Origin of the sequence: Fervidobacterium changbaicum, assembly GCF_004117075.1 — a bacterium.
GTDB classification, from domain to species: Bacteria; Thermotogota; Thermotogae; order Thermotogales; family Fervidobacteriaceae; genus Fervidobacterium; species Fervidobacterium islandicum.
In genome coordinates, this window is sequence record NZ_CP026721.1 from 57,672 (window position 1) to 173,014 (window position 115,343).

The following is a 115,343-nucleotide window of genomic DNA, read 5'->3' on the forward strand; positions in this document are numbered from 1 at the left end:
AACTTGCTCTGTATCCATGTCGAGGAACTGGTACTTAATTGAGGAACTTCCACAGTTCACAACTAAGACTCGCACTTGGATCCCTCCTCTATCCTATGTATGTTTGAAACCGTGTAACCATCGCCAAGCAAAGTTATGCCTTTCCTGCGGCTCCAAGGAATTCAAGTCTGTTCATAACAACTTCCTTGACTAACTTCTTGCCTGCTCCAAGATAGTGTCTTGGGTCAAATTCTTTTGGATTTTCTTTCAAAAATTTCCTAAGTCCAGCAATGAACGCAATTCTCAAGTCCGTATCTGTATTGACTTTGTTTATCCCTAGTTCAACGCATTTTTTGAGCTGGTCTTCTGGAACTCCCTTTGCACCGCCAAGGTCTGCGCCGTATTCTTCTGCCATCGCTACATATTCTGGCAAAACACTTGAGGCACCATGCAATACAAGCGGTATCTTTGTTAGTTCTTTAACTTTCTTAAGTCTCTCGAAATCGAGCTTTGCTTCTCCTTTGAATTTGAAAGCACCGTGGCTCGTTCCAATAGCCGGGGCTAAGAAATCAACACCTGTTTCCTCTACAAAAATTTTTGCTTGTTCTGGATCAACCAAAACGGATTCGGCTGCAACAACGTTATCTTCGACACCTGCAAGCTGACCGAGCTCGGCTTCAACGGATACACCAGCAGCATGAGCTATTTTGACTATTTCCTTTGTCTCTTTCAAGTTTTCTTCGAATGGCTTTTCTGAAGCGTCAATCATAACTGAAGAATAACCTGCTTTTATCGCTGCTATTATATACTCAAAGTGCTTACCATGGTCAAGGTGGAGGGCGATTGGTATATCGACGCTATCGGCAAATAATCTTACTAATTCGACGAAATATCGTGCACCCTTAAATATGTCCCCGTTTCCTGCATATTTTATTGCACCCTCGCTTGTTTCGATAATAAGTGGTGCTCTCTTTTCCAAAGCTCCGTCAAGAATTGCATGGAAGAACTCCATGTTGTTGATGTTGAAAGCAGGAACTGCGTAATACTCTTTACTTGCCTTTTCCAAAATATCCTTGGTGTTCACGTACATGCTTTCACTCCTTTCAGATAATGAATTTTCTTAGAGGGATTTGAACTCAACCTGAGAAAATTATACCATAATCAAGGAAAAATAAGAAGTTAAAAAGAAAAAGGGGACGCAAGTAAAAGCGCCCCCTTTTTATAATTATTTACTCTTTTTTGTCTGTCTTTTCTTGCCCGCAGACTCTTTGGAGCCAAGTTTTTCTATCTCTTCTTCTACTTCTTCATAACCTTTTTTGTAAAACTCCATCTCATCGGGATCAAGTTCCGTAAGCAATCTCAAAAACTCACCTGCGTGAACACGTTCTTCATTTGCTATATCCAGCAACACCTCACGCGCCAACTCGTTGTCCGTTGAATCAGCAAGCTGAGTGTATAGTTGTATCGCTTCATATTCAGCTGCTATCATAAACCTGATCGCCCTTACCAATTCTTCCTTTGTTAATTTTCTTTCATATTTCTGCCCACTAAATGCGTTTGAAAATTCCGGCATGTTTATCGCCTCCTTTTAATACAATGTGAGTGCCTCATTGTTCTTCATTCACTATTCTATACCTCTTCCTTGATTTAAACGCTTCAAACTCCAGTTCATGCAACTTTTCAAGCTTAGCTTCTAGCCCTTTCAGTTCATTTATGTTAGCTCTTGTCACCGGATGCTTTGGTGCAAATGCAACGCAACTATCAATGTACGGCTGAATCGATATTTCAAAAGTTCCTATCTCTTTTGCCTTCTTCGTGATTTCCACTTTATCAAAGCCTACGAGAGGCCTTAACACAATAAGTGAACTTGCTTCTTCTATGGCTGCCATGTTTTCTATCGTTTGACTTGCAACCTGTCCAAGATTTTCGCCTGTGATGAGTGCTTTTGCCTTTACCCTTCGCGCGATCATGCTCGCAATCCTCATCATAGACCTTCTTTGGAGTATCAATGAATACTCATCGGGCGCATTTTCTTTTATGTAAGTTTGAACTTCAGTCAGCGGGACGATCCACATCCTCAGCCCATTTGGCAAGTATTTACTCAGAACTGTTCCTACACTCAGGATTTTCTCTTCAGATTTCTCAGTTGTTAAAGGTGGACTTAGGAATGTAATTGTCTGAATTTCTAATCCCCTACGCATCGCGTACCATCCTGCAACAGGGCTATCAATTCCACCGCTTAAAAGTAACAGAGCCCTGCCCGATACACCTACAGGTAAACCACCTGCAGATTGTATTTTCCCTGAGAATACGAAGATCTCCTTTTCCCTCACGTCGATCCCAATTTCAAATTCTGGATTGTGGACGTCTACTTTCAAGTGAGGAAAGGCATCGAGTACGTACGCTCCAAACTCCCGGTTAATCTCAAGACTTGTCAATGGGAAATCTTTGTAGCCTCTTTGTGTGTTGATTTTAAACGTCTTCAGTCCTTCATCTGCATGTTTTTTTGCTAAATCAAGAACCACACGCCTCAGTTCTTCCAAATCATGTCCAACGGCATATCCCAAACTGTAGTTTTGAATACCAAAAACATAATGTAACCGCTCTAAAATTACCTCAGGATCATTCCTCCCGATGCGAACTATTATCCTTCCGTACCTTTTGTTCACTGCGGCAGGTCTGACAATCTTCAGGATGTTATCGATCAGTTTTTTCTCAAACCATTCCCTGTTTTTTCCCTTCAAACCTATCTCTGAATACCTTACAACAACGACAGATTCCACAAAATCCCTCCAAGTTTTCTATTTTGGTGGATCAACCAACTTTAATTTTACCACTTGCTTTTGATAATGAAAAGGTTCTGAAAGTTTAATGCTCGTTCAGTTTCGAAATATGTTGAACGAATCACGCGTTTCGGAAGTCTAATTAATTGAGATGAAAATGTAAACAATAAACCTACCTTCATTCGGGGAGGTGCGTTTATGTATGCTGGTATCGAAATGCTTATTACGCTCGTTCTCTTTGTACCTGTAATCATTTTCATTGGAACTGTAGGCTATGAACTTCAGATTGAAGATTTTTCATTAATTGCTGAAGCCGTCACCAGATTGCTACCGGTCCCACAAAGCCTTTCAGACGTCTACTTCGAATTAAGAGCCTTCGGAGCTTATCGATTCCTAAACGTTGGTCCATTTTACCTAAAATTCAACTTAGGGCAGATTTCTTTCTTGTTTTCTGAGAACACCTTTCAATTTGCCCTACTTCCAAGGGTCGGTGGCACGCTTGAATTCTACAACCTGAGAATAAGCGCAAACTACATCAACAAAACATTTGTTGGAGGTTTCTACTTGAGATTCTGACTCTATTTTCTTTCGTATAACCCAATGAGCTCAGCTTGTGCGATGATTTTGCCATTAAGTGCCTTTTCAAGGTCCTTTTTCGTAACTTTCCCCTTCAGCTCCAAGAAGGTATTCACTGCGTAAACCTTGAAGTGGTAATGATGAACACCGTGACCTTTTGGTGGACATGGGCCATTGTATCCAATCCTTCCAAAATCGTTGTATCCTTGCATTGCGCCGTTTGGCAGCTTTTCAACCTTTTGAAGTCCTTCTGGTATTTTCATTGTTGAATCTGTAACTGGGTAATTCCAAAGCACCCAGTGAACAAAGATGCCTATTGGTGCGTCCGGGTCGTCGCATATTATTGCTATTGTCTTCGCATCATCTGGTATGTTGGAAATGGCCAATTCAGGATTGATATCCTGCCCTTCGCAAGCATATTTCTTGGGTATAAAGTCTCCGTTTTTAAAGACAGAGGTAACTATCATACGTTTCACCTCCTTTTTTTGCTTAGGTACTGATGCACTTGAGAATAGAGAATCCATGGTGAAGATCCCAACAATTGCCAAAATCAATAATAGCATTCTTGAAATTTTATGAAGACCACTTCTTGGTTTCAGGAGGACCACCTCCCACTTTAAGAAGTGTCGCCTTTTTTAAATTATACCACTTTTAGGAAGGGGTGATATAATTGTTCGTGGATATCAGAAAGTGCGGGGTGATAGCATGGATAATAACACGAGCAAGATAATAGTAGTTACAGGTGGCGCTAAGAATATAGGAAAAGGGATTGCTCTGAAATTTCTTGAACTTGGCTGGAAGGTGGGTATAATTGACTATGACAAACAGGCCCTTGAGAATTTTCCAGTCAAAGATGAAACGGTCGTCTTTCTGTACCACGGAGATGTCGCTAATGAGTATTCGGTAAGTGATTTCTATATACAGCTTAAAGAAAGGTTTGGAAGACTTGATGCAATTGTTAACAATGCCGCGATTGGTGGGTTCAAAGATTTCCTGGACCTCTCTGTTTCTGAATGGAAAAGGGTCATTGATGTAAACCTCACAGGATATTTTTTGATGGCCCGCTTCGGTGTCCCGATAATCCTCGAAACAGTGGGAAAAGGAGCCATAGTTAATATTTCATCGACTCGTGCTCTGATGTCCGAGCCAGGGAACGAAGCTTATAGTACATCAAAAGCCGGAATTTTAGGATTAACACACGCATTGGCAAATTCTTTAGGACCAAAAATAAGAGTTAATGCGATATGTCCTGGCTGGATCTTGCATGAAGGTGAGATTATATCAGAAAGAGAACATTCTCAACATCTGACGGGCCGTGCCGGAACAATCTCCGATATAGCTGAGATGGTTGCATTCTTGGTAGATGAGCAAAAAAGCGGATTTATAACTGGGCAATATTTCGTAGTTGATGGCGGGATGACTAAGAAAATGATTTATATTTAAAGTCTAAAAAACTTCCTTGAACACTGGAGAGGTGAAAGAATAGATGAGCTTATTATCAAAACTATCAGACTTAATATTCAGATACAAATTCTTAATCATCTCAGTCCTTTTATTAATTCTTTCCATTATTATTATTCTGAACAACGGTAAGGTTGAGACAAGAATAGAGACCTTTTTGCCGGGTTACAAACCCGGAAGACCAATAACGGAAATTGAAGACCCGGCAGTGCAAAATCTTGTAAAGATGAGCATGAAATTTGGTGATAGATACACGGTGTCTATTATATACAAATCTCATAACAGTTTAGATAATGCTGGAAGTTTGAAAGATTTAGAAAGGTTACATAAGAAACTTGAAAGTCTTGCCAACGTTCAAATGGTGATTTCTATACTGAACTACCCTGGTTCCGAAAGATATATGCAAAACGATGCCCTGGATCTGCTGAACTTACCAAACGAGTTACATAGTTTCGTGTCATCCGATGGTAAATACGCACTATTTTTGGTTATACTCTCCGTTGATAAAATGGTAGAACCAATTGTGAGAAGGATAACGAATGAACTAAAAGGTGAACCCGTTGTCGTTCTGTCAGAGGCTTCTGTTAACAATAAACTCTTTGACGAACTTAGAAGATCGATGCTGTTTTATCCAGTTGTTATGTTCGGCGTGATATTTGCAATATTTTTCTATCAAACTCGCTCTTTCAGGGCTACCTTGGTTTCGCTTTTTATACCTATAATAGCTTCCATCTACACCTATGCTGTACACTTCGCTTTCGGAGGCATTCTTAACATCCTAACCTCAATGATAGCATCATTCTTGATTATCATTGGTTCTGCATATCCGCTGCACTACTATAACGCTTTGTTCAGGGCGGAAAATGCTCGAAAGCACATGTTCGCTCCGATATTCTTTTCGATGTTCACAACAGCGGTCGGATTTTTATCTTTTTTGTTCGTAAAGATACCAGCATTTAGGGAATTCGGAATTCTTGTTTCTATTGGACTTCTTTTTGATTTTTCACTTACCATGACTGTCGGAAACGAACTATTGTTACACGCTCGTTCGAAGACAAAAAGAATGCCCAGCTCTTTTGGGATAAGGTACGTTGGTAATAAGGTCGCTTTGGGAATACTGGCAACTGTCTTGTTTTTCATTATCTTGTCTTTCTTTTTCATTCCAAAGATAAAGGTAGGACTAACGAGTACGGATTATTTTTCAAAAAACTCCGATATAACGAAAGCGTATAGCCTTCTAGAAGAAAAGTTCGGTATGAAGGACGTTATCTATCTGGTTTTAGAAAAAGAAAATGGTGTTTTTCTACCGTTCGATAACAAAAACATAGATGAGATAATTAAAGAGCTTTCGAAATACCCGGAAATAAGCAGTGTTGACTTTCCGAGAACAGTTCCAATTACAGTACTTGTATTAGCATCACGGACACAACCTTTGTTGAGGCATTACATAGCCGATGGAAAGACAATCCGACTTTCAATAAATCTCTCACCTATGGGCTCAGAGAATCTGGAGAAAGTTACCCAAGTCGTCAATGAAATTATGAAAAAATACAACTATAAATACTATCTTGCAGGCAGTCCGTTTGTGTGGAAAGCTGTAAATGATAATATACTTGCGAGTCAAATTCAAAGTTTAGTAGCGGCGCTTATCATAGTATTCGTAACTCTACTCGTAGTATTCAGGGACTTCTCAGAGTCTTTAAAATTGGTATCGCCCGTACTTTTTGCAACTGTACTTAATTTCTTTTATATGTCTGTTTTCAAGATGAAACTTGAGATTTCCACGGCGCTTACTTCGAGCATAATAATTGGACTTGCTATTGATTATTCTATCCACGTCGGTCACGATTACGGTAAGACAAAGAATATCTTCACAACGATAAAAAACGTTGGACCAGCGATATTAGGGAACGCTCTAGGAATTGTAGGAGGGTTCTTGACGTTGTTAATAGGTGGCGAGTTGAGTATGTTCAAAAGAATCGCAATACTTGTTTCTTTGGGAATATCCACTGCCGCATTATTGACATTGACTGTGTTGCCTTATCTTCTGTCACTTGAGAAGGTTAAAGGCTTAAAAAAGGACATCACGAAAACAAGTAATAATTAGGATAGGAGGCGACTCTTCGTGAAAAAAGTAAGAATAGCATTGGCACAAATTAACACAACTGTTGGTGATGTAGAAGGCAACAAACAAAAGATTATCGAATTTATCAAGAGAGCTGCAGAGTACGATTCAGATGTGCTGGTTTTTCCGGAAATGTCGATAACCGGCTATCCTCCGGAAGATTTGCTTTTCAAAACTCACTTCGTTCAGGACAACATAAAGGCGCTTGAGGAAATTGCCATGCACGTACCAAGATCACTTATCGCTGTTATTGGTTTTGTCGATAAGGATGGAGATATTTACAACGCAGCCGCGGTCGTGAACGATGGCAAGATTGTGGCGAAATATCACAAGAATTATTTGCCAAACTACGGTGTTTTTGATGAAATGCGATACTTTCAAAAGGGCAATAGAGCGCTGGTAATCGAATTTGATAATGTGCGAATGGGTGTAACTATTTGCGAAGACATTTGGTATCCTGGTGGACCTGCACGAGCAGAAGCTCTTTACGCTGATGCGCAGATCTTAGTGAATCTTTCGGCCTCACCATACTATCAAGGGAAGCTTCTGTGGAGGGAGAAAATGCTTTCCACAAGAGCAAACGACAACCTTGCAGTCGTGGCTTACGTAAACCTTGTCGGCGGTCAAGACGAGCTTGTCTTCGATGGTGCGAGTATTGTTCTAAATGAAGCTGGGCAACTTCTGGCTAGAGCAAAGCAATTTGAAGAAGATTTGCTCATAGTTGATGTGGATGTTGATAGTGTAGATAAAGCGCGTTTAAAAGATCCGAGAAGAAGGCAAGATAAACTTATGGTAACAAAAGAAGATTTAGAGTGCATCGAGTTTGTCGGAATTCCATTTGAGAGAAAAGAAAAGAAGAACAAAATAACCAACCGAGTGGAACCTCTGCTTTCGGATGTCGCTGAAGTGTACAACGCACTGGTTGTTAGTTTACGAGACTATGCAACAAAGAACGGAATGAAGCAGGCTGTGATAGGACTTAGCGGTGGGATTGATAGTTCATTAGTAGCCTGCATTGCTGTTGACGCGTTAGGCAGGGAAAACGTGATTGGCGTTTCAATGCCCGGACCATTTTCGTCTGAACATAGCAAGGAAGACGCACAATTACTTGCGGAAAATCTTGGAATAAGATTTTTGACAATCCCTATTGTCGATGCGTACAATACCTTATTGCGAACGTTAAAGCCTGTTTTTGGCGATTTACCGTTCGATACAACAGAAGAAAACTTACAGGCAAGGATACGTGGAGTTATACTTATGGCTCTCTCTAATAAATTCGGCTGGCTCGTCTTGACAACAGGCAATAAGAGCGAAAGTGCAACAGGGTACTCCACACTGTACGGCGATACGGCAGGTGGGTACGCGGTAATCAAAGATTTGTACAAGACGATGGTTTACAAACTAAGCGAATATGTAAACCAGAAAGCTGGAAGAGAGATCATACCGCACAGGGTGTTCATAAAACCACCGAGTGCAGAATTGAGGGAAAATCAAACGGACCAAGACAAATTGCCTCCTTACGAAGTCCTTGACCAAATATTGAAACTCTATGTCGAAGAAGATTGTAGCGTTGAAGAAATCGTGAAGCTCGGATTTGATGAAAAAACAGTGAAAGAAGTTGCAAAAATGGTAAATATAAACGAATATAAACGAAGGCAAACACCACCAGGACCAAAGGTTACACAAAGAGCATTTGGAAAGGATAGGAGACTGCCAATAACAAATGGCTATAAAGAGCACAAAAAAAGCTAAGAAACTAATGTTACCCCCACTTACAAAGGTGGGGGCTTTTGTTAGTATCAAAAGAAATGAAGAATCCTATCGATGGTTTCGCTTTTGTGACACTTAGTAACACGATATCAATCCTTGGCCTTTGCAACCATTATATTCGAATTGAATAGTTACATGGTTTATACCAACCTTTTCAAGTTCCGCTTTGATTTCAGTGTATACCTTCATTGTGTCGCTTACCTTAACGTCTTCCTTTAAATTCACATGAGCTTCAAAAAGGATGTTCTTCTCATCGAGCGCCCAAATGTGTAGATGGTGAATGTCTTTTATGACAGGGTTTTTCAATAGTGCGGAATTGATATTCTCTATATCAATATTTACAGGCATACTTTCCATAAGAATCGATAATGAATCTCTCACGATTTCTATTCCCTCTTTAATCACGTATGCCGCAATTAAAATCGTCATTACTGAGTCCAGAAACTTGAAGTTGTATATCTTAATAAACACTGCACTCATCAAAACTGCGATAGAAGACAGAGAATCTATCAACATATGTAAGTACGCTGACTTTATGTTAAGGCTCTCCTTCGACCATTTTCTTAGTATCAACATGCTAGTGAAATTAGCGATAAGTCCTATCAAGCCAACAACAAAAACAATACTAGTGTTTATTGATACAGGCTTAAGAAGTCTCTTAATTGCTTCTATTATGAGTACTATACCTATTACCAACAGAGCAGTGGAGTTTAAGAACGCAGCTACTATATTGGCACGCTTGTATCCAAAAGTCTTTTGGTAATTATTTGGCCGTTTCGAAATCCTTGCAGCTGCGTAAGAAATTATCAAAGACAGCGTGTCACCAAGGTTGTGGGCGGAGTCTGAGATCAGAGCCAAACTACCCGCAACGATACCACCTACAAACTCTGCCAATGTTATACCCAAATTTAATAGCACAACCATAGAGAAATGATGAATATTAATTTCGCCGTTTGGGAGACCGTCCTTATGGGAATGTCCATGAGAATGTCTGTGTGAAGTAATTAGACCGTTTCTATTATGTTCCCTAAACTCTTCGTGGTTGTTTTGGCCACCGTGATTGTGTGTGATTATTTTCTTTGCACTATTTTTTAATGTCATACCAGGAACGCCCCTTTTCAAAACGCAAATACTTTACTATCTGGAGTTCGCACTCTGTGTGCTAGGTGTTCGATGGTTTTAGTTATTATCTGTCTCACATGCTCATCGTCCAGTGAGTACAAAACATTCCTCCCAATTCGCCTGTACTTAACGATTCCAACCTGTCTTAAAATCCTCAGTTGATGTGATACAGCAGACTGGCTGATTCCAATAACCGATACAATATCGGATACGGTTCTTTCACCTTCCAGTAGTGAAAGAATGATTTTCAAACGCGTTTCATCAGAAAGAGCGGAGAAAAAATCACTTAGATAGAAGAAAAGGTACTCAGGCACACTTTTCTTTTGCGCATTCTCAGGCATATTCTTGCCTCCTTATAATAAATGAACATATGTTCATATATCGAAACATATTATAAAGCACAAAATGGTGATTGTCAAAATGCTCTTCAAAACAATTTCGGGAACTCAATCATCCAAAGCTTTTAACAAGGCTAACAATCACCGATTCCCAGCCGTTTGCTAATATGAAAACTAAGACTTTAAAGGGCAGAGAAACCAACACGGGAGGAATCATGATCATACCAAGTGAGAGTAAGATGCTTGCGACAATCATGTCGATTATTATGAAAGGCACGTAAATAAGAATCCCCATTTTAAAGGCTATCTCTATTTCCCCCAAAACAAATGCGGACGTTAAAAGTGAATCTGGGGCTTCCTCTATGTTGTTAACCTTTTGATTGAGAGCGTTCGCAAGAACAAAGACGTTGTCTTCATTGTGGTGATTGACTAGCTCTGTTAGCATGAATTTTCTCACAGTTCCCATCGTACGGGAGAAAAACTCTTGATAAGTTATCTTTCCATCCATGTAGGGTTGCAACGCGTTTGCATTTATCTCGTTCCATGTAGGCTGCATAATAAAAAAGGTAAGAATCAAAGCAAGGCCAATGAGTACCTGGTTTGGAGGAACTTGTCTTGTACCTAAGGCATTTCTTACAAAGGAGAAAACGATAATTATCCGTGTAAACGAGGTAAAAAGCATCAAGATACTCGGCGCTAATGTCAGCACCGTTAGTACAAGTAGTATTTCTAATGTCGCAACAAGGTCTCTTGGGGATTGATTTGGTGTTACCTGGATGCGTATACCTGGTATAGGCACCTCGTCTTGAGGGAAGAAAGAGGTAGTTAATAAGAAGATAAAGAGCAACACGGCAAATCTCTTCATTTTTTACCACCAACGAATTTTTGTAAAATTGATTCAAAGCTCGAATTTCTGCCAGCTTCGGTGTCTATCTCTCCCTCTTCTATAGTATCGAGTTTTTTGACTACTGTTGCCTGGTTTGGTCCTATAAGAATGACGTAGTATTCCTTCAAAATTCTAACAAGCACTAACGAAGTAGTTCTGTCCAAGTAAACTCTGCTAATTACCTTAGCAAAACGCCCCCCAACCGTGTTGGGGAGCTTTCTTTTCAATAACCAGTATGTGCCAAGAAGTATCGCTATTATTGAAATGAGGCCAATTAAGAAACTTACAAGCCCTCCGATTTTTCTTCCTCTCCCTTAGTAATTTTATGAGTAAAAAACCGTCTTGAATTATTTCACCACTTTCTGAACAGCTTCAATAACCCTAGCCGCTTGGAAGGGTTTGACTATGAAGTCTTTCGCGCCGGCTTGTATGGCTTCTATCACCATAGCCTGCTGACCCATTGCACTACAAACAATAATTGTGGCGTTTGGGTCAATCTTTTTTATTTCTTTGATCGCGTCGATTCCGTTCATCTCGGGCATTGTGATGTCCATTGTCACAACATCCGGCTTCAGTTCTTTATACTTTTCTACAGCTTCAACACCGTTAGCAGCTTCACCAACAACCTCATGCCCCGCCTTTGTCAAAATGTCCTTCAACATCATGCGCATAAAAGCTGCATCATCAACAACCAGAATACGTGCCATCTTATGCCACCTCCGACCCTATAATTTCTTTGACTATTTCTTCCAGGTTAAGATAAACTATCAGCCTTGAATCCTTTTTTATGAGTCCTTTTGCTTTCTTGCCGTAAGTGTTCATTTTTCCAAGGTTAGTTTCCAATTCCTCGCTCTTCACTCTCATAACACCAACAACTTCATCGACCATTAAGCCAAACTCAACATCTTCGACTTTTGCGATGATTATCTTTTTGTATTCAACATTGCTCTCGTTAGCGAGTAACATTGGAAGGCTTATCACAGGAACGATTTTTCCTCTTAGGTTTATTACACCTTCAATTATCTTTTTAGCCCTCGGGACTGGGGTTATCTCTGTCTTTTCTATCACTATTTCTACCATTTCAACACCAATTGCCATCTCTTGGTTAAGTGCCTTAAAAACAAGCACTTCAAATTCCATGCTCTCACTCATCGGCTCCACCCCCTAATTAGTTGTTGGTTAGTGCGCTTTTCTATGCCATTTCAACAACATTTGCTACGTCCAGTATCAGTGCTATGCTCCCATCTCCGAGCGTAGCTCCGCCACTGAAGATTTTCACATCGCTGAAGATTTTTCCGAGCGACTTTATAACGATATCTTCCTGACCAATCAACGTGTCAACTGTGAGACCATATTTTCTGTTTCCATGCTTTACAACAACCACGTTCATTTCGCTTGGATTTTCCTCGTGTGGGAAATTGAAAACATGCCACAGTTTGATAAGTGGTATAACTTCCCCACGTATTACAATAACCTCCTCATTTTGAACAACCCTTATCTCTCCAGGGCTGATGATCAACGTGCTATCGATTATTGAAATAGGAATCGCGTAAACATAGTCGTTTACTTTCACAAGCAACGCTTGAATAATGGCTAACGTAAGTGGTAAGCGTATTGTAACTTTTGTTCCTTTCCCGACTTTACTCTCAATTGAAACTGAACCGTTCAAAGATTCAATAGTGTTTTTGACAACGTCCATTCCAACTCCTCGGCCCGAAAGTTCGCTGACCAGCTCTTTTGTAGAAAAACCAGGTAAGAATATGAAGTCGAAAACCTTCTCATCTGGTAAAGCTGCCGCTTTCTCTTCAGTTACTAAACCTCTTTCAATAGCTTTCTTCAAAATCTTATCTCTGCTCATGCCCCTTCCATCATCTTCAACTTCAATAACAACGTTATTTCCCTCATGGCGAGCTGATAATTTGACAGTACCTATTGGTGGTTTTCCAAGAGCTATCCTCTCTTCTTTTGTTTCGATACCGTGGTCGATAGCGTTCCTTATAAGGTGCACAAGAGGATCCCCGATAACTTCAACAAATGTCCTGTCGAGTTCGGTTTCTTCACCTTCCATAATGAAGTTAATTTCTTTTCCTAAACTTCTTGCTAAGTCTCTTACCATCCTTGGGAACCTGTTGAAAACAAATTCAATAGGCACCATCCTAACCTTCATCACGATATTCTGTAGATCTAGCGTAATTCTGCTGAGCTGGGCCAGTGATTCATCTACTTCTTTTATATTGTATTTTTTCAGTATATCAGCTATCCTACTTCGTGCAATCACAAGCTCGCCCATCAAATTCATCAAGGTATCCAGTTTTTCTGTGTCTACCCTGACAGTCTGAGTTATTTTTACTTTTTTCTGTTCCTTTTCCTTTTGTGGTTCACCCTCTCTACTTTCGGTGGTAACAGCTTCTTCCTTTTTTCTCTCTTCCACTTTAAGCGGTTTAACAACGACGCTCTTGATCTCGGAAACACCCATTATCTTTTCGTATATCTTTTCTTGAGGCACGTTACCAACACCAATGAGTTCAACCGTCAAATCGAATTTCTCGTTCTCGATATCCTCGACAGATGGGACAGAGTGGATTATTTCGATACCGATCTCCTCAAGTGTATGAAAAACCATGTACATTCTCGCAGATTTAAGCTGTGTGCCTTCTTGGAGGTTCACAACTATATGATACGCTGGTACACCTCTTTTGGCTGCTTCCTCTAAAACGTCGTTGATAACCTCTTGTGTAAAACTTTCAGCAACTACTCGTTTTCTAGTTTCTGTTGTCGCTTCCACCTCTACATTTCCTTCTTCAGACGATGGTACTCCGATTTTTTGAGTAACCTTTTCCACCTTTTCGCCTCTTGTGATCCTTTCAAATATATCTACAAGTCCCTCACTATCTTCTTCCAACTCATCTGAGCCTTTAGTAACAATTGACTGGAGCATTTTTTCAATCATATCAAGACCGGCGAAAAGGTAGTCCAGCTCGTCGCTTGTGATTTTCACCTTCCCGCCTCTTACAGCATCCAAATAATTTTCCATCCTATGACATAACTTTGCAAGTCTTTCAAATCCCATAGTTCCGGCCATACCTTTTAGAGTATGTAAAGCACGAAATGCTCTGTTAATCTGTTCAACATCTGAGGTATTCTTTTCTAGCTCTAGTAAGGCATCGTTCAGTAGCTGGATGTACTCTTTTGATTCGTCGATGAAAACACTGAGATATTCGTTGTACTCTCCCATGCTCATCCCTCCTTTTAGGAGACAATTATCTTATAATAGCTAAAGTATCCTGAACTGTACTTCCAAAATAACATCTTTGATGAAACACTAAAGCCTGTTGTCGATTTAATTATATCACCAATATCCAAAAGAATTTTAAAATCGTACGTTGACAGCTTTGAAAAGTCGTAGTACACTGGCAGGTCTTTCAACCGTCCTCGCGTTTTTTCATATTGCTCGTACTTGGTTTTGTCTATCGTTCCAAAAAAGCTTCTGTTTGAACTTGAATATACGTATAGCTTAAAATTTTGGAAAGTCATATTCCACTCCTGCTTTTGTGGATCGTACTTAGCTCCAAGTTTTGAAATGCTGGTTTCCAAGTTCTTCGTATTTGAGTTGTCAAATATAAATAGAAAGTCTCCAGTTTCTAATCTACCAACAACATAGACATTAGAAGAGGTCTTGGAAAGCGAAGAAACGAATTCAAGAACCCTTCCCAAATCTGCATTCGAGCCCTGCAACCACTGTTTGAGTATCTCGATAATACTCTCCGTGTCACTTGAAGGGACCGATAAATAATAATTCCAAGCCAGTGGAATGTTTCCGATATTTTCAGTTATGCGTTTAGTTGTGACTTGCTTCTTATTTTTCTGCTCAAACGTTATGCTAAGACTCCCTGCAGAAACGGTGGAATAAAATATAACATATTCTGATTCTGAAGAATCTATCGATGCACCAGGTAAGTTGAATTTCAAAGTATCTGGTTTTGAGTAGCCACTCAAGAAGAATGTTCCTGCCTTCAACCTTTCAAAAACCTTTGAACTTTTCGACAACTGCATATCCGAAGTCGTGTAAGTTTTCAATGCTAGCTCCAAGGCTGTCTTGCTACCGGCGATTACAAGATACTTTCCATTATATCCACAGTACAACGAATCACCCAAGAGATACTGGTTATTTGGCAAAGATTTGTAACTGACCGAAAGCATGTATGCCAATCCTTTTATGAGCTGCGATGGAGATTTCGTTTGAAATGCAAAGAAACTGTTGGCAGCAATGGTTTTGATAAAATCAAAGTAATAGTTTATGTCAAACGATATAACATTCGCTAGGTCAATTTGTAACCCCTTTGAAGCAAATAAAAGATCAGATGAAAGTGCTTCCTGAATGACAGAAGGAAGCACTCCTGTTCTGTAGCGCATATCCTCAAGTATTCGCAAAAAAGTATCCTCGAAACCCAAACCTTTTCTATTCAGAACGAAAGAAAAAAAAGGTACCTTCTTCAGTTCGTCGTACCAGGCGCCGCCATTAGAAACTCTGATGACAAAATCGTAGTCTTTGTGAACCAAGTCAAGTATGTCCGGGTCAGCAAAGACTGTTGTTAAGAAAACAACAAGAAGAATACTTAAGAAAGCCAACCTTGAAATCCTTGTCATCAGAAGAGCTCCTCCCAAGCTTTGTTTACTACTTCGACTAATTCGTTATCAAGAACATTGCTATAAGAACAATTAGCATCTTTTTGAAAAACCGCGAAGAATTCAATATTTCCATCGCCACCGAGAATTTTGGAAAAGTCTACATAGACAAGTCTTAAACCTCCGCCTGCCAAAAAATCTGTTAGAACTTCTCTCAGTACCCTCACATGTTCTAACTTATCTTTGATTACCCCCTGATGCTGGTAGCCCACTTCAAATTGAGGCTTTATTAGAATTATACCATACCCTTCTTCCTTGAGTAAATTTAGAATGTTACCTTTGATCTTTCTAACCGAGATAAAAGAAATGTCAACACTGACAATATCCACAAATTCCCCCAAATCTTCAAGAAATAAATCTTTTGCATTCTTTTGTATCTTTATCACTCTCTCGTTGGTCGCTATCCTTGGATGCAGTTGGTAAGTATTTACATCAACCGCGTAAATTTTCCTAGCATTGTTTTGCAGAAAAAAGTCAACGAAACCTCCCGTAGAACTACCAATATCGCATATAACTTTATCCTTAATGGCTATGTTCGCGATACTGCTTTTTTGAGACATACTCTTAAATAAACCTTCGAGTTTATAACCAGCTCGGCTAACGTACTTGAGAGACTCCACGATTGATATTTTATCACCAAGACCGACCAATTTGGAAGGCTCTAAACACACCTCTCCATTGACGATAACATTACCAGTTTTTATAAGTTGCTTAGCTTTGTTCCTACTTTCAGCCAGTCCATTTCTTGCCAAGAATACATCTAATCTCTCTTTTTGAGCGTTACCTGCCACGTTCCCACTTCCGTTACTATGTTCAAAGTGTCTCTTGAAACAAACATATAAAAGATAGAATCACCTAAGAAAACACCTCTGTAAAAGTAGCCGGACCTTGAATTTTCAACTCCAGTAAAGTATGGGTAAACCTCCTTGTTTGAAAAAACATATTCAAACCCACTATCGACTTTGGTTGCGTTATTTTCCGTCAATACGTAGTCACCGTTCAGCGTCTTTAATATCACTTTTCCTAAGTTCCTGTCAAGGGTAAGAAAAAGAGCTCCATTGAAATTACCTAGAAAGGAAACTTTGCGACTCTTCAAATTAACCACATAAACACCTTCCGTCACATCCAGCAAAAAAAGCGTATTGTCAATTAATAAAAAATCTAAAGGGGCATTCGAGACCTTCAACTTCCAGGCTAATGTCGTATCTGTTATTGAACCATCAGCGTAGATTAAAAATTTATCCCAACTAAATATGGGAGGCGAAGATATAAACTCTTTCTTACCTGTTCTCAAATTAAGTATGTAATTGCCTGTTAGAATAGAATAACCGTTGTAGAGAATCGGTAAGGAATCAACTTGAATATTGTTTTTTTCTGAAGTGTACAGCACGCCATTCTTGTAAAAACTTCCATCTACAGTGACAACCGCAGGTATGAAATTTACATAATCTGGAACAACCAATAAAGGCAAACCCACTGGAACGACTGTAAATATTCTACTGGTCTTTGGCTCATAAACTACAGTCTCTGGGACGTTATTTCCAGTTTCACCAACAGTCGGGATAATATGACCCTCGAGATTAGTCATTTCTATAAAGTTTTTAACGAAGTGACTTCTAAAATCATCTTCAGAATCGAACACAGCTACACTATTCCCTATTCTTAATCTGATTTTATCTTCCATCAATTCGATTCTTATTTCAAGTGGCTCTAGAGTCATTGAATTCACGCAATTCGTACTTTCACATTGCGTATTGCCAAAAGATATGCTAATTGGGAAAAAACCTATCTTGGATAGCTCTCTGGCAACAAAAACAGAAAGTTGTGGAGAGATGTTTTCATCATAAATCACAACCTGAGGTCTTTGTAGCCACTTTTCAATGACAGCCAACAAGTGCTCATCTGGGCTTATATTTGGTATCTCAACACCGGCGAAAATAAACCCTAAAAGAGCACTTTGTACAAGAACAATCCATGCGCAGGTGCCAATCCAGCCGATTTTGAGCGATCCTTTGATTCTAACACCTCCAGTACTTTCTCTGGTTCCCAGCTACCAATTCCCACCTTTACAAGGTTTGCAACAATGCTTCGTACCATACCACGCAGGTAAGATATTCCTTCTACTCTCACCAGTATAAGGTTTTTTCTGAGTCTCACGATCCGGATGTTCGTAATCGTTCTCTCAGTTCTCGTATCCTCTTCTCCTTTTTTGCTCAGAGCGGTAAAATCATGCGTACCAATAAGATATTTTGCACCTTGTCTCATCTTCGAGATGTCTAATTCGTACGGAAACCACCAAGTGTACTTTCTTAGGAATATGTCGTTCATCTTAGAGTTTAAAATAAAGTAATGGTAAATCCTACACTTTGCTTCGTACCTGGGATTAAAATTATCGCTTACAAACCAAACCTTCTTTACATAAATGTCCTTTGGCAGATTGGCATTTAATGCGTTTCTTATATCTGACTCTGAAAGCTTATCATTTGGGCAATCGAATGCTGCAACCTGCCCGGTTGCATGAACTCCCGTATCTGTGCGACCTGCAGCATACGTTTGAATAGGGATTTTAAACACACGTTCGAGAGCTTTTTCAAGCTCTCCTTGTACAGTTCTTACACTATTTTGACGTTGATAGCCAAAAAAATCTGAGCCATCGTATGCAAATTCTATAGCGACTCTTCTCATATGTTTATTATACGCCCACCTCCAGATTTTTTGCCAGCAACTAAGGCCATCTTGGCTTTGTTCAAGATTTCTTCTAAATTTACAGCATCCACAGGATATTTCACAACAGCGCCTGTAATACTCACAAAAGGATATTTCTCTTTAATGTTTTCAATAACCTTTTGAACAAGAATCATCGCATCCGACTTGCTCTTAGTCCAAAGTAGGACCATGAATTCGTCTCCAGTTCGAGTATACAACCCGTAGTTCTTTATTTCGTCTTCTATCGCATTCTTAATCTCTCTTAGTATTTCATCTCCAATGGTGAAACCCTTTTCAAGGTTTATTCTGCCGAAGTTGTCTATATCTAAGTGTATGAATGAAAATGTTCGCTTCGTTTCTATTGCCCTTACCATTTCTTCAACAAACTCAGAAACCGTCGATTCTTCTGCATAGTGTCCAGCAAATAAACTCTTATACTTGCTCTCCTTAACAATTTGAACAAATTGCCAAGCAAAGAATTTTGATAGTTCGATCTCCCTCTTTGTTGGTCTCAAACCGTTTACTGGTTTATCAAAACTTATGTATCCGACGGTTCTATTATTTGACACCAATGGAACCAGGAACAAATCGTCAGGATCCCAGGCATTGTCGGCGTCAAGTGCTGCATAATCCGAAGGTTTAAAAATGTAAGTTTGATCTAAAGCGATACTGCCCTTTGGAATGAAGTATACTCCTCCCAAATCAAATCGACTCTGCATGAGTAAAAGAGTATCTTTTATTTGAGGTTGTTTGCTTCTTAGCATTTCGAAATCTTCATCTTTTATTCCGTACTTTGAAACTCTTATAACCCTACCTGATTTGTAGTCGAAAAGGTTCAATAACGCTGCGGAAAACCCTATCAATTTGCATTCTACCTCGAGAAGGTCATTCATTATTCTATCCACATCCTCTGAACCGATTTTTTCTAAAACATCCGGTATTTTTGAAAGATTCTCAATTTCTCTTCTAATTTCATCCTGCTCGTATTTTAATTGTTGATACCATACCTGTGCTGTAACAGTGTAGTAAAGCTGGACCAAAAAACCGGCATATAATAGAAGTGTAAAGACCAAGTAAGAGAATTTGACTTCCGGGAGAAGATAAATTGTTGTAACTATAAGTGAAGCGTAAAGGCCCAAAACAAAGACAATCAAGGCTACGATGATGTAGTTCTTCAATTTTGTTCGTGTGAAAAAGTATACATAAACGAAACTTAAAAGAACATTAGTGGCGAAAAAGCCTATTGCGAAATATATTAATGAAAGATAATCAAAAACAGACCGTTTAAACAGGAAAGTACCAACTGAAATCTGAAGAAACTCAAAGCTGAGCCGGAGTAGTTTCCTATCCCAGGAAACATTCTTATTGATTGTACTTGTGATTAAAGAAAGCACCAATATTGTTTCAGGACTTATGAAAGGGATTAAAAAGATGTACAAAAAAGGTTTTGCAGTAAATCTGATTCCACCAATAGGAATCTCGATATACTGAGCAACAATCATGGCTACTAATACCGGCACAATGATACGCACATCATAACTAAAGACGAAAGGCTTTGAGAAGAACAAGAGCACAAAACTTGCCATAAATAACGATGAGACAAATATCAAAGCTTTTTTGTTCACTTTTTTCCCCCCAATGTTCTGTTATACATATTGTAACATAGTGGCACTGTATTTTAAACTCGTGTTTATGTATATTATGGCAAATATATTCTATCATAAGACCGACAATTTACACAAGGAGGTATAGGAAGAGATGGAAAAACTTAGACAAATCGCGGAAGCTTACGGAACACCAGTCCTGGTAATGGACTTGAATGTGATCAGGCAGAACTATATGAACCTAATTGAGAACATAAAGAATTGTAAGGTTTATTATGCGGTTAAAGCGAATTCTCACATCGAAATCGTAAAACTTCTTAGAGACCTAGGAAGCTATTTCGACGTCGCATCAAGAGGAGAAATTGAGAAACTGCTTTCACTTGGTGTGGAACCGTACAGAATGAGTTTTGGTAACACTATTAAGAAGATAGAAGATATAAAATTCGCATACGACAACGGTATCAGGATGTTTGCAGTGGATTCCGAAATGGAGATAGAAAAGATAGCAATGGTTGCTCCCGGTTCTGATATATATGTTAGAATAAGCACCAACGGCATGGAAGATGATGCTGACTGGCCACTTACAAGAAAGTTTGGAACAAGTGTGAGCCATGCAATTGAACTTGTGAAGTACGCAAAAACGCTGGGATTAAATCCCATTGGATTGAGCTTCCACGTTGGTTCACAAAACTACAATCCAGAGAATTGGAGAACGGCTATAAGAGAAGCTTCCGTTGTTTTTGAAGAAGCAAAAGAATTTGGAGTTAATATGTCCATGATCAACACGGGCGGTGGAATGCCAGTCAAATACGTTAGGGATATACCAACCGTTAAACAAATCGCGAATGTTATAAATGAAGCTGTTGAAGAATACTTAGGTGATAACATAACCGTTATAGTGGAACCTGGAAGGTCTATGGTGGGTAATGCTGGTGTTATGATCACAAAAGTGATTCTCCGAAGCAAAAAAGGAGACGAAAACTGGTTGTATCTTGATGCTGGTGTATTTCATGGTTTGACAGAAACAATTCAAAACATCCGATACAGAATAACGGTTGATGGAAAAGAAGATGAAGAACTCGATACTTTTGTACTAGCTGGTCCTACGTGTGATAGCGTTGATGTAATGTACTACGATGCCCAACTGCCGAAGAGTACAACACTTGGTGATATTGTTTACTTCCACACAGCTGGTGCTTATACCACCGAGTACGGAACGAATTTCAACGGAATCGCTTCGCCAGGGATAGTTTTCGTGAAAGGTATTTTGTCCGATGATGAAGAAACAGAAGAAGGAATTCCAGAAGTAGTGGAGATCAAAAGCGAAGAATCCAAGGAATAAATTCTCAGGACGTTAGATACAAAAATTTTTGAAATAGGGCTGGGATTTCCCAGCCCTTAGTTTTTACCACCAACGATTTACTCTTCTCCTGCCTATAATGACTTCTGAGCGGTTACCTTCTTGGATTCTGACAACGTGCCTACCAGACAAAACAGAAAGAACGTTCGTAAACAACGTTGGCAAAGAAACGTACTTTCTACTCGAAATCTTTGCAAAAAGAGGAATTACAGAGTATCTCAAAACGCTTTCTATTATGAAAAAGATTTGAAGTCCGTAAATGTGAAAGCTTCCCGCATAGAAATCGAATGAATTGAAAAATCTTGCTATAGGTCCTCCAACAATTGAACCTATCATACCACCTAGTCCACCGAGTGCAGAAAAGACTGCGAAATACATTGGCGAGTTTGAAGAAGCCGTTTCCATTGGAAGTGTTATAAACGCAAGATTCACAGCAGCCCAACCTACACCTGACAGTATTGCATCTAAAGTCATCGCCAAAATCCAATCTTTTTCGTTCATCAAGATCCAAATGGCTGGAGTAATTGAAACGATAGATAACCCTGCGATTAAAACACTCTTATGGCCGAATTCATCTGAAAGTTTTCCCCAAATGGTGTAAAAAATCATAGATAACACCGAAGCTGCTATAGAAGCGTAACTAATGTAAGTCATAGGCAATTTAAGATTATGAAGTTGGTGGTAAGGGAAAAAAGGTGCTGCCATAAGAACAACAAAGTTCCAAGCAAAATACGCTTTGGATAACCTCATGAAGTTCTTATCCGCAAGTACTAGTTTTAAATCGTTAACTGTACCTGTTTTGCTACTTCTTCTTTCCTTGAGGGGTATAAGTGTCAATAATGATACAAAACTTCCGAGCATTGCTGTGGTAATTATCAAAAGAAAGTTGAAGGGAATTTTAACATTATCGTTTATTACCGAGAACATGTAAAATATCAATAACGTTGCAAGTGAGACGAAGAAATTCCTTAAACCTAGGTATTTTCCTCTTCGCTCTTCAGGTATCATGTCAGAAATCATACTAACCCAAATGTTACCTGCGAAAGCCGCAAAAATCTGGCTCAGAGCGAAGATAATTATGAACAGTTTTGGAGACCTCTGCTGAACGAATAGGAACGGAAGGAGCACCAACCAAAAGAATCGTCCGGAATTGAAGAATCCGAGAAGTATCTTCTTGCTCGGAATTTTTTCAATTACAGCTGGTGCAAAAAGCTGGAATACTTGGAAAGCCATAGGAAAAGATGCCGCAAGTCCCAACCAAACTTCGTTGAGCCCAAAGTATATGGCTATCGCCGTAAATATCGCGGTTTGAGTCAAAACCAGATAAAACGAAGAGAAAACACCTTCAAGTGTTAGAAATAGTTCGTTCTTATTCTTGTGCAATCTCAGTCTTGCACCTTCTGTACTCATCCTTTAACCACTCCAAGTGGAATACACTTGGCTACTTTTAGTGATATTCCGAGTTCATCAACAATTTGAACAACTTTGTCAACATTCTTGTACGCCTCAGGAGCCTCTTCAACTATGCCCTTTTTGGACTTTGCCATTATTTTAACACCTTTTGATTCGAGTTCTCGCATAACATGGTTCACCGTCAGTTCCCTCGTCGCTTCCCTTCTTCCAAGCGCTCTACCAGCTCCGTGGGCAGTGGAGCCAAATGTCATTTCTTCAGCCTTTTTTGTACCAACCAATATGTACGAAGCTGTTCCCATACTACCGGGGATAATGACAGGTTGACCAGTCTTTTTGAATATATCTGCAAGTGCAGGATTGCCTGGTCCAAAAGCTCGTGTTGCACCCTTTCTGTGAACGATAAGCTTTCTTCTTTTTCCATCAATTTCGTATTCCTCAACCTTTGCAATGTTGTGCGCAACATCGTAGACAAGCCTCACATTCATTCCCACAACACTTTTGAATGCTTTTCTAATCAAATGTGTAATAATTTGCCTATTAACGAACGCGTAATTTGCAGCGCAGTTCATCGCACTGTAGTAAGCTTGTCCCCACTCGCTCTTAAAAGGCGCATTGATAAGTTGCTTATCTGGAAGATTTTTGTTATGTTCTTTTAGATTATCCCTCATGTATTTTATGTAATCCGTGGCTATCTGGTGACCAAATCCTCTGCTACCTGTGTGTATGAGTATTGTTATATCTCCCTTCTTAATACCGAACACAGTTGCTATTTCTTCGTCGTATACTTCTTCAACTTGCTGGATTTCAATGAAGTGGTTTCCTGCACCAAGAGTTCCGAGTTCGTCTTTGCCTCTGTCAAACGCTTCTTCGCTTACGTCAGAAAAATCGGCGTTCTCTAGCGTTCCACCATCTTCTATTCGTAACAAATCTTCTGCTGTTCCGTAACCCATTTCGACAACCTTTTTGGCACCCTGTTCAACGATTTTCTTAAAATCATTCTTCGAAAACCTCAAATCGCTCGTTTCCCCAACTCCGACTGGTACATTCTCGTAAATGCGTTTGATAAGAGTCTCCAAATTTCTTTTCACAATATCTGAGTCACCATCTACGACTAGCATTCTAACACCGCAGTTTATATCGAATCCAACGCCACCCGGACTTATTACACCATCTTCTGCATCAAATGCTGCCACACCACCTATGGGGAATCCGTAACCCCAGTGTATATCTGGCATTGCATATGCTGCTTTAACAATCCCCGGTAATGTTGCGACATTCTTGAGTTGTTCGATAGCTTCTTCGTCTATCGTCTCGTAATCAGCAAGGATAATCGCGTCAACACGCATACTGCCTGTCTTCTTGATCCTATAAACATATTTTCCTTCTTTTTCAGCTCCTGTTACAGACATAAACTCACCTCCTTTTGAAGGTGAACACCTCAAAACCAAGTTACAAAAACATCCGTACAGAGATTTTAAAGCAAACCACCCGCGACGTTACGTCTTGGGTGGTTTGCATGTTATTTATACTCTTTCATGTGGGTTGTATTTCTCTTTTGAAACATTCAAAGCTTCGTATATCTTTTCAAAGTCTGCTTCTACTCTAAGTTGATACCCTGTCCTCCATTTAATCTCAACAAATCCTTCATTTAGCGTCTTACCTATCGTGATTCTGAATGGGATACCTATCAAATCGGCATCGCTGAACTTAACACCCGGTGAAACATTTCGGTCGTCAAAGAGTACCTCTTCGCCTTTTAGAAGCAGGAATTCATACAGTTCTGTTGCGAATTTCATTAGATTTTCGTTATTGCTGACAGGTGTAATAATTGTTGTGAATGGGGCAACTGAAAGTGGCCAGATAATTCCTTTTTCGTCATGGAGTTGTTCTACTATAGCTCCCATTGTTCTTGAGATACCCCAGCCGTAGCATCCCATTATAAACGGTTTCAATTGACCATCTCTATCCATGTATTTTGATCCCATCGCTTCTGAATATTTCGTTCCCAGTTTGAAGATATGGCCAAGTTCAATACCTTTCTTCATTTTCAATGGTTTGCTACACACTGGACAAGGATCACCTTCACGGGCAACAACAAGGTCTGTCCATTCATCCGGAACAAAGTCTCTTCCAACGTTCACATTGACATAGTGATAATCTTTTTCCATACCACCAACCACGAAATTTTTCATGCCTTTGACTTGAGTATCAGCTATTATTCTGATACCTTTGACACCAACAGGACCTAAGAATCCAATGGGCACTCCAAAGTCTTTGAGTATCTCTTCAGGTGTGGCAAACACTAACGACTGGTCGTTAACAAAAGCTTTCAATTTCTCTTCATTAAGTTCCCTGTCTCCAGGAACAAGTGCCATAAAGTAACCATTTCTACCCTTGTAGATAAGTGTTTTGACAATCTTTCTCACGGGAACGTTGAGGAAATTTGCAACATCCTCCACTGTCTTTACGTTTGGTGTGTAAGTCTTTTCGATAGGTTTTTCTTCTTCACTTTCATAAACAACTTCGCCAACGTATGGAACGCGTTCGTCGTTCCCCGAATATCCACAGTCACAGTACAGTATGTTACTCTCTCCGGTGTCGGCAAAAGCTACGAACTCGTGGCTCTCACTACCACCAATAGCTCCCGATGAAGCTTCCACAATAGCGTATTTGAGACCTAAGCGCTCCATTATGTTAGAATACGCCTGTCTGTGAGCTTTGTACGTTTCGTGCAAGGATTCCCAGCTATCATGGAAACTGTAACCATCTTTCATGATGAACTCCCGGGCTCTTAACACTCCAAATCTTGGGCGAATCTCATCACGGTATTTGTTTGCAATCTGATAGAGTGTCATTGGTAATTGTTTGTAGCTGTTGAGCTCGTTTTGAATAAGGAACGTGACTAGTTCCTCGTGGGTTGGTCCCAGTGTAAATTCTCTGTCGTGTCGGTCTCTGAGTTTCATCATCTCTGGGCCATAGTCATCCCACCTGCCAGATTGTTTCCAAAGTTCAGCGGGTTGAATTATTGGCATTAGTATTTCATTAGCACCTATTCTGTCCATTTCCTCTCTGACAATCCTTTCGATTTTAAGGAGCACTCGCCTGCCAAGTGGTAGGTAAGTGTAAACTCCTGCCGCGATTTTCCTTATGAATCCCCCTCTTATTAGTAACTCCTGACTGGGAACTTCAGAATCAGCTGGTGCCTCCTTTAGCGTTGGTGCGTAAAGTTGACTATACTTCATTTCTATCCCTCCATTTTTCTTTCTTGCTCGATGATTTCGTATTTTGTGCCTTCTGGTGTATCGAACAATTTCACACCGGATTCGGATAAAACATTCCTGATCTTATCGGCTAATTCGAACTGTTTTGCTTTCCTAAATTCATTCCGCACTTCGATCAATGATTTTATCAGAACATCTAAGTTCGTTGAAACAGCTGAACTTTCCGATTTCTTTGGAGATTCCGTATCGAAAATTCCAAGAATAGGTCCAAAAACTCTCTTGATAAGGTGATACATCTTCAACGCTCTTTCATCATTTCCACTGTCCATTGATTTGTTCAACTCGCGAAGTGCATCGAAGATTACCGAGAGTGCGACAGGAGTATTGAAGTCATCTGACAAAGCTTCTGTAAACCTTTGAATCATTCCCTTCATTTCCTCATCTTCTTTTGGGACAAGTGGGTATGGATATTTCTCTCTAAACCTGTTTAATGCAGCATGCACTCTGAGCGCCGCTTTTGAATTATCGTCGAGTAAGTCGTCAGAAAATTCAATTGGCGATCTGTAGTGTTTCGACAACAAGAAGAGCTTTACACCGTCTTTTCCATATCTTCTCACCGCTTCTCGTAACAAGAAGGTATTCCCAAGTGACTTGCTCATTTTGTCACCACGAACTATAATCATTCCATTGTGCATCCAGTATTTTGCGGGAGGCTTTCCGGTTAGAGCTTCACTCTGAGCTATTTCATCTTCATGATGTGGGAATATGAGATCTTCGCCACCACCGTGTATATCGAACATGTCGCCTAATAATTTTTGAGACATCACGGAACATTCGATATGCCATCCTGGCCTACCCGCGCACCAAGGACTCTGCCATGTCGGTTCACCGGGTTTAGCCGATTTCCAAAGGACAAAATCAATCGGATCACGCTTTAATTCGTTCACATCAACTCTTGCGCCAGCTCTTAGATCATCCGGATTTTTTCCAGATAGCTTGCCATAGTCTGCAAGCTTCCTTACGCTGAAATACACATCACCATTCGCAGCGACGTACCCATAACCATTCTTTATTATCTTTTGAACGGCATTTACAATATCATCTACAAAATCTGTAGTTCTGGGATGGAAATTGGCAGCCCGTACTCCCAGCAGATGTGCATCGTGGAAATACTCCGCGATGAACGTATCGGCAACTGTCTTCCAATCAACACCCCATTCTTTCGCTTCGTTTATTATCTTATCATCTATGTCCGTGAAGTTTTGGACCATCACGACTTTGTATCCTATGAATTCAAGGAACCTTCTGAATGCATCGAAAACAACCATCGGACGGGCGTTTCCGATGTGGATATAGTTGTAAACGGTAGGACCACACACGTACATCTTCACAATACCAGGTTCAATTGGTTCGAGTGGAACTTTTTCTTTTGTTAAAGTATCCGTGATATAAACTTTGCTCATGCGCTATTCACCACTCTTCTTAAACGATTTTCCAGAAAAATCAAACTTTCAGAAAGTTTTCAATGCGTGCTAAGACTTCTTCTTTTCCAAGTATTTCAAGAATGTCTATCAATTCTGGACCTTCGTGCTTACCTGTTAGAATAAGCCTGAGCGTCATGTAGAAGTCTTTACCTTTCAATTTAGCACCTTTCATCGCCGTCTTGAAGGCAGCGTAAATATTCTCTTTACTCCAGTTTTCCACTTTCTGCAGTTCATCAAGTAAGACCTTATACGTTTCAATTGCTTCGGTAGTCTTCTCAGGTAATGTTGTGGGTCGTTCAAAGAAGAAATCAGTAAGTTCTGGAAGCTGCGAAAGTTCTTCGATTCTGTCCTTTACAGCTGATAAAATCTTTTCCAAATAAGCATCATCCACTTCCCTGTTGATGAAGCTTTTGGCAATCTTTACAAGTTCCTTAGGGTCTTTCATTCTAATGTGTTCGGAGTTCATCCATCTCAGTTTTTCTGGGTTAAAGATTGCCGGATTCTTAACTAGTCGTTCCAAAGAAAAGCTGTTTATAAGTTCTTCCTTGGTGAGTATCTCTTTACCTTCTGGATGCGACCAGCCTAGTAGTGCCAAGAAATTAACCAGAGCTTCTGGTAAGTAACCTCTTGCTTTGAACTCTTCTACAGATGTGGCACCATGGCGTTTACTGAGTTTGCTTCCATCCGGTCCGAGAATCATAGATACATGTCCAAACACGGGGACAGGCCAACCAAGGGCCTCGTAAAGTGCAACTTGTTTAACTGTGTTAGACAGATGGTCATCGCCCCTAAGCACGTGCGTAATTTTCATGAGACCATCATCTATAACGCACGCGTAGTTGTAAGTCGGCATCCCGTTGCTTCTTAGCAGTGCAAAATCCCCAACACTACCCGCTTTAAAAACAACTTCACCTTTTACCACATCGTTTATCACGTAGTCTTTTCTTGGCATAGAGAAATATATCGCAGGCATTAATCCTTTCTCCTCGTATTCTTTCTTCCTTTCCGATGTGTTATATGGCTCGAGCATTTCGCGTGTGTAGTGTGGCGCTTTACCTTCGGCAAGTAGTTTTTCGCGCAGCTGCTCTATTTCCTCAGGATAAGCGTAAACTTCGTAGGCTTTTCCCTGTTTTATTAATTCTTGGGCATAGTGATGGTAAAGCTCTGTTCTCTCACTTTGCCTGTAGGGGCCGTACGGACCACCGATATCAGGACCTTCGTCCCAATCCAAACCAAGCCATCGCAATGCATTGATTAATTGCTCTTCGAAAATCTTCTCAGACCTTTCAACATCAGTGTCTTCGATTCTTAGAATAAACTTTCCACCTGCCTTACGCGCAAAAAGGTAGTTGAACAAAGCGGTTCTTGCACCACCAACGTGAAGATATCCCGTTGGACTTGGCGCAAATCTCACTCTTACCTGGCCGTCACCTGCCATTTTTATCCCTCCGAATCAAGTTTTAGTTTAATCTATACATAAATCGGGGGGCATGCCCCCCGAATTCTGAACTTTAAAAATTAGAAAGAATTTGTAGCAATTTGTCCCTTTTTCCCTCAAAAAGTTTTACTCTTCAAGAGGTTCAAACATATCCTTGCTTACTCCACAGACCGGGCATGTCCAATCATCTGGAAGATTCTCAAATGGTGTACCTGGTGCTATTCCAGAATCTGGATCTCCAACCTCTGGATCGTAAATGTAGCCACAAACGGTGCATCTGTACTTCATATTTCCACCTCCATTCAGTTGCTTGGTAGAAGTATTATACCACAAGAAGACCAAGATTTTCAACCAATATTTTGCAAGAGCGTTGTTAATTACCCAGTTAAGTGCTAAAATAAACTATGCCTAAGACCATCGCCAGCAAAACACAGAAACGTGTCACAAATTTCAAGGAGGGAATAGTAATGATTGCAGAGATTATAAATTACGGTGGGAGCATAAGAGTCCCCAAAAGCGTCGAAGTAGCTTACTCAACACCGGTTCTGCTGAAGTACAATGAACGTATAATTCTTATCGATCCGGGTGACTATGTCTCTTTTGGCTTTTTGGAAGAGTATTTTGAGAGCCACAATATCAGTTTAGAAGACGTGACAGACATCTTGTTAACACATCTCCACTTAGACCATGCTTATGCAACGAAACTTTTCACAAATGCGACAATTTACATCCATGCCGCATACAAATCAAAACCGTACAATAAGTTCGGCCTCATCAAGAGTAAGCTCTATCTTGAAATTATAAACTCTTGGAAAAATGTGGTGGAGATCGACGCGGGAGTGAAATTATTTGATGGAAAAATCCACGTATTTCACACCCCTTGGCACGCAAAAGAACACTGTTCATTTACTATCGATACAGAAAATTTGGGAAGAATTCTGTACACCGGAGACATAGTTATGAATCGTGTAGAGTTTTATGATATAATAAGATGGCTGAGGAATGACGATTGTGCTCGATTTATCAATACTATCGGTCGGAAGTGTGATTATATAGTCTTTACGCATGATGAGTACGTAAAAAGCAGCGATTACTTCAGGGGGTGAGAATTATGAGAATTGCTATGGTTTCTTACGAAGTTTATCCATTCGCGAAGGTCGGAGGACTTGCAGATGTTGTTGGAGCTTTGCCTAAATACATAGAAAGGCAAGGTTTGACGGTTGACATCTTCATGCCTTACCATAAGAAGGTTGATGAGAATGCTCCAAAATTCGGGTATACGATTGAGAAAGTTTCCGAAGCTATCCCTGTTCCTCAACTGCTCACAGAAGAAAAATTTGATATCTACAAAACAACACTTCCTGGAAGCAGGAACGTGAACGTTTTCCTAATCTCCAATCGCTATTACTTCAGCGCTAACGAAGTCTACGAAGGACCGGATTTGGCAGAGCAGGCAATATTCTTCTCAGATGCAGTCCTTGAATCTATAAAAAAACTGGACTTTAATTACGATGTAATTCATGTCAACGACTGGCAAACTGCACTAATACCTGTTTATCTCAAATCCGTATACAAGAACGATGAAAAGCTTTCAAAAATAGCTTCTGTTCTAACTATTCACAACCTGGGATACCAAGGCATTTTTGAACCGTCGTACATGAAATTCGCAGGTCTACCTGACTATCTTTTTAGCATCGATGGAATAGAGTTCTACGGTAATATCAATTTCCTAAAAGGTGGTATTCTTTTTGCGGACGTTATAAACACAGTAAGTCCTACGTACGCACGTGAAATTCAGGCAAAGGAATACGGTGAGAAGCTTGATGGTGTGTTGCGTGTAAGGTCTGCAGACTTGTACGGTATCTTGAATGGTATTGACTACGAAGAATACAATCCAGAAACTGACAAGAGGATATACGTAAATTACAACCTGGAAACTGTTGAAAAGAAGAGAGAAAACAAGAGAATGCTTCAACGTGAACTTGGATTGCCAGAGAGAGATGTTCCAATGATTGGTATGATAAATAGGCTCGTTGACCAAAAAGGGCTCGATATAATGGCTGAGGTAATGGATTACGTTTCTTTATTTGATATGCAATTTGTTCTTCTTGGCACTGGTGACGAGAAGTACGAAGAGATGTTCAAAAGCCTTGGAGAAAAGTACCCGGAAAAGTATTCCATAAATCTTAAATTCGACATTGTACTTGCTCAAAGGATTTATGCTGGTGCGGACATGTTCCTAATGCCTTCAAGATACGAACCCTGTGGTCTTGGACAAATGTACAGCCTTAGATACGGAACAATACCGATAGTTAGGTACACGGGAGGATTAGCTGATACGGTAAAAGAGTACGACCCACAGACTAAAGATGGGAACGGATTCGGATTTGAGCCTTACGACCCTGCATATCTATTAAAAGCAATAGCTAAGGCTTTGTATTACTACAACGAAAAAGAACACTGGATTACGTTGATTAGAAATGCCATGACAACGGATTTGAGCTGGGACAAATCAGCAAAGGAATATGTGAAACTTTACCAACGTGCAAAATCAAAAGTTCAGTAATAAAAAACTTGGGGAGGAATCTTTATGCCTGAATACAGAAAAGACCCAGTTGTAAAAAGGTGGGTTATTATTTCTACTGAACGTGCAAAAAGGCCTCACGATTTTCAAGTAACGCCAGAGGAAGTGAAAACGGGTTTTTGTCCTTTTGACTACGGAAATGAACATACAACACCACCAGAGATCATAGCGTTCCGACCTGCAGATACACAACCCAATACACCTGGATGGTGGGTAAGGGTCGTGCCAAATAAGTTCCCAGCTGTAGACCCCGAGCTGCCAGTTGATAGGTATGGGCACGGGATGTACGATGCGATGACGGGCTTTGGTTATCACGAGGTCATTGTTGAAACTCCTGACCACAACGCGACATTCGCATTACTTGACTACAAACAAGCTGAGGAAGTCATATGGGCTTACGTCACAAGGTTCAGAACTATCGCGAAAGATGAAAGGGTCAAATACATTCTCATCTTCAGAAACCACGGAAAAGAAGGTGGTGCATCTCTTGCCCATCCGCACAGCCAGATCATAGCCACACCTGTTGTGCCAAAGACCGTTCAAGAAGAGCTTGACGGAGCAAAGGATTACTACTCCTACAAAGAAAGATGTGTCTTCTGCGATATGATAAACCAAGAAAAAATTGAGGGAAGACGTATAGTTGAAGAGAATGAACACTTCATAGCTTTTGAACCATATGCCGCAAGATTTCCGTTCGAAACTTGGGTACTTCCAAAAAGGCACTCTCACGATTTTGGTTCAATAAACCCGGAAGAAGTTAGAGCATTCGCACAAATAATGAAAAATGTTCTTCATAGGATCTATGTCGTATTAAACAATCCACCTTATAACTTCTTAATCCATACCGCACCAGTTATGGAAGAAGGGAAAGTTTACTACCATTGGCATGTCGAAATCATTCCTCGCCTAACACGTGTTGCTGGTTTTGAATGGGGTTCTGGATTTTACATCAACCCTGTACCACCAGAAGATGCGGCGAAATATTTGGTAGAAAGCTATCAAGAGGTAATTGAAAAAACAAAATCAGAGTGAAAAACATTAAGTGTAAAAGGAGAAAAAGGAGGATAACAAATGGGCACAAATTTCAGTTTGAACCCGGATCAAAAGATTTCAGAGCTTAAAGAGAACGTCAAACACTTTATTGCTGTGTTGAGTGGAAAAGGAGGAGTTGGAAAAACCACTGTTGCTGTGAATCTGGCAACAGCACTTGCAGAAAGTGGTTACAAAGTTGGGATTCTTGATGTTGATATACATGGTCCTGACATAGTCCGCATGCTCGGTGGGAATGCTGTTCCATTGGTTGATGAAGACGATAAGATAATACCCGCAGAAGTGCTACCAAATTTGAAAGCTTTATCCATTTCCATGATGGTTGAGGAGGGTAAACCTATAATTTGGAGAGGCCCGCTTAAACATTCTGCAATTAAACAATTTCTTGGCGATACAAAGTGGGGAGAACTTGATTTCATGATCTTCGATCTACCACCGGGAACTGGTGACGAAGCTCTTAGCCTTTTCCAAACGATAGGTCAAACTGATGGGGTGTTAATGGTAACAACACCACAAAAAGTTGCGCTCGACGATGTCAGAAGAGCGATAGAATTTGTAAGAGCAATGAATCAGAAAGTATTAGGAATCGTCGAAAATATGTCGTACATGAGATGTAAAGATGAAATCGTCTATCCATTCGGAAAAGGCGGTGCTGATACGTTGTCCCAAGAATATGGAGTGCCTGTGCTTGGGAGGATTCCAATGGACCCCAAGGCACTCGAACTACTTGACGAAGGAAAACCAATAACACTTTACTACAGAGGAAGTGAAGTGGAAAAGGCATTTAGAGAACTCGCCGAAAATGTAGCGAAAGCTGTCGAAAAATAGTGAAAGAGAACTCCAAAATCAAATTTTAAGACATAAAGGTGGTATAAATAATGCGCATAGAACCACCGTCGAACGATCCAAAATTTAAGAGTTCCTCTGTAAAAGGTAAGAAAACAAGTAAGAAAGAACACATAGGCTCGAGTGAGAAGAGCTCATTTTTAGGTGTTTTTGAAGAAGCAGAAAATGAGGCAATTAGAAAGACCATAGAAGAAATGATAAGTGATGTTGTAGAAGCAGGAAATGATTTCGTGAGGTCTCCAACATCAGAGAATCTTAAAAGGTACAAAGAAAAAATCAAAAACGTTTTGAAGTATGTCGAGAAGAACTTATACAAATTAGCTGGTAAGTACGATTACGCACTTTCTCAGCCAAGGCTACACATAATAGTGGAACAAATCGACGAAAGATTAGAACAACTTACGAACTTACTAATCGAGGCTGAAAAGAACACACTTAAGCTTGCGGAAAAAGTAGGAGAGATCAACGGCATCATCTTTGATTTGTACAAGTAGAATTGAAAGGAGAGAATTTAATGAAAGAGTTCTTGCTCGGGATCGTTCAAGGATTGACGGAATTTCTTCCGGTGTCGAGTTCAGGGCACCTGAGTTTATTCTCGAAGTTTTTCGGACTATCGCAGAATCTTTCCTTATTTGCTTTTCTTCACTTGGCAACTTTCTTGGTAGTTCTGATACTCTTGTGGGAAGATGTGTGGAGTATTATAACCGGCTTAATCAAGCTCGACACGACAATGTGGAGTCTTGCACTTAAAATCATCGTTGCATCCATACCAGCAGACCTTGTAGGTGTGTTTTTTGAAAAGAAAATCGAGGAAGTGTTATCTTCTCAAGCTTTAATTGGTGTATTTTTTCTAGTCACAGCGGCAGCATTATGGTTGTCTGACTCGCTAGCTGGAAAAAAGTCACTGAGCGATATTTCTTACCTTGACGCATTGATAGTAGGAGTTTTCCAAGCGATTGCCATATTACCTGGGATATCTCGAAGTGGTTTTACATTGATAGGTGCACTTTTGGTCGGAATGAACCGAACTGATGCCTTTAGATTTTCTTTCTTATTAAGCTTACCAGTCACACTTGCAGCAGGAATTTTCGAACTCAAAGATATTGCTTTCTCGGCAGGTGTATTGGCTGGGTTCGGAGGCTCATTTGTTGCAGGTCTGGTTGCTTTAATCGTTGTTAGACAACTAACCATATCAGCGCACCTAAAGTTCTTTTCTATGTACCTTATTATACCCGCACTGCTCAGCTTTTTTGTCAGGTGAGAATTGATTACTCTTAATCAAGTCCTACCAATTCTGAAGAAACGTAATCCCAGGGAGTAAAAAAAACCTGGGATTTTTCTTTTTGAAAATTGGGAATAAGATTGTGGTGGTTGTCGAATTCTTTGTGTGTATGAACTTTCAGTCTGTGGTATAATCATCTTTGTGGAGTTGCAAATTTAAAACAATTAGAACTGGGAGGGAACTTTTGTGTCTTTGAGATTTGTTCTTCTCAGATCGAAATTGGTTGTCTTTCTCATCACAGCGATTAGTATCTTAAGTTTCAGTGCAAGCTTTTACTTCAGTACGAGAGATGGGATGGGGATATCCGGTTCTTTCGATTCCATTAATTATTTGCTTGGTTTTCCCTATAGTGAGGTCGGTTTCAAACTACCTTTGGATGAGACCAACACCATCTTCCTCTCAGCATTCGGAGGGTACGATTTTATTAGGTCGACGTATTTTATGCGGCTGAGTCCAGATTTCAACGTTGAAAAAATAAGTGTCTCTATACCTTTGGAACTGTCAACCAGAATTGTGCAAACAGATGAAGCAACTGAAACTGGTAGGTTCAATATCGGTATTGCAACGTCCATACGTTTCGAGAATATTGACTTTGCTATATCGGCGTATTATTCTGCCTTTTATCTTTTCTACGACCCAGCGTTCAGTGTGAACATCCCAACAGTCTATACCGACGATATCTTCCGCTCCGCTTTGAACATCAAGGTCTCTTACATCCAACCGTCTTTCTCGATTTCTTTTGGTTACTTCGCTTCACTTTGCTGGCTTTCTTACAGGGCTTCGTTTATAACAGGTGAGAACTCAGCTTACGTTGAAGCAAAATTGAAAATCCGATTTTGAAACAATTAGATGTTTTGGGGGCTTTTGAATTGACAAGTGGAGAAGGAAAAATTAACGAGATTATCGGCAAACTTATAAAACAAAACGCGTTTTATGGATACATTCTGATGGGGGCTAAATACAAAGAAGGTAACGTAAAAAACTTAACAATGACCGTTACAAGAAACGGGGACCTGTTGTTTATCTACAATCCAGTTAGCATAGCAACAAAAAGCGAAGTGATGATTGAAGGACTGATCTTGCACGAGCTAATGCACTTTATTAATAGGCATTACTTAATTAAACCCAAGGATAAGCGCGACAAGGCTGTATGGGACCTTGCAAAAGACGTTGCAATTAATCAATTCATACCACAACTCGATGCACTCAGCGTCCCGTTAAACGTTCTAATTGAGGAAGGTCATGGAACAGATAACGATATCATATTTGCAGGTCCGCCTATGACTATGCTCAATAGAACGGCTGAGGAATATCATGATTACATAATTGAAGAATTCATGAAACGTGGAAATTTTGATATCGAGGCAATCGCTGACAAACTGCCAGATAACCATGAATTTACAAGTGATGTACCGATTGAAATGGTTGTTGAATTGATGGAACAAAAGGTTGGAAAAGCGTTCAACCTTTTTGGCGGGGAATTGCCATCCGGAATGAAACAAAACATCGAGCTGTCAATAAGAAAACCAGTAGTTAATTGGGAAGTAGCGATTAGAAGGTTTGTCGGGCTTTCACAAAGAGGGGATAAGTATTCCACACCGTTAAGACCCAACAGGCGATATGACGACCAGCCTGGTTGGAGGTACATATATACCCCTAAGCTTTGCGTTATCATAGACACAAGTGGGAGCATCCTTGAGGAGGAAATTAATTCCTTTATGAGCGAATTAGATGCTATAGCAAGACAAGAAGTTTCTTTAAAGGTTATACAAGTCGATAAGTCCGTAACGTTCGTTGGTGACTACAAACCTGGCGGATGGAAGGACTTTGAGATTTACGGTGGAGGCGAAACAGACCTCCAGCCAGCTGTAGATATGGCTGAGAATCTATTTAGAAGCGAAGGCATAATAATATTCACAGATGGATACGTTGATTTGCCGAAAGTCAGTAGGAGGGTCCTTTTCGTTTTGAGCAAAAAGCACAATCCCGATTTTTATATCGACGCAAAACGAATATACGGAAGCGTGTATATAATCGATTAAACAAAATCTGAGAGAATCATCAGGAGGAAGCAAAATGGAAGAATTTGGCAGGAACTTTGATAAAGCTTTGGACGATAAAAGTCTCAACGAAAAGGAGCATGAAAAGATAGAATACTTCGGATTCTTAAAGAATAAGATAGAATACGACCTTGTTTTGAACAAATACAAAACCTATTGCTTTTCTGCGCTTGGTAAAGAATACCTGGAATCATTATCTCCGTACAACATCGATGCTCAGCAGGAGTTGTCATATGTTTCAGAGCTCTGTGATTTTGTAAGGGCAAACGGTTATCCTACATCTGATGCTTTCATCGACGTTAGACCCATCTTGCAAAAAATCGCAGATGGTCTTTTGGTAGAAGGAGAAGAATTCCTATTACTACTAAGATTTCTCATTGGTGTTAAATCCTTGAGGGAAATGTTCAAAAACCAAAGATTATTTAACCTGCAAAACTCCGTGGTAAACTTCGTCCTAAAAATAGGTAACTACGATGAGATTATAGATAGGATAAGACAAGTCATAGACGATAATGGGAAGGTAAAAGACAGCGCCTCTTTACTTTTAAAAAACATCAGGAACGAATACTCTGAAACATTGCGAGAAATACGAAAACGTGTTGAAAGGTTCATCTCGCAGCATCAAAACCTGCTTCAGGAGAATACTTACACTATCAAAAACGACAGGTACGTACTGCCAGTAAAGGCTAACGAACGTGGGAAACTGAAAGGAATTGTTCACGGAAGCTCTTCTTCTGGTTCCACTTTGTATTTTGAACCCGAAGAGTTAATACAGCTCAACGACAAGCTGAGGATACTGTCCGAAGAGGAGGCAAAAGAAGTCGCAAGAATTCTCAGAGAACTGACATCAAAAGTGTTTGACAGGCTTCAGTCGCTTCTTGGTGATATCGAGATTCTAAAAAGGCTAGACGGGTTATTTGCAAAGGTGCGATACGTCATTGAGAAAGGTGGACAGATAATCTTTCCTGGTGGAAATTACCTAAAACTCTCAAAGGCAAGACATCCGCTTATACCGGAAGATAAAGTAGTGCCAATCGACATTGAACTTCCAACAGACAAACTCGGTATAGTGATAACAGGTCCAAATACAGGTGGAAAGACTGTATCACTCAAAACTATAGCGTTATCAATAGTTCTAGCGCGCAGTGGCTTCCCCATTCTGGCGGGTGAAAGCTCTCGAATTCCAAATTACGATGTCTACGTTGACATAGGTGACAGTCAAAGTATCTTGGAAAATTTGAGTACGTTTTCTGGCCATATCGTAAATATCGCAAAGGCATTGAGATTAGCTGATGAGAATTCTATAGTCCTCATTGACGAACTCGGTTCTGGAACGGATCCATACGAAGGGAGTGCCATAGCACTTGGTATAATCGAAGAACTTATTGCAAGACGTGTTAAGTTCATCGTTACTACACATTTAACTCCAGTTAAACTATATTCGATGAGTCACGACAAACTTATCACAGCTTCGATGGAATTCGACCCAGAAACGCTATCACCAAAATACAGAATCCTTATGAACATTCCCGGTGCGTCACATGCATTTGAGATTGCACAAAAGTATGGTTTGGACAGCAGAATCTTGGAAAGGGCAAAAGAGCATCTCGATGAGGAACACGTAAGGATAGAGGAATTGATAAAAAATTTGAACAAACATATAAGCGAACTCGAGCAGAGAAAACGAGAACTCGAAAACACTTTGCGCGACTATCAAAAGCAAAAACGCGAATTTGAGGAGAAATACAAGCTCTTGAAGATAAAGAAGATGGAGGAGTTTGACAAAGAACTCCGAGAAGTTTACAAAGACATTCAGAAGGCAAAAAGAGACTTACAAATCACACTACAAAGCAAGAACACCGAAAGTGAACAACTCATCAAAAAAAGGTTGAAAGAGATTGAAGGAGAAGTAAAGCATATCGAAGAGGTCCAAGAAAAGCTTGAAAAAGTCTTCTATGAAACTGCTCTTTCAGAAGAAGAAAAGAGCATTGGAATAGGCGATTCCGTAACACTTGTTGATGGCACTGCTATCGGAAAGGTGGTAGATATCAAAGGTTCAAAAGTGATTGTGGACTTTAATGGAATAAAGCTGGAAGTGAAACCCGAAAAGCTCAAAAAGATCACGCTACCGAATGTTTTAAATTCTGAAAGTACGAAGCACCAGACACAGGTACCAAAGATCCCGGCAAAAGTTTACTCTTCTGGCCTAACGAAGAATGAAATAGACGTTCGAGGTATGACAGTAGAAGAGGCTGTTGAAAAGATTGATGAATTCATAGATCAGCTCCTCATGTCCGACTTTACAATAGGTTACATAATCCATGGAAAAGGTACAGGAAAGCTTGCAACCGGAATATGGAACCATCTACGGCATGACAGACGCATTAAGAACTACCGATTTGGCAGACCAGATGAAGGCGGAGTAGGTGTAACCGTTATCGAATTATGAGTGCTAAGCAAAGAAGTAAACGGGGGTGAAATCTTGATCTTTGCGTTAGATATCGGGACAAGAAAAATTGCAGGATTACTTGTTGACATGGACGAAAATGGAAAAATGATAGTACATGATGTGATACTGAGAGAACATGAGCATAGAGCCATGCTCGATGGTCAAATCCACGATGTTGAAAAGGTTGCAAGGGCTGTAAGCATTGTAAAAAGTGAATTGGAAAATAGAAACAATGTGAAACTTGACAAAGTAGCGGTCGCACTTGCTGGCAGATTTTTGAAAACGTACTTTGGGGAAGCATCCGCAGATGTCAGTGAAGTTGGTGAAATCACTTCGGATGTTGTAACGAAATTGGAACTTGAGGCTGTTGCAAACACGATGGAGAATGTCGAACCCAGCATGTACTGTGTTGGTTACTCAGTAGTTAAATACGAACTCGACGGCATGTGGTTTAAAAAGATAGAAGGGTTAAAAGGTAATCAAGCGAGTGTAAAAGTAGTCGCTACATTTTTGCCTAGTCATGTAGTCGAAGCGATGCTCTCAGTATTGAAGAAGGTCAGTTTGACAATTACTCATCTCACACTCGAACCCATTGCTGCAGTGAACATAACCGTGCCTGAAGATTTGAGGATACTGAACATCGCACTTGTCGATGTCGGAGCAGGAACGAGCGATATCGCTATATCAAAAGACGGAACAATTATAGCTTATGGAATGGTTCCGTTAGCCGGTGACGAAATCACAGAGGCCATAACTAAGACGTTTTTGCTCGACTTCTCAACAGCTGAGTTTGTGAAGCGCAATCTCGAATCAAGCGAGATATTGAAGGTTAAGAACATCCTCGACAAAGAGAAGGAGATAAGACGGGCAGACGTGCTGAAAGCAATTGAACCAATTGTAGATTACATGACCAAACAGATTGCAGATGAAATAGTTGAGCTCAACGGGGGAAAGCCACAAGTGGTAATGATAGTTGGTGGTGGTGCGAAGATACCGATATTTGCACATCATTTAGCCAAACACCTCGAAATGGATGAAGAATTTGTCTCGCTGAAGATGGCGAAGAACTTGGATTTCATCGACGAAACAGGTCAAATTTTTGGGAGTGAATTCATAACACCTCTGGGAATTGGATACACAGCATTGACAAAAACTGGTAGCGTCTTTGAACATGTAACTGTAAATGGCGAAAGGGTTCAGCTTATAGGATTCAAAGGTACATATACCGTTTGGGAAGTTTTGGCACAAATGGGTAAAGACATCCATGCCCTGCTTGGAAAACCAGGGAAGTCTGTTGTGATTGAAATAAACGGTACTCCGGTAGTTGTAAAAGGTAAAATGCCAACACCTGCCAGCGTTAAAATCAACGGAATCCCCGCTTCATTGCGTGATACTGTGAAACACGGTGATGTCATAGAAGTTGGGGAGGCTACCGATGGCGAAGATGCAAAGCCAAGTTTGTACGACATGGTGAAACCTATATACCTTCGTTCGATTGAAACAGAGCAAGTCATTGAATACTATCCAAGAGTAAAATTGAACGGCAAGGAAGTTTTCCAAAACGTTGAACTTCAAGATGGCGATAGCATAACTTATGAAAAGATAAAAGTCCGAGAAATAAGGGAGTTCTTAGCGCAAGATTTAATAAAGATTGAGTACTCCATAAACGGTGTGTACAAAGAAGCAGAAGCTGGAGAAGTAAAAATTTTTAAGGATGACATGGAACTGAGAGACGAAAACACTGTTGAACCGGGAGAAGAACTTCGGTACGCACTTGTACTGAACTATCCGAGGATACGAGACCTTCCAGAAATGGAAAAAATAAGCATTGTTATAAAAGTAAACGGACAACCAACGGTTTTAACAAAAGATGGGTTTTTAGTCTGGGTCAACGATCAGCTTGTCACACCAGATTATGAGATCAAAGACGGGGACAAGATAAGAACGCAAATCCCCGAAGAACAGAACTTTATCGTTGCAGACGTCTTAAAACTGTTCGATTTCGATCCAAGAAAAGTCAGAAGATATACGTTACTCAAGAATGGTGAAAAAGTTGGTTTTACAGACGTACTAAACAGCGGAGACGAAATAACGTTCGAATATGAGACAATTGAAACTGCAGAGAGGGAAAATGAAAGTTCTTAACGTAAGCGAAAAACCGCTGAACTTTTTCAAAAACTGTTGCCTTACAACGCGAGCTTTCAATTGTACGGAGGATCTAAAGAAAGCTCGCGTTTTTTTATTATAGGTTTTAACTTAAACAAGAGTATAATTCCAGTATCAATGGTTAATATATGCTTAACACACCACGAGTAAATTTAAAGCAACAACTATGACTCTAACTTAGGTTCTGTGTTTAACTTACCTTGGGCTCTTTTTTCCTCATCCAAAAAGGGAGGTGGCAGTATGAAGCGGTTTTTGGTGGTTTTGCTGGCTCTTTTAGTTGTTTTTGGTTTTTCGGAAGTAAAGATCCAGTTCTGGCATGCAATGGGCGGATGGAGAATCGAGCTCATTCAAGGAATGGTTAACGACTTCATGAAAGCAAATCCAGATATCAAGGTGGAAGTCCAATACGTTGGTAGTTATGAGGAAATCCTTGCCAAAACTATCGCTGCTTTGCAAGCAGGGACTCCACCACACGTTGTCCAGCTTAACGAAATTAGTACGAAAAAGATGATCGATAGTGGCGTTATAGTCCCCGTTGAAGACATGATAAAGAAAGACCGTACGTTTGACAAAAACAAGCTTGTTCCGCAAGTGCTGAAATACTACAGTATCGGTGGAAAACTGTACTCAATGCCCTGGAATAGTTCTACACCTCTGCTTTTCTACAACAAAACCATGTTCAAGCAAGCAGGACTTGACCCCAACAAGCCTCCAAAAACCTTTAGCGAAGTTATTGCATATTCCAGAAAACTGCTAAAGAAAGATGAAAAAGGAAATATAGTGAGGACAGGGATAACCTGGCCACTTTATGCTTGGTTCTTCGAGCAGTGGATGGCAGAACAGAATAAGCTTTTGGTTGATAACAACAACGGTAGGACTGGCGAACCAACGAAAGTTTTGTTCAACAACGAAGCTGGTTTGAAAATCTTGGAGTTTTGGAACACGCTAACAAAAGAAGGGCTCATGATAAACACGAAGAAAGGGGATTGGACTGCCGCAAGACAGCTTTTCATATCGCAAACTGTTGGTATGATTATCACTTCGACATCCGATGTTGCACTACTCACTTCAGAAGCACAAAAGCAAGGATTTGAAATAGGAGCTGCGTACATACCAATTCCCGATGGAGTTCAAAGGGCGGGCGTTATCATCGGTGGAGGTAGCCTCTGGTTAATCAAACAGAAAAACCCTGCCGAAGTTGAAGCTGCTTGGAAATTGATAAAGTACCTTGTGGATGTTGATCCTCAAATAGCCTGGCACAAGGGAACGGGGTACTTCCCAGTAAGGTTAGATGCTATTGAAAAACTTGAAAAGGAAGGATACTACAAACAGAATCCTCTGCATTATATAGCAATTAAACAACTACTTGACACGATACCATCGTACGCAACAATGGGAGCAGTTACCGGTGTGTTTCCTGAAATAAGAAATGCCATAGAAAATGCCGTAGAAAAGATGCTCAATGGGCAACTCACTCCAAAGCAAGCGCTTGAGGAAGCAGAAAAAGAAGCAAACAAAGCTATTAAACAGTACTTCTAGGGAAAGGCTTTTCTGTAGGCTGGCGTTCAGCCAGCCTATTTTTTACACTTTTAGGTGCAGTTAGATCTGTTCCAATAATAAGGGGTGGAACCGCTATGCGAAAAATACTGCCATATTTGTTCATACTTCCAACACTTTTTATAGTATCTGTTTTCATATACTTGCCAGCACTAAATTCTTTTTATCTAAGTTTTTTCAAAGTTTCTGTGTTTGGGAACAGGAAAAAATTCGTATGGTTTCAAAATTACATCGAGTTGTTCTCAGACGATAGATTTCTAAAATCGTTTTCGTTTACTATCACATTTACAATCGTAACTGTTGTTGTTTCCATTTTTTTAGCCTTCTTTATAGCCCTTCTACTAAACCAAAAAGTACCTGGTGTGCGAGTTTTTCGAACGTTGATATTCGCGCCGTACGCTGTTTCCACAGCGGTTGCTGGTGCGCTTTGGAGTTTTCTCCTGAACCCTGTAGTTGGGCATGTCAATTATCTCATGACTCGCTTATTCGGAATTCAAACCAACTGGCTCATAACTGCACCATACGCAGCTTATGCGGTTATAACCGCCGCAATTTGGAAGACGTTACCGTTCAACATAATATTTTACATTGCCGGTTTACAGAGCATTCCCGATGAACTTGTCGAGGCCACCAAATTGGACGGAGCCAATGCGTGGACAAGGACATGGAAGTTAATCTTTCCGCTCTTGTCTCCAATTACTTACTATTTGGTAATTATGAGCATCATAAGTGCTATGTTCCAGTCGTTTGCGATTATCGATGTCATGACAAGAGGCGGACCGGGTGATTTTACAACTAATATGATTTACAAAATATACATGGACGGGTTCAGATTCTCAAGGACCAGCATAGCATCTGCAGAAAGTGTAATACTTTTCCTAATAATGGTAGTTGTGACGGTTATATATTTCCGACTAGGAAGAAAATCGGTCCACTATCAATAAAAAATGGGCGGTGAGAACAGTGAAGAAGAAGACAAGAAAAATTTTGAACACAATACTTATAGAAATTGCACTTGTGTTATTTGCTATTTTCATGTTTGCTCCTATTTTCCTTGCTTTTACAATGAGTATTCAGTCTCCGGAATTCATATTTGCATATCCTCCGAAGGTGCTTCCGAGAGGCTTTCATCTTCAGAACTATGCCCAGGCATTCAAAATAGTTCCTTTCTTGAGGATGATGTGGAACAGCTTTGTTGTAGCATTTTTCATAACACTCGGCAAATTGATTACGGGTATTTTAGCGGGATATGCTTATGCAAATTTCAAATTTAAAGGTAGTTCACTGACCTTCGGTATCATTTTTGCAACTCTATATATGCCTGCTGAAATCTTGTTGATAATTCCTCTTTTCCAAATCATTAGTAAACTCGGCTGGGTAAATACATACCAAGCAATGATACTGCCATTCATAGCTAGCGCAACAAATGTTTTCCTTTTTCAGCAGCATTTTAAGACAATCCCGAGGGATTTTGAAGACGCCGCTAAGATCGATGGTGCGACTCCTATACAATACCTTGTTAAAATCGTCCTTCCACTTTCTCGCCCCGTTATCGGTGGTGCAGCAATTATAAACTTCACTTACGCATGGAATATGTATCTCTGGCCCATGATAGTTGCCATGAGAGATGATATGAAAACCGTTCAAGTTGCAATAAACATGATAATGAACGCAGAATCATCAAATAATTGGGGCGTCATTATGGCCGCTACCATGATCGCTCTTTTCCCAACCTTGTTACTCTTCTTCCTTCTTCAGGATCTGTTTGTGAAATCACTCGTTGGAACGGGATTAAAAGGCTAAATGGTAGAAACAATCCCCGTGTTAAGAGAGCGTCATTATTGACGACATAACGGATTCCAAAATTCGAGCGAACTAAATTAGCCGCTTCAATAAGTAATAGCGACTTTTTTGTTTTTTTATGTAACATGTTACATGAATATAATCTTATCACAACATCCTTCGTTGATAATTTCTAACCCAAAGTGAGGTGAAAAAGTGTTAAAACGTCTAAATTTCTCGCCGCACAGTAATTTCCGAATCTATTCCCTATTTCTGATGGGCGTTTTGATGATAGTTCTTTTTATTTCCTCTAGCTCCACACCAGTTTTATACTCTGAAAGGAAGGAAGGTGAGATAAAAGTGAGTGAGTTGAAAGTATGGCTTACAACGTCTGACCAGAAGCATCTTTTGAAAGAAGTCGATCCTTCAATTAGTTTAGCTTCAAGTTACCAAGAGCAGTTTAAGATCGTTGTCGACGAAAGGAAAAAATATCAGCAGATGGATGGTTTTGGTGCTTCTTTCACTGATGCTTCTGCTTATCTTGTGTACAACAAACTTACCCCAGAGAAGCGAAGGGAGGTTATGGAAAAGCTTTTTGATAGGGAGAAAGGTATAGGTATTTCGTTTTTGCGACAGCCGATGGGCGCAACGGACTACACAACAAAGATTTACAGTTACGACGATCTTCCTGCGGGAGTTACTGAAGATACCGAATTGAAGTATTTCTCGATTGAGCACGACAAACAATACATTATCCCACTATTAAAAGAAGCCATCCAAATAAATCCTGAAATAAAGATTATGGCTTCCCCGTGGAGTGCTCCGGGGTGGATGAAGACCACGGGCAGTATGATAGGCGGCTCTCTCAGGAGGTCTTATTACGGAGTTTACGCTCAGTATTTTGTGAAATTTATAAAAGCTTACGAAGCTGAAGGTATACCGATTTATGCTATTACAGTTCAAAATGAACCACTGTATGTTCCAAAAGAATACCCAGGAATGAAAATGGATTGGGTTGAGCAAGCAGATTTCATTGGTGAATACTTAGGTCCTGCTTTCGAAAGTGCGGGGATTAGGACAAAGATTCTTTGCTATGACCATAACTGGGATAACACAACGTACGCTGCGTACGTACTTTCCAACGAGAAAGCTTCAAAATACGTCGCAGGTTCTGCTTGGCATTTCTACGGTGGAAAGCATGAGGCAATGAGTAAGATAAAGGAAATGTTCCAGGACAAAGAGATCTGGTTCACAGAAGGTTCTGGAGGAGACTGGGTTCCTGCGTTTTTCAACGCGTATATGGACCAAATGATGCACGTGATAAGAATTCCAAGAAATTGGGCAAAGACCGTCGTATGGTGGAACATTGCGCTGGATGAGAAAAGAGGTCCAACAATATTATCGAACAGCACGTGCAGAGGCCTAATCGAAATCAATCAACAAACGGGAGAAGTTAAGTACAACGTAGATTACTACACGCTTGGACACATCAGTAAGTTTGTTCGACCCGGAGCATACAGAATAGATTCTTACACGTACATGGACAAACTGGAATCCGTCGCGTTCTTGAACCCAGATGGTTCAAAGGTTCTCATCATTTCGAATAGAACGAATACTGCTAAAAAGATTCAGGTTATCAAAGACGATACAGAACTCTTTTCGTATGTTCTTCCAGGCTACGCATCAGCCACTTTTGTTTGGAAGGAATAAGAATATCCTTGTAACCACCATACTTCAAAGGGAGGGATGAAGGATGAGAAAAAGTTTTTTGGTTCTGATGATACTCTTAGTTGTGAGCGTTTCGATTTTTGCTAAAGTCACGATTACGGCGGCAGTTTGGAGTTGGGATTTAGAAAAATACAAGAAAATTGCAGCAGAGTTCACAAAACTTTACCCAGATATTGAGGTTCAGTTCGTTGTGAACGAGCCAGATGTAAACGGCTTTTTGACAGCGCAGGTATCTGCCAAGAAACCTCTTCCTGATGTTATTGTTCAGTCATGGGAAGCCCTACCGTATCCTGTTTCACAGGGATGGATTTATCCAGTCGACGAATTCCTGAAAAACGACCCCGACATCAAGTATGTTCCGAAAGCATTGAAAGAAGCATTCATGTACAACAACAAAACATATGCACTTCCAGAAAGACTTCACTTCCAAGGCATCTACCTCAATTTAGATTTACTTAAAAAACTGAACCTAACAAAACCACCATACGAATGGTCGGTTGATATGTTTAAGACATACTTGAGAAGGTCTACAACCCGTGAATATTCTGGTATAAACCATTTATGGGACTTTGACAACGTGATGGCGGCAGTACTCAACAAAAATACGACGTTCTGGAGTTTCAACCCATCAAAATGGGAATTTGACCTTGTAAATGGCGGATGGCTACCAGCAATTAAATTGCAAAAAGAATTAAAATCAATACCAGGTCTCGTATCAGATGACTTGAAAAACGACGAACTTAGAAACAAAGGACAGATGGACGATTACCAGAAGAAGTTCGGTAAAGATGCTGATGCGTTTAGAGAATCGAAGGTATTAATGGGATTGCACGGTACGTGGGATTGGAGCTGGATCAGGACCCTGCCTTGGAATTTCGATTTTTATCCACTTCCGCTCGATCCAAAAATCGGCTTGAGATTCCCTGTTCACGTTAACTACGCATTTATGACATCAACGACGAAATATCCGAAGGAAGCGTTCTTGTTCTTGAAGTTCTTAACATACGACCCAAGAGGCGTTGTGGCCAGATTGAGAATCGACAACGCAAACGGTGTTGAAAACGGTTGGAACATTGATTGGTTCATCCCTGCCACGATGCACCCAGACGTGATTAAGTATTTTGATACATTGAAAATACCAGACGGTGTGAAGTGGCTATTGAAGAAACTTGATAAAGCGGTACGAGTGGACATGTGGAAGACGGTACCCGGTTGGGATCAAGCAACTTGGGATGTCATATTCCCCATCAGCGAAAAAGTCAGAAAAGGAGAAGTACAACCTGAAGTTGTTGCGGCAGAAACGCAAGAAAAGGCCAATAAGATTATAAAAGAAGCCTGGGCAGAATTTTCCAAAAAGTTGGCAGAGGTTGAGAAGAAATTTCCAGAAATAAGGAAACAGGTTGAGGGAAAATAAGTATCATATCGAAAAATTATAAAAAGACCCGTGATTTTTCACGGGTCTTTTTTATTAAATCGCTTTCTGACTGTAGTACTACAAAAGTAGGACCTTTTATGTATATATGATGATTTGAGTGGAACAAGTTTCAAAAGTATAATGTAACAGGAGCTGGAACACTTTCAAATTGTTTCACTAATTTAATTAATAAATGCAAATTTTGTTTTTCTAACACAAACGAAGCGGCAAGTGAAACAGAAGAACTTAACAAAGAGGAGGCGCGTGGATATGAAGGAAGTATTTTTGGTGGGCACACGTTTTTCAGAAACTCGTTTGGCGTTCTTAACATTGAACGAAAATATTACATGATCCTGTTAACTTGTAGTGATGGAAGACAATAGAACACAGATAACACGCGCAATATCATTGTTGTTCAGTTTCAAGAGATTTCTCACTACACAAAAGCTGTTCACGTACATTGGAAGATTGTCAATATTCTTAAATCCACGCTTGGCTCGTACAAAGTCTTGGAATAACGAAAACTTCGATTCACATTGTTTGTTTTGCCCAAGTCTCACAACAATATGATTGATATTCTTGTATAGTATCTTCACTGCACCATATGCACCAAGTCCATCTGTAATTAGTTCGATTGTTCTTTCGTTGTTACCAAAGAACTTCTCTAACAATATCTTCACTTGACCCATATCGCGATATTTGGATACATGCCAAGCAACAATAAGATTCGAATCGTGCTCAACTAAGAACCAAACGTAGTACTTTTTGGATTTAAACAAAACGACAGTTTCATCACCATGGACTTTGAAAGCATCTACAGGAACGAGGATGGAAAAGAAACAAGACAACTTAAGGATCCACTTGTAGATAGCGACATGAGAGACTTTGATATTAAGTGAGTCTCTGATGGAACGCAAGGACACAGCTTTGAAATAAAGGACGAAGGCTTTAAGGACAATAAAGATAGGGAAACGGAAGAACTTGAAAGAGTCGAAAGGAAGAGGGACAAATTGAGGTAAGTTAGTTGGGATTTCGTCTCTGGTATGGCAAGAACGGCAACGGAACTTAACGAAGGCTTTTTTGATTTTGTGGATTTGCATAGTTTTTCCACAGACAGGGCATTTAGGATAAGGGAAAGAGAAGAGCTTGTGTTTTTTTGAATGAACAAGTCTGAAAGTGCGCTTACAGTCTTTGCAAAAGTATTGTTGGTTACCGTACTTATCATGACCGTTTTTGTAGATGTTGGTAGAGCCGCATTTGGGGCAAGAGACTACAGAATTTTGCATAGTGGAGTACCTCCTTTTTGTGAGAATTGATGGTGGGGGGTGTTCCACTAATAAGAAGATAATACGGTTTTTGGAAATTTTCAATACTTTTAGTTAACAGCATCATATTACATCAAGGGGGGTATTTGTATGCGCAAACTGACAAAGGTTCTGATTAGCATTTTTCTTATTCTATTGCTCTTCGCTTACAACAGGGAAGTGGTGGCAGATGGTACCAGTCAATTTCAATTAAGTGGTACAGCAACGAGCTTACTCAACAATTGGAATTTCTGTTCGAATATCAGAAATGACCAAGTAAACGCTCCTTTTGAATGGTGGTTGTGGGAAGCAGCAAAATATGGCGTCAGCGATGGAAGTGTTGCAGCATACGGTGTAAAGGATGGGTATGCCTTTATCAAAATCGCAGCTTCCGGGTCTGATACATGGCACATCCAATTCAATCAGTGGGTAAAGCTCAAACAAAAACAGTACTACATGATTTCCTTCAAAGCTAAAGCTGACCAACCAAGAACGATCAACGTCAAGATTTTGATGAACCACGATCCTTGGGTGAATTACTTTGCTCAAACAGTCGAACTCACAAAGGAATGGAAGACATACACGTTCTATTATAAGCACCCAGATAAAGCGGACGAGACCGTCAATTTCTGTTTTGAACTTGGAAAAGGCGAAGTAACTACGGTTTACATAGCCGATGTCATTCTCAGACCAGTGGATGAATCGGAAGTCCCAGAAGAATTCAAAGAAGAAGAACCTGAAACCGTAGAATATGAATTCGAAGATGAAGAGGAACCTGACAATCTTGTAAACGATGGGGATTTTGCTTACAGAATCATCAATGATCAAGCCAGTATGCCGTTTGAATGGTGGATTTGGCAGGCGTCAACTTACAATATAAGCCCCGCAAAAGTGGAAAAGTACGGCGTTGTAGATGGTATCGGATTTATAAAGGTAGAAAATCCTGGACATGAGACATGGCACATCCAGTTCAACCAGTGGGTAAAGCTGAGAAGAGGGAATAGCTACGTTATCTCATTTAAGGCAAAAGCAGACACTCCAAGAAAGATTTGGGTTAAGCTAGTTCAAACCGGCGCACCATACGGTGTATACTTTGCACAAGAAGTTGAACTCACAACAGAGTGGAAGACATTCACATTCGAACACGCTCATCCTAAAGATGGCGATCCTGTCGTAACGCTTAGTTTTGAACTTGGAAAGGATGTACCAACCACAGTTTACTTCGATGACATTACAATAAGCCCTAAGAAATGAAATCTGAAAACCGCTAGAGAACAACCAGCCCTCTGGGTAATCCATGTATCTGCGCATGGTTACCCAGAGATTCTACGAATAATTAATTGCGCCATGTTTAAATTCAAAAGGATAATGACAGAGATAACTTTACACTCTCCTTAGTAGACTTTTACTACCTTAACTTGATCTTCGGCACAGAAGTAAGAAGCGGTTCTATAGCGAAAATTAAGCTTACTTTACTGAAATATTATAAACACAATGTTGGTTGTTGAAACAAAACATAGAACTCCTAATAGAGTCAGCAAGCGCAGAATATTTTCGGAGGTGTTCGTATGCGTAAAGTATTTATGATTTTATTCTTGACGCTCTTAAGTATTTCCCTCTTTGCGAAGGCAACGATCACAGTTTCTGTCTGGAGCTGGAACGTAGATAGGTACCAGAAGTTAGTTAAAGAGTTTAACAAGTACTATCCTGATATCGAAGTCAAGCTGGTTGTAAACCAGCCGGAAGTGAACAGTTTCTTAACGGCGCGTGTTTCTGCAAAACAAGCCCTTCCCGATGTTGTTGCGGAGTCTTGGGAGCCACTCTCTTACCCAGTCTCACAAGGTTGGGTCTATCCACTGGACGAATTTTTGAAAAACGACCCAGATTACAAATATGTTCCAACAAGTGCACAGGAAGCGTTTAAGTACCGCGGAAAGACCTACGCACTTCCTGAAAGACTTCATTTTGAATGTATAGTACTCAACCTTGACCTACTCAAAAAGTTGAATCTGCAGGTACCAAAATACGAAGAATGGACAGTTGATTTATTCAGACAATACGCTCGGAGAGCTACAACGAAAGAATATTCTGGTATAAATCAGTTGTGGGAATTTGACACATTCATGGCAGCAGTTCTTAGCAAGCATACGACGTTCTGGAGTTTCGACCCGGTAAAATGGGAGTTTGACCTTGTCAACGGTGGATGGATACCGGCCATTAAGTTGCAAAAAGAACTCAAATCAATTCCTGGCTTGGTATCAGATGACCTTATAAATCAGGAACTAAGGAATCAGGGTCAGCTCGATGATTACCAGAAGAAGTTCGGAAAAGATGCTGATGCTTTCAGGGAATCAAAAGTGTTGATGGGATTTGAAGCAACTTACGATTGGAGCTGGCTACATACAGTACCTTGGAACTTTGATTATTATCCTCTTCCGTTCGACCCGAAGATTGGTATACGACTTCCGGTACATATTAATTACACCTTTGTAAGCGCAACAACGAAGTATCCAAAAGAAGCGTTCCTCTTCGCTAAATTCCTATCTTACGATCCAAGGGGTGTCGTTGCAAGGCTGAAACTTTACGAGTCGGAAGGTATCGAAAAAGGAAGACTAGTTGATTGGTTTATCCCGGCAACAATGCATCCAGACGTGGTGAAGTATTTTGACACACTAAAAATACCGAATGGAATTAAATGGATGCTGAAAAACCTTGATAAAAGTGTCCGAGTCGATATGTGGAAAATCGTTCCTGGATGGTTCGAAGCAATATGGGATGTTATATTCCCCGTTAATGAAAAGATTAGGCGCGGAGAGGTAACACCTGAAGCAGTCGCTGCAGAAACTCAAGAAAAGGCAAATAAAGTAATCAAAGAGAACTGGGCAATTTTCGAAAAGAAGTTAATAGACGCAGAGAAGAAATTCCCACAACTAAGAAAACAGATAGAAGGTAAGTAATTCACACTGAATACGATTTTATCTTGTTGATTCATCCCGTCGGCTGAAACGCTCTGGTGAATCTCATATAGCTGCCAGCCGACGGGTTTATGTGAAAAATCATAAGGGAAGATAAAAAGCAGATGAGGGGTTGATTATACGTGAAGAAAATTCTGATTTGGTCTGGGATAATAGCTTTAACAGTAATTGCTGTTATGCTAGTCCTTTATTTCTCTGGTAGAAGTGTATATACAAGATTTATTACCGCAATTGCACAGCTTGTGGAAAAGTCCACAAGCAAATCGCAAGGTATATCTACTATCTCTAGTTTTGATGCGTACAAAAAACTTTCTGAACTGAGGTTTTCTGATACAACGAACAATGCTGTGTTTAAGTTAGATCTTGAAAATCCACTGGTCCTTGGAAACGATGAAACGACGACAATTCTTTTTTCTGTTCCTAACGATGGTGAGTATGCGGTAGTTATTAAATACAGGTATGATAACTTCACAACAAGTAGTGGAACTTTGGAGTTCGAAGTAGAGAAAAAGACCTACCTTGGAATTCTGGATAACTTTACTTATTATGACTTCAATGAAAAAGTTTACGATAGATACGGTAATGAAATAACACCAGAGCAAAAACCCTTTGAAGGAACGTACCTAACCTTTGTCAAAGACGCAAGTAGGATATCACACTATCCACTGCTTCTTAAACTTAACGCAGGGGAGAATCTAATTTCTGTAAAGAACACACGTTCACCGATAGTTATCGAAGGCATTTATTTGGTGGCTGGATCCTCTCTGTTTGTTAGTCAACCGTACGCTGAGTATAGAAGTGTAAAAAGGCACGAAGGTAAAAGCGGTGAAGATATTATCGTGATAGAAGCTGAAGGGATTTCATTTAAGTCAGACTCGCTAATATCGTTAACCAATGAACAAACCGCTTTAGTAACGCCTTATGAAATTCTGAGAAGAAAGATAAACGTTATAGATGAAACTACTTTCAAACAGTCCGGGCAAGAGATTTTTTGGAGTTTCTACGTTGAGACTCCGGGTTATTACAAGATCGCGTTCAGATACAAGCAAGCAACGAACAGAGGTATTCCAATCTTTAGAAGGATTTACTTAGACGGCAAAGTTCCATTCAAAGAGTTCGTGGAATATCCATTTCCCTACACGGGCTATACTTGGAAAGATTATGTACTGAAAAATGAGCAAAATGAACCACTGGAAGTTTATCTCGACAAAGGGTTCCACATTCTCTCGATGGAAGTTACCACCGGAATGTACGAAGATACGATCAAGTTTCTACAAAATAGTGTAAAGAAGTTACAAGAAATAGGTTTGGAATTGAGAAAGCTTGTTGGGAATAATTTAGACCCAAACAGGACATGGAACATTGAGAAATATATGCCAAACGCAGTACCGGATCTAACGCACATATCTCAAAGCCTAAAAGCGGAACATGAAAAACTGGTCGGTATCGTCGGCAAACAGGGACTTCCATCGATTGCAGATATGCTTGTCTGCGCTGGGATAATAGACAACATCCTACGAAAGCCTGAAAAATTGCCGTTCTACATCGACGTTCTTAGCGAAGGAGCTTCCTCCATTGCCCAAAGGCTTTCAGAACTTTCCATGAGACTAAAAGAACAACCGATGGGCATAGACAAGATTTATGTTTTTCAAGGAAGTCTCGATAGATTTGCCTACCCGAAATCAACATTCTTGATTACGGCCTATGAAGAACTACAAAAATTATGGCTTTCTCTTTTCAACAAGAACGAAGCTTATTCCATATATGAAAAGGTCGATGAGGCAAGCTTGAGAGTTTGGGTTAACAGACCAGTCCAATACGTTGAGACATTGCAGTATCTCACAGACAGTGATTTTACGAGAAAGACAGGCATTAAGGTTATATTCTCCATAATGCCGAACGAGCAAAAGCTTGTCTTAGCAAGTGCTGCAAACACAGTACCTGACGTTGCAATGAGTATCAGCAACTGGATACCGTTTGAACTTGCAATAAGAAATGCTCTATTCCCGCTTTCATACTTCCCCGACTTCTTCACGTTCGCTGAAAAGAATATAAACGTGGAAACTCTGTTACCGATGGTTGTTGACGACAAAGTTTACGGTATAACCGAAACCCAGAACTTTTATGTTCTCTTCTACAGAAAAGACATTATCGAGAAACTCAGTATACCGATACCGGATACATGGGACGATGTAAAAAAGATTCTCCCAGAACTTCAAAGGCGTGGGATGAATTTCTCAATCCCCATGTGTGAACAGACAACAAAATACTTCAACACCACCGGACCTTTCTTCTTCCAGAACAAAGCAAGACTTTACACAAAGGATGGTATGAAAACTGCTATAAACGAGGAAAATTCGGTAAAAGCTTTCGAATTAATGACCGACCTTTTCGCTATTTATGGAATCCCAGAGCAGGTAGCAAGTTTCTACAACTCTTTCAGATACGGGCGGATTCCGATTGGCGTTGGTGATTTTGGCCTTTACGTAACGCTTTTGAATGCAGCGGATGAAATTTACGGACTTTGGGATATCGCACCCTCTCCAGGTGTTCGGACCGAAAACGGAGAAATTTTGAGATATCAAGTAGCTGGAGACAGAGCTATAGTTATATTTGCGAACTCCAATAAGAAGGAAAAGGCTTGGGAATTTATAAAGTGGTGGATGTCCAAAGATACACAAGTAAAATTCGCGAGGATGATGGTCAACAGGTACGGTCCAACGTATCTTTGGAATACTGCTAATATAGAGGCATTCAAAGAGCTCGATTTCATCGATGAAAAACACAAAAAGGTCATCCTTGAACAATGGAAGTGGATTCGAGAAGTACAGAGACACCCTGGCGGTTACATGGTAGAAAGGGAAGTAAGCAACATTTGGAATAGTGTTGTTATCGAGGGTAAACCACTACGTACATCTATCGATAGGTCCGTAATATTGATAAACAGAGAATTAGAAAGGAAGCTCACAGAATTCGGTTACATAATAAACGGCAAGAAGATCAAAGATTATAGGATGTACGACAGTATGGAAGAGTTCATAGAGACGGTAATAAATCGGGGTGAGGGTGAGTCAACCACCCACCACTGAAGTGGCGGGATTGAGAAAGCCCTGGTTGACTACCCTCAGCCAGGACCGAAAGGTTACCAGGCTACGTAATGAGTAGAGGATACTTTTCGATTAGTAGTCTTAGCGGAGAAAAGATAAGCGACAGTGTAAAGTATACGAAGCTAAGGCTTATTGAGAGAAGTAAGACACTAATGTTAAAAGGAGGGTAGAGGCTGCTTGTTCGTGGCGAAGCCACGTGTGTCCGCAGCCAAGTTTCTATGAAAATAAGCTCTAAAAAAGACCGAGGACACTGGCTTTTGTTGTCACCATACCTGGTTCTATTCATCATATTCATCGCACTACCTGTTGTGGTAGCTATATACCTGTCTTTTACCTACTTCAACGCCATCGAGAGGCCTAAATGGATAGGAATACAGAACTATATCACACTCTTAACACGAGACACACTCTTCATGCAAAAAGTTCTCCCGAATACAATTAAATACGCATTAATTGTTGGTGTTGGTGGGTATGTCCTTTCATTTGTGTTAGCTTGGCTCGTTGCCCAGCTTACAAGAGTTCCTAGAACTATATTCGCTTTGATAATCTACTCTCCATCCCTCACCGCGGGTGTAACAATGTCGGTAATTTGGCGAGTGCTTTTTAACGGAGACCAACAGGGTTATCTGAATGCCCTCTTGCTCAAGCTCGGAATTATCGATAAACCCGTACAGTGGTTGCAGTCGCCACAGCATTTGATGGATATTATGATTCTCGTTTCCCTTTGGAGCAGTATGGGGGTAGGATTTTTGGCTATGCTTGCCGGTATCTTAAACGTTGACGAGCAACTTTACGAAGCTGCGTATATCGATGGTATAAAGAATCGCTTGCAAGAAATCATCTACGTGACAATACCCGCAATGAAACCCCAAATGCTTTTTGGTGCTGTTATGTCAATAGTAAACACGTTCACATCGGCTGGCATCGGTGTGGCATTGTCCGGTTCGAATCCTACACCACAGTACGCTGGTCAATTGATAGTCAACCATATAGAGGACTATGGATTCTTAAGATACGAAATGGGGTACGCGGCTGCACTTTCCGTTGTTCTACTCTTGATAATTTGGTTCTTTTCAAGAATTGCGTGGCGTTTGTTTGGCGAACGGTACTAGATTGGAATTGGGGGTGAAAATCTATGGCCAAGTTTACAACGAAAACGAATCCAAGATACTTTCACAAAAGTCAACTCAAGTTCTACTTTATCCTGACACCAATTGCGATATTCATGATGTTACCCATTATATTCATCTTCTCGCAGGCTTTTAAGCCTGTTGATGAGTTGTTCCTCTATCCTCCGAGATTCCTTGTTAGAAGACCTACTTTAAGTAACTTCTATGAATTATTCCAAATAACGAGAGCTTCTGCAATCCCAGTTTCAAGATATTTGATGAACAGCATATTGACTGCATTCTTGACAGTATTCTTCACCATAATAATATCCGTTTTCGCAGGATACGCGCTCTCTAAGAAACAATTTAAAACAAAGAATCTGTTGTTTACCGTAAATAACCTCGCACTTATGTTCGTCCCAATCGCAGTAATTATCCCAAGATACCTGATAGTTCAACAACTTGGACTCATCGACACATTCTTCATTAATGTACTTTCGTTACTAGCCATGCCGATAGGTGTATTTCTTGTGAAGCAGTTCATCGACCAGATACCTGATGCGCTATTAGATGCTGCCCTTGTTGATGGTGCAAACGATTTTCAGATTATATTCAATATCATAATGCCACTTTTGAAACCAGCCATATCGACTGTGGGAATTTTGGCATTCCAGGTTGCTTGGAACAGCGCAGAAGCATCGACTTACTACATAAATAACGAAAACTTAAAGACATTTGCGTTTTACGTTTCCAACCTTACTCAGACAACTGGTAATACAGTCGCAGGTCAAGGGATAGCGGCCGCAGCCGGGCTTATCATGTTCGTTCCAAACTTGGTGCTGTTCATAATTATGCAGTCCAGAGTTATGAATACGATGGCTTACAGTGGTCTAAAATGATGGTTCTCCAAAGCCTTTTGTTGGGTGGTGTGAATATCGTGGAAAGGGAAATTAAATTCAAAATGGAATCTTTGATGAGACTTATCATAGTTTTACACGTGCTGCTGATCTTAAGCAACGGTTTACTAGCCGTGAACAGTCCGTTTCTTACGTACACGATATCTGGAAAGAACGAATGGAAAATAACGCAGGATGCGTACGTGGTTAGTGAAGTCCTTTTCAAGGACTTAGACTTGTATTATCCAGATGATATCTTCATCTGGGAGAACAAAATGTACATTGCCGATTCGGGTAATGCAAGAATTGTCGTTTTCGATATGATAACCCGCGAGGCTACTTATGTTGGTGATATGTCCTTGTTCCAGCCGACGGGAGTATTTGTCGATGATGATTACATTTACGTGGCTGATCCTGGCACTTCAGAGATTGTTATATTTGACAAATCTGGGAATGAAGTTAAAAGGATAGGCAGACCTACGAATCCGCTATTCGGTGAAACCGCGAACTTTAAACCGAAGAAGCTTGTTGTCGATAAACGAGGTAATTTTTACATAGTTAGCGAAGGTACGTTTGAAGGCATTATTCAACTCGACCAAAATGGTGAGTTCCTCGGATATTTTGGAGCAAATACCGTCGGGATAACGTTCTTGGATAAGTTCATCGATATATTCTACACAAAGGAGCAGAAAGAAAAGTTCCTCAATAGAATTCCAAAACCCTATACTAACATTACGATAGATTCCAAAGGTCTTATTTACACAGTAACTCAAAAGGAACGTGGAAATGCCATAAAAAAGCACAATACAATAGGTCTAAATATACTTCCCGCATCCAAGGAAAGGAGAATGATAGACGAGCCGAACTTCATAGATATCGCTGTGGATAACAACGGAAGGATGTTTGCGTTAACAGAAACTGGCCTTATATACGAATACGACTCAGAAGGTAATCTGCTGGTTTCGTTCGGTGGACGTGCGATCGCAACGGAAAGAAATGGTTTATTCACCGTTGCATCCGCTATCACTGTTGATGCTGATGGAAAAGTTTACGTCCTCGATAGGGAACGAGGTCTTGTCCATGTGTTTAACCCTACTCAGTACATTCAGACTTTACACAAAGCGCTTGAACTCTACTCTCAAGGGAAGTATCTGGAAAGTAAAGGGCTTTGGAAAGAATTAATGATTTACGACGGGTACTCGAAAATTGCGCATTACGGTCTTGGGAAAGCGTACTTCCAGGAAGGAAATTACAGAGCCGCGGCAGATGAATTCAAAAAGGCCTACGCGAAAAGAGACTATTCTGATGCATACTGGGAGATTAGAAACGAGTTCTTGCAAAAGAACGCAGGAATTATATTGCTTGGTTTCATACTCTTTATAGCACTTCTTGTAGCACTTGATGAGTTATCCAAACGTGGTCTGATAAAGAAGAGACTAAAAATTAGTTCGAAGTTTTTGAACGACATTATCTACATCAAAAATATATTAAGACATCCACTCGATACATTCTACTACATTCAAAGAAGAAAACATGGTTCAGTGCTGTCAGCTACCATTATCTATGTAATTTTCTTCCTAGTGATACAATTTGACTACTTCGGTAGAAGTTTTATCTTCAACTTAAACGTTCACGACCGTTCTGTTGGATTTGTTCTGCTTGCAAGTGCTGCTCCAACAATGTTGTGGGTTTTCGCAAATTATTTGGTAAGTTCCATTAACGACGGTCGTGGAACTTTAAGAGATATTTATATATTTACGGCGTATAGCTTTGCACCTTACATCCTCTTCCAACCGTTTGTTATACTGCTTACTTACATTCTCACTTATAATGAAGCGTTCATTGTATCCTTTGTATCAATGATTCTGATAACCTGGTCGGCGGTTCTACTTTTCACGGGTGTTAAAGAAATTCATGACTACGGTGTTCTGGATACGATAAAGAGCATATTGCTCACTTTGGTTTGGATATTCGTGATAATACTTGTTTATTCCATAGTCTACATGCTTTGGGACCAGCTCGCGCAAACCATTTACGCAATTGTTCAGGAGGTGCTCTACCGTGCAAGAAAATAAGTCCAACTTAAAAACCACCGCAATTTTGTCATTATTTTTTGCTATCACCACGTTTGTTTTATCTTTCAGTTCTGCATTCGCTCAAAGCATCCAGACGATTGGAAATGATTATCTGTCAAACAGATTTACAAGGCCTGAAACAATAGCTTTTGTTAAATCACCTTTCACACTGGATGGATATACCAAAATAGCTGAGAGTTCCGACCTAGAACTTTGGTTCAATCTGGAGACCACATCGTTACGAGTTGTAGATAAAAGATCAGGATACATATGGGGGGATGTCTCAGAAGAAACTGATGCATACAAAGAAATGAACGCTACTTACCAATCCATAGCTAGGTCTCTTGTACTACTGGAATATTTCGATGAACGTGGCATATCGAACGTCGTTGGCTCTGCTGATGAGGAAGTTAAGAAATCTTGGAAAAAAATCCAAAACGGTATCATCTATTCACTGTTCTTTGAACCACTCGAGATTAGATTCGATGTTCGGATAACCGTTAAAGACGATACGATAAAATTCGAACTGCCGCAAAATACTATAAAAGAAGGAAGCAAATTCACAATGGCATCTGTTGTATTCGCTCCTTTTCTGGGAAGTACAATATCCGATGAAATAAACGGGTACGCTTTTGTGCCAGATGGACCTGGTGCACTTATAAGGTTTTCGAAACCGGCTCACTATTTGAACTGGTTTGAAAAGAGAGTATACGGAAAAGATTATGCCATAGAAAATCTGGTTACCGTTAACGACTTGAGAGCAAACAGACCAAACGACTTTTTAAGGGAAGAGCCCACTGCCCTAATACCGGTATTTGGAATTGTTCATGGAGTAGACCAAAACGCGTTTTTGGGAATAATCACCTCTGGACAAGAATACAGTGCGATAATCTCATATCCGAGCGGCCTTCTCAGCAACTACAACTGGACTTCAGCAAAATTCATATACAGGCAGAAATACCTTCAACCGACAACAAGAAGTGGAGCTGGTATACAGGTCGCTCAAAAGTACAGAAACATTTTCGATGCGGCACTTGAAATTTCTTTCCTCACAGGTAAGTTGGCAAACTACGTAGGAATGGCGAAGTATTACAGGGATAAGTTTGCAGACCAGCTCTTCGGTAAGGCACACAAGTACAACAACCAAACCAACGCTACGTCGAAATCAGATGTGCCACTGTATTTGAGCGTGATTGTTTCAGACATAGAAAAGATGTTGATAGGACAACGCGTCATAGCAATTTCGTCCGTTGAGCAAATCAAACAGATTCTCAAGGAATTGACAAGCAAAGGAATCAACAGAATCGTTCTTTTGATAGAAGGTTGGCAAGATGGAGGACTGCACGGAAACAAGGTCGGGAAATTTGGATTGGAGAAGAAGACCGGCGATTTTCTTGACCTTTTGAAGTACGTCGTCGAGTTCAACACGATGAACAAATCAAATGGGAAGAGTGTAGAACTATATTTCGTTGACAACGTGACAAAGGTAACTGAAAAACAACTGAATTTGAGAAAAGAAGTTGGACTGAACCTGTCGCAATCGATAATCACCGAAGAGAGGGATAACAAAGACCTCTGGCTTTACAAAAGTTACTATGTCAGAATTGATCTTGCATCTGAATACCTTTCAATGCGCGTCTCAAAGCTTTTAAAACTTGGATTTAAGAACTTCGCGGTCAGGGAGTACGCGAATAAGCTCTACGGGAACTTGAAGATGAACGCTGAGATACATCGTTTCAAAGCCAAGAAATTGGTTGAAAAAACTCTAAGCGATATTTCTTCAATAACAGATAACCTGATTCTATTCGAGCCAAACGATTACACTTGGAAGTACGCAGATACAATAGGCTCCGTACCAATGAATTCAAGTCAATACCTTTTTGAAACGGATACAGTTCCGTTCCTCCAGATAGTCTTGAGCGGCCGAATAAACTACTTTACTCCGTATATGAATAACGGATTCTTTTCAAAAATGGACGTCCTGAAATCGATAGATTATGGTGCATATCCTTCGTTCTTGATAACATGGCTCGATAACGCATCATTGAAAGACACACCACTGTGGGACTATCCTTCGACTCGCTACGAAGATTGGAAAGAGAAGATAGCCGAGATTTACAAAACCATAAATAGTGTTCTCAAATATGTGAAAGGTTCAAAGATAGTTGACCGCATCGTGTTGAAACCAGGTGTTGTGAAAGTTGTTTACGACAATGGATGTGAAATATACGTTAACTACACAAAGGAAATCTACAAAGATGGTTCAGTAACCGTTCCTGCTGAGTCACCCAAGGTTGTGAAGTCTATAAATTCTGCAAATGGAGTTGGTTCCAAATGAAAAGAACTACAAGAAAAGCATTATCAGGTTACATGTACGTACTTCCATGGATAATAGGCTTTGGTGTCTTCACAGCATTCCCGTTCTTTTACTCACTGTACCTGAGCTTTTTCAACGTAAATTTTACAGTTCACGGAATCGAAGCCACATTTGTAGGTTGGAAGTATTACATTTACGCTTTCCGAACAGATCCTGCATTTCCTCTGAACTTTTGGAACACGTTACTCAACATTGTATTATCCACGCCCTTGATAATTATCTTCTCGCTGATAGTTGCAATACTACTCAACAGAAAACTCACAGCAAGAACGTTCTTCAGGCTGCTCTACTTCTTACCGGTTGTTATCGTAAGTGGACCCGTTGTGGCTGAATTGGTTGCAAATAACGCTGCAAGTATCGTTGACCCGAGAAGATACTTCATTTATCGGTTCTTCCAGATGATACCAAACACGATAAGTTATCCGTTTCTGTATATGTTCAACAACCTGGTTTTGATTCTCTGGTTCTCTGGTGTACAAATCATCTTCTTCCTCGCAGGTTTGCAGAAGATAAGTAGTAGCATATACGAAGCGGCACAAATCGACGGTGCAAATGACTGGATCATGTTCTGGAAAATCACATTGCCACTCATCAAGCCATTTGTCTTGGTAAACACCATTTACACTATCGTTGATCTAGCATCTTTTGCAAATAACCCTGTGAACACAAGTATCACACAACACATGTTCGACATAGATAAACCGTATTCCTACTCAGCTGCTTTATCTTGGATATACTTCACCGCAATCATGGTGATACTCGGTATCGCGTATCTACTCTTCCGTGAAAGGAGGAAAAACAGAATATGAAGAACAAAGAACGAAGATTTCGCATTTCGTATTACAAGACATTCAAAGAACCCGCTACAAAGACAATTATCTACGTTGTCTTGATAGGTATCGGATATGCTTACCTTTATCCTCTGCTTTACATGATAACCTCATCTTTCATGAGCGTCGAGGACTTAGTGAATCCAACGGTTGTCTGGGTACCGAGTAAGCTCACGTTGGATAATTTCATACGAGCTTGGAAAGTTCTGGAGATGCCAAAATCGTTGTGGAACAGCGTTTATACATCTGTCATACCTGCGCTTGCGCAAAGTTTAATAACTGCACTTATCGCGTACGGACTTTCACGTTTCGAATTTCCACTAAAGAGATTTTGGATAGTTTTAATGCTCGCAACATTTTTGATTCCAACACAGGTTACTCTCGTCACCAAATATGTTCTGTTCAGCACGTTGAGACTAACCGATACAATTTACGCAACATTCTTACCTGCAATTCTTGGCCAAGGCATTAGAAGTGCGATATTCATACTACTCTATCTAAATTTCTTCAACATGCTACCCAAGGCTTTTGACGAAGCGGCGGAAATAGATGGTGCTAACACTTTTCAAGTTTTTTACAAAATCATGATTCCCCTTTCTTTGCCAGCAATTGTGACAACATTTATCTTCTCTTTGGTGTGGTACTGGAACGAAACACTACTATCAGGCCTTTTGCTTGGCAACAAAATTAAGACCCTTCCATTGGAACTCAGAGATTTCGTTGCTAGATATGCTGTCATGTTCCCGACAGCTGACGGTAGTGCAGCAAACAGAATTAACGAAGGCATAAGAATGGCAGCAACTATGATTACGATTCTACCACTCTTGATAACTTATCTGTTCTTGCAAAGACAGTTCGTGGAAAGTTTGGAGAGAACAGGTATCACTGGTGAATAATATATATCAACAAATGCTAAGAAGGGAGATGGCTAAAGTGGAATTCGATATCGAAAAGCTGATTTCTGAAATGACTGTTGAAGAGAAGATCAACTTTGTCGTGGGAGCTGGTATTCTCTGGTTGCCAAACAACCCTGCACCAAAGGTCAAAGGTGAAGCAGGCGAAACTCGTGAGATAAAAAGGCTTGGCATTCCAAAAGCAGTACTTGCCGATGGACCTGCAGGACTTAGAATCGATCCAGAACGTGAAAACGATGAGAATAAATACCATGCTACAGCATTTCCGATAGAGACCATGCTCGCTTCCACTTGGAACAGACAAATTCTAAGAAAAATCGGAGAAGCAATGGGAGAAGAAGTAAGAGAATACGGTGTCGATGTATTGCTTGCACCTGCCATAAACATCCACAGAAATCCACTGTGTGGCAGGAACTTCGAATACTACTCTGAGGATCCATTACTAACAGGTGAAATGGCTGCGAGCTTCGTCGAAGGTGTTCAATCCCAAGGCGTTGGTGCTTGTTTGAAACATTTTGTTGCCAACGAACAGGAAACCAATCGTATGAGTGTTGATACGATAGTTTCAGAACGAGCTTTGCGTGAGATTTATCTAAAACCGTTCGAGATAGCCATCAAGAAAGCAAAACCTTGGACTGTGATGAGCTCGTACAACAAGCTGAATGGTAAGTATACATCGCAAAACAAGTGGTTATTGAAAGACGTGCTTCGTGATGAATGGGGATTTGAAGGATTTGTGATGACGGATTGGTTTGCTGGTGATAATGCGGCAGAACAGATAAAATCATGGAACGATTTATTGATGCCGGGGAACACATATCAGATATTCAAGAACAGAAGGCCGGAGATAGAGGAGATAAAGGGAGCGTACGAACGAGGGGAAATAACGGAAGAGATGTTAAATGAAAGAGTGAGGACGATATTGAAGGTGCTTGTCAAAACGCCATCGTTCAGAGGTTATAAGTACAGCAACAAGCCGAACTTAGAAGAACATGCTCGTGTAGCGTACGAAGCAGGTTGCGAAGGTGTTGTGCTACTGAAAAACAACGGGGCGTTACCCATAAAACCAGAAACAAGAGTTGCAATTTTTGGCACAGGTCAGATAGAGACGATAAAAGGAGGAACTGGTAGTGGAGATACGCACCCAAGATATGTGGTCAACCTTCTTGACGGATTGATCGAAAAAGGTATCAAAATCGATGAAGAACTATCGGAAGTTTACAAACAGAAGATATCCGAACTAAGAGCTTCTGACTATAAGATTACGAAGAACGAATGGGGAGACAACATAATTCCACGACTACCTCAGGACCTGTTAGCTGAAGAGGAAATCAAAAGATACGCAACGGTAAATGACATAGGTGTTTTTGTTATAACCAGAATCTCCGGAGAAGGAGTAGATAGGAAACTTGTAAAAGGCGATTTCTACTTGGCAGACGATGAGATTCACATGTTATCGAAGCTTTCAAAGGCATTTAGAGAGCAAGGAAAGAAACTGGTTGTTGTACTTAACGTAGGCGCACCTATAGAGATTGAAAGTTGGAAGGATATGTGTGATGCGATTTTATTGATATGGCAGCCAGGTCAAGAAGCAGGAAGAATCTTTGCAGATGTGATAAGTGGGAAGGTTAATCCTTCCGGCAAGCTACCAACAACGTTCCCGAAACGATACGAAGACGTTCCGTCAAGATCGTTCCCAGGAGAACCGAAAGACAACACTGAAGTTGTCGTCTACGATGAAGATATCTACGTGGGCTACAGGTATTACGATACATTCAGAGTAGAACCTGCTTTTGAGTTTGGATTTGGGTTATCGTACACGACATTTGAATATTCGAACTTGAAAATATACAGAGACGGTGGAGATATCGTTGTGAGGTTTGAGGTGACCAACACTGGTGAGGTTGCTGGGAAAGAAGTTGCACAGGTGTACGTGAGAGCGCCGAGAGGGAAGATAGACAAACCATACCAAGAGCTCAAAGGTTTTGACAAGACGAAGTTGCTTGGGCCAGGTGAAAAGCAAAAGATAGAAATCAGAATTCCGGTCTCAAGTCTTGCAAGCTTCGATGGTCGGTGCTGGGTAATTGAGAAAGGTGAATATGAAATCAGAGTAGGTGCTTCATCAAGGGATATCAGATTAAAGCAAACCTACATTCTGGACTAAATGTTTCTGAATTCTTAAAACGGGAGGTCTCAAGATGGTCAGATACTATTTCGATGAAAACAAAAGGTTCGTTATAGAAGAGTACAATAATTCTAAACCGTTTTCAAGCTTTTTACCAGGAATAGCGGGTAAGAAAGGCATCCCATTGTGGGTATTTTACGTGAATAGAGCACAAGCGATAGCTTCGTTCGGTATAGCTCACAAAGATAATCCGATTATGGAATTTCATCCGGCCTTCAGGTCTTACCAAGTCGTTTTCACTCATGGATTCAGGACATTTGTCAAAGACTTGTCCAAGAATACATTCTTTGAGCCTTTTGGAAAGGTGTCTAATGAAAAGGTAGTTCAGAGAATGTACATCACAAGAAACGAAGTGGAGCTAGAAGAGATAAATGAAGCTCATGGCCTAAAAACGAATGTGCTTTATTTCATGTTGCCACAAGAAAATTTGGGTGCATTGATTAGAATCGTTAAGTTCCAAAATATATCAAACGAAGTCAAAAAGTTTGAGATCCTCGACGGACTGCCGGCTCTTCTTCCGTACGGAACCAATGACTACGGACTAAAGCATGTTGGTAATACACTAAAAGCATGGATGGAAGTCTACAACCTGGAAAATAAAATACCTGTATTCAAACTGAGATCAACAGCCGAGGACGTAGCAGCTGTTTCCGAGTTTAAGGAAGGTAATTTCTATGTCTCTTTCAAAATCCAGTCGCAAGCCAAAGAACTTTTGATGCCTTTGGTAGACCCAGATATTGTCTTTGGAATGAATACATCGTACATTACACCAGATGTCTTTCTTGACCAAAATTTAAGCGAAATCAAAAAAATGAAGCAAATCACATCAAACAAGGTTCCATGCGCATTTTCACCTGTTGAGGCTATATTGCAACCTGGTGAAGAACTACATCTTTACACAGTTACTGGACATACCCCAGATATGAACTTACTCAAAGAATACGCAGAGAGGTTTTCGAGCCAAGAATACCTTGAAAGAAAAAGAAGAGAAGGCTCGCAAATAATCGAAGAAATTGTCTCCGATGTGTGGACAAAAACATCGTCTGACCTGTTCGATGAATACACAAAGCAAACATACTTGGATAATGTTCTAAGAGGGGGATATCCAGTAGTTTTACGTGAAGGTAGCGACAGTCTGGTCTACCACGTATATTCAAGAAAGCACGGTGATTTAGAAAGAGACTACAACTACTTCGTTTTGCTACCTGAGTACTATTCTTCAGGAAACGCAAACTACAGAGACGTTAACCAGAACAGAAGAGAGGATGTTGTGTTCCATCCAGAAATTGGAAACTACAACATCAGATTCTTCGTCAATCTAATCCAAGCTGACGGTTACAATCCTTTGGTGATTAACGGTGTGAGGTACTCTCTCAACCCAGACTGCGAAGTAGAAGAATTCTTAAAAAGTGAATTAGAAAATCACAAAGACGTTGAAAAACTTCTCAATTTCCTGAAAGCTGGAAATTTGACTCCTGGTAAGTTGCTGAGGTTTATTGAGAAGGAAAATATAAGGCTAAAAAAAGAATTTGAAGAATTCCTGAGAAGCTTAGCACACTATTTGGTCGAGGAAACAGATGCTGTCCATGGCGAGGGTTTTTGGACAGACCACTGGACGTATAATTTGGACCTCATTGAAAGTTACTTGTCCATCTATCCAGAAACTAAAGAAAAACTGCTCTTCGAAGATAAGTCCTACACTTACTATGACAATGCGGAATGTGTTTTACCGAGATCTAAACGTTACGTCTTCGTTGATGGAAAGGTAAGGCAGTACAATTCGCTATATTTAGACGAGGACAAGAAGAAGCTCATTGAATCAAGAGGTAAGTTCAAAAACATAGTTAGAACGAACAAAGGGAAAGGTGAGATATACAGAACGACACTGATATCGAAACTTGTAAACTTAGCGGCGATAAAGTTCGCAACAACAGACCCGGCTGGTGTTGGTATAGAGATGGAGGCTGGAAAGCCAGGATGGTACGATGCACTTAACGGGCTACCTGGTCTGTTCGGTTCATCCGTAGCCGAGAGTTTTGAGCTCTTAAGACTGATGAATTTTATTGTTGATGCACTGAGGGAATATAAGCATCAAATGGTAAGCTTGCCAATAGAAGTTATGAACCTTATAGAAAAAACGCACGAAATAGTTCAGTGGTATGAAAACTCAGATGAGGAAGATAAAGACTTCAAGTACTGGGAGAAAATGTCTGACCTAAGAGAATCGTACCGTGAGGATGTAAAATTTGGCTTCGGCGGTGCTGAAATTCAAATAGAAGCAGAAATACTTTCAGACATTTTTGATAAATTCCGTATGAAGCTCAAGGCTGCGCTTGATAAAGTTATTTCTGAAAACAATGGTCTGATGCCAACGTACTACTATTACGAGGCAGTAGAGTACGAAATCATCAACGAGGAAGGTAATCAGAAATTCGTTAATGTGCGCAAATTTAAACAGAGATCAATGCCTCTGTTCTTGGAAGGAATGGTTCGCGGCTTCAAAGCTTACGCAACTGATAGGGAATTGCTGAAAGAAATTTACAGAAAGGTAAAACTGTCCGAGTTGTACGACAGGAAGCTGAAAATGTACAAAGTAAATGCTCCATTAACAAACGAAACAATAGAGATAGGTCGTGCAAAGGCATTTACTCCCGGATGGCTTGAAAATGAGTCGATCTGGTTACATATGGAATACAAATACATGCTCGAGCTTATAAAGAACGGACTTTACGAGGAATTCTACGAGGACTTCAAAAATGTAATCGTAGCCTTCATGAACCCAGAGGTTTACGGGCGAAATCCTCTCGAAAACTCTTCGTTCATAGCAAGTAGTGCAAATCCCGATGAGAAAATTCATGGCACAGGTTTTGTCGCAAGGCTAAGTGGCGCAAGTGCGGAATTCTTGAGTATGTGGAAAATAATGTTAGCAGGACAAAAACCGTTCAAGTTCATCGATGGCAAGCTCTTTTTGGGCTTCGAACCCATACTGCCTGGTTGGTTGTTCGACGAAGAGGGAAAGGTATCGTTTAATTTCCTTGGAAAAGTTAAGGTAACGTACGTGAATCCGAAAAAGCTTGACACATTTAAGGTTGATATCACAAAACAAAAAGTAAAGCTGAAAACGAAAAATGGTGAAATAGTTGAAATAGACGGTCATCTTGTCCCCGAACCGTATGCAAAACTTGTCAGGGATGGTAAAATTGAGAGTGTAGAAGTGAGTTTCTTGTACGAATAAAAGGAAAAGAGAAGGTGATGTATTGTGACGATTGCAAAATCTAAGGTTTTTAAGTACGTGGCAGTTTTGGTAGGATTCATTTTCTTTGGGATACTAACCACGAGCTGTGTAGCAGCTTTAAAGGAGTACGAAGCTATGATAAAAAACACAAGGTGGAAGTTGGTTTGGTCAGATGAGTTTGATGGGAAAGTGATCGATACGAGCAAATGGAAATACGATATAGGAAACAACAACGGTTGGGGAAACAATGAGTGGCAATACTATACAGAAGGGAAAAACGCATGGATAGAAAATGGAATGCTTGTTATTGAAGCAAGAAAAGAAACTGTTAAAGAAGGAAACAAGACTTTCAATTACACGTCTACACGCATGAAGACGGAAGGGAAGTTTTCGGTCCAGTATGGTAAAATCGAAGCAAGGATAAAGTTCCCTTACGGCAAAGGTCTTTGGCCAGCATTTTGGATGCTTGGAAGCAATTTTAGATACGTTGGTTGGCCAACATGTGGTGAAATCGACATAGTTGAATTTTTAGGACACGATAAATGGACAGTATATGGGACTTTGCATGGACCTGGTTACTTTGGTTCGAGCGGTATAAGCGGAAGTATGAGATTGGAACCTCCTACACCGGACTTTACAAAGGATTTTCACATCTTCGGAATAATGTGGGATGAAGAAAAGATAGTCTGGTACGTTGATAACAGAGTATACCATGTAGTTACTAAGTCAGCGATAGAGTCCAGAGGAAAACCCTGGGTCTTCGACAACGAATTTTTCATAATACTGAACCTCGCAGTCGGGGGAAATTGGCCCGGATACCCCACGAACGAGACACCTTTCCCCGCTAGGATGTACGTAGACTATGTCAGGGTTTACCAGATGGAGAGCGACGAAGATGAATGATTTATTTACAACGTCTTATCCGAGGTGATTTAAATGGCAAACATCAGAGACGTTGCGCGAATGGCGAATGTCTCGATAGCCACTGTGTCAAGGGTTATCAACGGTAGTGAAAAAGTTTCTGAAGAGACAAGGAAGAAAGTCCTAAACGCTATGAAGAAGCTAAACTACAAACCCATGATGTCATTCAAAACAACCTACAGAGAGCTCTTCAAAACCATAGGCATTTTGATTCCCGATATACGCGGATACCATTACAGCGATATTGTTATGGCCATAGAGGAATACGCGTATACAAAAGGATTTGATATAATGTTAGCACTTCCTAAAGGCGAACCTGATGCGGAACAGCACGTTTTGGACCAATACTTCAGAAGGAAAGTTGATGGGGTCATACTTGGAGAGCTTTACGGAGGTAGCAAACTCATACAACGCTTTGAGAAAAGTGGAATACCGATGGTCGTTGTAGATTTCGCAGTAGATGAGATTAACTTCGATACAGTTAACGTCGATAACGTTGGAGGCGGATACATGGCTATGAAGTATCTCTACGAACACGGACACAGAAAAATACTGTTCATACCCGGTCCGGAAAACTCGCCTGCTGCAATCGATAGAGAAAGAGGGATAAGAAAGTTCATTGACAAAGTAGGAAGAGACAATATAGAAATTTACTATGGAGTCCATAGGGGCTACAACTCTGAACACGGATGGGTGAGTGTAATTCGTCATCTTCAAGAACATGGTCTCAATTTTACAGCAATATTCGCAGTCAACGATTGGGCAGCGATAGGTGCTATTGATGCGCTGAAGGATCATGGAATAAAAGTGCCTGACGAAGTCTCGGTAATAGGTTTTGACGACGCGCCATTTGCAAATTACACCAACCCGAGACTTACAACTGTAATGCAACCGAGGTGGGAAATGGGAACAACCGCAGCTCAGCTTTTGATAGAGCGTATAACGGATAAACGAACAAGACTTCCTAGAAACATCATACTCCCAACAAAGATAGTTGAAAGAGAATCAGTGAGACAAATTTGAGAAAAAAATGCGGAGCGAAATGCTCCGCATTATTTTTCCAACGTAGGAAACTTATCGCAGCATGGGAATTGTTCCTAAATATTACCGCGGATTTCTAATTTAATTTGTTCATCAAACGCTCATTAAATCCACTTGAAGGGGATATGCTTTCTGGTGAGTTTTTTGTTATGCAGACTTTCTTGAGTTTGCGAGACGAAATAAAAAAATTAAGAAGTTAATCGTGTTTAGTTCAGATTGTTACGAAATTTCGCCGTGATAAAGTGCTTTGCAAGAGTAAGCGCAAACGATATAATAAAGAACGAATGCTTTTTAGTCTTTAATAAACGCAGATAGTGTTTTGATAGTGTGTTAGAAAAGATGAAAACGGAGTTGTGGGGAGGTATTAGGGGTATGAAAGATCTTCTTTTTGAAGGTGTATGTTATGTAGCAACTGTCTTATTGTTTTCGAAATCTTTTGACAAAGCTGAAAGAAAGGTGGTATTCGTATGCGCAAGTTGATGAAGAGGTTAGGACTCTTTCTTGTTGTTTTGTTACTGTTTGCTTACAAAACGGAAGTTGTAGCTGATGTCTCTGAGCAATTTGAATTAAGTGGTACAGCAACGAGCTTGCTCAACAACTGGAACTTCCGCTCAAATATCAGAAACGACCAAGTAAACGCTCCTTTTGAATGGTGGTTGTGGGAAGCAGCAAAATATGGTGTTAGCGATGGTAATGTTGCAGCATACGGTGTAAAGGATGGGTATGCCTTCATCAAAATCGCAGCTCCAGGGTCTGATACATGGCACATCCAGTTTAATCAGTGGGTAAAACTTAAGCAAGAGAAGTACTATCTGATTTCTTTTAGAGCAAAAGCTGACCAACCAAGAACGATCAACGTCAAGATTTTGACGAACCACGATCCTTGGGTGAATTACCTTGCTCAAACAGTTGAACTCACAAAGGAATGGAATACATATACATTCTACTACAAACATCCGGATAAAGCAGATGAGACCGTCAACTTCTGTTTTGAACTTGGAAAAGGACCAGCGACTACAGTTTATATAGCTGATGTTATTCTCTTACCAGTTAATGAATCAGAAGTTCAAGAATCTAAAGAAGAATGATTAAGAAAGCTGCAGAATACGGTTTTGAAAACAATTAATGGCTAGGCAACTCATAAGCAGTTAAGTAATAATGCGGAGCGACGCGCTCCGCATTATTTTTTAGGTCTATCAAACTTAATAGCGTTGATAGTAACTTTATAGTGCTTCCCATCAACAATAACATCGTAGGTTATACTGAACTTGTTTGATTGGATACTCTGCAAATACTCATCGCTTATTTGTTGCCAGAACATGTTTTCAGCAATCAACTGAGCGCGTTCTTGTCTGATAGCTTCTTGTAAAGTTTCTCTTTGTGCAGGAATGGTGACAGCGATAATCGTTAAAAAAAGCATGAGTACAATCATCGCAAAAATGAGCTCTGTGTAGAGCACAGTACCCCCCCTATCCCCCGGCTATTGAACGAATGCAACTGAACCAAAATGATTAATACACCAAGAACTTAACGATTCCTTCTGCAGCTTTTTTACCTGCACCCATGGCCAAGATAACTGTTGCTGAGCCGGTTACAATGTCACCTCCAGCAAAAACCTTTGGTATGCTTGTCTGACCGTATTCGTTCGTCACAATATAGCCGTACTTGTTTGTTTTTAAATCGGGGAATTGGTTAAGCAAGAATCTATTGGACTCTGTCCCTATCGCTTCAATTACGACATCCGCTTCGATAACAAAGTTGCTATTTGCTACTGGAACTGGCCTTCTTCTTCCGCTCTCGTCAGGATCTCCAAGTTCCATTCTTATGCATTCCACGCCGACTAATTTTCCTGTTTCGTTGCCAATGTACCTAACAGGATTGGTCAAGAATAGAAATTCAATACCTTCTTCCTTAGCATGATGAATTTCGGCCCGTCTTGCCGGCATTTCCGCTTCCGTTCTTCGATATACTACTGTAACTTGTGCTCCAAGCCTCAAAGCACTTCTTGCCGCATCCATCGCTGTATTACCACCACCGACAACAACAACCCTTTTACCTACCTTTATGGGGGTATCGTATTCTGGGAATTTATAGGCCTTCATTAAATTCACACGGGTAAGAAACTCGTTCGCAGAATAGACACCATTTAGCTCGCTTCCGGGGATTCCCATAAATTTCGGAGTTCCTGCACCAACTCCAATAAAAACAGCATCGTACTTTTCAAGCAATTCCTTCGGATGAATTGCGTAACCAACGGGAATATTCTTTATTAACTCTACACCAAGTGTTTCAAGCTGCAGCACCTCGCGTCTGACTATCTCTTTTGGGAGCCTGAATTCGGGGATACCGTAAACAAGCACTCCACCAAACTCGTGCAGCGCTTCATAAACGTGAACTTGAACACCGAGTTTTCCAAGCTCCGAAGCAGCAGTCAGACCAGCAGGCCCAGAACCAACCACCGCAACTTTTTTAGACCTTAAATCAGTTAATTTTCTCGGAGCATTGCCGAGTTCCTTAGAGATACCTTCCGAGAACGATAATCTCCCAACTTCGTCTTCGAATCCTTCTTGGCTTGCGAAGTCAGCTACGAATCTTTCAAGCGCACCTATATTTATCGGCTTTCCGATCTTGTTTAAGACGCATGCACCTTCGCATTGAACTTCCTGCGGACATACGCGACCGCATATAGCCGGCAGGTAGTTATAACTCTTGAGTATCTCGTAGGATTTTTTTAAATTGCCCTTGATTATCTCCTTTATAAATCCAGGGATATCTATACCGACTGGGCATCCCGAAACACAAGTGGGAACTTTACATTGCAAACACCTCTGCGCTTCCTGATGAGCCAATTCAAACGTATATCCCTGTGAAACTTCAAGAAAATTCCCCTTTCTTACAGACGGTTCAAGTTCAGGCACTGGAACTCTATCTTTTACAGCCATGATATATCACCTACTTCTTCCAAAAATCTCTCCAGTGCCTTCTGTTCTTCTTCCTTGTACTGTTGCAACCTTCTTATAAAACTCTCCCAATCCACGTATCTCCCATCAAATTCTGGCCCATCGACACAAACGTATTTAATTTCTTCCTTTGTAACACCATTTTCTTCTTTTCTTATCAACACCCTGCACCCACCGCACATACCTGTTCCATCAACCATTATGGCATTCAGAGAGACCCAGATTGGTATGCCATACTGTGCAGCGATCATGCTCGTAGCCTTCATCATCGGAGCAGGTCCAACTGACCAAATCACATTTGGATTTTCCAAGTTAAATTCTTCCATCATCCCGTCTACAACCGTTCCTTTTATACCTTCGCTTCCATCGTCTGTGCAAATCACAAGCTTGTCCGCAAAAGAGAACTCATCTTGCAAAATCAATTCTGTAGATGTTTTGGCACCGAGTATCACGCGTACTTTGTTCCCAGCATTCTTAAGCGCCTTCGCAATCGGTAGTATAGCGGCTATCCCTACTCCACCACCAATGATCAAAACATCTCCATAACAATCTATCTCACTAGGTTTACCGAGAGGTCCCACAATATCGTAGAGTTGCTCACCTGCATTCTTCATACAAAGTTCTATAGTGGATTTTCCTACAGCCTTCACGACTATTCGAAACGCGTTTTCCTGCGTATCAGCTATTGTTATCGGAATTCGTTCACCTTTCTCTGAGGTTCTAATTATCACGAATTGGCCAGGTTTCGCATTTTCTGCAACAAGTGCGTTATCTATCCAGAACTCGTACGTAGCCTTTGCAAGTCGTTGTTTTGACAGTATAGTATTTTTTGGAATTTTGCTCATTAAAAACACTCCTTGAAGAACGTTTTTTGGTTTACAGTCTCAAATCTTTCAGCTTTGTCTGCGCCTTTACAATTGAGGATATCGCCCTTGACAACGTTTCAAACTTCTCCGCAGCTTGGTCCATCACATCAACAGCAGAGTTGAAGTTACTATTTTCACTTTCAAGTTCCGACTTTGTGTCTAAGAGAAGTTCGGCCACATGCGAAAGTAGCGCCGAATTTTGCCCCATGAACTCCAAAAGCTGCTGCAAAGACCTTTGAACAGTTTGAAATATTTCACCTACGAGCTTTATGCTATTTAATGCATCTGCCACTGAATCAGAGAGTTCTTTAACTAAGTCGTTAATATCCTTGGCAACTCGGTTGGATTCACCTGCAAGTTTCTGGACTTCAGAGGCGACAACAGCGAAACCTCTTCCAAGTTCACCGGCTCTTGCAGCTTCTATAGATGCATTTAGTGCCAAAAGGTTGGTCTGCTTGGCTATTTTTGTAATTTCAGAAACCATGTTTTCGACTTTTGAAAACATCTCAAGTGTTTGAGTTGTGCTGTTCACTGAACTTAAAACGATATCGTTTATCTTCGATATATCGGCTCCTGATTTCTTCAGTTCTTCTGTTATATTCTTATTCATGTTTTGGGAATCCTCAATTGCTTTAACTATTTCTTGGGATTCCATGGCAAACTGTTCAGCCAACTTATTTAAACGACTCTGCATATCACGAAACACGTTTTCCAAGTCGCGTAAGTTTTCTTGAACATTCCTGACTCGCGAAATCAAGGCTTCATCAAGTTGCTCCATGAACGAAGTCATAAGATTTTCTGCAAAGAACGCAGAAGACATCTTTTCCATTGTTTCCTTGCTTATTTTTGGCATAGTATCACCTACCGTATATCTCATCGATTATATCGATTCCGCACTTCAAGTTCTTGAACCAGTCAAATAGCTTCTTAACATTTTCACCTTTGAATATAGCTCCATGCTGAGGAGCTACTATGTCGATGTCTTTCCTCTCAACTATGCTCAGCCATTTTTTCAAAGCAACGCTTGATGTTATGTACCTTTTATGAAACCCTTCCATAAGTTTAACATGCTCATTGAAGTTCTCGACGAAAACGTACCTTTGTCCTTTAGGAAAAACAGCAACACCGAGGTCGCCGGAGAATAAAATCTTCGCTCTTGGGTCATAAAGCGTGAAATTGCCAGTTGAATGAAGGTAATGTGTTGGTATGAACTCAAGCTCAGTTCCTGAAGATAGTCTCAACTTGTCGCCTTTGTCAGGGAGTGCAACGACCCTTCTTTGATCGTATACCCCAAAGTGAGGAAGAAACCTCGTCCAGAGAGCTGATATGTATATTTTTGCATTTTCTGCGATCGAAAGCCAAAGCGTTATACCTGATGTGACATCTGGATCTTGGTGTGTGAAGAAGATGTACTTGATTTTGCTAGGTTCGATTATTTCGGAAACATTTGCGAGTACCCTCGGAAAAACGTGAGCTCCACCTGGATCAAGCAACATCGCTTCGTTCCCATCGATTATTAGATACTGGTTTGTTTGAACAATACCTTCTTCTTCTTGTTCCTCCCACGCAAGAAAAATGAACTTGTGCTGGCCGTCGTCGTACAGTGTTATGTTTTCAATACCTTCCCTCGGTGCCATGCGTTTCACCCCCTCAAACTTTGCACAAACCTGTATTTATTTTAGCATAAACTATCTAAAAACAATGTAACCTAAGATACCAGATAAGAGTAGTAGCGTTACGGCATCGATTTTTGTCTTAAGCAAGACAGCAATTGCAACAACGTTTATAATAATTGCTAACGGACTTCCAAGAGAAGTTCTGAGAAAACTAAATGCTGCTGAAGCTATCATTGCAAGAACCACAGGCTTTAACTTAGAGATCACCGTCTGAACGACTTTATTTTCAGAGTGTCTTCGATAGAAAAAGTAAAGGAAAAGTGATGACAGGACGGGAACTAGTATAACAGAGAATGTTGCAATAAGTGAACCAAATATTCCCCCGACTTTGTAACCAACAAACGTTGCAGCGTTGATTCCTATCGGCCCAGGGGTTGATTGTGATATAGCAACTATTTCATTGAACTGCTCAAGTGTTAACCATTTGTTAATATCTACAACGTAGTGGATTATTGCTTTAAGTATACTGTATCCTCCACCAAAGCTTATTGCACCGATTTGAATGAAAGCAAGGAATAATTTCAAATATATCAAGTCCTGTCACTCCTTTTCGGACCTTTCACAAAGGATCGAATAACTCCGTATACGATTCCCAGTAAAATGACATAGACAGGGTTGAATTTTAAGATAGTAACTATTAGAAACGCAGCTGAAAATACAACGAGATCTTCTATGTTTCTAACACTGTTTTTCCATAATTTCAATACACTAACTACGATAATAGCTAATAAAGGAATCTTCATGCCATTAAGGAATGGTCTTACCAGATCATAAAACTTGCCGAGAAGAATGGCTATAGTGAGGATTATAACAGTGGGAAAGAATATCGCACCGGTAACTGCCGCAAGTACTCCTGGAACCTTTCGAAGTTTATAACCGACAAGCGTAGAAGTGTTGACCGCAATCGGACCTGGCATAGACTGTGCGATAACCAAAAGAGAATCAAACTCTTCCGGTTGCAAAAATTTGTTCTTAATTACAAATTCTTCTCGAATAATAGGAACCATTGCATAACCACCACCGATGGTTACACCACCTATTTTTGCCGTAATTGTAAAAATCTTCCATAAAGGTATCTTGTGAACATTCTCCATTTTGTTCAAAAAGCACCTCCAAAGCTGCTACGATTTTCAAAAAACATGTGCTAAAATGATTATAGCACAACAAGAAGGAAAATGAAATAAAGGAGTGGTAACTATGGATGCACTTATAGTTCCACAAATGGCAGGTCTGTTATGGATGAGTTTACGTATCATTCTGCTCGGTTACGAACGTATCGCTGGGAACAGGATTTCTAAAGGTTCCCCAACGTTCGTGGCCGCATGGGGATTCTTTTTCTTCTCTTTTCTTTCGTTCTTTCCATTCTTCAACACGATTACTTGGAAAATCCTCCTGAATTCTCTTGTGAGTGGTACAATCTACTCAATTTCCTTTTCACTGTACACATATGCATTAGGCAACGAAGATGCTTCAGTTATTGCGCCTTTGTATAACTTGAACGCTATATTCTTAGTAATATTGGCAGCGATGTTTTTAGGTGAACACTTCAGCGTAAAGAGACTGTTAGGTGCTTTATTGATGATTTACGGCGTAAGTTTTTTGAAAAAGGGAGAGAATGTTGTTATCTCCTACAAAAACATCATTAAAAGCAAAGGAGCGGTGGCGATGATAGTAGCGTCACTGCTCATGGCAATAGGAAGGATTATCGATAGGAAGTTCACAATCAATCTCTCGCCTATTGGATACTCGGTGGGAATATATCTTGTGATAAGTGCTTACATATTGATTTACGGAGTTGCAACTGGTAGTCGAATTCCGGATTATATTAGCTTAGTTAAACAGAAGTGGATCTATCTTATTTTGGGAGGTATCTGCAACGCGTATTCTTACGTTGCTCTCTTGAAAGCTTTCAATTACTTCGGTGTTAGCGTAGCAGAACCACTTTCTATGCTCTCTGTCTTTGTTACCATGTTCTTCGCTAAGATTTTCCTCAAAGAAGTTATAGGAATCAGACTGCTGGCAGCTATTTTGCTATTTTCGGGAAGTATTTTGATATATTAATGGTTTATAGCATGTACTTTTCTACGTAAACATCTACCATCAACGGAACTCTAAGTTTTACAGCATTCTCCATCTCTGTCTTAACGATATCTTTCATCATTTCCAGCTCGTCATCTGGTACTTCAAAGACTAACTCATCGTGCACTTGGAGTATCATCATACTCTTCAAGTTTGCTTTTTTCAGTCTCTCATGTATCCGTATCATAGCTATCTTCATTATATCCGCCGCAGTTCCTTGTATAGGTGTGTTTATGGCAATTCTCTCACCTTCAGCCCGGATGTTTGGATCTTTGGCGTTTATCTGTGGTACCTCTCGTCTTCGTCCAAACATCGTTTTGACATACCCGTTCTTCCTTGCAAATTCCTTCATCGTTGCTATATAGCTTTGAACACCTTTGTAGGTGTTGAAGTACGCATCTATGATTCTTCTTGTTTCCTTCACATCTAATCCTATTCTTCTTGACAACCCGTAAGGTGAAACACCGTAAACTATCGCAAAATTGACCATCTTCCCAATTCTTCTCATGCTTTCATTGACGAATTCGTCACTCACACCAAATATCTTTTTCGCCGTCTCTAAGTGTATATCTCTGTTGTCACTAAAAGCTTTTATAAGTTCTTCATCTTCACTCATGTGTGCAAGCACGCGGAGTTCAATCTGCGAATAATCTGCCCCAAGTATCCACCAATTTTCCTTCTGCGGTTTAACGGCCATCCTTATTTCTCTTCCTTCATCTGTCCTGCCTGGTAGATTTTGTAGGTTTGGATCTGAACTACTCAATCTACCTGTTGCAGTTCCGGTCTGGTTAAACGATGCGTGAACACGCCCTGTATACTTGTTAACCATTGTTGGTATTGCATCCACGTACGTGCTCTTCAACTTCTGAATCTTACGGTACTCTAAGAGAAGCCGTGCTATCTCGAAGTCAGGTGCTAAGTTCTCTAAAACCTCGACGTCTGTAGAATAAGCTCCCGTGTTTGTTGATTTCATTACCGGTAGCTTTAGTTTTTCAAAAAGTATGTACCCAACTTGTTTTGGAGAGTTCAAATTGAAAGGTTCACCTGCTATTTCGTATATGCGCTGCGACAGTGAAGAGAGTTTTCTCTCCATCTCTACAGACAGTGCCGAAAGGTACTGCGTATCAAAGAATACACCGTTGAGTTCCATTTGAGCTAAGACCGAAACAAGTGGCAATTCGATTTTTTCATATAGTTCTACCATTTCATTGGAATAAATTACGGGATAAAGTTTATTGTGAATTCGCAGAGACATGTCCGCATCCTCACAGGAGTACCTTGCTGCGCGTTCGACGGGAACGTACGAAAAGTCTCCTGCAAAAAGTGGCAGAGCCCCCTGCATAACTTCTTCGTAACTCATCATTTTATATCCTAGGAATTTCAAAGCCATTTCGTCCAAGTTGAAACGCTTCTCGTTTGGATTCAGCAAATAAGCTTCTATCATAGTATCAAAAGTCGGATATTCAGGTTCGATACCCAGCCTTCTCAAAAATTTGATATCGAATTTCAGATTGTGCCCGCCAAATTTTGTTGTGCTTACGGTGTCCTTCAGAAATTTCTTAACCGTATCAATGGAAGCATTAGGACCATCTAAGTGAGCTACAGGTATGTAGTACGCTCGACCTTCGTCAACAGCGATAGAAACACCAACGATTTTTCCAGAGAACGGATCAAGAGAGCTGGTTTCCAAATCAATTGCTATTTTCTTTGCCCTTTCAATTTCTTCAAGAAGTCTTTTAAATTCGCTCTCTTTTGATATTACTCTGTACTCCATTGTCTTTTCAAGCGAGGAGCTGAGCTGCAATTCTTTGATTATGCTAGCAAATTCAAACTTTTTTAAAACCTCTAACAGTTCTGCTGGTTTGAAACCTTGATACTTTAGTTCCTTCAAATCGATAGGTATATCGATTTCGCAGTTCAATTCGACGAGCTTCTTGCTTAATTCGTAATCTTCCAAATAGGACAGTAGCTTTTCCCTAACTTTTTCTGGTATTCTACTCTGATTTCTCAAAGCATTTTCCACACTTCCAAAATCCTGCAGTAGTTTTACTGCGGTCTTTTCACCAATACCTGGCACACCAGGGATATTGTCGGAAGCATCTCCAACCAATGCAAGGTAATCAATTATCTGGTGTGGATAAACGCCGTATCGTTCGAAGACATCTCTTACGGTGTATTTCCTAATATCCGTTACACCTTTTTCTATACGCCACACCGATATATTTTCATTGACAAGCTGTAACAAGTCTTTATCACTCGTTACAACGTTTATTTCGCTTATTCCAAGAGTGTCTTTTTCCTTTTCAAATCGTTTGGAGAGCGTGGCAATTACATCATCAGCTTCGTAGCCGGGAATTCTTAAAAGCTTGATCCCAAACCCATCTACCAATTCACCAACAATGCCAATTTGCTTAAGTAATGGTTCTGGCGTTTCGGGGCGATGAGCTTTGTATTTTTCATAAAGTTCTTTTCTATATGTGCTACCGCCTTTCACGTCAACAACAAAGGCGCAGTAGTCTTCGCCTACCTTTATGTGCTCTTTTATGAACTTCAAAAGCATTCGTGCTAAACCATACAAGGCACCGGTTGGAATGCCGGTTGTTGTTGATAGGGATTGATCTATTGCGTAGAATGCCCTGTAAAGCAATCCCGTTCCGTCAAATAGAAACGCTTTCGCCATTTAACTGGAGCCTCCGTATTTCTAGCAATGTGTTGACCGCCCTTCTCAAGTGCGGTATAACTATGGAACCTCCAACGATGAGCGCTATGTCAAATGTTTCAAAGAATTCCTCGTCTGTTACTCCCAACTCAGCACATCGAATCATGTGATACGTAATACAATCATCGCACCTTAGAACCATAGAAGCAACCAGCCCCATCAGTTCTTTATATTTCGGTTCAATTGCACCTTCTCGGTAGACTGCACCATCGAGATTCCAAAATCGCTTGGTGTTTATCGTTCCACGGTCGAGGATTTCTTTATTCATGCGTTCCCTGAATTTCTTAAACTCTTCCAGTGTGTTGAATGTACCTTCTGACATCCCAATACCCCTCCGTAGTTTTTTTGATTTGCATCTATCAATACCGTTCTATACCAAATCCTGTCTGCCCTGGTCCAACATGCATGGAAATGACTTTCCCTGTTGGAGTGTAATAAACGTTCTTAACTTTGTAAACCTTCCTCAATTGTTCTTCTATTTCTTTGAGTTCATCCATGTTATCGCAACTCACCATGTACAAGTCGACGGTACTTCCTGCCGGGAATCCTTCTTCCTGGGCCTTTTTTAACAGCTCATCGTGAATGGCCTTTGTGCCTCTTGCTTTTGTAAAAGGTATCATGTTCCCCTCATCGTCGATATATATTCCCACCTTTATCTTCAGTAACGAACCTACAAATCCGGCGAATCTACTAACTCTTCCACCTTTGACAAGGAAGTTGAAGTCCTGAACATAGAAGAACGCGCCAAATCCTTTGGCTTTTATTTTCTTTTCGAGTTGCTCTGCAACCTCGTCAAGATTCAAACCAAGGTCCAAAAGTTCGCGTGCATATCTGACCATGGGCGATATGGCTGTTGAAGCCCTCTTGGAATCCACAACACGCACGGGGATATTGACTTCCTTAGAAGCCAGAACTGCCGAATTGTACGTACCAGACATCGCTGTAGATATTGTTATGACTAAAACACCATCGTAGCCGTTCTTCTTTGCCTCTTCATATTTCGCCTCCCAATCTTCCACTGTTGGTTGTGAGCTTTTTGGCAGCTCTGATGCCGTCCTAAGCTTATCGTAGAACTTCTTCAGCTCCTGGTAATCTCTTGTGTCATCTTTTTCTGTAGTCCCGTCTGGCCAGATCACGTAAAGAGGAACAATATCAACGTCCCAAGGTTTGATTAGCTCCTTCGGGAAATCCGATGTACTGTCTACCAAGATCTTAACTTTCAACTTCTCAGCCATTTGTTGCACCCCTTCCTTTTTATCAAATTCTCAGATTAAATTCCTACATATTTTCTATGCCTTATTGGATACAACAATTTCAAAAAGCTCTTTCACACTTCTTACGCGTTCTATTTTCAATGCAGATTTTGAGTTGTTCTGGTTATATTCAAGGTTAGCAGGGATAATTATCCTTTCGATCTGAAGTTTCTTGGCATTTTCGATACGCTTTGCAACATTCACCGTTGGTCGAACACTTCCATCCAGTCCTATTTCCCCTATCATCAAGACACTTCCTACATAAGAATCCAAAAAAGACGATAGTATAGCTCCTGCAATTGCCAGTTCACAACCCGGGTCTGTGATATTTAGCCCACCAGATACGTTTATGTAAATATCGTGGAAATCCAACGGTAAATTTAGATGTTTCGCTAAAACTGCCGAAATTATTATAACCTTTCTGACATCAATTCCGTGTGATATTCTTCTTCCGGAAGCCATCTTCACCCTTGAGACAAGTGCTTGAATTTGTACATTTAAAGGCCTACTCCCTTCAAAAACACTGGTGAACACGTTTCCGGGGGTGCTTGAGTAATTTAAAAGCGTGTCCTCAGACAGACTTTTTAAACCTTCTTGGGTCATTTGAAATACAGAAATTTCACCGCTTGGGCCGTACCTATTCTTCTGCACTCTCAGTATCCTGTAATCAGTTGTTCGCTCACCCTCAAAGTATATCACCGTGTCAACAACGTGTTCAACAAGCTTTGGCCCTGCAATAACACCTTCTTTAGTTACATGTGCAATAAGCAAAGAAGGGATGTTGTACTTTTTTGAAAAGATCCTGACCTTTTCAACAACGGCCTTTATCTGGACAACGCCACCGACCGGGGAATCTATATCCATACTACTAAGTGTTTGTATCGAATCAACCACAAGTAGTCTTACCTTTTTCGGGTCCATGTCTTTTAGAATATCCTCGATCTGTGTTTCCGAAGAAATTAGAATTCTAGGATTCTTAATCCCTAATCTTTTGGCACGATTGGCAACCTGATGTACACTTTCTTCACCTGAGACATAGTAGACGTATTTTTCTTCCTGATTTTGACTTCTTGCAACTGCATCGCATATTTGAAGTGCTAAAGTACTCTTACCAACACCAGGCTCACCACCCAGTAATATGACCTGCCCAGGAACTAACCCACCATTCAGTAGTTGGTCGATAGCTTGGATGTTTGTCTTGATTCTCTGTTCTTCAGTTCTTTCAAGAGCTGTCTGTAAATCAAAAAAGCGAGGATGAGATTCCATCATCCCCGCATCTACATTTCTTATGCTTTTTGATTCCGAAGAAGAGTCTTTCAACTGAAATTCCTTTGCACTGTTCCATTCACCGCAAACTGGACATTTTCCAAACCATTTTGGTGACTCGTAACCGCACTTATCACATACATAAATAGTCTTTACTTTTGGCATCTTTTCAAGTCACCTTCTATTTCAGTGATGAATTTTGGAAAATCAGAGTCAAATATTTCACTACGACTCGGATTTGACCGTTGTTGCAAGTTGAGTTTGCTTATTTTTCACAAAAGATAGTTTATCACCATCGCGAACAACGTACACTTCATCGCTGTCTTCTATCTCGCCTCTGAGCAGTTCTTCAGAGAGTGGATCTTCTATGTATTTCTGAATTGCTCTCTTCAGAGGTCTTGCTCCATACACTGCATCGTAGCCGACACTAACCAAGAATTCTTTCGCTTCTGGTGAAAGCGTCAACGTGATGTGTCTTTCACTCAACCTTGCCCTAATGTCCCTGAGCAGGATTTCTATAATCTGTTCTATGTGTTCTTTTGTAAGTTTGTGGAATACTATGATTTCATCAACTCTGTTTATGAACTCCGGTTTGAAGACTTTCTTCACTTCTTCAAGCACCTTATCTTTCATCTCTTTGAAATCTCTCTCATGAGACTCTTCACCAACGAAACCAAGGTTTTTCTTAGAAGTGACTATTTCACTACCTCCGATATTGCTGGTCATGATTATTATGGTGTTCCTAAAGTCAACAACATGACCTTGTGAATCAGTCAAACGTCCATCGTCCATTATCTGGAGTAGTATATTGAATACATCGGGATGTGCTTTTTCTATCTCGTCAAATAGTATCACAGAGAACGGTCTGCGTCTCACCTTTTCTGTCAGCGTTCCTCCTTCTTCGTACCCAACGTATCCTGGAGGTGCACCTATTAATCTGGATACTGAGAATTTCTCCATGTATTCACTCATGTCGAACCTTACCAAGGCCTTTTCATCACCAAATAGATACTCCGCTAATGCTTTAGCAAGCTCCGTCTTACCGACGCCCGTTGGTCCAAGGAACAGGAAAACACCTACAGGTCTTCTTGGGTCTTTTAAACCACTTCTGGCTCTTCTGATAGCTCGTGCGATTGCACTAATTGCTTCTTCTTGACCAACAACCCTCTGATGCAACGCGTTCTCAAGATTAAGCAACTTTTCTCGTTCCGTTTCTTCGAGTTTCTTAAGTGGAATGCCTGTCCAGCCTGCGACAACTTCTTCTATCTGAGGAACGTCGACAGTTACCACCGTAGACTCGACTTCTTTGCGCCAGTTACTGTAAGCTTCGTTAAATTGTTCCCTAAGTTGTTGTTCTCGTTCTTTCAATTCCGCTGCCCTTTCGTAATCCTGAGCTGCTACTGCTTCTTCCTTCTCACTTCTCACAGCCTCTATCTGCAATTTTAGAAGTTGCAGTTCACTTGGCATGACAAACAACTTAAGTCGACTCCGCGCTCCTGCTTCGTCGATAACATCGATAGCCTTATCTGGCAGGAAATGGTCTGTGATATACCTTTGCGATAGATATACGGCCGCCTCAAGTGCTTTGTCTGTATACTTTACCTTGTGATGACCTTCATACTTCGCTTTGAGCCCCTTCAGTATCTCCAATGCCATTTGCGGAGTCGGTTCTTGAACGTATATCTTTTGGAACCTACGCTCGAGTGCCGCGTCTTTTTCTATGTACTTTCTGTACTCATCTGGCGTTGTAGCACCTATGCAATGGAGCTCTCCACGAGCTAAGGCAGGTTTAAGAATGTTTGCAGCATCAACTGCTCCTTCTGCAGAACCTGCTCCAACTATCATATGAAGCTCGTCTATGAACAAGATTATATCTTTGTTCCCCTTAACAACTTGGAGTAATTTCTTCATCCTTTTTTCGAATTCGCCACGGTACTTTGTACCTGCTACAAGCGCTGCCACATCGAGTGAAAATATCGTCTTTCCCTTTAATGGTTCCGGGACCTCGCCAGAAACTATTCTTTGTGCCAATCCCTCAACTATCGCACTCTTACCAACACCAGGTTCACCGATAAGTACAGGATTGTTCTTCTTTCTTCTGACAAGGATTTGCATCAGCCTTTCGATTTCATCTTCTCGTCCGATGACTGGATCAAGTTCACCACGCTGTGCTTGAGCGGTCAGGTCCACACCAAAACCTTCGAGCTGACGAACAGCTGGTGATGTTGAAGGTTCCTCATAAGATGGTGGGAGTGATGGACCCTCCTCAAAAAAGTCTTCATCGGAAATGTTATCCGTTATTTCCTTACGTAACGCCTGTATATTCACATTGAGCTTTTTCAAAATGTGAATAGCTATGCCTTCACCTTCGCGTAATATACCCAAAAGCAGATGTTCTGGATCTATCTTGTCGCTTCCCATCATACGCGCCTCTTCAAAAGCGATTTCGGTAACCTTTCTTGCGCGTGGTGTCATCTGCGGTGACATTATAAATCCACGCATCCCTAATCCAACTATCGAAATGACCTCGTTTTTCACACGTGCATATGTAAGCCCATACCTCTCCAAGATAGTGGCGAGAGGTTTATCATTAAGCTTCAGTATTGCAAGCAACAAATGCTCGGTTCCAACGTACGAATGACCGAGGTCTTTCGCTTCCTCTTGAGCCATAACAAAAACTTTTGCTGATCTTTCGGAAAATCTGTCGAACATGTAAATCACCTCCATACTTCCAGAAATATTATACCATAAACAAAGAAAAAAATAAAGCGGGGACACCCCCGCAATTTTACAAAAATAAAAAGTGTTTACATAGACTAAGTCTAATACCAAAAACCTTGTGAATATTGAACTCTCTTAGTTGTAGATTACTTTATCTTGAACAGCACGCTTTCAATGAAATCTTTGTTCAACTCATAGTCATAATCGGAAAAGATAGCTTTTCCAAGTACAAAAACTCTTCCTGAATTGCTTGTAAATGTAGCAGCAAGGACAACTTTGTCAACAAATTCAGCATCATTTCTTCCATCAGAGTCAATAGAACGAGCCGTATCGGAGGCTACCAAGACTTGCGCGTTGCCATATAAGACCAGAGAACATGCAGAGTAAAATCTTACACCATTTGCTATCACTTTATAATTAGCGCCGTAGTTGTTAACTTCGTCAATTACCTGATCGTCGTTGAATCGGACAGGCGAATTTATTGCATCCAATATGTAATTCAAATCTTCTGTGTTTCCACCGTTGTTGTAATCACTCTTGGAAGTTATAATCAAAATTCCGCCACTTCTTACAAAATTCACAATATTCCTCACTTCGTCGTCTGTGTAACTTTTTCCATTCATAATGATTAAATACATACCATCGATGTTTTGTATCTTATCAGTATAAACTACCTCAAATCCATTAGACTTGAGGAACTTTTCGAGTTTCGTGAGTTTGTCTTTGTAGTAATCGTTCGCGTGTCCTTGGTCTATATAAACGGCCTTTTTCATTTGTTTTGTGACATTCGAGGTAGTTGTCGATATTCCAAGTATTTTAGCAAGCTCGTCTACAGAATTTGCCGAGGTCGCTTTTGTGAGCATTTCTGTGTACTTTCTGAAATACTCTTCGTCGCTGCCTTTCAACAGGATAACTCTACCTTTGAAAGTGTTTAGCCACTCAACTTCATCAGGTATGAGGTCTTTGAAGAAATCCAATCCGTCTTGTTTTGGTGTGGGAATAATGACAAGGTCTGCCTCTTCGTAATCTTTCAAGATCGTCTCTGCGAACAGAACTGTATTCCCGTTTTCTTGGAGCGCTCTTAAAATTGCCAAGAATTCATCAGTGATATCATTCTCGTGTAGTTTGTCAACAAGTATTGTTAATCCTGACTTTTCTGAAACTGTGAACGTGATTGATTGAACAACCACGTTATTAATTAAAAAGTCAACGCGCACATTCCCAGCAGCGAGTTTTCCAAGTTGGATATTTTTGTCGTAGTTAATTCCGAAAGGTTCCAAAGAAATCTTCTCATTGAAGGCAAGATTGCCGTTCACAAGAACCTTGAGGACACCTTCTTCGGGCTGTTCGGAGCTGTTGTAAATATCGAAGGTTATCTGCACGTTTTGATTTACGTTTGGATTTTTTGGACCAACACGCACGTAGTTAACCTTTATTGGACTGTTTGTTTCAAACCATACAGGTGCAGAAACAATCTCGTTACCATCTTTTTGGATGATGTAAACAAAGAACCACTCGTAGCCATCAGGTATGTCGAATACTCCGGAATACTCAAATTCGTCTTTCCCAGACAGTTCTGATAGTTCGTAAATCTTGCTTTGTGAAACGATATAAACCCTATCAACTGGATCTTTCTTATCAGAATAATAAATATACAGTTGGGCTTTACCAGAATACGGCAAGATACTTCCCATAATGGTACTGTTAGCGTAAAAATAGAGCTTCGCATTCTTATCTTCCGATGCGAACGTTCTTCTACTCCACAATGCATCCATAATATCTTCGTAAGTCAGCGCTTTTGCCAGGATACCTGTTCTTGCATCGTTTGCACTTGCCCAATTCTCCTTGTGATTATCTTGGTTAGCCGTAGGAGAAACGTGCCAACCTCGGTTCAATGCAAGAATGTAATTTTGATACATCTCATCAGAAATAATATCAGCGCTACTCCAATTTCCATTCCCTATCTCGATTAGATTCACGTATTTATCAGCCTCAGGCCAGAACCAGAAATCTTGAAAATTACCAAAGGTGACACCTGGATGGTTAAATTGTGCAAGTTTTTTCACTTTTGTTATCCACTCATAAAAATCCTTCAAATCACCCTTCTCGTCTCGACTTATAAACTCAAGTGTCTCATACACGTTTATATGTCCAGAACCTGCCGTCCATTCAAAGCCTTGTAATCCGACAAATTTACCTGGAACGGTTGCATTACGTGCCGCCTGCTGAGTAAGAAAAGTTTTTGACTGACCATTGACAGGTATCTTCAAAAAGTAGCAGTGGTCAGTTACAGCTAAAACATCTGCATATCTTGAGGCGTGGGCATAAGCTTGCTCAGGTGTACCTCTTCCGTCCGAATAAGATGTGTGTGAGTGCAAATTTCCGTAAAAAATTTGGTACTCAAAGTTAGGTGCCGCAAAAACCGATGTTAGTATAACCAGCAGTACCGTAATTAACACTTTTAGCATCTGAATACTTCCAAGTTCCCCCACAATCGTTCACCTCCGAGTTCGCTCCTATTTCCAGTATTTTCCGTGAGCTGATTATTATACCACAACTTTTCTGAATTTTTGCAATGCAAACAAAATTCATAATCACACGATTGTTCTAAACAGATCTTCGAAGGTTTCACGTTTTCTGATCAATCTTGGTTCACCATCTTCTGTAATCAGTACTTCCGCAGGTCTTAGAGTCGAGTTGTAATTACTTGCCATGGAAAAACCATAAGCACCCGCATTTTCAACAAGAATATAGCTACCTTCCTTTGGTATTTCTAACATAAGGTGTTTTGCCAAGATATCTCCTGATTCACAAAGTGGTCCGACAACGTCTACCTCGGTTTTCATTTCCTCTTCAGGTCTTAAAACTCTTGCTCCGTGAAACGCTCCATACATTGCGGGACGAACAAGAACGTTCATCCCTCCATCAACCACTATGAATACCTTTTCATGAGTTCTTTTCACGTATTCTACTTTCAGAATAAGCACTCCGGCTGGTCCAACGATGTATCTACCGATTTCAACAACAACTTCCTCGAAGTCCCTAAGCAGAGGCACAACTGTACGTTGGTATTGGGATAGGTCAAGCTCTTTATCTTTATAATTTATCCCCCAGCCACCACCTATGTTGATCTTACCAAAATCGTACCTTTTGCTGAGCTCTACAACTTGGCTTATTGCTTCAGCAAATGGCTCGAAATCGGTTATTTGCGAACCGATATGGACATGGAAACCAACTATCTTCAGATTACTATTTCTTGCTTTTTGTAAAGCAGTATCTACCATATCAATGGGAATTCCGAATTTGTTCTTTTTCAAACCTGTCGATATATGTGGATGCGTTTTTGGATCAACATCGGGATTTATTCTTAAGAATAATTCTGGAATTTGCCCAGTCCTAGTGCTTATCTTTTTCCATCTTTCCAGTTCCTCGATCGAATCCACATTAACATACCTAACATTCGACAGTACCGACATTTCGTTTATACATTTACCATTGCCATTCCATACAATCATTTCATCCAAAATACCTGCCATTTTAGATGCATGATACTCTCCCAACGTCACAACATCGGTTCCAAATCCTTCATCTTTAAGAATTCGAATCAAATTTGGATTGTTGTTTGCTTTGCACGCAAAGGTTGGGAAAAGATTTATCCCTTCGAATGTTTTTTTCACGATACGTGCCCTTTGCCTGATAATTTTCTCAGAGTAAACATAAAGCGGTGAACCGTACATTGACGCTAACTGTTCTACAAGGTCAGCTGAAAAGGTCTTAACAAATTCATCCACTTAAAACACCTTCCCTTGCTCAACTATATTACCTTCCACGACTTTGAGAATCTCTCCATTTTCCATTTCCAACAAAGAGTCCTCCATTTGCTCAGAATAAACATAAAAACCGAGAGCGTCAATTTTGTAGTGGAGCGTAAAGTAATCAACGTCTTTTTTGTAAATACACCCTACATAGAGGGCTTTTTCAAATTCATCTACGAGCAAGAAATTAACACCTGTGAAATCATGGGTGCTAATGTATCGCTTGACATTATTCACCAGCGATTCAAAATCTTCAAAATCGACCACATTACTGAAAAAGTCGTATGTATCGCTTTGAAAGGCATTTGATCTATCCGCACCTGTAATCGTCCCATTGTGGGCCAAGTAACGACCTCTTATGTGGAAAGGATGGAGTTGCTGAAGCCCAACGGGAACTCCCTGTGAGGCTTTGCGCGCATGTATCAAACCTAGTTTTCCGTGGATCTGTTTGACTAATTCTCTACCACGGAAGTCATCATAAATTGGAACCGTGGTTTTGTACTCAAATTTAGATATCTCATCAAACACCAAAACGCCATACCCATCGCTGTGCTCAGCTCCCTTACCGTTCTTTGCCATCCAAGAGACAATTTCGAAGAGCGAAGAAATATCGACTACCTCTTTTGTTGAAAAAGCAGCCATTCGGCACACAGTTAGCACCTCCTTTTTCTGTTTAGCAGTTGTCGTGTTTTTTCAATTATACCACGCAAAAAGCACCAGTTTAATTCAACTAAGAATTCAAATTCAGGTCAAGAACACACTGGTAAACATGTCTTTTCATTTGGAGCTTTTAACATGCGCATGTTATAATTGCATTGTCAGTTTTGCAAAGTTTTTGTGGCTTTAGTTCTTGGGATTTAGATGGGGGGGGAGTATGACGGAATACATTAAATATTACCTAAAACCAGCCACGATTGCTTTCCTGGCCTTTTTAGTTTTATTTTTCGCCTTTAGATATGCGATAACAGCAAAAGGTTTTGAAATAACTGGTTGGAAGATTTTAGAAGATAAAGCCGGCGTTTTTTCTGGTTCGTCAGGTATACTCAATGCAACCTTTTACAAGGTTTTAAAGTCTCCATCGACAGTAACTATCACTGCGGATATTAATCTGCAGAGTTCAGAGGGTAAGGCAAAGTACTTGTACATTCCTCAGATAGATGCCTCGTACTTTGCCGTAAAAACAGACGGGAAAGTAATTGGGAGTTTCGGATTTAGAGATGACAAGACTGGTCACACGTGGTATCAGCCATACATTTTTCTGCTTCCAGATTCTTTTGATACATTAGAAATAGAAATAGCTGGTGTATATGAAATCGGTATTGACTTCACCGCAAAAGTTATAGACAACTCGCAAAAAGGAAAATATCAATTGCTCTATCTTTTAACTGCCGTTTTGCTACCCATAAGTTTGGGATTAGCTGTAACTATCTCAATAATTCTTTACCTCATCGCGCGAACCATGGATAAATCAAAGCAAACGATTTATTTGCACCTTTCGATCTCAAGTTTTCTAGGTGGAATTTGGATGTTCGACATGATTCCGTTTCCAACGTTTGGGAGTACTTTGGGATTACTCATCTTTCGGAAAATATTCGTTGTCTCAGCTTATCTGGCATTTGCGTCGCTGATATACGGCATTAACAAAGAGTACTTCGAAGACCTCAAAATCCTCGATAAAATAATGATATCCGCAAACATTACTGCTGCAATCCTCGTTTTGCTTTCACCAACTAATTACTCCATGAAAATTCTTACCAACAACATCGCGATTCTGCTTGTTGTTAATGCAATTTATCTTTTCTGGAAGACACTGGGCATATTTTCTCAAATACTCTTTGCTTTCGCTTTCTTCTTTATACTAACTGTTGCACATGATGGAATGATTATGCTATTTTCAACTAATGCAAAGCTTCTGTCAGCATTCGGGATCGTCTCACTCTTTGCAGGCTTTGCTTATAGTTTGGTCAGCGAATACAAAGAAATGATTGTTAGAGTCACTATGTCACATTTAAGAAGTGTGACAGACCCACTGACAGGTGCTTATAACAGAGGTTTCTTGAGCGAGGTAAGTTTCTCTTCAGAGGATTCATTTGTGTATATAGACATGGATAATTTTAAATCCATAAACGATAATTACGGTCACAAAGTTGGCGATGAGATTCTTAAGCTACTTGTTCAAACTATTCGTAAGAACATCCGTTCAAACGATTACGTGATAAGAATGGGAGGGGATGAATTCTTAACCGTGCTTAGAAATTGCCCTGTTGAAAAAGCGAAGGAAATTTTTGATAAAATTGCTGAAGAATTTTCTAATACTCATGAATTGAGACCTGGATTTTCGTTTGGCGTTGTACAGTACATATTAAACACAGAAAATACTCTGAGAATTGTTGATACTTTAATGTACAAGATGAAAGAGACAAGAAGACAAAAGAATAATTTGGTGTAGAAAATCTTTGAAAGTTTATTCTTGTGCTACACTGTTTGTGGTATAATAATAAAAAATTTTCAGGAGCAGAAGTTATACTTTTTCTTCGCATATACTTTTCTTACCACTACAGCAAGGTTATTTAACTCATACATACGAAATCTCAAGCCACGCAAATGCCCTCAAACAACTTTAGACATCCTCCAGGTTCGACTTACACACTCCAGACTTTTCAGTACGAATCTTAAAAAATATCGAAAAAAATTTTTCGTTTACCTCTACTGGATATTAACTTAAACACGTTGATACCGGAGGGCCTCTATTGGACAAAGCACAAGTTTAACACCCGACGGACGATAAGAACAGCGAAACGAAAATTCTTTCAGCAAAAAAGGTTATTACGTATCAAAGAGTCTTAGATCGAACATCGTATGTTTTATGGTAACAGGCGATTGCAGTATTAACTTGTGAGTTTCCAGAGCTTTATTTAAAGCTGAGACAAGCAAAGTTAGGTTTGAATGGCGGGGTTGTGCTTTTCTCAGAGCGGTATAACTGTAACAGAAAAAATAAAATTGGTGATCTTACCTGCAAAAGTTGCAACTGGATGGGATATGGATGAAGTTGACTTTCTTCTCGGGATCCTTGAAGAACAGGCGCTGGAACTCGGAAGATTTCAGCTGTTCCCAAGAACTGATATTCAGCAGATTATGAAAGAAAGAAATCTGAGCGAATTGGGAGTGACGGAAGCTTTGGAAATAGGTAAACTCGGAGGCTCGAAATACGCGTTGCTGTTGACTTTGACAGAGCTATCCTCATCGTGGAATATACTTTCATTAACACACTCTGCAGTAGCGCGTTACACGATAAGACTGTACAACATCGAGAATGGTAGTTTACTTGCCTCAAAGAGTCTGGAATCACGAGGAGCTTCGTTAGAGTCAGCTCAAAAAGCCATTGGTGAAGCGCTCAAGGCAACTGCACTTGATATATGGTATGAACTGAGACGATTTTTCAGGCTCGAGGCGTACGTAAAGTCAGTTAGTGGTAGCGTGGTAAAACTCGCTGGGCTCGACCCGAAACTTGCAAAGAAAGGCTACGTATTTCAGATTGAGACACATACCGGCGATGTTGGTTATGTAAAAGTTGTTGGATACGATAGAACCGATAATACAGTGGTAACCCAGTTCATGTACGGTCACCGACCTTCCGAATACGATATTGCAACCGAGTACGAAATGATGCCTTATAAGGTTAGTTTAAACATAGGGATGTTTTCAAATTTCTTTGGAATCGGTCTCTCAGCTTGGGGAGCCGGGGAACAAGCACCCTTACCGGTTTACTTTCACTTAGGAACATTTATGGGTAACCTGTATGGTTTGACACCTGTGTTCTTAAACCTCGGTGGTAACATCAACTTCATTACAGTCGACAGAATAAACGGTTCATTTACCCTTGGAGGTAGTTTTATAGCACTAATTGACCTTAGTATGTTTGAGATATACGAATACTTGTTCGGTGTTTTCGGTGGACTGCTTATAACATACGAATTTAACCCCAAATCAGGTGTGTACGGTAGTCTTGGTTACGCGCAATACTTGGATGCAACGGGACCATCGGGTCTTTTGATACAAATTGGAATGTATTTCTAATATTTTCTCTTTAGAATTTTATTTGCCTGAAATTCTGTAAAATTCAGAAGCGATGTTCGAATCACCGCTTTTTCATTTGGAGACTTTGATAGCTTTGTGATATAATTTTTTGGAGTTAATCATACAAGGCACACTTTTTGACCATGTAGTAGGCAATCTTAATGGAAGGTAGCGTTGAGCTACTATGGATTTTATTTCCTGCGGTATTTCGGGAACATTTCTTCGTTGATTTTGCACTGTACTTAATGTGGTATAATAAATTAAAGAATCTTCGAACAGTGGAAAGCACTTTCAACTTGTCATAAGGACAAAGTTGGAGAATGATCGGAGTGATCCCCGTATAATGAAGGTGTTTTTCCCCTTTAAGAGAATTAGAAATATTTTAGCAAAAAATCAAATGCTGGAAAGGGGGCATTAGTATGAAAAGCTTTATCATGAACGTATGGATAAATACCTGGAAGAAGCTGTATGGTGATAACGTTGTAAACTCTCTTATTGAAAAGTACAAGATTGACACTTCAAAGTTACTTATCCCTATCAACGATATTTCCGACAACGTTGTAGTAGAGTTTTCGAAAGAGTTAGCTCAAAGAGTGGGAAAGACATACGAGCAACTTTGGGAAGAAACGGGGTACAATAACATTAAGACATTTGAAAAATTCTACCCAAGCTATTTTAGAAAGGACAGCTGTATGTCTTTTCTGAGCGCTATGGATGGAGTACACAGGGTTTTAACAAGACGTATCTCGGGTGCTAAACCTCCGAGAATCATTTTCAATTACATAGATGACCGAACGGCAATTATTAGGTATCAGTCTCATCGGGATTTTAGGTACTACTTTTTGGGCTTGCTAAAAGGCGCCTCAGAGTTTTTCAACGACCCAATAGAGGTCGAGATTCTTGACCAAGGTTCATCAAACTCTGGCAGTTTTATCGAAGTTAAGGTGCGCTCCACAAAACCATACGGAAGGACAATCAGACTGAAGAGTTACAAAGTGCTCAGTTTAGGTTTGCTTAAAAGCTTTATTTCAACATACACAGTAGTTTTTCCGGTATTAACATTTGTTGCTACGTTGATTTTAACAAGTCTTTTCAATAATCCTCTCATTGCAGCGTTTTCAGTGTCTGTTCTGACTTTTGTTGGTGTAACTTTCGGTTTGAGGGATTTTAGGGCAAGTATTGAAGGTGTGAAACATATTGGCAAGATATACAAGGAAAAAGATTTCAATAAAACGGTCTACATTAAGGGTGAAAAAGATTTTGAGGAGATATCAAACATCAACGCGGAAGCGATCGAAAGTCTCAGAGAATTTTTACTTGGTATCCAAGGCGATGCGGAAGAGCTTATGACGTTTGCAAAAAAGACGATGGAATCATCTGAAGCTGTGCTCGAACAAATTGACACAATGAAAGAATTATCCGCTCAAGTTGCCGACACAGCTGTTCAAATCAGTAACGATGCGGAAAGGATATCTGAGGCTGTCTCGTCCAACGTGGATACTATTACAAAAACAATTAGTGACCAGAACCAAATAATAAAGGACCTTAACTTGGCTGTAGAAAAGATAATCAATGCAGCTAAGAGTGTTGAGAATTCTGCGAACGGTATGAAGGTGATGAGTAATGACTTTGAGGCGATAGCGAACGAAAGTGAACAGCTGAGAAATCAAGCCAGTGCAATTATGGAGATCGCAAGCACGGTTATGAGCATCGCGGAACAAACGAACTTGTTGGCATTGAACGCCGCGATAGAAGCAGCGAGAAGCGGAGAAGCAGGTAGAGGATTTGCAGTTGTAGCTGATGAAATTAGAAAACTTGCAGAAGAAAGTAAGGCATCGGCTGTTAAGATATCACAGTTTTTGAATACTGTGTCGGATGGGATAGCAAGGCTCAGCCAGAGCATATTGAATGGGTATGAAGAACTTAAAAGTCAATCGAAAACCTTGTCTGAGAGTGCTAATCAAAGCAGAGAGTCAAGTAATATCATATCCCACATAGCTCGACAACTGAACGATTTGGTTGAAACACTGAATTCAGAAGCTCAGAAACTTGAAAGCATAACAACCAGCATCCAGAATCTGCTAGCAATTTCTGAGGAGAGTTCAGCTACAGCGGAAGAAATTAGCGCGTCAATACAAAAGTTCTTGGATGAAATCAACAATGTTTTCGCTAATGTGAAACAAACAATTGCCTTGTTGAACACTATCCAAGATAATTTCAAGGAGGTAAAAATATAAGACTTGCAAAATTCAAAATAAAGTGGTATTATATAACGTGAATTTATACAGTCAAAATCACTTGGGAGAGGTGAGTGAGTTGAGAAAGGGTATCCACCCAGAGATGAGGTTGCTAACTGTCAGATGTGCATGTGGTGCAGAGCACAAGATTTGGACCACCAAGGAACAACTTAAGGTCGATGTCTGCTCTAATTGCCATCCACTTTACAAAGGAAGTGGAGGTGTTGGACTGATAGTAGACACCGAAGGACGCGTTCAGAAATTCAAGAAAAAGTTCGAAGGTAAGTATTAATTTTTCTCCAATCTTATCTTTCAGGAGGGTTACATTTTATGGAAGTTGGTCAAGTGGTAAAAGGCAAAGTAACAGAAGTACTCAAATTCGGAGCAAACGTTGAACTAGAGAATGGAGAAAAGGGGTTTATTCACATTTCAAAGATTTCAAACCAGTATGTTCAGAAGGTAGAGGATTTTCTAAAAGTAGGACAGGAAGTTGAAGCAAAAATTGTTGGAAAAGGTAAGGACGGCAAGTGGGAACTGTCACTCAAAGAAGAAACAACGAAGATGAGTGATGCCGAATTGAAGAAGGAAGAGTTCGAAAAGAAACTCCAAAAGTTTTTAAAAGATAGCCAGAAAACGTATTCTGAGTACAAAAAGAGACTTGACAAAAAGCAAGGCGTAACAAAAAGAAGATAAGAAAACCAGCCAAAAAAGTACATAATCGAAGTTGATAAAAAAGGGGTGCAGACGCACCCCTTTGTTTTTTGTTAGGCTTGTTCTACAACAGCCTTTGCTATGTAGAGGATTTCCTTTTTGCCATAACTGACAGGTACAACAGCAAGACAGCCGCTAGGATCTGAGTAAGCGATGCGACGTACATCAAATAATATCTGTTGAGAGCATACAAAAATCCGAGTACGGCGCTACCTATAAACCAAGCGATTCCAAAAATCGCGTTGAAAAATCCATACGCAGTGCCCCTGACTTCTGAACTCACTAGCTTGGCTACCGTTGCCTTCATTATAGATTCGTTTGCTCCCATACCGATACCCCATAGCACGGCACCTAAAAAAATCGCTTCTTTCGTCATTCCGAAGGAAAAGATCGCATAAAATGACGTGATAAAAGAGGCAACTGACATGATCACTATTCCGAACCTATCGAAAAGTCGACCGAATATCAAACCGGCAAATGCATCTACAATCATAGCTGTCATGTACGCTAATGGAATTAGAGCTGGAGAAAGTATGTTGTTCTTCTGAGCGTGGAACCCTATCAATGCAAAATCGGCAAAACCAAACGCTATGAGCGAAATGGAGATTAAGTACAGGTAAAAACTCTTATCGAATTTGGCGGAACGGACTTTGTCTTGTGATTTTTCCATTTTTTCTGGCTCAGGCACCAGTGTCCTTGCTATGAAAATGATGCCCATGGTTATAAGAGCTGGAAACAAAAGAAACCCAAACGCTTTACGATATGCATCCGCAGTTTCAAGCTTTATATTCTGAGCCACAGTTATACTCATAATAAGAGGCCCTATCGTCGCACCAATTTGGTCCAAAAACTCCTCAATGGCAAAGGTGGTTCCGTAGCCAAGGTGACTTCCAGCGAAAGATGTTATTGTATCCTTTGCTGGTTTTCTGAATGCCTTTCCGACGCGTTCTAAAATAATCAAGACAGCTGCTGCATACCAGTGTTTTGTTAACGCTAATGTGGGAATTACGAAAAGGTTCATTGCGTAACCAAAAGTCGCAAAGAACCAATACTTACGGGTTTTGTCAACCAGCCTTCCGGTCACAAACCTCAGAGTGTAACCCAAAAGCTCGCCAAATCCAGCGATGGCACTTACTACAACAGCAGATGCACCGAGCAGACCAAGGTAAGGACCTACTAAGCTTCGTGCACCTTCGTATGTGATATCGCTAAACAAACTTACCAAGCCCATTAAGAGAACAAAATAGAAAGCCTTCTTTTTCTGCGAGACACTACTGTTCATTCTAAAATCACCACCCAGTGATCCTAATGTTCAGCTCTTTCTTTGAGAATCGTTCTGACCAAAAACTCTTCTACGCTTTTAATAAGGCTCTTTCTCGGAATCGAATCAACGGTTGATATAATTTCAGTTGCTGTTGAAGGCTCTATATCGTTCAAAACGTTCTCCTGCTTCCCTTTTTCAAAAATCTTTTCGAGTCTGCTCAACAAACTAATGTATTTGCCTTTTGCTCTTGATAAACTTTCACCGTTCTCCAAAACGTTCATACGTTCACGAGCAATCAATCTACTTAACTCAGACTTATTCAAAGTAAATTCGATGTATTTTCTTATCAGCTTTTTAATAGCCCCGGATATACTTTTCTCGCTTTCGACTTCGGAGAAAAGTTCTTTCTCAAGCTCATCAATGACACCGATCCAGACTTCTTCAAATAATACTTCTTTGCTCGGAAAATAATAATATATAAGAGACTTGCGCACGCCTGAGGCCTGCGCAATGTCCTCCATGCTAACACCGTCATATCCTTTTTCGGCAAACAACTTCCTCGCAGCTTCTAAAATTCTCTGCTTTGTTTCTGATGCGCGGTTACTCAACTTGAGCGCCCCCGAATTCGCAATAGTTTGCTAGCTTATTAAAGAGCCATCTTCTTATCTACTTTGAGTGCTTCTTCCTTGTTAGCGTACCTCTTCATTCTTGTCTCGTAGTTGTAAATACCTCTATTAACAGGGTACCTTTCAACGTAACCGTATTCGTACCACAACTTGTCTGCGTACTGTTTCCATTCTTCCGCCAGTTTGTCGAGTTCTGGAGCAAGCTCTGTGATAGTTTTTTCAGAACCTTCGTGCTGTGGAATTGCGTTGAAATTCTTGACCATGGCTCTGAACACTTTTGGATTATCGATAATTGGACACGGTCTGAACAGGTTATTTGAAAATGGAATCGCCCTCTTGTAAGCTTCAAAGAATGGTGATTTGAATATCTCCAGTAGTGTCTTTTCTCTGATGCTATCCACTGCAAACTGTTGGAACACACATGGTTCGACGTACCCTTTAGCGTTCACATGGAAATACTTTGCACCAGCAGAAAGACATCCGTGCGTCAAGAAACCATGGTTCCAGAAGTCTGCTACAAACGCAAATCTTCCACTGAGCCTCATCTGTTCTGTCTTGAAGAACCTTTCGTATCTCTGCTTCGGTGTTGGGACGAGGTCCATTACCGGGTCTTGACCAACAGGCATGAACTGGTAAATCCAAACATACTCAACACCGTTCTTTTCGAGGAAGTCCCAGAACTCGTCTTTCATAATGATATCGTGATTCATTCTTGTAGCAGTTACACTTGCTCCAAACGGAACTCCGTATCTTCTCAGTCTATCCCAAGTATTGAGTATTGCTTTAAAGACTCCGTGACCTCTTCTCCAATCTGTTTCACTCTCAAATCCCTCTACTGATATCGATATTGTTGCGTTTCCGAGTTCTGCAAGTTTCTTGGCCTTTTCTTCTGTTATAAGGATGCCGTTAGAATAAATCATGAAGTAGTGCTCATTGAATTCTTCCAGTATTTCCATCAAATGTGGCCAGTAGAAAGGCTCGCCACCGGTGATAACCCAGAAATAGATTCCAAGTTCTTCACCTTGCTTTAAAACGCTCCTTACCTCGTCTTTTGTAAGCTCGTATTTTCTACCGTAGAGACCTGCATAGCAACCAACACAATTTAAATTACAAGCGTACGTTGGACTTATAACTCCGAGTTTCGGTAAAACAACCTTATGCTCGTGCATCAACTTTTGTCTAAGAGGTTCTCCAATAGCAAACTCGTTGATGATAAGGTTGTTGATGATTTTTTCAACTGCTTTAGGCGAAGATTTTTGGAAAATTTCAATCCACTTCTTAATCATAGGATGCTCTTCTTGAGCCATCAACCCAAGTTTTTTGAGACCACTCTTTGCTGGTTCCTTGCTCAGAGCCGAAACGGTGAACAACAACTTCGCAAATGTTTGAGTGTCCGCTTTTCTAACTACCCCCGCAACCAACTTTCCAGCTTGATGATAAACCATACCCTTTAACCCACCAACCGACATACTTTTCCCCTCCTTTTGCCTTATAAAGTATATTCCATAAATTTTATTGACCGTTCAGTCAAATTTTACACCTTATCATTCAAGAAATGTGTTTCTATCACGTTACAATATAGTAACTTTTGATAACTCGTAGCACATCATGGAAAAATTTTGACTATAATTATAGTCAAGGAGGTCAACGTATGAGAGTAAAGCAGGATTTTTATTCTTTAGCTGAAGCCAAGGCAAAGTTCTCAAAAGTGGTTGACGATGCGTTTTCTAAGGACATAATAGTCACAAAAAATGGCAAGCCTGCAGTTGTAGTGATGTCTTACGAAAAGTATGCGAAGATTTTGGACTTTATCGATAAAGTATGGGACTTGTACTTGCTTGACCTCGGTGATCCATCCTTATTTAAAGAACTAAGACTGGAAGAAATTTTTGAGATTGAGGAAAATGAAAACAGTGAGAGTCACTAAAAAGAAGAGGAGGTATAACACGTATGGCACAGGTCAACCTTGAACACGTGTGGAAGATCTACGAAGGTAAGGTGGAAGCGGTTAAAGACGCAACTTTTACAGTAGAAGATAAGGAATTTGTAGTATTGTTGGGACCATCAGGTTGTGGAAAGACAACAACCCTCAGAATGATAGCCGGTCTGGAGGAAATCACGAAGGGAACTATTAAAATCGATGGAAGAGTTGTCAACGATGTAGAACCAAAGGACAGAGATATCGCCTTTGTTTTCCAAAACTACGCTCTTTATCCACACATGACGGTATATGAAAACATGGCTTTCGGTTTAAAACTCAGAAAGGTTCCAAAGGATGAAATTGAAAGACGCGTAAGAGAGGCTGCCAGAATTCTGGAAATCGAACACCTGCTTGATAGAAAACCGAGACAACTTTCCGGTGGTCAAAGGCAAAGGGTTGCAGTAGGTAGGGCTATCGTCAGAAATCCAAAGGTCTTCCTATTTGACGAACCTCTTTCAAACCTCGATGCAAAATTACGTGTTCAGATGAGGGCAGAGCTAAAGAAGCTGCACATGAGACTTGAAGCAACTATTGTTTACGTTACACACGACCAGGTTGAAGCAATGACTATGGCAGATAAGATAGTCATTATGAAAGACGGGGTCATTCAACAAATAGGAAATCCTTACGAAGTTTATAATAGACCTGCGAATATATTTGTCGCGGGGTTCATCGGAAGCCCATCGATGAACTTCATCCCTGGTAAAATCATCCGCGGTGAGGGCGGACTTTGGGTCAAGACAAGTGGTCTAAAACTAAAGGTTCCAACAGAATACGAAGACAAGTTGTCGAAGTACATCGACAAAGACATAATCTTTGGTATCAGACCTGAGAACATTTATGATAAGATGTTTGCAATTGCTCCGAAACCAGAAAACACAGCTGAGGTTATAGTTGATGTCGTTGAACCGCTTGGAAGTGAAACACTTTTACACGTAATAGCAGGAGAAGACAGATTGGTTGCAAGGGTTAACGCAAAGACGCAGGCAAAGGAAGATCAGAAAATCGATTTGGTCTTCGATATGACTACTATGCACATATTTGACAAAGAGACAGAAAAAGAAGTACTGCACTGGTAATAACATTTGCTAGAAATGAAACTGATTGTAGTGGCCGCCCGTATTTCGGGCGGCACATTTTAGAAAATATGCGTAGTTTTTGATGGGGGGATTCACTTTGCCGAATTTATATTTCTGTATTCCAAAAGATGATTCTGTGTATTTCGATGAGCACGAAGTCACCCATATGAAAGTGATGAGACTTAAAGAAGGTGAAATCATTGAAGCCACCGATGGGAACGGTGGGAAATACAAAGTTGTTCTTAAGAAGATAGATAAGTTATCCGCTCTTGGAAGTGTGATAAGTTACGAATTCGTTGAAAACACTGAAGGTAGGCTTGTCCTCTTTGCTCCATCTGGTCGCTGGGAAAGGTTAAGGTGGACAATTGAAAAAGCTGTCGAGTTAGGAGTTGATGAGATTTATGTATTCAACAACGAACGAGCATCAAGACACTACGAGGACAAACAAGAAAAATTGGAACTTGTTGTAAGGGAAGCTGCGAAACAGTGTGTTCGATACAATTTTCCCTCGATTAAGCCTATAGAGTTCTTGGACATATTTTCTCTAGCTCCAGAAAGCACATACATACTTGATTTTAAGGGGCGGAAAATTCCAAAGAGGATTTCAAAAAACGTTGGTCTCATCGCAGGTCCGGAAGGCGGATTTAGTCGCAAGGAACTTGCCTTACTGAAAAAGCACTTTAAAAGCATATGCCTCGGGAAAAAGATTCTAAGATTTGAAACAGCTATAATTCTTGCCACAGGTGTGTTCAGTATGAAACTTGGAAAGATATAGATAAGTGCACTAATCTTAGATTTTTAATTCAAGAATTTGGTAAGTCACCCATATTTCACCCACCCTGCATGCAGGTTTTGAGCTTGTTGGGGCGAATTGGTGTGCTCAAAACCAAATCTTCCTGAAAGGTTGCCCACCAAGTAACATTTCCATTTCATCATGTAACATGTTCCAACAAATTTATCTGAATCTCCCAGGTGATAATCAATAATTGTGAATTACTAGAAATTCTAGAACTAGTATTTACTTGAAAAAGTTTTCTTCTGTTTTCTTTAGGTTCATCAATTTTGGATTTTTCAGACTAACAGGTATAATCTAAACGATTATTTCTGAGAAAGAAAAAATTAATAAGAGCCAGTAGATTTGACAAAATCTATTAAACTTAAACGGGGGATGTACTGTGACAAAAAAACTTAACCCTGTATCTATGAAAAGAGAAAATAAAAGAACCATTCTTCGATACCTCATGGAGAAAGGTCAGGCAAGTCGTGCTGAACTCTCTAGGGAAACGGGGCTCGCTCAAAGTGCTGTTTGGAGAATAATAGGTGAGCTTGAAAATGAGGGATTACTTGAGGTTAGGGGTGTATCCACTAGTGTTGGGAGAAGTTCAATACTCTACGGACCAACTCGGTCTTTTGTAACGTCCGTTGTTTACAACGTAGAGATCTTCGAGACGCTTGTTGGTGTTGGATACCTCGACGGTTCGTGGGATATTGTGGACAGTTTTAAGACGGAGAGAGAGTTTGAGAAGTTCAGAGAAAAAGTCGTGAACAGTTTTGATAAGCTTACAAAAGAATATCCACTTAACGCGACTGTTTCAAAAGTTGTCTTTTCGCTTCCCGGGATTGTGAATTACGAGAACAAGACGCTCATGTGTGCCCCTAATCTTGATTGGAAGAATATAGATTTTAAAAAGGTATTTGATACCTTGGGTGTAGAAGTTCTTATTGAGAATGATGCAAATCTTTCAATGCTTGCTGAACGGTTCTTTTCGCAAGATATCAAGCACTCAAAGGTAGCGTTTTTCCTTTATTTTGGTGAAGGAATCGGCGGTGCAATTTTGGTGAACGGGAACATTGTGCGAGGTCGAAATTCTGCAGCCGGCGAAATAGGTCATGTTGCGGTCAACGGCGTAGAACTTGAAAAATACCTTTCACCGGCAAGATTAGTTAGTACCTTCGAAAAAATTATCAGTCATACTAAGGTTACTAATAGAACTTTGCAGGAAAGATTTTGCCATCTGACAAAACTGTGGAAGGATGGTAACAAGGAGGTAAAGAGTTTTGTAGAAAGGTATATCCATCACTTAGCTCTTACACTAAGGAACATCATTTACTTTATCAACCCGGACGTTATCGTGTTAGGAGGCCTGATTAACAACATATACAGAACTTTTGGGAATTTCATTGAAGATGAACTTTACAAATCGTTGGATAAGGATATGTTCAATGCGGTTATAAGAGACACTGTTTTTGAGAACGTTCCACCCTCTTTGGTTGGCGCGAATGTGCTGGTTCTCGAGCATTTCTTGCGAACGTTGTAAAGTGTTTTCGGTTTCTCACATCACTTTTGGGGAGGTGTTTGTATGAGACGTTTGGGTACTTTTTTTCTTTTGTTGGTAGTTGTTTCGTTAAGCTTGGCTGCAGTAACACTGCCACGAGAGGAAACTGTTTACATTGCGGGTGCATTGTGGGGACCTGCAACAACTTGGAATCTTTACGCAGCACAGTCAACGTGGGGAACAGATCAGTTCTTGTTCTTGCCAGCTTTTCAGTATGACCTTGGTAGAGATGCTTGGATTCCAGTTATTGCTGAGAAGTATGAGTTTGTGAACAGTACAACACTGAGAATTTACATCCGCAAAGAAGCGAAGTGGAGTGATGGAAGAGACATCACATCAGAGGACTTCATGTACACATTCCAACTCACGAAAGAACTCGGTATAGGTCCTGGAGCAGGATGGGACAACTACGTTGAATCCATAAACCGTATAGGAGCGAAAGTTGTAGAATTCAAGGCAAAGACAAAACCACTTAACTACTTCCAATTCCTCTCTTACGCACTCGGTGCACAACCAATGCCAAAACATGTTTATGAAGGTCTCAAAGCGAAGAAAATCAACATTGGAGATTGGGCAAACGACAAACCATCAGAACAAGTCGTTTCCGGCCCTTACAAAATCTATTTCTACACCCCTGATATAGTGGTATACCAAAGAATCGACAACTGGTGGGGTAAAGATATTTTTGGACTTCCACGACCCAAGTACATCGCTCACGTAATTTACAAAGACAATCCAGCTGCAACATTGGCCATTGAAAGAGGAGACGTAGACTGGGCAGGATTGTTCATACCAAGCGTTTGGGAAATGTGGCAAAAGAAGAACCTTCCAGTAGGAACGTGGTACAAATCAAAACCGTACTTCTTACCAGATGGTGTCGGGTTTGTTTATTTGAACAACACAAAGCCAGGACTCTCTGACCCGGCAGTGAGAAAAGCTATCGCATACGCTATCCCATACGATGACATGCTAGAAAAGGCGTATTTCGGATACGGAAGCCAAGCTCATCCTTCGTTTGTTATTGACCTCTTTGAACCGAATAAGCAATACATCAATTACGACCTCTGGAAAAAGACATTTGGAACAGCAGATGGAAGACCAGAATATGACCTTGACAAGGCAAAGAAAATACTTGACGAAGCAGGATACAAGGTTGGTAAAGATGGTATCCGAGTTGGACCAGATGGAAAGAGGCTGTCTTACACGATCTCGGTTCCATACGGTTGGACAGACTGGATGATGATGTGTGAATTGATAGCTAAGAGTTTAAAACAAATAGGTATTGAAGTTACTACAGAATTTCCAGACTTCTCAGTATGGGCTGATAGAATGACAAAGGGAACGTTCGATATGATTATTTCCTGGAGCGTTGGACCAAGCTTTGATCATCCGTTCAACATCTATAGATTCGTTCTTGACAAGAGGCTTTCAGCACCAGTAGGAGAAGTTACATGGGCAGGAGATTGGGAACGCTACGATAATGACGAGATTGTAAAGCTTCTTGATACAGCAGTTTCTACACTCGATCCAACAGTAAGAAAGAACGCTTACTTCAGAATCCAAGAAATAATTGCCAAAGATATGCCTTCTATACCTGCATTCTATACTGCCCACTGGTACGAATATTCGACAAAGTACTGGGTCAACTGGCCGAACCAAGATAGGCCATACTGGTTCAGACCAGCTCCATGGCATGCGGATACGTGGCCAGTTCTTTTCGGAATTTCACCAGCCAAAAACCCACAACCAATTCCAAAATGGCTCGAAACAACAGACAAGGGCGGAATTGAAATACCAACATCAAAGATCTTCAAAGACCTTCAATCCGCAAAGAAATAGTTTGTAAAACTGTCCGGTCCCCGAAAGGGGGCCGGTTTGTAAAGCACGGTTCTAAACAAGTGAGTAAAATAAAGTCAAGGAGTGATAGATAGGATGAAATTTAAACCGATGCTTAAATTTATTGGAAGAAGATTTCTGTTCCTCTTATTAACGTACATAGTTGCAACCACTATTGTATTTATACTTCCTCGTGCAATTCCAGGTAACCCACTTTCTCAGCTTTTGTCGAATTTGTCCCGAGTTGCTCAAGCAAACCCTGAATCAATAAGAGCAGCAGAAAAGGTGTTACTTGAACAGTTTGGAACCGACAAGCCCGTCATTGTTCAATATTTTAGCTTCATATCGAAGGCCTTGCAAGGGGATTTGGGAACCTCGATAACATATTATCCAAGGAAGGTAATAGATTTAATTGTACCGGTTATCCCATGGACTTTGTTCTTGTTACTTCCAGCAACATTAACCGCATGGTGGCTTGGTAACCGACTTGGAGCAATTGCAGGATACAAAAGAAACACGTGGATAGACAAATGGGTCTTGACTTCATCGATGATTCTCTCGCAGGTTCCTTACTACTGGCTTGGAATGATTTTCATATACCTGTTCGGCGTGAAGTTAGGATGGTTCCCAGTTAGTGGTGCCTACTCTCAGGGAACAATACCAAGTCTTACTTGGAAGTTTTTTGTTGACGTGTTAAGACATTATATAATGCCGTTCGCATCGATTGTGATATCCGCCATGGGTGGATGGGCAATTGGAATGAGAGTGATGATTGTTTACGAGCTTGGAAGCGATTACGCGTTATTTTCAGAGTACTTAGGTATGGAAGACAGAAGGATATTCAAGTATGCTTACAGGAATTCTTTACTACCTCAAATCACCGGACTTGCGTTAAGCTTAGGTGGAGCGTTAGGTGGAGCATTGATAACGGAAATAGTTTTCAATTACCCTGGAACGGGATATTTACTTTTCAAAGGGCTCACAACTCTCGACTACCCGATGATACAAGGAATATTTGTCATACTCATAGCTTCTATATACCTTGCGAACTTTGTAGTTGACTTTGTGTATGCTTTAATAGATCCAAGGATAAGACTTGGTCAGGAGGAATGAATATGCTGTTGACAATGATAAGACCACTTTTTAAGAATAAAAAGTTTATTATTGGAATGATTATCTTTTTACTCTTTCTTTTAACAGGACTTTTAGGTCCGTATTTCTACAAAGTTGATCCCACTGAGATGTCATGGGATTACGAGCAGGCACCGTCTGCTAAGCACCCTTTGGGAACAGACACCTATGGTAGAGATATCTTGGCTCAACTTCTCTACGGCATTCGTGCTTCATTGTACATCGGTTTCTTTGCAGCTCTAATCTCATTGGTGATAGGCTCAATAATAGGAAGCTTGGCTGCTGTTAAGAGAGGAATCATTGACGACGTTTTGATGGCAATAACCAACATCGTTCTAACAACACCATCTATACTGGTCGCCATATTAATTGCCAGCTACCTTCGTTTTAGAAGTCTGGAAGTTGTAGCGGTTATCCTTGGACTTTTCCAATGGCCATGGTACGCAAGAGCAATAAGAGCTCAGTTGATGAGTGTAATGTCTCGCGAGTATGTCTACCTTTCGAGAATGGCTGGATATTCAGATCTGAGGCTGGTTATCGAAGACCTGCTCCCAACGATAGCAACTTATGCCTTCATGTCTTTTGTGTTGTTCATCAACGGTGGAATAATGGGCGAAGCCGGTTTGAGCTTGATAGGTCTTGGACCTACACAAGGCATATCGTTAGGTCTGATGCTTCAGTGGTCGGTGTTAATGGATGGTATAAGAAGAGGCCTTTGGTGGTGGTTCGTCCCACCCGGAATAGCAATTGTTGCGGTAACAGCTTCTTTGATGGTCATAAGTACCACGATGGATGAAGTTTTCAATCCACGTTTGAGGGAGGAATAAGCGTGAAAGAAGTGCTATTAAAGGTTGAAAATGCAAAAGCTTATTATAAATTGGAAAAGGCCACGGTAAGAGCGGTTGACGATGTGTCTTTTGAAATACACGAAGGTGAAGTTATCGGTATAGTGGGGGAATCAGGATCCGGAAAGACAACACTCTCAAACCTTATTTTCATGAACATGCTAAAACCACTGACGTTGGTTGATGGAAAAGTGTTTCTAAAGGTGAATGGGAAATTCGAGGAAATTTCTTCAATGTCAAGAGAAGAGGTAAAACGCAAGTTCTGGGGTAAAGATATAACTATCATCCCACAAAGTGCTATGAACGCGTTGATGCCCACAATTAAAATGTCGAAATACGTTGAACATTTGGCACAGTCACACAACATTGAACCAAATGACCTAGTAAAAAAAGCGGAGGAACGATTCAAAGAAGTTGGACTCAATCCTTTGTGGCTGAACAGATATCCATTCGAATTGAGCGGCGGCATGAGGCAAAGGGCAGTTATCGCTTTAGCAACGCTACTAAATCCGAAGTTGCTTGTTGCCGATGAACCGACATCTGCACTTGATGTCGTCAATCAAAAAGTCTTACTTCAAGTTCTGATGCAACTGAAAAGGGCAGAAATCGTTAAGAGCATAGTCTTCATCACACACGATATTGCAACCATCAGGCAGATAGCTGACAGAATGATCGTTATGTATGCAGGAAAGATCGTAGAGTTTTCTGAAATGGAGAAAATATTGGAAAAACCTCTCCATCCGTACACAACGGGACTCTTGAATTCCGTTTTGACACCTGAACCAGAGATAAGAACAAGAGGCATCAGCATGATCCCTGGTGCGCCTGCAAACCTTATAAATCCACCATCTGGTTGCAGATTTCATCCAAGATGTCCATATGCAATGGATATATGTAAGGAGAAAGAACCAAAGCTTGTCGAGGTTGAACCAGGTAGAAAAGTCGCATGTTTTCTCCACCAGGAGGCGAATAGAGTATGAGCAGACTTTTAGTAGAGAATCTAACAAAGACGTTTGCAGTAGGCTTTTTTTCAAAAAGATACATCCACGCAGTAAATAACGTCTCTTTTGAAGTAAAGGAGAGAGAAATCGTATCGCTGGTTGGAGAAAGCGGTTCCGGTAAGACAACTACCGCGAAGATGATCCTCAGACTTTTTCCACCAACAAGCGGGAGGATTGTTTTTGAAGGAAAGGACATATGGAAGGATATAAAAAAGCAGGAAGAGTTAAGATGGTTCAGAAGAAAAGTTCATGCGGTCTTTCAGGACCCATTCGCAAGTTACAATCCTTTTTACCCTGTTGAGAGGACACTCTGGCAAGCAGTGAATCTTCTGGAAAAGAAACCTGCAAGTAAGAAGGAAGGATTGGAGATAATAAAGGAATCGCTCTTCAAGGTTGGTATAGATCCAAAGGATGTTCTCGGAAAATACCCGCACCAGATCTCCGGTGGTCAGAAGCAACGAATAATGATTGCAAGGTGCTGGATATTAAGACCACTACTTATAGTTGCGGACGAACCAACCTCGATGATTGACGCATCGAGTCGAGGAGGTATAATTAAGTTGCTCGAAGAATTGAGGGAAGAACAAGGCACTTCGATCATCTTCATAACTCACGACCTTGGACTCGCATACTATGTATCCGATAACGTACTTGTCATGAAAGATGGAGAAGTAGTTGAAAGTGGACATCCCGACAGGGTTGTTTTACAACCATCTCATGAGTATACGAAACTGCTCGTGGAAAGTGTACCGAAACTTTACAGAAAGCTGGAAGGACTGTGATGTATGTTCACACGCACTGTATTGAGCATTTTTACATGGGCCTTTGTGCTCGAGCTTTTCGTGCTAATATACTATTTACCTAAAGAAACGAAACCTTTTGAATTCTACCTTGATCTTGTATTGACGATATTTACAGCCGTTGTTCTGATTTTTGTCATAATTAAAGAAAAAAGGAAGAAAGAACTGGAAAATGAATTAACGGAAGATAAGAAAAATGAAAAATCACAGTAGAATAACAACGCGGAACTTCGGTTCCGCGTTTTTTCTTACTTCTTGTTTTTGAAAACTTCTCGGAGATATTCTATTGTCTGGGTCCCTTTTAGGTGTGAGATTTCGTACTGCATCTTGCTTAGTTTGTAGCTTTCAAAATCAGCTTTGACTTTCTTTGGGATATTTTTTCTTATAAATGCAACCCTTTCTTCGTATGACTTCTTATCTATCATCTTCCTAGATTCAAAAGGCGTGAAAGGTTTCGGAACGAGGGGATTTATACTGATGCTGATTTCTTGATAGCGCATATTTACAACTGTTTTGAGAAATTCGAAAAACTCTGCATAATCTTTTCCGTCCTCTTCTTCAAGACCGATGATGTAGTAAAACTTTACCTGTTTAAACCCGACTTTTCTTCCCAGCTCAAGTGCCGTGATAAGTTCTTCAGTTGTTAGATCTTTGAGCATAACATCCCGGAGCTTTTGAGATATGCCCTCTGGAGCTATTGTGAAGGAGTGGTGCTCGGTTGTTTTCAACAGTCTCAGCAGTTTTTCGTTAATTTTATCTGCTCGCATCGATGAGACAGAAAACCTGACGTTCTTCCGTTCGAGGTATTCAAGTAGTCTTTCAAGATACGGGTAGTCCGTTATCGTGGCACTTATTAAGCCAAATTCGAAATCTTGGTATCGCTCGAAGACTTCAATAACTTCATCAAGACTTGCGAACTTGACAGGCTTTTTTGTATAGCCCGTAACACAAAATGCACACCTACGTATGCATCCGCGTCCTAATTCGACAAGCAACTTATTCTTATAAGGTGAGTAAGGAGTTATAAAATGAGCAACAGGAACGGGGCTTAATGTACCTATACAGTTGGAGAAGACCAATTTTCCATATCTTTTCGAATAGATTTGTTTGATGTCCAGTAAATGCTTGACAATCTCATCTTTATCATCGTGACCCAAGGCTTTTGCAAACTCGTCAGCGTTGCATTCTAAATCTCCAATGAAGACAAAGTCTGCGATTTCATCAATCAATTCATTATTAAAGAACGTCACAGGGCCGCCGATTATAACTATCGGATGGTACGGTTTTCTTTCATAAATCGACAATGGTATACCTTTTTTTAAAAGCATCTCCGCTATATTCAGCAAATCGTTTTCAAATTGGAATGTAAATAGCCATATCGGGAACTCATCTAAAGGAACTTGATCTTCCATTGAATAAAATTTCTCAAACCATCGCTCGTAAAAGAACCTCTGAACGTGCAAACCTCTCTGCATCAATAAAGTCTGTATCCAGCTCCAAGCCAAAGAGCCACTTGCAATCGAATAGGAATTGGGGAAAATGAGGGCAACCCTACCAAGGTTGCCCTCCAATTTTCTGATGATCTTTTCCGAATTTTTGAAATTCAAAACATAACTGTACTCTTTAAAGGCCTCAGAACTCCGTGGTCGCCTCATTTTCTAAATCAATCACCTTTCTCATGTAAAGATTAGATATGTTCAAGCGCCTTCCTCCTTAGATAACTCTTCGAGACTACTACACGTGTAATGGTAATCTCTGCAACCTTTTGCGACTCTCTTAAAACAAGTGCCTTAAATGTTATGTGGTTCTCGTGGACGTCTACTATTCGTAAACCAGCTACGAGACGTTCGCCGACAACAACAGGTGCCACATGTTCAATCTCAATTTTTGTAACAACCGAGGTTTCATCTTCATTAAGATAGTTTCTTAAGAAATCAAAAGAAACAGCACTTATTTCCCTGAACAGAGAAGAAGTGGACACCAAATGCAAGTAAGAAAGTTCGTCGTCTTCGTCCCATATCATCGATTCATCAGTTGGTATTTCAAATGACTTGTTCAGTCCCAAAAGGTTTTCAAAACGCTCCATTTCTATTCCCCCTTGTCGTTTCCTTTCCAAAACGTTTCTAGTTAGCTGCTACTTCATCTCTGTCATTCTCGCTATCTTCGTTACCATTTAGCATCGCCCTCAGTTCTTCACCACTCATGATTTCTCTTTCAAGCAACACGGCCACTATTTGGTCCATCTTAGAGCGGTTTTTCTCAAGAATCTGTTTTGCTCTTTCATAACAATTCATAACGATTTTTTGGATTTCGTGGTCAATTAGCTTTGCAACATCTTCACTGTAATTCCGAATCCTCGTGAGTTCTTTACCAAGGAACACTTCCTGTTCTGTCTTTCCCCAGGCGAGTGGCCCAAAGCTGTCGCTCATTCCGTACTCGCAGACCATCTTCCTTGCAATTTCAGTTGCCCGTTCTATATCGTTAGCAGCACCACTTGTAAAGTCACCGAACACGATTTCTTCTGCTGCCCTTCCACCAAGTAAAGTTGTTATATGATCAAGAAGCTCGCTTTTGCTGATAAGGTACTTGTCTTCAGCTGGAAGGTGCAAAGTGTATCCCAATGCCGCGTAACCACGCGGAATTATAGAAATTCTGTGCACTGGGTCAGCGTTTGGTAAAGAAGAACTTATAATCGCATGACCTACTTCGTGGTATGCAACTATCCTTTTTTGCTTTTCCGAAATCATTCGGGATTTCCTAGCTGGACCAGCGATAACCCTGTCGATAGCTTCTTCGAAATCTTCCATTCTTATGACATTTCTACCTGCTCTCGCAGCCAGAAGTGCAGCTTCATTGACCAAATTCTCGAGGTCCGCCCCAACAAAACCCGTAGTTCTTTTGGCCAAAACAGCAACGTCAACATCTTTGTCTATTGGTTTATTTCTTAGGTGAACCCTTAATATTGCCTCTCGACCTTTCACATCTGGTGGATCCACAACGATCTTTTTGTCAAACCTACCTGGCCTCAAAAGTGCGGGATCAAGTATGTCCGGCCTGTTTGTAGCAGCCATAACAACTATACCTTGATTAATATCAAACCCATCCATTTCAACGAGCAACTGGTTTAAAGTCTGCTCCCTTTCATCGTGTCCACCACCGAGACCTGCTCCCCTGTGTCTGCCAACCGCATCGATTTCGTCTATAAATACTATACACGGGGCGCTTGCTTTAGCCTGTTCAAAGAGGTCTCTAACTCTTGCAGCACCGACACCGACAAAAAGTTCAACAAAATCGGAACCGCTTATATGGAAGAACGGAACATTGGCTTCTCCAGCAACTGCGCGGGCTAACAATGTTTTTCCGGTACCCGGAGGCCCTACGAGCAATATACCCTTCGGCATACGGGCACCAATCTTCGCGTATTTTCCTGGATTTTTTAGAAAATCAACGGTCTCTTTTAATTCTTCAACGGCTTCATCGACACCTGCGACATCTTTAAACGTCACCTTTATTTTGTTTGGTCCAACCTTCTCTGCTCTGCTCTTCGTAAAGTTAAACGCCTGGTTGTTACCTCTTCCAAGACCGCGGATAATGAAGGCAAAAAGCAGCAGAGTAATTATGAACATCGCTATGTTTCCTATAACATTTATCCAAAACGAGCTATCAACGCTTTTTTCTCCTTCGACTATGATTCCATATTCGACAAGTTTATTAATCTTTTCAACATCGTACCTAAACCACGGAGCGTAAACTGAGTACAACTTACCGCTCTTCGTTTCCACCGAAAGATTACCATCGTCTTTGATGATAACTTTGGCTATATCTGTTTCACCATCATCCAAACGATTAATGAAGTCGCTATAACTCATGTTTACTTCTACGGCGCTCTTCGAACTTACAAGTCCTTGGTAGATCCAAAAAAGAAAAAGTGCTGTGAGTATGAAGAATATTATCGAGCCCAAGTTACGATTCAAAATTTATACCTCCTTTCGAAACAACTTCCAACCCGATTTCATCGAGAAGCTTTGATTTGTAGTACTTTGGTACGTAAACAACCTTTTCATTTAAAAACACTAACGGAATCAACCTCCTTGCAAAAGTTGGAACTTTCTTTTCGTTGAATAACTCTTTCAACTTTTTTCCTTCATACGTTCTATCACCTTCGTTCCAATTTCTAACTACAAAACGAATCACTGGAGTTTCAGACTTAATTATACCACGAAGTGAGAAATTAATAAAGTATCCATTAATCTCGAAACTATCTGTGGGTTGTATCGAAAAACTCTCGCCGTGTCTCGACACTTCAATAAAAAATGTAAAAGGCTCGTAGTTTCTAATGTTTCCAAGCATAACCCACCCGTGTGAAACTTCCGCCCCAAGTTCGTTCCAAAATGAAACTTTGAAGGATTTAGCACTTCTTAAGGTTTTCGAAAAGCGTTCAATTTTCTCTCGATCCAGGGGTCTACCAAAGAACTGGAGCGAAAATCTGCGCAGCTGTTCGGTTTGAATGAAAGGATCAGGAAGGAGTTTAAATATCAACCTATCACCCAATACATATCTTTGCGTGCCTTGTACTACTCGTTCAACATACTCGTCCATCTCCCAGGTACTGAGTGCTAAAGACAGCGCTGCTTTTTCCAGTTTTGGGTTGATCTTTTTTAAAAGTGGTACCACACTGTGTCTTATATAGTTTCTCTCGTAGTGTTCGTCAAAGTTTGACATGTCAACCACATAAGACAGTTTTCTGCTTTTTGCGTAAAGTTCTACTTCTTGCCTTGAGAAAAATAGCAACGGCCTGAAATACTTATCGGAGAGCACTCGCAGACCTACAAGGCCGAACGGACCAGTACCTTTTACCAACCGCATTAGAATCGTTTCAAGCAAGTCGTTGGTATTATGCGCCGTTACCGTTAATTCATAGCCATAGTGCCTCATTGTTCTTTCAAGAAAGCTGTACCTCAGTGTCCTGGCTGCTTCTTCTATGGAGAGCTTATTAAGGTTAGAATAGCTCTTAACATCTGCTGAGTCCGTGTAAAACGGAAAGTTCATACTTTCCGATAGAGTCTTTACGAATTCTACCTCCTCATCGGCCTGCGGTCGAAGTTTATGATTGAACGTTGCAACGCCGATTCGCAAATTCGGTCTTTCTTTCCTTAACCTTGAAAATAAATCAAGCATAGTTATTGAATCAATACCACCCGAAACGGCAAGGAGGAACGAAGTTA

Annotated in this window: 96 protein-coding genes (2 of these 96 cut by a window edge); 50 read left to right on the plus strand and 46 right to left on the minus strand. The window is 40.4% G+C overall.

The genetic code is table 11. From position 1 onward, the window contains the following. From ackA to thiI, 4 genes are all read right to left on the minus strand, one after another. Window positions 1–75, minus strand: partial view of an acetate kinase gene (gene ackA / locus CBS1_RS00285; RefSeq protein WP_033191184.1) — the beginning only. It extends 1,146 nt beyond the left edge of the window; the window shows 75 of its 1,221 coding nt (coding positions 1–75); it begins with the start codon at window positions 73–75; the stop codon falls past the left edge of the window. Window positions 76–133: 58 nt separating this feature from the next. After that, window positions 134–1,069, minus strand: coding sequence for a class II fructose-1,6-bisphosphate aldolase (gene fba, locus CBS1_RS00290; protein ID WP_033191185.1), 936 nt, complete (start codon window positions 1,067–1,069; stop codon window positions 134–136). 135 nt (window positions 1,070–1,204) lie between these two features. Then, window positions 1,205–1,552 (minus strand): ferritin family protein, encoded by a 348-nt coding sequence (locus CBS1_RS00295; RefSeq protein ID WP_090222331.1) that lies wholly within the window; start codon window positions 1,550–1,552, stop codon window positions 1,205–1,207. A 34-nt stretch (window positions 1,553–1,586) separates the two neighbouring features. Then, on the minus strand, window positions 1,587–2,762 hold the full coding sequence (gene thiI / locus CBS1_RS00300; RefSeq protein ID WP_090222330.1) for a tRNA uracil 4-sulfurtransferase ThiI: 1,176 nt from the start codon (window positions 2,760–2,762) through the stop codon (window positions 1,587–1,589). A gap of 198 nt (window positions 2,763–2,960) precedes the next feature. Between thiI and CBS1_RS00305 the strand changes: the two genes are divergently transcribed. Next, on the plus strand, window positions 2,961–3,338 hold the full coding sequence (locus CBS1_RS00305) for a hypothetical protein (protein ID WP_090222328.1): 378 nt from the start codon (window positions 2,961–2,963) through the stop codon (window positions 3,336–3,338). Between the two features lie 2 nt (window positions 3,339–3,340). Here CBS1_RS00305 and CBS1_RS00310 read toward each other — a convergent pair whose 3' ends face one another. Then, window positions 3,341–3,805 carry a YbhB/YbcL family Raf kinase inhibitor-like protein gene (locus CBS1_RS00310; protein WP_090222326.1) on the minus strand — a complete coding sequence of 155 codons (465 nt, stop codon included), beginning with the start codon at window positions 3,803–3,805 and terminating at the stop codon, window positions 3,341–3,343. A gap of 238 nt (window positions 3,806–4,043) precedes the next feature. Here CBS1_RS00310 and CBS1_RS00315 point away from each other — a divergent pair, with 238 nt between their 5' ends. The 3 genes from CBS1_RS00315 to CBS1_RS00325 are packed head-to-tail and all read left to right on the plus strand — an operon-like array spanning window position 4,044 to window position 8,676. Beyond that, complete coding sequence (locus CBS1_RS00315; protein ID WP_090222325.1) at window positions 4,044–4,781, plus strand: SDR family oxidoreductase; 738 nt, start codon at window positions 4,044–4,046, stop codon at window positions 4,779–4,781. Between the two features lie 43 nt (window positions 4,782–4,824). After that, window positions 4,825–6,906 carry an efflux RND transporter permease subunit gene (locus CBS1_RS00320; protein WP_090222323.1) on the plus strand — a complete coding sequence of 694 codons (2,082 nt, stop codon included), beginning with the start codon at window positions 4,825–4,827 and terminating at the stop codon, window positions 6,904–6,906. 18 nt (window positions 6,907–6,924) lie between these two features. Beyond that, window positions 6,925–8,676, plus strand: coding sequence for an NAD+ synthase (locus tag CBS1_RS00325; protein ID WP_090222322.1), 1,752 nt, complete (start codon window positions 6,925–6,927; stop codon window positions 8,674–8,676). Window positions 8,677–8,769: 93 nt separating this feature from the next. On the opposite strand, the gene CBS1_RS00330 is transcribed toward CBS1_RS00325, so the two are convergent. From CBS1_RS00330 to CBS1_RS00385, 12 genes are all read right to left on the minus strand, one after another. Beyond that, window positions 8,770–9,795, minus strand: coding sequence for a cation diffusion facilitator family transporter (locus tag CBS1_RS00330; protein WP_090222320.1), 1,026 nt, complete (start codon window positions 9,793–9,795; stop codon window positions 8,770–8,772). Between the two features lie 17 nt (window positions 9,796–9,812). After that, window positions 9,813–10,157: an ArsR/SmtB family transcription factor gene (locus CBS1_RS00335; protein ID WP_052107081.1), complete on the minus strand. Its 345-nt coding sequence runs from the start codon at window positions 10,155–10,157 to the stop codon at window positions 9,813–9,815. A gap of 109 nt (window positions 10,158–10,266) precedes the next feature. Continuing rightward, window positions 10,267–11,019, minus strand: coding sequence for a flagellar type III secretion system pore protein FliP (gene fliP / locus CBS1_RS00340; protein ID WP_090222318.1), 753 nt, complete (start codon window positions 11,017–11,019; stop codon window positions 10,267–10,269). Beyond that, window positions 11,016–11,267 carry a flagellar biosynthetic protein FliO gene (locus CBS1_RS00345; protein ID WP_158510122.1) on the minus strand — a complete coding sequence of 84 codons (252 nt, stop codon included), beginning with the start codon at window positions 11,265–11,267 and terminating at the stop codon, window positions 11,016–11,018. The genes fliP and CBS1_RS00345 overlap by 4 nt, the downstream gene beginning before the upstream one ends. A gap of 120 nt (window positions 11,268–11,387) precedes the next feature. Then, window positions 11,388–11,747 (minus strand): chemotaxis protein CheY, encoded by a 360-nt coding sequence (gene cheY, locus CBS1_RS00350; protein WP_033191194.1) that lies wholly within the window; start codon window positions 11,745–11,747, stop codon window positions 11,388–11,390. A gap of 1 nt (window position 11,748) precedes the next feature. Beyond that, the gene (locus tag CBS1_RS00355) at window positions 11,749–12,192 is read right to left on the minus strand and encodes a chemotaxis protein CheW (RefSeq protein ID WP_033191195.1); all 444 of its coding nucleotides are present in this window, start codon (window positions 12,190–12,192) and stop codon (window positions 11,749–11,751) included. Between the two features lie 40 nt (window positions 12,193–12,232). Further along, complete coding sequence (locus CBS1_RS00360; protein ID WP_033191196.1) at window positions 12,233–14,275, minus strand: chemotaxis protein CheA; 2,043 nt, start codon at window positions 14,273–14,275, stop codon at window positions 12,233–12,235. 14 nt (window positions 14,276–14,289) lie between these two features. Beyond that, entirely contained in the window at window positions 14,290–15,687 is a 1,398-nt protein-coding gene (locus tag CBS1_RS00365; protein WP_033191197.1) for a hypothetical protein, read from the minus strand. Further along, complete coding sequence (locus tag CBS1_RS00370; protein WP_033191198.1) at window positions 15,687–16,517, minus strand: TlyA family RNA methyltransferase; 831 nt, start codon at window positions 16,515–16,517, stop codon at window positions 15,687–15,689. The genes CBS1_RS00365 and CBS1_RS00370 overlap by 1 nt, the downstream gene beginning before the upstream one ends. Further along, window positions 16,487–17,617, minus strand: a complete 1,131-nt coding sequence (locus CBS1_RS00375; protein WP_033191199.1) for a hypothetical protein — start codon at window positions 17,615–17,617, stop codon at window positions 16,487–16,489. The genes CBS1_RS00370 and CBS1_RS00375 overlap by 31 nt, the downstream gene beginning before the upstream one ends. A gap of 53 nt (window positions 17,618–17,670) precedes the next feature. Next, the gene (gene truA, locus CBS1_RS00380) at window positions 17,671–18,411 is read right to left on the minus strand and encodes a tRNA pseudouridine(38-40) synthase TruA (RefSeq protein ID WP_033191200.1); all 741 of its coding nucleotides are present in this window, start codon (window positions 18,409–18,411) and stop codon (window positions 17,671–17,673) included. Then, window positions 18,408–20,057: a GGDEF domain-containing protein gene (locus CBS1_RS00385; RefSeq protein WP_090222316.1), complete on the minus strand. Its 1,650-nt coding sequence runs from the start codon at window positions 20,055–20,057 to the stop codon at window positions 18,408–18,410. The genes truA and CBS1_RS00385 overlap by 4 nt, the downstream gene beginning before the upstream one ends. A gap of 133 nt (window positions 20,058–20,190) precedes the next feature. On the opposite strand from CBS1_RS00385, the gene CBS1_RS00390 reads away from it, so the two are divergent. Next, window positions 20,191–21,378, plus strand: coding sequence for a type III PLP-dependent enzyme (locus tag CBS1_RS00390; RefSeq protein WP_033191202.1), 1,188 nt, complete (start codon window positions 20,191–20,193; stop codon window positions 21,376–21,378). A gap of 63 nt (window positions 21,379–21,441) precedes the next feature. Here CBS1_RS00390 and CBS1_RS00395 read toward each other — a convergent pair whose 3' ends face one another. The 6 genes from CBS1_RS00395 to rd all read right to left on the minus strand — a co-directional run bounded on the left by CBS1_RS00395 (window position 21,442) and on the right by rd (window position 29,240). Beyond that, the gene (locus tag CBS1_RS00395) at window positions 21,442–22,806 is read right to left on the minus strand and encodes an MFS transporter (protein WP_090222314.1); all 1,365 of its coding nucleotides are present in this window, start codon (window positions 22,804–22,806) and stop codon (window positions 21,442–21,444) included. Beyond that, window positions 22,803–24,218 (minus strand): RtcB family protein, encoded by a 1,416-nt coding sequence (locus CBS1_RS00400; protein WP_033191203.1) that lies wholly within the window; start codon window positions 24,216–24,218, stop codon window positions 22,803–22,805. Before CBS1_RS00400 ends, CBS1_RS00395 begins: the two co-directional genes overlap by 4 nt. A gap of 114 nt (window positions 24,219–24,332) precedes the next feature. After that, entirely contained in the window at window positions 24,333–26,051 is a 1,719-nt protein-coding gene (locus CBS1_RS00405; protein ID WP_090222312.1) for a proline--tRNA ligase, read from the minus strand. 2 nt (window positions 26,052–26,053) lie between these two features. Beyond that, window positions 26,054–27,493 carry a cysteine--tRNA ligase gene (gene cysS, locus CBS1_RS00410; protein WP_033191205.1) on the minus strand — a complete coding sequence of 480 codons (1,440 nt, stop codon included), beginning with the start codon at window positions 27,491–27,493 and terminating at the stop codon, window positions 26,054–26,056. 40 nt (window positions 27,494–27,533) lie between these two features. Continuing rightward, a complete protein-coding gene (gene gltX / locus CBS1_RS00415) occupies window positions 27,534–28,952 on the minus strand; it encodes a glutamate--tRNA ligase (RefSeq protein ID WP_033191206.1) in 1,419 nt (472 codons plus the stop codon). Window positions 28,953–29,078: 126 nt separating this feature from the next. Further along, window positions 29,079–29,240 carry a rubredoxin gene (rd, locus tag CBS1_RS00420; protein ID WP_033191207.1) on the minus strand — a complete coding sequence of 54 codons (162 nt, stop codon included), beginning with the start codon at window positions 29,238–29,240 and terminating at the stop codon, window positions 29,079–29,081. 179 nt (window positions 29,241–29,419) lie between these two features. On the opposite strand from rd, the gene CBS1_RS00425 reads away from it, so the two are divergent. The 15 genes from CBS1_RS00425 (at window position 29,420) to CBS1_RS00495 (ending at window position 47,870) form a co-directional block, all read left to right on the plus strand. Beyond that, on the plus strand, window positions 29,420–30,058 hold the full coding sequence (locus tag CBS1_RS00425) for an MBL fold metallo-hydrolase (protein WP_033191208.1): 639 nt from the start codon (window positions 29,420–29,422) through the stop codon (window positions 30,056–30,058). 5 nt (window positions 30,059–30,063) lie between these two features. After that, the gene (locus CBS1_RS00430; RefSeq protein WP_033191209.1) at window positions 30,064–31,518 is read left to right on the plus strand and encodes a glycogen synthase; all 1,455 of its coding nucleotides are present in this window, start codon (window positions 30,064–30,066) and stop codon (window positions 31,516–31,518) included. Between the two features lie 24 nt (window positions 31,519–31,542). After that, window positions 31,543–32,568: a galactose-1-phosphate uridylyltransferase gene (gene galT / locus CBS1_RS00435; protein ID WP_033191210.1), complete on the plus strand. Its 1,026-nt coding sequence runs from the start codon at window positions 31,543–31,545 to the stop codon at window positions 32,566–32,568. Between the two features lie 39 nt (window positions 32,569–32,607). Then, window positions 32,608–33,414 carry an Mrp/NBP35 family ATP-binding protein gene (locus tag CBS1_RS00440; protein WP_033191211.1) on the plus strand — a complete coding sequence of 269 codons (807 nt, stop codon included), beginning with the start codon at window positions 32,608–32,610 and terminating at the stop codon, window positions 33,412–33,414. Window positions 33,415–33,464: 50 nt separating this feature from the next. Beyond that, complete coding sequence (locus tag CBS1_RS00445) at window positions 33,465–33,926, plus strand: YaaR family protein (RefSeq protein ID WP_090222310.1); 462 nt, start codon at window positions 33,465–33,467, stop codon at window positions 33,924–33,926. 20 nt (window positions 33,927–33,946) lie between these two features. Next, on the plus strand, window positions 33,947–34,693 hold the full coding sequence (locus tag CBS1_RS00450) for an undecaprenyl-diphosphate phosphatase (protein ID WP_090222308.1): 747 nt from the start codon (window positions 33,947–33,949) through the stop codon (window positions 34,691–34,693). A 207-nt stretch (window positions 34,694–34,900) separates the two neighbouring features. Then, window positions 34,901–35,554, plus strand: coding sequence for a hypothetical protein (locus CBS1_RS00455; RefSeq protein ID WP_033191214.1), 654 nt, complete (start codon window positions 34,901–34,903; stop codon window positions 35,552–35,554). Between the two features lie 29 nt (window positions 35,555–35,583). Further along, window positions 35,584–36,756: a vWA domain-containing protein gene (locus CBS1_RS00460; protein WP_033191215.1), complete on the plus strand. Its 1,173-nt coding sequence runs from the start codon at window positions 35,584–35,586 to the stop codon at window positions 36,754–36,756. A 34-nt stretch (window positions 36,757–36,790) separates the two neighbouring features. Beyond that, a complete protein-coding gene (locus CBS1_RS00465; protein WP_084384022.1) occupies window positions 36,791–39,223 on the plus strand; it encodes an endonuclease MutS2 in 2,433 nt (810 codons plus the stop codon). Between the two features lie 33 nt (window positions 39,224–39,256). After that, window positions 39,257–41,368, plus strand: coding sequence for a cell division protein FtsA (locus tag CBS1_RS00470; protein WP_033192451.1), 2,112 nt, complete (start codon window positions 39,257–39,259; stop codon window positions 41,366–41,368). A gap of 261 nt (window positions 41,369–41,629) precedes the next feature. Continuing rightward, window positions 41,630–42,928 (plus strand): ABC transporter substrate-binding protein, encoded by a 1,299-nt coding sequence (locus CBS1_RS00475; RefSeq protein WP_033191216.1) that lies wholly within the window; start codon window positions 41,630–41,632, stop codon window positions 42,926–42,928. A 95-nt stretch (window positions 42,929–43,023) separates the two neighbouring features. Continuing rightward, entirely contained in the window at window positions 43,024–43,890 is an 867-nt protein-coding gene (locus CBS1_RS00480) for a carbohydrate ABC transporter permease (RefSeq protein ID WP_033191217.1), read from the plus strand. Window positions 43,891–43,909: 19 nt separating this feature from the next. After that, a complete protein-coding gene (locus tag CBS1_RS00485) occupies window positions 43,910–44,749 on the plus strand; it encodes a carbohydrate ABC transporter permease (RefSeq protein ID WP_033191218.1) in 840 nt (279 codons plus the stop codon). 339 nt (window positions 44,750–45,088) lie between these two features. After that, window positions 45,089–46,438: a glycoside hydrolase family 30 protein gene (locus CBS1_RS00490; RefSeq protein ID WP_236938492.1), complete on the plus strand. Its 1,350-nt coding sequence runs from the start codon at window positions 45,089–45,091 to the stop codon at window positions 46,436–46,438. 43 nt (window positions 46,439–46,481) lie between these two features. Then, a complete protein-coding gene (locus CBS1_RS00495; protein ID WP_033191219.1) occupies window positions 46,482–47,870 on the plus strand; it encodes an ABC transporter substrate-binding protein in 1,389 nt (462 codons plus the stop codon). 356 nt (window positions 47,871–48,226) lie between these two features. Here CBS1_RS00495 and CBS1_RS10395 read toward each other — a convergent pair whose 3' ends face one another. Continuing rightward, complete coding sequence (locus CBS1_RS10395; protein WP_206732141.1) at window positions 48,227–49,156, minus strand: DDE-type integrase/transposase/recombinase; 930 nt, start codon at window positions 49,154–49,156, stop codon at window positions 48,227–48,229. A gap of 129 nt (window positions 49,157–49,285) precedes the next feature. On the opposite strand from CBS1_RS10395, the gene CBS1_RS00500 reads away from it, so the two are divergent. The 14 genes from CBS1_RS00500 (at window position 49,286) to CBS1_RS00565 (ending at window position 71,927) form a co-directional block, all read left to right on the plus strand. After that, a complete protein-coding gene (locus tag CBS1_RS00500) occupies window positions 49,286–50,428 on the plus strand; it encodes a carbohydrate binding domain-containing protein (RefSeq protein ID WP_033191220.1) in 1,143 nt (380 codons plus the stop codon). Between the two features lie 314 nt (window positions 50,429–50,742). Beyond that, window positions 50,743–52,131, plus strand: coding sequence for an ABC transporter substrate-binding protein (locus CBS1_RS00505; protein ID WP_033191221.1), 1,389 nt, complete (start codon window positions 50,743–50,745; stop codon window positions 52,129–52,131). A gap of 140 nt (window positions 52,132–52,271) precedes the next feature. Beyond that, window positions 52,272–55,238, plus strand: coding sequence for an extracellular solute-binding protein (locus tag CBS1_RS00510; protein ID WP_033191222.1), 2,967 nt, complete (start codon window positions 52,272–52,274; stop codon window positions 55,236–55,238). Between the two features lie 275 nt (window positions 55,239–55,513). Then, window positions 55,514–56,368, plus strand: coding sequence for a carbohydrate ABC transporter permease (locus CBS1_RS00515; protein ID WP_241685531.1), 855 nt, complete (start codon window positions 55,514–55,516; stop codon window positions 56,366–56,368). Between the two features lie 23 nt (window positions 56,369–56,391). Next, window positions 56,392–57,264: a carbohydrate ABC transporter permease gene (locus CBS1_RS00520; RefSeq protein WP_090223288.1), complete on the plus strand. Its 873-nt coding sequence runs from the start codon at window positions 56,392–56,394 to the stop codon at window positions 57,262–57,264. A 38-nt stretch (window positions 57,265–57,302) separates the two neighbouring features. After that, a complete protein-coding gene (locus CBS1_RS00525; RefSeq protein WP_241685532.1) occupies window positions 57,303–59,336 on the plus strand; it encodes a YIP1 family protein in 2,034 nt (677 codons plus the stop codon). Further along, window positions 59,323–61,674 carry a DUF5696 domain-containing protein gene (locus CBS1_RS00530; RefSeq protein ID WP_241685533.1) on the plus strand — a complete coding sequence of 784 codons (2,352 nt, stop codon included), beginning with the start codon at window positions 59,323–59,325 and terminating at the stop codon, window positions 61,672–61,674. The genes CBS1_RS00525 and CBS1_RS00530 overlap by 14 nt, the downstream gene beginning before the upstream one ends. After that, entirely contained in the window at window positions 61,671–62,522 is an 852-nt protein-coding gene (locus CBS1_RS00535; protein ID WP_033191225.1) for a carbohydrate ABC transporter permease, read from the plus strand. Before CBS1_RS00530 ends, CBS1_RS00535 begins: the two co-directional genes overlap by 4 nt. Beyond that, window positions 62,519–63,439, plus strand: coding sequence for a carbohydrate ABC transporter permease (locus CBS1_RS00540; RefSeq protein WP_176759513.1), 921 nt, complete (start codon window positions 62,519–62,521; stop codon window positions 63,437–63,439). The genes CBS1_RS00535 and CBS1_RS00540 overlap by 4 nt, the downstream gene beginning before the upstream one ends. A gap of 28 nt (window positions 63,440–63,467) precedes the next feature. Further along, window positions 63,468–65,621, plus strand: coding sequence for a beta-glucosidase family protein (locus CBS1_RS00545; RefSeq protein WP_128998084.1), 2,154 nt, complete (start codon window positions 63,468–63,470; stop codon window positions 65,619–65,621). 34 nt (window positions 65,622–65,655) lie between these two features. Then, window positions 65,656–68,877: a cellobiose phosphorylase gene (locus CBS1_RS00550; protein WP_090222243.1), complete on the plus strand. Its 3,222-nt coding sequence runs from the start codon at window positions 65,656–65,658 to the stop codon at window positions 68,875–68,877. 24 nt (window positions 68,878–68,901) lie between these two features. After that, window positions 68,902–69,780, plus strand: coding sequence for a glycoside hydrolase family 16 protein (locus CBS1_RS00555; RefSeq protein ID WP_236938480.1), 879 nt, complete (start codon window positions 68,902–68,904; stop codon window positions 69,778–69,780). A gap of 33 nt (window positions 69,781–69,813) precedes the next feature. Then, window positions 69,814–70,821 (plus strand): LacI family DNA-binding transcriptional regulator, encoded by a 1,008-nt coding sequence (locus CBS1_RS00560; protein WP_090222244.1) that lies wholly within the window; start codon window positions 69,814–69,816, stop codon window positions 70,819–70,821. A gap of 485 nt (window positions 70,822–71,306) precedes the next feature. Continuing rightward, window positions 71,307–71,927 (plus strand): carbohydrate binding domain-containing protein, encoded by a 621-nt coding sequence (locus CBS1_RS00565; protein ID WP_090222246.1) that lies wholly within the window; start codon window positions 71,307–71,309, stop codon window positions 71,925–71,927. Window positions 71,928–72,019: 92 nt separating this feature from the next. Here the strand turns inward: CBS1_RS00565 and CBS1_RS00570 are convergent, their stop codons facing one another. The 7 genes from CBS1_RS00570 to CBS1_RS00600 are packed head-to-tail and all read right to left on the minus strand — an operon-like array spanning window position 72,020 to window position 77,435. Next, window positions 72,020–72,298, minus strand: a complete 279-nt coding sequence (locus CBS1_RS00570) for a hypothetical protein (protein WP_033191229.1) — start codon at window positions 72,296–72,298, stop codon at window positions 72,020–72,022. Window positions 72,299–72,350: 52 nt separating this feature from the next. Next, on the minus strand, window positions 72,351–73,781 hold the full coding sequence (gene gltA, locus CBS1_RS00575; protein ID WP_090222247.1) for an NADPH-dependent glutamate synthase: 1,431 nt from the start codon (window positions 73,779–73,781) through the stop codon (window positions 72,351–72,353). After that, window positions 73,772–74,644: a sulfide/dihydroorotate dehydrogenase-like FAD/NAD-binding protein gene (locus tag CBS1_RS00580; RefSeq protein WP_090222249.1), complete on the minus strand. Its 873-nt coding sequence runs from the start codon at window positions 74,642–74,644 to the stop codon at window positions 73,772–73,774. The genes gltA and CBS1_RS00580 overlap by 10 nt, the downstream gene beginning before the upstream one ends. A gap of 31 nt (window positions 74,645–74,675) precedes the next feature. Next, window positions 74,676–75,518 carry a methyl-accepting chemotaxis protein gene (locus tag CBS1_RS00585; protein ID WP_090222250.1) on the minus strand — a complete coding sequence of 281 codons (843 nt, stop codon included), beginning with the start codon at window positions 75,516–75,518 and terminating at the stop codon, window positions 74,676–74,678. A 4-nt stretch (window positions 75,519–75,522) separates the two neighbouring features. After that, on the minus strand, window positions 75,523–76,302 hold the full coding sequence (locus tag CBS1_RS00590) for an oxygen-binding di-iron domain-containing protein (RefSeq protein WP_090222252.1): 780 nt from the start codon (window positions 76,300–76,302) through the stop codon (window positions 75,523–75,525). A 51-nt stretch (window positions 76,303–76,353) separates the two neighbouring features. Further along, window positions 76,354–76,875, minus strand: a complete 522-nt coding sequence (locus tag CBS1_RS00595; RefSeq protein WP_090222254.1) for a chromate transporter — start codon at window positions 76,873–76,875, stop codon at window positions 76,354–76,356. Further along, window positions 76,872–77,435 carry a chromate transporter gene (locus CBS1_RS00600; protein WP_241685588.1) on the minus strand — a complete coding sequence of 188 codons (564 nt, stop codon included), beginning with the start codon at window positions 77,433–77,435 and terminating at the stop codon, window positions 76,872–76,874. Before CBS1_RS00600 ends, CBS1_RS00595 begins: the two co-directional genes overlap by 4 nt. Window positions 77,436–77,538: 103 nt before the next feature. Between CBS1_RS00600 and CBS1_RS00605 the strand changes: the two genes are divergently transcribed. After that, window positions 77,539–78,402 (plus strand): DMT family transporter, encoded by an 864-nt coding sequence (locus tag CBS1_RS00605; RefSeq protein ID WP_090222257.1) that lies wholly within the window; start codon window positions 77,539–77,541, stop codon window positions 78,400–78,402. A 4-nt stretch (window positions 78,403–78,406) separates the two neighbouring features. Here the strand turns inward: CBS1_RS00605 and polA are convergent, their stop codons facing one another. The 8 genes from polA to CBS1_RS00645 form a co-directional block, all read right to left on the minus strand. After that, window positions 78,407–81,100: a DNA polymerase I gene (gene polA / locus CBS1_RS00610; RefSeq protein ID WP_090222259.1), complete on the minus strand. Its 2,694-nt coding sequence runs from the start codon at window positions 81,098–81,100 to the stop codon at window positions 78,407–78,409. Continuing rightward, entirely contained in the window at window positions 81,078–81,461 is a 384-nt protein-coding gene (locus CBS1_RS00615; protein ID WP_033191237.1) for a carboxymuconolactone decarboxylase family protein, read from the minus strand. Before CBS1_RS00615 ends, polA begins: the two co-directional genes overlap by 23 nt. Before the next feature lie 37 nt (window positions 81,462–81,498). Continuing rightward, complete coding sequence (locus tag CBS1_RS00620; protein WP_090222261.1) at window positions 81,499–82,374, minus strand: DegV family protein; 876 nt, start codon at window positions 82,372–82,374, stop codon at window positions 81,499–81,501. Between the two features lie 54 nt (window positions 82,375–82,428). Then, a complete protein-coding gene (gene radA, locus CBS1_RS00625) occupies window positions 82,429–83,823 on the minus strand; it encodes a DNA repair protein RadA (RefSeq protein ID WP_090222262.1) in 1,395 nt (464 codons plus the stop codon). 60 nt (window positions 83,824–83,883) lie between these two features. Beyond that, entirely contained in the window at window positions 83,884–86,370 is a 2,487-nt protein-coding gene (locus CBS1_RS00630; RefSeq protein WP_090222264.1) for an ATP-dependent Clp protease ATP-binding subunit, read from the minus strand. 155 nt (window positions 86,371–86,525) lie between these two features. Beyond that, window positions 86,526–88,871 (minus strand): DUF4350 domain-containing protein, encoded by a 2,346-nt coding sequence (locus CBS1_RS00635; protein ID WP_241685534.1) that lies wholly within the window; start codon window positions 88,869–88,871, stop codon window positions 86,526–86,528. Between the two features lie 102 nt (window positions 88,872–88,973). Next, the gene (gene lysA, locus CBS1_RS00640) at window positions 88,974–90,170 is read right to left on the minus strand and encodes a diaminopimelate decarboxylase (RefSeq protein WP_256329703.1); all 1,197 of its coding nucleotides are present in this window, start codon (window positions 90,168–90,170) and stop codon (window positions 88,974–88,976) included. Further along, on the minus strand, window positions 90,171–90,836 hold the full coding sequence (locus CBS1_RS00645) for a class II glutamine amidotransferase (RefSeq protein WP_090222265.1): 666 nt from the start codon (window positions 90,834–90,836) through the stop codon (window positions 90,171–90,173). A gap of 232 nt (window positions 90,837–91,068) precedes the next feature. Here CBS1_RS00645 and CBS1_RS00650 point away from each other — a divergent pair, with 232 nt between their 5' ends. The 5 genes from CBS1_RS00650 (at window position 91,069) to CBS1_RS00670 (ending at window position 97,201) form a co-directional block, all read left to right on the plus strand. Then, on the plus strand, window positions 91,069–92,643 hold the full coding sequence (locus CBS1_RS00650; protein WP_033191241.1) for a GGDEF domain-containing protein: 1,575 nt from the start codon (window positions 91,069–91,071) through the stop codon (window positions 92,641–92,643). A 497-nt stretch (window positions 92,644–93,140) separates the two neighbouring features. Continuing rightward, window positions 93,141–94,271 (plus strand): hypothetical protein, encoded by a 1,131-nt coding sequence (locus tag CBS1_RS00655; protein WP_090222267.1) that lies wholly within the window; start codon window positions 93,141–93,143, stop codon window positions 94,269–94,271. Between the two features lie 419 nt (window positions 94,272–94,690). Continuing rightward, window positions 94,691–96,508, plus strand: a complete 1,818-nt coding sequence (locus CBS1_RS00660) for a heme NO-binding domain-containing protein (RefSeq protein ID WP_033191242.1) — start codon at window positions 94,691–94,693, stop codon at window positions 96,506–96,508. A gap of 79 nt (window positions 96,509–96,587) precedes the next feature. Next, on the plus strand, window positions 96,588–96,800 hold the full coding sequence (gene rpmE, locus CBS1_RS00665; protein ID WP_033191243.1) for a 50S ribosomal protein L31: 213 nt from the start codon (window positions 96,588–96,590) through the stop codon (window positions 96,798–96,800). A 38-nt stretch (window positions 96,801–96,838) separates the two neighbouring features. Continuing rightward, window positions 96,839–97,201, plus strand: a complete 363-nt coding sequence (locus tag CBS1_RS00670; RefSeq protein ID WP_033191244.1) for a S1 RNA-binding domain-containing protein — start codon at window positions 96,839–96,841, stop codon at window positions 97,199–97,201. Window positions 97,202–97,298: 97 nt separating this feature from the next. Here CBS1_RS00670 and CBS1_RS00675 read toward each other — a convergent pair whose 3' ends face one another. Genes CBS1_RS00675 through CBS1_RS00685 form a run of 3 tightly spaced genes read right to left on the minus strand, consistent with a single transcriptional unit; the run spans window position 97,299 to window position 100,578 of the window. Next, window positions 97,299–98,501 (minus strand): MFS transporter, encoded by a 1,203-nt coding sequence (locus tag CBS1_RS00675; protein ID WP_033191245.1) that lies wholly within the window; start codon window positions 98,499–98,501, stop codon window positions 97,299–97,301. Window positions 98,502–98,524: 23 nt separating this feature from the next. Next, window positions 98,525–99,091 (minus strand): TetR/AcrR family transcriptional regulator, encoded by a 567-nt coding sequence (locus CBS1_RS00680; protein WP_033191246.1) that lies wholly within the window; start codon window positions 99,089–99,091, stop codon window positions 98,525–98,527. Window positions 99,092–99,129: 38 nt separating this feature from the next. Continuing rightward, entirely contained in the window at window positions 99,130–100,578 is a 1,449-nt protein-coding gene (locus CBS1_RS00685; protein WP_033191247.1) for a radical SAM/SPASM domain-containing protein, read from the minus strand. Between the two features lie 182 nt (window positions 100,579–100,760). Here CBS1_RS00685 and CBS1_RS00690 point away from each other — a divergent pair, with 182 nt between their 5' ends. The 10 genes from CBS1_RS00690 to CBS1_RS00735 all read left to right on the plus strand — a co-directional run bounded on the left by CBS1_RS00690 (window position 100,761) and on the right by CBS1_RS00735 (window position 110,331). Beyond that, complete coding sequence (locus CBS1_RS00690) at window positions 100,761–101,036, plus strand: type II toxin-antitoxin system Phd/YefM family antitoxin (RefSeq protein WP_033191248.1); 276 nt, start codon at window positions 100,761–100,763, stop codon at window positions 101,034–101,036. A gap of 23 nt (window positions 101,037–101,059) precedes the next feature. Beyond that, window positions 101,060–102,169 carry an ABC transporter ATP-binding protein gene (locus CBS1_RS00695; protein WP_033191249.1) on the plus strand — a complete coding sequence of 370 codons (1,110 nt, stop codon included), beginning with the start codon at window positions 101,060–101,062 and terminating at the stop codon, window positions 102,167–102,169. A 97-nt stretch (window positions 102,170–102,266) separates the two neighbouring features. Further along, window positions 102,267–102,944, plus strand: coding sequence for a 16S rRNA (uracil(1498)-N(3))-methyltransferase (locus CBS1_RS00700; RefSeq protein ID WP_033191250.1), 678 nt, complete (start codon window positions 102,267–102,269; stop codon window positions 102,942–102,944). A 400-nt stretch (window positions 102,945–103,344) separates the two neighbouring features. Then, window positions 103,345–104,487 carry an ROK family transcriptional regulator gene (locus CBS1_RS00705; protein WP_090222269.1) on the plus strand — a complete coding sequence of 381 codons (1,143 nt, stop codon included), beginning with the start codon at window positions 103,345–103,347 and terminating at the stop codon, window positions 104,485–104,487. A gap of 42 nt (window positions 104,488–104,529) precedes the next feature. Further along, on the plus strand, window positions 104,530–106,344 hold the full coding sequence (locus CBS1_RS00710) for an ABC transporter substrate-binding protein (protein ID WP_090222271.1): 1,815 nt from the start codon (window positions 104,530–104,532) through the stop codon (window positions 106,342–106,344). 93 nt (window positions 106,345–106,437) lie between these two features. Beyond that, the gene (locus CBS1_RS00715) at window positions 106,438–107,454 is read left to right on the plus strand and encodes an ABC transporter permease (protein WP_033191253.1); all 1,017 of its coding nucleotides are present in this window, start codon (window positions 106,438–106,440) and stop codon (window positions 107,452–107,454) included. 2 nt (window positions 107,455–107,456) lie between these two features. Further along, a complete protein-coding gene (locus CBS1_RS00720; RefSeq protein ID WP_033191254.1) occupies window positions 107,457–108,299 on the plus strand; it encodes an ABC transporter permease in 843 nt (280 codons plus the stop codon). Between the two features lie 2 nt (window positions 108,300–108,301). After that, window positions 108,302–109,297 carry an ABC transporter ATP-binding protein gene (locus CBS1_RS00725; protein WP_033191255.1) on the plus strand — a complete coding sequence of 332 codons (996 nt, stop codon included), beginning with the start codon at window positions 108,302–108,304 and terminating at the stop codon, window positions 109,295–109,297. Further along, window positions 109,294–110,100: an ABC transporter ATP-binding protein gene (locus CBS1_RS00730; protein ID WP_033191256.1), complete on the plus strand. Its 807-nt coding sequence runs from the start codon at window positions 109,294–109,296 to the stop codon at window positions 110,098–110,100. The genes CBS1_RS00725 and CBS1_RS00730 overlap by 4 nt, the downstream gene beginning before the upstream one ends. Before the next feature lie 3 nt (window positions 110,101–110,103). Then, entirely contained in the window at window positions 110,104–110,331 is a 228-nt protein-coding gene (locus tag CBS1_RS00735; protein ID WP_090222272.1) for a TM0026 family membrane protein, read from the plus strand. Window positions 110,332–110,366: 35 nt separating this feature from the next. Here the strand turns inward: CBS1_RS00735 and CBS1_RS00740 are convergent, their stop codons facing one another. The 4 genes in view from CBS1_RS00740 to tilS are tightly spaced (at most 37 nt apart) and all read right to left on the minus strand, a layout consistent with a single transcriptional unit that may run on beyond the window. After that, window positions 110,367–111,773 (minus strand): B12-binding domain-containing radical SAM protein, encoded by a 1,407-nt coding sequence (locus CBS1_RS00740; RefSeq protein ID WP_090222274.1) that lies wholly within the window; start codon window positions 111,771–111,773, stop codon window positions 110,367–110,369. Window positions 111,774–111,805: 32 nt separating this feature from the next. Next, a complete protein-coding gene (locus CBS1_RS00745) occupies window positions 111,806–112,204 on the minus strand; it encodes a thioesterase family protein (RefSeq protein WP_033191259.1) in 399 nt (132 codons plus the stop codon). A 37-nt stretch (window positions 112,205–112,241) separates the two neighbouring features. Then, window positions 112,242–114,092, minus strand: a complete 1,851-nt coding sequence (gene ftsH, locus CBS1_RS00750) for an ATP-dependent zinc metalloprotease FtsH (RefSeq protein ID WP_033191260.1) — start codon at window positions 114,090–114,092, stop codon at window positions 112,242–112,244. Next, window positions 114,082–115,343: the 3' portion of a tRNA lysidine(34) synthetase TilS gene (tilS, locus tag CBS1_RS00755; protein ID WP_090222276.1), read on the minus strand. The gene runs 94 nt beyond the window's last position; 1,262 of the gene's 1,356 nt are visible here — the last part of the coding sequence; its start codon lies beyond the right edge, outside the window — the gene reads right to left on this strand; the stop codon is at window positions 114,082–114,084. The genes ftsH and tilS overlap by 11 nt, the downstream gene beginning before the upstream one ends.

Bases quoted from the DNA above. Each gene is read 5' to 3' on its own strand.
- fba (WP_033191185.1), bottom strand. From the start codon at position 1,069: ATGTACGTGAACACCAAGGATATTTTGGAAAAGGCAAGTAAAGAGTAT.
- CBS1_RS00295 (WP_090222331.1), bottom strand. From the start codon at position 1,552: ATGCCGGAATTTTCAAACGCATTTAGTGGGCAGAAATATGAAAGAAAA.
- CBS1_RS00305 (WP_090222328.1), top strand. From the start codon at position 2,961: ATGTATGCTGGTATCGAAATGCTTATTACGCTCGTTCTCTTTGTACCT.
- CBS1_RS00310 (WP_090222326.1), bottom strand. From the start codon at position 3,805: ATGATAGTTACCTCTGTCTTTAAAAACGGAGACTTTATACCCAAGAAA.
- CBS1_RS00315 (WP_090222325.1), top strand. From the start codon at position 4,044: ATGGATAATAACACGAGCAAGATAATAGTAGTTACAGGTGGCGCTAAG.
- CBS1_RS00320 (WP_090222323.1), top strand. From the start codon at position 4,825: ATGAGCTTATTATCAAAACTATCAGACTTAATATTCAGATACAAATTC.
- CBS1_RS00330 (WP_090222320.1), bottom strand. From the start codon at position 9,795: ATGACATTAAAAAATAGTGCAAAGAAAATAATCACACACAATCACGGT.
- CBS1_RS00335 (WP_052107081.1), bottom strand. From the start codon at position 10,157: ATGCCTGAGAATGCGCAAAAGAAAAGTGTGCCTGAGTACCTTTTCTTC.
- fliP (WP_090222318.1), bottom strand. From the start codon at position 11,019: ATGAAGAGATTTGCCGTGTTGCTCTTTATCTTCTTATTAACTACCTCT.
- cheY (WP_033191194.1), bottom strand. From the start codon at position 11,747: ATGGCACGTATTCTGGTTGTTGATGATGCAGCTTTTATGCGCATGATG.
- CBS1_RS00355 (WP_033191195.1), bottom strand. From the start codon at position 12,192: ATGAGTGAGAGCATGGAATTTGAAGTGCTTGTTTTTAAGGCACTTAAC.
- CBS1_RS00360 (WP_033191196.1), bottom strand. From the start codon at position 14,275: ATGGGAGAGTACAACGAATATCTCAGTGTTTTCATCGACGAATCAAAA.
- CBS1_RS00365 (WP_033191197.1), bottom strand. From the start codon at position 15,687: ATGACAAGGATTTCAAGGTTGGCTTTCTTAAGTATTCTTCTTGTTGTT.
- truA (WP_033191200.1), bottom strand. From the start codon at position 18,411: ATGAGAAGAGTCGCTATAGAATTTGCATACGATGGCTCAGATTTTTTT.
- CBS1_RS00390 (WP_033191202.1), top strand. From the start codon at position 20,191: ATGGAAAAACTTAGACAAATCGCGGAAGCTTACGGAACACCAGTCCTG.
- CBS1_RS00395 (WP_090222314.1), bottom strand. From the start codon at position 22,806: ATGAGTACAGAAGGTGCAAGACTGAGATTGCACAAGAATAAGAACGAA.
- CBS1_RS00400 (WP_033191203.1), bottom strand. From the start codon at position 24,218: ATGTCTGTAACAGGAGCTGAAAAAGAAGGAAAATATGTTTATAGGATC.
- CBS1_RS00405 (WP_090222312.1), bottom strand. From the start codon at position 26,051: ATGAAGTATAGTCAACTTTACGCACCAACGCTAAAGGAGGCACCAGCT.
- cysS (WP_033191205.1), bottom strand. From the start codon at position 27,493: ATGAGCAAAGTTTATATCACGGATACTTTAACAAAAGAAAAAGTTCCA.
- gltX (WP_033191206.1), bottom strand. From the start codon at position 28,952: ATGGCAGGTGACGGCCAGGTAAGAGTGAGATTTGCGCCAAGTCCAACG.
- rd (WP_033191207.1), bottom strand. From the start codon at position 29,240: ATGAAGTACAGATGCACCGTTTGTGGCTACATTTACGATCCAGAGGTT.
- CBS1_RS00425 (WP_033191208.1), top strand. From the start codon at position 29,420: ATGATTGCAGAGATTATAAATTACGGTGGGAGCATAAGAGTCCCCAAA.
- CBS1_RS00430 (WP_033191209.1), top strand. From the start codon at position 30,064: ATGAGAATTGCTATGGTTTCTTACGAAGTTTATCCATTCGCGAAGGTC.
- galT (WP_033191210.1), top strand. From the start codon at position 31,543: ATGCCTGAATACAGAAAAGACCCAGTTGTAAAAAGGTGGGTTATTATT.
- CBS1_RS00440 (WP_033191211.1), top strand. From the start codon at position 32,608: ATGGGCACAAATTTCAGTTTGAACCCGGATCAAAAGATTTCAGAGCTT.
- CBS1_RS00445 (WP_090222310.1), top strand. From the start codon at position 33,465: ATGCGCATAGAACCACCGTCGAACGATCCAAAATTTAAGAGTTCCTCT.
- CBS1_RS00450 (WP_090222308.1), top strand. From the start codon at position 33,947: ATGAAAGAGTTCTTGCTCGGGATCGTTCAAGGATTGACGGAATTTCTT.
- CBS1_RS00465 (WP_084384022.1), top strand. From the start codon at position 36,791: ATGGAAGAATTTGGCAGGAACTTTGATAAAGCTTTGGACGATAAAAGT.
- CBS1_RS00475 (WP_033191216.1), top strand. From the start codon at position 41,630: ATGAAGCGGTTTTTGGTGGTTTTGCTGGCTCTTTTAGTTGTTTTTGGT.
- CBS1_RS00480 (WP_033191217.1), top strand. From the start codon at position 43,024: ATGCGAAAAATACTGCCATATTTGTTCATACTTCCAACACTTTTTATA.
- CBS1_RS00495 (WP_033191219.1), top strand. From the start codon at position 46,482: ATGAGAAAAAGTTTTTTGGTTCTGATGATACTCTTAGTTGTGAGCGTT.
- CBS1_RS10395 (WP_206732141.1), bottom strand. From the start codon at position 49,156: ATGCAAAATTCTGTAGTCTCTTGCCCCAAATGCGGCTCTACCAACATC.
- CBS1_RS00500 (WP_033191220.1), top strand. From the start codon at position 49,286: ATGCGCAAACTGACAAAGGTTCTGATTAGCATTTTTCTTATTCTATTG.
- CBS1_RS00505 (WP_033191221.1), top strand. From the start codon at position 50,743: ATGCGTAAAGTATTTATGATTTTATTCTTGACGCTCTTAAGTATTTCC.
- CBS1_RS00520 (WP_090223288.1), top strand. From the start codon at position 56,392: ATGGCCAAGTTTACAACGAAAACGAATCCAAGATACTTTCACAAAAGT.
- CBS1_RS00535 (WP_033191225.1), top strand. From the start codon at position 61,671: ATGAAAAGAACTACAAGAAAAGCATTATCAGGTTACATGTACGTACTT.
- CBS1_RS00540 (WP_176759513.1), top strand. From the start codon at position 62,519: ATGAAGAACAAAGAACGAAGATTTCGCATTTCGTATTACAAGACATTC.
- CBS1_RS00545 (WP_128998084.1), top strand. From the start codon at position 63,468: ATGGCTAAAGTGGAATTCGATATCGAAAAGCTGATTTCTGAAATGACT.
- CBS1_RS00550 (WP_090222243.1), top strand. From the start codon at position 65,656: ATGGTCAGATACTATTTCGATGAAAACAAAAGGTTCGTTATAGAAGAG.
- CBS1_RS00560 (WP_090222244.1), top strand. From the start codon at position 69,814: ATGGCAAACATCAGAGACGTTGCGCGAATGGCGAATGTCTCGATAGCC.
- CBS1_RS00565 (WP_090222246.1), top strand. From the start codon at position 71,307: ATGCGCAAGTTGATGAAGAGGTTAGGACTCTTTCTTGTTGTTTTGTTA.
- gltA (WP_090222247.1), bottom strand. From the start codon at position 73,781: ATGGCTGTAAAAGATAGAGTTCCAGTGCCTGAACTTGAACCGTCTGTA.
- CBS1_RS00580 (WP_090222249.1), bottom strand. From the start codon at position 74,644: ATGAGCAAAATTCCAAAAAATACTATACTGTCAAAACAACGACTTGCA.
- CBS1_RS00585 (WP_090222250.1), bottom strand. From the start codon at position 75,518: ATGCCAAAAATAAGCAAGGAAACAATGGAAAAGATGTCTTCTGCGTTC.
- CBS1_RS00590 (WP_090222252.1), bottom strand. From the start codon at position 76,302: ATGGCACCGAGGGAAGGTATTGAAAACATAACACTGTACGACGACGGC.
- CBS1_RS00600 (WP_241685588.1), bottom strand. From the start codon at position 77,435: ATGGAGAATGTTCACAAGATACCTTTATGGAAGATTTTTACAATTACG.
- CBS1_RS00605 (WP_090222257.1), top strand. From the start codon at position 77,539: ATGGATGCACTTATAGTTCCACAAATGGCAGGTCTGTTATGGATGAGT.
- polA (WP_090222259.1), bottom strand. From the start codon at position 81,100: ATGGCGAAAGCGTTTCTATTTGACGGAACGGGATTGCTTTACAGGGCA.
- CBS1_RS00615 (WP_033191237.1), bottom strand. From the start codon at position 81,461: ATGTCAGAAGGTACATTCAACACACTGGAAGAGTTTAAGAAATTCAGG.
- CBS1_RS00620 (WP_090222261.1), bottom strand. From the start codon at position 82,374: ATGGCTGAGAAGTTGAAAGTTAAGATCTTGGTAGACAGTACATCGGAT.
- radA (WP_090222262.1), bottom strand. From the start codon at position 83,823: ATGCCAAAAGTAAAGACTATTTATGTATGTGATAAGTGCGGTTACGAG.
- CBS1_RS00630 (WP_090222264.1), bottom strand. From the start codon at position 86,370: ATGTTCGACAGATTTTCCGAAAGATCAGCAAAAGTTTTTGTTATGGCT.
- CBS1_RS00645 (WP_090222265.1), bottom strand. From the start codon at position 90,836: ATGGCTGCTTTTTCAACAAAAGAGGTAGTCGATATTTCTTCGCTCTTC.
- CBS1_RS00650 (WP_033191241.1), top strand. From the start codon at position 91,069: ATGACGGAATACATTAAATATTACCTAAAACCAGCCACGATTGCTTTC.
- CBS1_RS00655 (WP_090222267.1), top strand. From the start codon at position 93,141: ATGGCGGGGTTGTGCTTTTCTCAGAGCGGTATAACTGTAACAGAAAAA.
- CBS1_RS00660 (WP_033191242.1), top strand. From the start codon at position 94,691: ATGAAAAGCTTTATCATGAACGTATGGATAAATACCTGGAAGAAGCTG.
- CBS1_RS00670 (WP_033191244.1), top strand. From the start codon at position 96,839: ATGGAAGTTGGTCAAGTGGTAAAAGGCAAAGTAACAGAAGTACTCAAA.
- CBS1_RS00675 (WP_033191245.1), bottom strand. From the start codon at position 98,501: ATGAACAGTAGTGTCTCGCAGAAAAAGAAGGCTTTCTATTTTGTTCTC.
- CBS1_RS00685 (WP_033191247.1), bottom strand. From the start codon at position 100,578: ATGTCGGTTGGTGGGTTAAAGGGTATGGTTTATCATCAAGCTGGAAAG.
- CBS1_RS00690 (WP_033191248.1), top strand. From the start codon at position 100,761: ATGAGAGTAAAGCAGGATTTTTATTCTTTAGCTGAAGCCAAGGCAAAG.
- CBS1_RS00695 (WP_033191249.1), top strand. From the start codon at position 101,060: ATGGCACAGGTCAACCTTGAACACGTGTGGAAGATCTACGAAGGTAAG.
- CBS1_RS00710 (WP_090222271.1), top strand. From the start codon at position 104,530: ATGAGACGTTTGGGTACTTTTTTTCTTTTGTTGGTAGTTGTTTCGTTA.
- CBS1_RS00715 (WP_033191253.1), top strand. From the start codon at position 106,438: ATGAAATTTAAACCGATGCTTAAATTTATTGGAAGAAGATTTCTGTTC.
- CBS1_RS00720 (WP_033191254.1), top strand. From the start codon at position 107,457: ATGCTGTTGACAATGATAAGACCACTTTTTAAGAATAAAAAGTTTATT.
- CBS1_RS00730 (WP_033191256.1), top strand. From the start codon at position 109,294: ATGAGCAGACTTTTAGTAGAGAATCTAACAAAGACGTTTGCAGTAGGC.
- CBS1_RS00735 (WP_090222272.1), top strand. From the start codon at position 110,104: ATGTTCACACGCACTGTATTGAGCATTTTTACATGGGCCTTTGTGCTC.
- CBS1_RS00740 (WP_090222274.1), bottom strand. From the start codon at position 111,773: ATGAGGCGACCACGGAGTTCTGAGGCCTTTAAAGAGTACAGTTATGTT.
- CBS1_RS00745 (WP_033191259.1), bottom strand. From the start codon at position 112,204: ATGGAGCGTTTTGAAAACCTTTTGGGACTGAACAAGTCATTTGAAATA.